This is a genomic window from Actinoplanes ianthinogenes (genome assembly GCF_018324205.1).
Lineage (GTDB): Bacteria > Actinomycetota > Actinomycetes > Mycobacteriales > Micromonosporaceae > Actinoplanes > Actinoplanes ianthinogenes.
The window spans coordinates 4761508-4875000 of the sequence record NZ_AP023356.1 but is presented as its reverse complement, the minus strand read 5'-3'; the positions used below and the strand labels follow the sequence as shown (position 1 = coordinate 4875000).

106 protein-coding genes and 4 tRNA genes (2 of these 110 cut by a window edge) are annotated in these 113493 nt (G+C 70.9%); 51 read left to right on the top strand and 59 right to left on the bottom strand.

Annotation, left to right across the window (positions count from 1 at the left end; translation table 11 throughout):
* The 3 genes from Aiant_RS21950 to Aiant_RS21940 form a co-directional block, all read right to left on the bottom strand.
* Positions 1-705, bottom strand: partial view of a dihydrolipoyl dehydrogenase family protein gene (locus Aiant_RS21950; protein WP_189331884.1) — the 5' portion only. The gene continues 657 nt to the left of window position 1, outside the view; only the first 705 of its 1362 coding nucleotides appear in the window; the start codon lies at positions 703-705; its stop codon lies off the left edge, out of view.
* 183 nt (positions 706-888) lie between these two features.
* Positions 889-2184, bottom strand: a complete 1296-nt coding sequence (locus Aiant_RS21945) for a cryptochrome/photolyase family protein (RefSeq protein WP_189331885.1) — start codon at positions 2182-2184, stop codon at positions 889-891.
* A gap of 1 nt (position 2185) precedes the next feature.
* Entirely contained in the window at positions 2186-3073 is an 888-nt protein-coding gene (locus tag Aiant_RS21940) for a phytoene/squalene synthase family protein (RefSeq protein WP_189331886.1), read from the bottom strand.
* Positions 3074-3140: 67 nt separating this feature from the next.
* On the opposite strand from Aiant_RS21940, the gene Aiant_RS21935 reads away from it, so the two are divergent.
* The 8 genes from Aiant_RS21935 to Aiant_RS46585 all read left to right on the top strand — a co-directional run bounded on the left by Aiant_RS21935 (position 3141) and on the right by Aiant_RS46585 (position 8007).
* The gene (locus tag Aiant_RS21935; RefSeq protein WP_189331887.1) at positions 3141-4211 is read left to right on the top strand and encodes a polyprenyl synthetase family protein; all 1071 of its coding nucleotides are present in this window, start codon (positions 3141-3143) and stop codon (positions 4209-4211) included.
* Between the two features lie 29 nt (positions 4212-4240).
* A complete protein-coding gene (gene crtI, locus Aiant_RS21930; protein WP_189331888.1) occupies positions 4241-5722 on the top strand; it encodes a phytoene desaturase family protein in 1482 nt (493 codons plus the stop codon).
* The gene (gene idi / locus Aiant_RS21925; protein WP_189331889.1) at positions 5719-6294 is read left to right on the top strand and encodes an isopentenyl-diphosphate Delta-isomerase; all 576 of its coding nucleotides are present in this window, start codon (positions 5719-5721) and stop codon (positions 6292-6294) included. The genes crtI and idi overlap by 4 nt, the downstream gene beginning before the upstream one ends.
* Positions 6284-7141, top strand: a complete 858-nt coding sequence (locus Aiant_RS21920; RefSeq protein WP_189331890.1) for a MerR family transcriptional regulator — start codon at positions 6284-6286, stop codon at positions 7139-7141. The genes idi and Aiant_RS21920 overlap by 11 nt, the downstream gene beginning before the upstream one ends.
* 172 nt (positions 7142-7313) lie before the next feature.
* Positions 7314-7386: transfer RNA gene (locus Aiant_RS21915), tRNA-Glu, on the top strand.
* 60 nt (positions 7387-7446) lie between these two features.
* Positions 7447-7520: transfer RNA gene (locus Aiant_RS21910), tRNA-Asp, on the top strand.
* A gap of 14 nt (positions 7521-7534) precedes the next feature.
* Positions 7535-7611: transfer RNA gene (locus tag Aiant_RS21905), tRNA-Phe, on the top strand.
* Positions 7612-7878: 267 nt separating this feature from the next.
* On the top strand, positions 7879-8007 hold the full coding sequence (locus Aiant_RS46585) for a hypothetical protein (protein WP_268248765.1): 129 nt from the start codon (positions 7879-7881) through the stop codon (positions 8005-8007).
* Between the two features lie 770 nt (positions 8008-8777).
* On the opposite strand, the gene Aiant_RS21900 is transcribed toward Aiant_RS46585, so the two are convergent.
* On the bottom strand, positions 8778-9833 hold the full coding sequence (locus Aiant_RS21900; protein WP_189331891.1) for a calcium-binding protein: 1056 nt from the start codon (positions 9831-9833) through the stop codon (positions 8778-8780).
* Between the two features lie 256 nt (positions 9834-10089).
* On the opposite strand from Aiant_RS21900, the gene Aiant_RS21895 reads away from it, so the two are divergent.
* On the top strand, positions 10090-10398 hold the full coding sequence (locus Aiant_RS21895; protein WP_189331892.1) for a hypothetical protein: 309 nt from the start codon (positions 10090-10092) through the stop codon (positions 10396-10398).
* A 7-nt stretch (positions 10399-10405) separates the two neighbouring features.
* Here Aiant_RS21895 and Aiant_RS21890 read toward each other — a convergent pair whose 3' ends face one another.
* Together Aiant_RS21890 and Aiant_RS21885 are read right to left on the bottom strand one after the other, a co-directional pair.
* Positions 10406-10795, bottom strand: a complete 390-nt coding sequence (locus Aiant_RS21890; RefSeq protein WP_189331893.1) for a hypothetical protein — start codon at positions 10793-10795, stop codon at positions 10406-10408.
* A 62-nt stretch (positions 10796-10857) separates the two neighbouring features.
* Positions 10858-11256 carry a hotdog fold thioesterase gene (locus tag Aiant_RS21885; RefSeq protein WP_189332313.1) on the bottom strand — a complete coding sequence of 133 codons (399 nt, stop codon included), beginning with the start codon at positions 11254-11256 and terminating at the stop codon, positions 10858-10860.
* A 173-nt stretch (positions 11257-11429) separates the two neighbouring features.
* Here Aiant_RS21885 and Aiant_RS21880 point away from each other — a divergent pair, with 173 nt between their 5' ends.
* Positions 11430-11678: a hypothetical protein gene (locus Aiant_RS21880; RefSeq protein WP_189331894.1), complete on the top strand. Its 249-nt coding sequence runs from the start codon at positions 11430-11432 to the stop codon at positions 11676-11678.
* A gap of 4 nt (positions 11679-11682) precedes the next feature.
* Here Aiant_RS21880 and Aiant_RS21875 read toward each other — a convergent pair whose 3' ends face one another.
* The 4 genes from Aiant_RS21875 to Aiant_RS21860 form a co-directional block, all read right to left on the bottom strand.
* The gene (locus tag Aiant_RS21875; RefSeq protein ID WP_189331895.1) at positions 11683-12939 is read right to left on the bottom strand and encodes a PrsW family intramembrane metalloprotease; all 1257 of its coding nucleotides are present in this window, start codon (positions 12937-12939) and stop codon (positions 11683-11685) included.
* The gene (locus tag Aiant_RS21870) at positions 12936-13517 is read right to left on the bottom strand and encodes a hypothetical protein (RefSeq protein ID WP_189331896.1); all 582 of its coding nucleotides are present in this window, start codon (positions 13515-13517) and stop codon (positions 12936-12938) included. The genes Aiant_RS21875 and Aiant_RS21870 overlap by 4 nt, the downstream gene beginning before the upstream one ends.
* 83 nt (positions 13518-13600) lie before the next feature.
* Complete coding sequence (locus Aiant_RS21865; protein ID WP_189331897.1) at positions 13601-14167, bottom strand: RNA 2'-phosphotransferase; 567 nt, start codon at positions 14165-14167, stop codon at positions 13601-13603.
* Positions 14164-14940 (bottom strand): class I SAM-dependent methyltransferase, encoded by a 777-nt coding sequence (locus Aiant_RS21860; RefSeq protein WP_425322685.1) that lies wholly within the window; start codon positions 14938-14940, stop codon positions 14164-14166. Before Aiant_RS21860 ends, Aiant_RS21865 begins: the two co-directional genes overlap by 4 nt.
* Before the next feature lie 18 nt (positions 14941-14958).
* On the opposite strand from Aiant_RS21860, the gene Aiant_RS21855 reads away from it, so the two are divergent.
* Positions 14959-15330, top strand: coding sequence for a PPOX class F420-dependent oxidoreductase (locus tag Aiant_RS21855; RefSeq protein WP_189331899.1), 372 nt, complete (start codon positions 14959-14961; stop codon positions 15328-15330).
* A 107-nt stretch (positions 15331-15437) separates the two neighbouring features.
* On the opposite strand, the gene Aiant_RS21850 is transcribed toward Aiant_RS21855, so the two are convergent.
* Positions 15438-15647, bottom strand: a complete 210-nt coding sequence (locus Aiant_RS21850) for a BldC family transcriptional regulator (RefSeq protein ID WP_014687221.1) — start codon at positions 15645-15647, stop codon at positions 15438-15440.
* Between the two features lie 281 nt (positions 15648-15928).
* The gene (locus Aiant_RS21845) at positions 15929-16768 is read right to left on the bottom strand and encodes a DUF8083 family protein (protein WP_189331900.1); all 840 of its coding nucleotides are present in this window, start codon (positions 16766-16768) and stop codon (positions 15929-15931) included.
* A gap of 152 nt (positions 16769-16920) precedes the next feature.
* Between Aiant_RS21845 and Aiant_RS21840 the strand changes: the two genes are divergently transcribed.
* The gene (locus tag Aiant_RS21840; protein ID WP_189331901.1) at positions 16921-18000 is read left to right on the top strand and encodes a Glu/Leu/Phe/Val family dehydrogenase; all 1080 of its coding nucleotides are present in this window, start codon (positions 16921-16923) and stop codon (positions 17998-18000) included.
* A gap of 193 nt (positions 18001-18193) precedes the next feature.
* Positions 18194-18409, top strand: coding sequence for a DUF3073 domain-containing protein (locus Aiant_RS21835; RefSeq protein WP_189331902.1), 216 nt, complete (start codon positions 18194-18196; stop codon positions 18407-18409).
* A 245-nt stretch (positions 18410-18654) separates the two neighbouring features.
* Here the strand turns inward: Aiant_RS21835 and amcA are convergent, their stop codons facing one another.
* The 5 genes from amcA to Aiant_RS21810 form a co-directional block, all read right to left on the bottom strand.
* Positions 18655-18882, bottom strand: coding sequence for a multiple cyclophane-containing RiPP AmcA (amcA, locus tag Aiant_RS21830; protein WP_185038549.1), 228 nt, complete (start codon positions 18880-18882; stop codon positions 18655-18657).
* Positions 18851-19954 (bottom strand): cyclophane-forming radical SAM peptide maturase AmcB, encoded by a 1104-nt coding sequence (gene amcB, locus Aiant_RS21825; protein ID WP_306415830.1) that lies wholly within the window; start codon positions 19952-19954, stop codon positions 18851-18853. The genes amcA and amcB overlap by 32 nt, the downstream gene beginning before the upstream one ends.
* A 186-nt stretch (positions 19955-20140) precedes the next feature.
* Complete coding sequence (purM, locus tag Aiant_RS21820; RefSeq protein ID WP_189331903.1) at positions 20141-21289, bottom strand: phosphoribosylformylglycinamidine cyclo-ligase; 1149 nt, start codon at positions 21287-21289, stop codon at positions 20141-20143.
* A gap of 52 nt (positions 21290-21341) precedes the next feature.
* Entirely contained in the window at positions 21342-22931 is a 1590-nt protein-coding gene (purF, locus tag Aiant_RS21815; protein ID WP_189331904.1) for an amidophosphoribosyltransferase, read from the bottom strand.
* A 121-nt stretch (positions 22932-23052) separates the two neighbouring features.
* A complete protein-coding gene (locus Aiant_RS21810; RefSeq protein ID WP_189331905.1) occupies positions 23053-23415 on the bottom strand; it encodes a sterol carrier family protein in 363 nt (120 codons plus the stop codon).
* A gap of 153 nt (positions 23416-23568) precedes the next feature.
* Here Aiant_RS21810 and Aiant_RS21805 point away from each other — a divergent pair, with 153 nt between their 5' ends.
* Complete coding sequence (locus Aiant_RS21805; protein WP_189331906.1) at positions 23569-25323, top strand: carboxypeptidase-like regulatory domain-containing protein; 1755 nt, start codon at positions 23569-23571, stop codon at positions 25321-25323.
* 63 nt (positions 25324-25386) lie between these two features.
* Here Aiant_RS21805 and purL read toward each other — a convergent pair whose 3' ends face one another.
* The 6 genes from purL to Aiant_RS21775 form a co-directional block, all read right to left on the bottom strand.
* Complete coding sequence (gene purL / locus Aiant_RS21800; RefSeq protein ID WP_229830429.1) at positions 25387-27765, bottom strand: phosphoribosylformylglycinamidine synthase subunit PurL; 2379 nt, start codon at positions 27763-27765, stop codon at positions 25387-25389.
* A gap of 23 nt (positions 27766-27788) precedes the next feature.
* On the bottom strand, positions 27789-28499 hold the full coding sequence (gene purQ, locus Aiant_RS21795) for a phosphoribosylformylglycinamidine synthase subunit PurQ (protein ID WP_189332315.1): 711 nt from the start codon (positions 28497-28499) through the stop codon (positions 27789-27791).
* On the bottom strand, positions 28496-28747 hold the full coding sequence (purS, locus tag Aiant_RS21790) for a phosphoribosylformylglycinamidine synthase subunit PurS (RefSeq protein WP_185038543.1): 252 nt from the start codon (positions 28745-28747) through the stop codon (positions 28496-28498). The genes purQ and purS overlap by 4 nt, the downstream gene beginning before the upstream one ends.
* A gap of 62 nt (positions 28748-28809) precedes the next feature.
* Positions 28810-30231 (bottom strand): adenylosuccinate lyase, encoded by a 1422-nt coding sequence (gene purB / locus Aiant_RS21785; RefSeq protein ID WP_189331908.1) that lies wholly within the window; start codon positions 30229-30231, stop codon positions 28810-28812.
* On the bottom strand, positions 30228-31481 hold the full coding sequence (locus Aiant_RS21780; RefSeq protein ID WP_189331909.1) for an MFS transporter: 1254 nt from the start codon (positions 31479-31481) through the stop codon (positions 30228-30230). The genes purB and Aiant_RS21780 overlap by 4 nt, the downstream gene beginning before the upstream one ends.
* Entirely contained in the window at positions 31478-31978 is a 501-nt protein-coding gene (locus Aiant_RS21775; RefSeq protein ID WP_189331910.1) for a winged helix-turn-helix domain-containing protein, read from the bottom strand. Before Aiant_RS21775 ends, Aiant_RS21780 begins: the two co-directional genes overlap by 4 nt.
* A gap of 117 nt (positions 31979-32095) precedes the next feature.
* Here Aiant_RS21775 and Aiant_RS21770 point away from each other — a divergent pair, with 117 nt between their 5' ends.
* The gene (locus Aiant_RS21770) at positions 32096-32545 is read left to right on the top strand and encodes an SCP2 sterol-binding domain-containing protein (protein ID WP_189331911.1); all 450 of its coding nucleotides are present in this window, start codon (positions 32096-32098) and stop codon (positions 32543-32545) included.
* A 91-nt stretch (positions 32546-32636) separates the two neighbouring features.
* Here Aiant_RS21770 and purD read toward each other — a convergent pair whose 3' ends face one another.
* Positions 32637-33878 carry a phosphoribosylamine--glycine ligase gene (purD, locus tag Aiant_RS21765; RefSeq protein WP_189331912.1) on the bottom strand — a complete coding sequence of 414 codons (1242 nt, stop codon included), beginning with the start codon at positions 33876-33878 and terminating at the stop codon, positions 32637-32639.
* A gap of 81 nt (positions 33879-33959) precedes the next feature.
* Here purD and Aiant_RS21760 point away from each other — a divergent pair, with 81 nt between their 5' ends.
* On the top strand, positions 33960-35249 hold the full coding sequence (locus Aiant_RS21760) for an adenylosuccinate synthase (protein ID WP_189331913.1): 1290 nt from the start codon (positions 33960-33962) through the stop codon (positions 35247-35249).
* Positions 35250-35253: 4 nt separating this feature from the next.
* Positions 35254-36204, top strand: coding sequence for a diacylglycerol kinase family protein (locus Aiant_RS21755; RefSeq protein WP_189331914.1), 951 nt, complete (start codon positions 35254-35256; stop codon positions 36202-36204).
* Positions 36205-36961: 757 nt separating this feature from the next.
* Here the strand turns inward: Aiant_RS21755 and Aiant_RS21750 are convergent.
* Both Aiant_RS21750 and Aiant_RS21745 read right to left on the bottom strand, forming a co-directional pair.
* Positions 36962-37375 (bottom strand): DUF3151 domain-containing protein, encoded by a 414-nt coding sequence (locus tag Aiant_RS21750; RefSeq protein ID WP_189332316.1) that lies wholly within the window; start codon positions 37373-37375, stop codon positions 36962-36964.
* Between the two features lie 90 nt (positions 37376-37465).
* A complete protein-coding gene (locus tag Aiant_RS21745) occupies positions 37466-38455 on the bottom strand; it encodes an ADP-ribosylglycohydrolase family protein (RefSeq protein WP_189331915.1) in 990 nt (329 codons plus the stop codon).
* Positions 38456-38529: 74 nt separating this feature from the next.
* Here Aiant_RS21745 and Aiant_RS21740 point away from each other — a divergent pair, with 74 nt between their 5' ends.
* The 4 genes from Aiant_RS21740 to Aiant_RS21725 are packed head-to-tail and all read left to right on the top strand — an operon-like array spanning position 38530 to position 40587.
* Positions 38530-39717 (top strand): LOG family protein, encoded by a 1188-nt coding sequence (locus tag Aiant_RS21740; RefSeq protein WP_189332317.1) that lies wholly within the window; start codon positions 38530-38532, stop codon positions 39715-39717.
* 43 nt (positions 39718-39760) lie between these two features.
* On the top strand, positions 39761-40162 hold the full coding sequence (locus tag Aiant_RS21735; protein WP_189331916.1) for a hypothetical protein: 402 nt from the start codon (positions 39761-39763) through the stop codon (positions 40160-40162).
* Between the two features lie 15 nt (positions 40163-40177).
* Complete coding sequence (locus tag Aiant_RS21730) at positions 40178-40348, top strand: hypothetical protein (RefSeq protein WP_189331917.1); 171 nt, start codon at positions 40178-40180, stop codon at positions 40346-40348.
* 41 nt (positions 40349-40389) lie between these two features.
* The gene (locus Aiant_RS21725; RefSeq protein ID WP_189331918.1) at positions 40390-40587 is read left to right on the top strand and encodes an LPXTG cell wall anchor domain-containing protein; all 198 of its coding nucleotides are present in this window, start codon (positions 40390-40392) and stop codon (positions 40585-40587) included.
* Positions 40588-40615: 28 nt separating this feature from the next.
* On the opposite strand, the gene Aiant_RS21720 is transcribed toward Aiant_RS21725, so the two are convergent.
* Together Aiant_RS21720 and fbaA are read right to left on the bottom strand one after the other, a co-directional pair.
* Positions 40616-41137: a hypothetical protein gene (locus tag Aiant_RS21720; protein ID WP_229830335.1), complete on the bottom strand. Its 522-nt coding sequence runs from the start codon at positions 41135-41137 to the stop codon at positions 40616-40618.
* Between the two features lie 103 nt (positions 41138-41240).
* Positions 41241-42266, bottom strand: a complete 1026-nt coding sequence (gene fbaA, locus Aiant_RS21715) for a class II fructose-bisphosphate aldolase (RefSeq protein WP_189331919.1) — start codon at positions 42264-42266, stop codon at positions 41241-41243.
* A gap of 376 nt (positions 42267-42642) precedes the next feature.
* Here fbaA and Aiant_RS21710 point away from each other — a divergent pair, with 376 nt between their 5' ends.
* Positions 42643-42828, top strand: coding sequence for a hypothetical protein (locus Aiant_RS21710; protein WP_189331920.1), 186 nt, complete (start codon positions 42643-42645; stop codon positions 42826-42828).
* 8 nt (positions 42829-42836) lie between these two features.
* Here Aiant_RS21710 and Aiant_RS21705 read toward each other — a convergent pair whose 3' ends face one another.
* Positions 42837-43886 carry an LCP family protein gene (locus Aiant_RS21705; RefSeq protein ID WP_189331921.1) on the bottom strand — a complete coding sequence of 350 codons (1050 nt, stop codon included), beginning with the start codon at positions 43884-43886 and terminating at the stop codon, positions 42837-42839.
* Positions 43883-44365: a SigE family RNA polymerase sigma factor gene (locus Aiant_RS21700; RefSeq protein WP_189331922.1), complete on the bottom strand. Its 483-nt coding sequence runs from the start codon at positions 44363-44365 to the stop codon at positions 43883-43885. Before Aiant_RS21700 ends, Aiant_RS21705 begins: the two co-directional genes overlap by 4 nt.
* Positions 44366-44463: 98 nt before the next feature.
* Between Aiant_RS21700 and Aiant_RS21695 the strand changes: the two genes are divergently transcribed.
* The 3 genes from Aiant_RS21695 to Aiant_RS21685 all read left to right on the top strand — a co-directional run bounded on the left by Aiant_RS21695 (position 44464) and on the right by Aiant_RS21685 (position 49253).
* A complete protein-coding gene (locus Aiant_RS21695; protein ID WP_189331923.1) occupies positions 44464-45828 on the top strand; it encodes a 3' terminal RNA ribose 2'-O-methyltransferase Hen1 in 1365 nt (454 codons plus the stop codon).
* Positions 45825-48317, top strand: a complete 2493-nt coding sequence (locus tag Aiant_RS21690) for a polynucleotide kinase-phosphatase (protein WP_189331924.1) — start codon at positions 45825-45827, stop codon at positions 48315-48317. The genes Aiant_RS21695 and Aiant_RS21690 overlap by 4 nt, the downstream gene beginning before the upstream one ends.
* Before the next feature lie 120 nt (positions 48318-48437).
* A complete protein-coding gene (locus tag Aiant_RS21685) occupies positions 48438-49253 on the top strand; it encodes a DedA family protein (RefSeq protein WP_189331925.1) in 816 nt (271 codons plus the stop codon).
* 211 nt (positions 49254-49464) lie between these two features.
* Here the strand turns inward: Aiant_RS21685 and Aiant_RS21680 are convergent, their stop codons facing one another.
* From Aiant_RS21680 to clpB, 5 genes are all read right to left on the bottom strand, one after another.
* On the bottom strand, positions 49465-50139 hold the full coding sequence (locus Aiant_RS21680) for a class II aldolase/adducin family protein (RefSeq protein WP_189331926.1): 675 nt from the start codon (positions 50137-50139) through the stop codon (positions 49465-49467).
* A 96-nt stretch (positions 50140-50235) separates the two neighbouring features.
* Complete coding sequence (locus Aiant_RS21675; protein WP_014440216.1) at positions 50236-50613, bottom strand: ArsR/SmtB family transcription factor; 378 nt, start codon at positions 50611-50613, stop codon at positions 50236-50238.
* An 843-nt stretch (positions 50614-51456) separates the two neighbouring features.
* Positions 51457-52638, bottom strand: a complete 1182-nt coding sequence (locus Aiant_RS46580) for a hypothetical protein (protein ID WP_189331927.1) — start codon at positions 52636-52638, stop codon at positions 51457-51459.
* Between the two features lie 181 nt (positions 52639-52819).
* Positions 52820-54328, bottom strand: a complete 1509-nt coding sequence (locus Aiant_RS21665) for a hypothetical protein (protein ID WP_189331928.1) — start codon at positions 54326-54328, stop codon at positions 52820-52822.
* A 572-nt stretch (positions 54329-54900) separates the two neighbouring features.
* Positions 54901-57486: an ATP-dependent chaperone ClpB gene (gene clpB / locus Aiant_RS21660; RefSeq protein WP_189331929.1), complete on the bottom strand. Its 2586-nt coding sequence runs from the start codon at positions 57484-57486 to the stop codon at positions 54901-54903.
* A 143-nt stretch (positions 57487-57629) separates the two neighbouring features.
* Between clpB and Aiant_RS21655 the strand changes: the two genes are divergently transcribed.
* The 4 genes from Aiant_RS21655 to Aiant_RS21640 all read left to right on the top strand — a co-directional run bounded on the left by Aiant_RS21655 (position 57630) and on the right by Aiant_RS21640 (position 61224).
* Entirely contained in the window at positions 57630-58832 is a 1203-nt protein-coding gene (locus Aiant_RS21655; protein WP_189331930.1) for a sugar efflux transporter, read from the top strand.
* A gap of 44 nt (positions 58833-58876) precedes the next feature.
* Positions 58877-59374, top strand: a complete 498-nt coding sequence (locus tag Aiant_RS21650; protein ID WP_189331931.1) for a cation:proton antiporter regulatory subunit — start codon at positions 58877-58879, stop codon at positions 59372-59374.
* Between the two features lie 6 nt (positions 59375-59380).
* A complete protein-coding gene (locus Aiant_RS21645; RefSeq protein WP_189331932.1) occupies positions 59381-60589 on the top strand; it encodes a cation:proton antiporter in 1209 nt (402 codons plus the stop codon).
* 188 nt (positions 60590-60777) lie between these two features.
* On the top strand, positions 60778-61224 hold the full coding sequence (locus tag Aiant_RS21640) for a hypothetical protein (RefSeq protein ID WP_189331933.1): 447 nt from the start codon (positions 60778-60780) through the stop codon (positions 61222-61224).
* Positions 61225-61276: 52 nt separating this feature from the next.
* Here Aiant_RS21640 and Aiant_RS21635 read toward each other — a convergent pair whose 3' ends face one another.
* From Aiant_RS21635 to dnaK, 4 genes are all read right to left on the bottom strand, one after another.
* Positions 61277-61720, bottom strand: a complete 444-nt coding sequence (locus tag Aiant_RS21635; protein ID WP_189331934.1) for a heat shock protein transcriptional repressor HspR — start codon at positions 61718-61720, stop codon at positions 61277-61279.
* 20 nt (positions 61721-61740) lie between these two features.
* Entirely contained in the window at positions 61741-62943 is a 1203-nt protein-coding gene (gene dnaJ, locus Aiant_RS21630) for a molecular chaperone DnaJ (protein WP_189332319.1), read from the bottom strand.
* Positions 62944-63049: 106 nt separating this feature from the next.
* Positions 63050-63667, bottom strand: a complete 618-nt coding sequence (grpE, locus tag Aiant_RS21625; protein ID WP_189331935.1) for a nucleotide exchange factor GrpE — start codon at positions 63665-63667, stop codon at positions 63050-63052.
* Positions 63664-65517: a molecular chaperone DnaK gene (gene dnaK / locus Aiant_RS21620; protein ID WP_189331936.1), complete on the bottom strand. Its 1854-nt coding sequence runs from the start codon at positions 65515-65517 to the stop codon at positions 63664-63666. Before dnaK ends, grpE begins: the two co-directional genes overlap by 4 nt.
* 381 nt (positions 65518-65898) lie before the next feature.
* On the opposite strand from dnaK, the gene Aiant_RS21615 reads away from it, so the two are divergent.
* From Aiant_RS21615 to Aiant_RS21605, 3 genes are read left to right on the top strand one after another with little or no spacing between them, the layout of a single operon-like run.
* On the top strand, positions 65899-67605 hold the full coding sequence (locus Aiant_RS21615; RefSeq protein WP_189331937.1) for a GTPase family protein: 1707 nt from the start codon (positions 65899-65901) through the stop codon (positions 67603-67605).
* The gene (locus tag Aiant_RS21610; RefSeq protein WP_189331938.1) at positions 67602-69281 is read left to right on the top strand and encodes a GTPase family protein; all 1680 of its coding nucleotides are present in this window, start codon (positions 67602-67604) and stop codon (positions 69279-69281) included. Before Aiant_RS21615 ends, Aiant_RS21610 begins: the two co-directional genes overlap by 4 nt.
* Before the next feature lie 34 nt (positions 69282-69315).
* On the top strand, positions 69316-70521 hold the full coding sequence (locus Aiant_RS21605; protein WP_189331939.1) for a hypothetical protein: 1206 nt from the start codon (positions 69316-69318) through the stop codon (positions 70519-70521).
* On the opposite strand, the gene Aiant_RS21600 is transcribed toward Aiant_RS21605, so the two are convergent.
* Complete coding sequence (locus Aiant_RS21600; RefSeq protein WP_189331940.1) at positions 70522-71697, bottom strand: hypothetical protein; 1176 nt, start codon at positions 71695-71697, stop codon at positions 70522-70524. It abuts the gene before it with no gap.
* 410 nt (positions 71698-72107) lie between these two features.
* On the opposite strand from Aiant_RS21600, the gene pdhA reads away from it, so the two are divergent.
* From pdhA to Aiant_RS21570, 6 genes are all read left to right on the top strand, one after another.
* The gene (gene pdhA, locus Aiant_RS21595; protein WP_189331941.1) at positions 72108-73271 is read left to right on the top strand and encodes a pyruvate dehydrogenase (acetyl-transferring) E1 component subunit alpha; all 1164 of its coding nucleotides are present in this window, start codon (positions 72108-72110) and stop codon (positions 73269-73271) included.
* Entirely contained in the window at positions 73271-74257 is a 987-nt protein-coding gene (locus Aiant_RS21590) for an alpha-ketoacid dehydrogenase subunit beta (RefSeq protein ID WP_425322684.1), read from the top strand. The genes pdhA and Aiant_RS21590 overlap by 1 nt, the downstream gene beginning before the upstream one ends.
* Entirely contained in the window at positions 74254-75642 is a 1389-nt protein-coding gene (locus Aiant_RS21585) for a dihydrolipoamide acetyltransferase family protein (protein WP_189331942.1), read from the top strand. The genes Aiant_RS21590 and Aiant_RS21585 overlap by 4 nt, the downstream gene beginning before the upstream one ends.
* Before the next feature lie 201 nt (positions 75643-75843).
* Positions 75844-75984: a hypothetical protein gene (locus tag Aiant_RS21580; protein WP_189331943.1), complete on the top strand. Its 141-nt coding sequence runs from the start codon at positions 75844-75846 to the stop codon at positions 75982-75984.
* Between the two features lie 318 nt (positions 75985-76302).
* Entirely contained in the window at positions 76303-79539 is a 3237-nt protein-coding gene (locus Aiant_RS21575) for a hypothetical protein (RefSeq protein ID WP_189331944.1), read from the top strand.
* 54 nt (positions 79540-79593) lie between these two features.
* Entirely contained in the window at positions 79594-81378 is a 1785-nt protein-coding gene (locus Aiant_RS21570; RefSeq protein WP_189331945.1) for an NHL domain-containing thioredoxin family protein, read from the top strand.
* 32 nt (positions 81379-81410) lie between these two features.
* On the opposite strand, the gene Aiant_RS21565 is transcribed toward Aiant_RS21570, so the two are convergent.
* A complete protein-coding gene (locus tag Aiant_RS21565; protein WP_189332321.1) occupies positions 81411-82166 on the bottom strand; it encodes a LamB/YcsF family protein in 756 nt (251 codons plus the stop codon).
* Between the two features lie 195 nt (positions 82167-82361).
* On the opposite strand from Aiant_RS21565, the gene trhA reads away from it, so the two are divergent.
* Complete coding sequence (gene trhA / locus Aiant_RS21560; protein ID WP_189331946.1) at positions 82362-83039, top strand: PAQR family membrane homeostasis protein TrhA; 678 nt, start codon at positions 82362-82364, stop codon at positions 83037-83039.
* Between the two features lie 64 nt (positions 83040-83103).
* Here trhA and Aiant_RS21555 read toward each other — a convergent pair whose 3' ends face one another.
* Complete coding sequence (locus Aiant_RS21555; protein ID WP_189331947.1) at positions 83104-83388, bottom strand: DUF6458 family protein; 285 nt, start codon at positions 83386-83388, stop codon at positions 83104-83106.
* A 100-nt stretch (positions 83389-83488) separates the two neighbouring features.
* On the opposite strand from Aiant_RS21555, the gene Aiant_RS21550 reads away from it, so the two are divergent.
* Positions 83489-84007 (top strand): SixA phosphatase family protein, encoded by a 519-nt coding sequence (locus tag Aiant_RS21550; RefSeq protein ID WP_189331948.1) that lies wholly within the window; start codon positions 83489-83491, stop codon positions 84005-84007.
* Positions 84008-84042: 35 nt separating this feature from the next.
* Here Aiant_RS21550 and Aiant_RS21545 read toward each other — a convergent pair whose 3' ends face one another.
* A complete protein-coding gene (locus Aiant_RS21545) occupies positions 84043-84414 on the bottom strand; it encodes a hypothetical protein (protein WP_189331949.1) in 372 nt (123 codons plus the stop codon).
* A 162-nt stretch (positions 84415-84576) separates the two neighbouring features.
* Positions 84577-86430: an acyl-CoA dehydrogenase gene (locus Aiant_RS21540; protein WP_189331950.1), complete on the bottom strand. Its 1854-nt coding sequence runs from the start codon at positions 86428-86430 to the stop codon at positions 84577-84579.
* Positions 86431-86719: 289 nt separating this feature from the next.
* Here Aiant_RS21540 and Aiant_RS21535 point away from each other — a divergent pair, with 289 nt between their 5' ends.
* A complete protein-coding gene (locus tag Aiant_RS21535) occupies positions 86720-86872 on the top strand; it encodes a hypothetical protein (protein WP_189331951.1) in 153 nt (50 codons plus the stop codon).
* On the opposite strand, the gene Aiant_RS21530 is transcribed toward Aiant_RS21535, so the two are convergent.
* Positions 86869-87996: a PP2C family protein-serine/threonine phosphatase gene (locus Aiant_RS21530; protein ID WP_189331952.1), complete on the bottom strand. Its 1128-nt coding sequence runs from the start codon at positions 87994-87996 to the stop codon at positions 86869-86871. The genes Aiant_RS21535 and Aiant_RS21530 overlap by 4 nt on opposite strands.
* A gap of 124 nt (positions 87997-88120) precedes the next feature.
* Between Aiant_RS21530 and Aiant_RS21525 the strand changes: the two genes are divergently transcribed.
* Entirely contained in the window at positions 88121-88663 is a 543-nt protein-coding gene (locus tag Aiant_RS21525; RefSeq protein ID WP_189331953.1) for a phosphoribosyltransferase, read from the top strand.
* 107 nt (positions 88664-88770) lie between these two features.
* Here the strand turns inward: Aiant_RS21525 and Aiant_RS21520 are convergent, their stop codons facing one another.
* Positions 88771-89049, bottom strand: coding sequence for a YciI family protein (locus Aiant_RS21520; protein ID WP_189332322.1), 279 nt, complete (start codon positions 89047-89049; stop codon positions 88771-88773).
* A gap of 204 nt (positions 89050-89253) precedes the next feature.
* Between Aiant_RS21520 and Aiant_RS21515 the strand changes: the two genes are divergently transcribed.
* Positions 89254-89760, top strand: coding sequence for a YcxB family protein (locus tag Aiant_RS21515; protein WP_189331954.1), 507 nt, complete (start codon positions 89254-89256; stop codon positions 89758-89760).
* A gap of 51 nt (positions 89761-89811) precedes the next feature.
* Here Aiant_RS21515 and dcd read toward each other — a convergent pair whose 3' ends face one another.
* Positions 89812-90390 carry a dCTP deaminase gene (dcd, locus tag Aiant_RS21510; protein ID WP_189331955.1) on the bottom strand — a complete coding sequence of 193 codons (579 nt, stop codon included), beginning with the start codon at positions 90388-90390 and terminating at the stop codon, positions 89812-89814.
* Between the two features lie 102 nt (positions 90391-90492).
* On the opposite strand from dcd, the gene Aiant_RS21505 reads away from it, so the two are divergent.
* From Aiant_RS21505 to Aiant_RS21495, 3 genes are all read left to right on the top strand, one after another.
* Complete coding sequence (locus Aiant_RS21505) at positions 90493-90999, top strand: pyridoxamine 5'-phosphate oxidase family protein (RefSeq protein WP_189331956.1); 507 nt, start codon at positions 90493-90495, stop codon at positions 90997-90999.
* A gap of 760 nt (positions 91000-91759) precedes the next feature.
* A tRNA-Gly gene (locus tag Aiant_RS21500) sits at positions 91760-91830 on the top strand.
* A 687-nt stretch (positions 91831-92517) separates the two neighbouring features.
* On the top strand, positions 92518-95364 hold the full coding sequence (locus tag Aiant_RS21495; RefSeq protein ID WP_212847123.1) for a hypothetical protein: 2847 nt from the start codon (positions 92518-92520) through the stop codon (positions 95362-95364).
* A 6-nt stretch (positions 95365-95370) separates the two neighbouring features.
* Here Aiant_RS21495 and Aiant_RS21490 read toward each other — a convergent pair whose 3' ends face one another.
* The 5 genes from Aiant_RS21490 to Aiant_RS21470 all read right to left on the bottom strand — a co-directional run bounded on the left by Aiant_RS21490 (position 95371) and on the right by Aiant_RS21470 (position 99933).
* On the bottom strand, positions 95371-96222 hold the full coding sequence (locus Aiant_RS21490; protein WP_189331958.1) for a hypothetical protein: 852 nt from the start codon (positions 96220-96222) through the stop codon (positions 95371-95373).
* Complete coding sequence (locus Aiant_RS21485) at positions 96219-96542, bottom strand: PadR family transcriptional regulator (protein WP_212847122.1); 324 nt, start codon at positions 96540-96542, stop codon at positions 96219-96221. Before Aiant_RS21485 ends, Aiant_RS21490 begins: the two co-directional genes overlap by 4 nt.
* Before the next feature lie 46 nt (positions 96543-96588).
* Positions 96589-97446 (bottom strand): laminin G domain-containing protein, encoded by an 858-nt coding sequence (locus Aiant_RS21480; protein WP_189331959.1) that lies wholly within the window; start codon positions 97444-97446, stop codon positions 96589-96591.
* A 119-nt stretch (positions 97447-97565) separates the two neighbouring features.
* On the bottom strand, positions 97566-98603 hold the full coding sequence (locus Aiant_RS21475; RefSeq protein ID WP_189331960.1) for a hemolysin family protein: 1038 nt from the start codon (positions 98601-98603) through the stop codon (positions 97566-97568).
* On the bottom strand, positions 98596-99933 hold the full coding sequence (locus Aiant_RS21470; RefSeq protein ID WP_189331961.1) for a hemolysin family protein: 1338 nt from the start codon (positions 99931-99933) through the stop codon (positions 98596-98598). The genes Aiant_RS21475 and Aiant_RS21470 overlap by 8 nt, the downstream gene beginning before the upstream one ends.
* An 86-nt stretch (positions 99934-100019) precedes the next feature.
* Between Aiant_RS21470 and Aiant_RS21465 the strand changes: the two genes are divergently transcribed.
* Positions 100020-100682: a GOLPH3/VPS74 family protein gene (locus Aiant_RS21465; RefSeq protein ID WP_189331962.1), complete on the top strand. Its 663-nt coding sequence runs from the start codon at positions 100020-100022 to the stop codon at positions 100680-100682.
* 25 nt (positions 100683-100707) lie between these two features.
* Here the strand turns inward: Aiant_RS21465 and Aiant_RS21460 are convergent, their stop codons facing one another.
* A complete protein-coding gene (locus Aiant_RS21460) occupies positions 100708-102855 on the bottom strand; it encodes a (Fe-S)-binding protein (RefSeq protein WP_189331963.1) in 2148 nt (715 codons plus the stop codon).
* Between the two features lie 157 nt (positions 102856-103012).
* On the bottom strand, positions 103013-103276 hold the full coding sequence (locus Aiant_RS21455) for a cell division protein CrgA (protein WP_185038488.1): 264 nt from the start codon (positions 103274-103276) through the stop codon (positions 103013-103015).
* Positions 103277-103449: 173 nt separating this feature from the next.
* Between Aiant_RS21455 and Aiant_RS21450 the strand changes: the two genes are divergently transcribed.
* Complete coding sequence (locus Aiant_RS21450; protein WP_189331964.1) at positions 103450-104262, top strand: DUF881 domain-containing protein; 813 nt, start codon at positions 103450-103452, stop codon at positions 104260-104262.
* Between the two features lie 529 nt (positions 104263-104791).
* On the opposite strand, the gene Aiant_RS21445 is transcribed toward Aiant_RS21450, so the two are convergent.
* Positions 104792-105682 (bottom strand): hypothetical protein, encoded by an 891-nt coding sequence (locus tag Aiant_RS21445; protein ID WP_189331965.1) that lies wholly within the window; start codon positions 105680-105682, stop codon positions 104792-104794.
* Positions 105683-106373: 691 nt separating this feature from the next.
* Between Aiant_RS21445 and Aiant_RS21440 the strand changes: the two genes are divergently transcribed.
* The 3 genes from Aiant_RS21440 to Aiant_RS21430 are packed head-to-tail and all read left to right on the top strand — an operon-like array spanning position 106374 to position 108375.
* A complete protein-coding gene (locus tag Aiant_RS21440; protein ID WP_229830337.1) occupies positions 106374-107423 on the top strand; it encodes a class E sortase in 1050 nt (349 codons plus the stop codon).
* 3 nt (positions 107424-107426) lie between these two features.
* Positions 107427-107723 carry a hypothetical protein gene (locus tag Aiant_RS21435; RefSeq protein WP_189331966.1) on the top strand — a complete coding sequence of 99 codons (297 nt, stop codon included), beginning with the start codon at positions 107427-107429 and terminating at the stop codon, positions 107721-107723.
* A 1-nt stretch (position 107724) separates the two neighbouring features.
* Positions 107725-108375: an aminodeoxychorismate/anthranilate synthase component II gene (locus Aiant_RS21430; protein WP_189331967.1), complete on the top strand. Its 651-nt coding sequence runs from the start codon at positions 107725-107727 to the stop codon at positions 108373-108375.
* Positions 108376-108443: 68 nt separating this feature from the next.
* Here Aiant_RS21430 and pknB read toward each other — a convergent pair whose 3' ends face one another.
* The 4 genes in view from pknB to Aiant_RS21410 are tightly spaced (at most 1 nt apart) and all read right to left on the bottom strand, a layout consistent with a single transcriptional unit that may run on beyond the window.
* Positions 108444-110225 carry a Stk1 family PASTA domain-containing Ser/Thr kinase gene (gene pknB / locus Aiant_RS21425; protein ID WP_189331968.1) on the bottom strand — a complete coding sequence of 594 codons (1782 nt, stop codon included), beginning with the start codon at positions 110223-110225 and terminating at the stop codon, positions 108444-108446.
* A complete protein-coding gene (locus Aiant_RS21420) occupies positions 110222-111580 on the bottom strand; it encodes a serine/threonine-protein kinase (protein ID WP_189331969.1) in 1359 nt (452 codons plus the stop codon). Before Aiant_RS21420 ends, pknB begins: the two co-directional genes overlap by 4 nt.
* Before the next feature lies 1 nt (position 111581).
* On the bottom strand, positions 111582-113081 hold the full coding sequence (locus tag Aiant_RS21415) for a peptidoglycan D,D-transpeptidase FtsI family protein (RefSeq protein WP_189331970.1): 1500 nt from the start codon (positions 113079-113081) through the stop codon (positions 111582-111584).
* A protein-coding gene (locus Aiant_RS21410; RefSeq protein WP_189331971.1) for an FtsW/RodA/SpoVE family cell cycle protein crosses the window boundary here: on the bottom strand, positions 113078-113493 show its final stretch. 1042 nt of this gene lie beyond the right edge of the window; only the last 416 of its 1458 coding nucleotides appear in the window; the start codon falls outside the window, past its right edge — the gene reads right to left on this strand; its stop codon occupies positions 113078-113080. Before Aiant_RS21410 ends, Aiant_RS21415 begins: the two co-directional genes overlap by 4 nt.

The following is a 113493-nucleotide window of genomic DNA, read 5'->3' as shown; positions in this document are numbered from 1 at the left end:
CCGGGCGCCGGAGACGACCCGCACCCCGTCGGCCTCCAGCGCGGCATGTGCCACCTGGGACGACTCCGGCTCCTCCATGGCGAGCACCCGCGCCGAACCCTCGATCACGGTCACCTGGACGCCGAACCGCGCATACGCCTGCGCGAGCTCACACCCGATGGCCCCACCGCCGAGCACCAGCATCGACGAGGGCAGCGTGGCCGCCTCCACAGCTTCCCGGTTCGTCCAGTACGGCGTACCGGAAAGCCCTTCGACGGGTGGGATGACCGCGACCGTGCCGGTGGCGATGACGACGCCGCGCGAAGCGGCGAATTCCTGGTCACCGACCCGCACCCGGCCGGGACCGGTCAGCGATGCCGTGCCCCGCAGGAACGTCCCGCCCTGGCCGGTGAAGCGGTCCACGGCGACCTTGTCGTTCCAGTCGTCGGTGGCCTCGTCCCGGATCCGACGGGCGACCGGCGCCCAGTCGGGCTCCACGGTGGACGTGCCGGCGAGGCCGGGGATCCGGCGGGCCTCGGCGAGCGCGTTCCCGGCGCGGACCATGATTTTTGTGGGGATGCAGCCCCAGTACGGACACTCGCCACCGACCAGGCGGTGCTCGACCCCGAGCACGTTCAGTCCGGCCGCGGCCAGCCGGCCGGCGACCTCCTCGCCGCCGACACCGAGTCCGACGACCACCACGTCCACTTGCCGCGCTTCAGCCATGCGATCCAGCTAAGCAGAAACCGGGGTGCCGGGGAGCGCTCGAAAGATGTGCGGGGCGACTTCTCATGTGTCGCCGGGCACAACCGATTCTGGACCCTCGCGGAAGCGGGAAAGGGCGGTCATGAGGGGGCGATGGCGAGCGTTGGCTGGCGCTCACCATCCTCATGGCCGCCCGCTCGGTCGTCAGGCCCGCAGCCAGACCGCCTCGTCCCGGTGTGACTCCAGCGGACCGGGATAGTCGAGGCCGGGCAACCGCCACGGTTGGTGGACGGCCACTCCGTCGACGCCTTTGAGTTCCGGCACATACCGGCGGACGTAATCGCCCTGCGGGTCGAACCGCTGCGCCTGCCGGATCGGGTTGAACTTGCGATAGGGCCGGGTGTCGTTGCCGGTGCCGGCGGTCCATTGCCAGTTGCCGGAATTGTTCGGCACGTCCCCGTCGATCAGCCAGCGGAAGAACCATTGCAGGCCGAGTCGCCAGTCGATGCCGAGGTGCTTGGTCAGGAACGCCGCGGTGATCAGCCGGGCCCGGTTGTGCATCCAGCCCTCGGCGCGCAGCTGGCGCATCCCGGCGTCGACGACCGGCACCCCGGTCAGGCCGTCCTGCCAGTGCTGGAAAGCGTCCTCGTCGTAGCGCCAGCCGGTGTCCGCCTTGGGCCGCATCGCCTCGGTGGAGATCTTCGGAAAGGCCGCGGTGACCTGGTAATAGAAGTCGCGCCAGGCGAGTTGCCGCAGGTAGGCCTGTGCTCCCGGGGAGTCGTCGGCCTTCGCGGCGAGCGCCAGCTCGAGCGGCGAGAGGCAGCCGAACCGGAGATAGGCACTGAGCCGGCTGGTGTTGTCGGCTGCCAGGTCGTCGTGCTCGTCGTCGTACCGGGAAATCTCCCGCATCCAGGAGCGAAGCCGGCGGCGAGCCTCGGTCTCACCGCCGGGGATCGCGTCCGGTGAGTCGCCCGCGGGCAGCTCGGGAAGGGTGCCCGCGGCGATGCTGTCCGGCATCGCGATCTTGCGAGGGGTCGCGGCAGGCACGCGCCACCGGGTTTTCTCCCAGGCTTTCCAGTACGGCGTGAAGACGCGGTACGAGTCCCCGCCTCCGCCCGGCCGCACCGCCCCGGCCGGCAGCACCGTGACCCCGGGCGTCACCGTCAGGTCGAGCCGCGCCTCCCGCAACCGCCGCTCCCGCCGCTGGGCGTAATCGGTCACGTCGCCGGCGACCCACACCTCGGTGGCATCCACCTCCCGGGCCAGCCGAACGGTCTCGGCCACCGGGTCGCCCTCCCGGATCACCAGGTCGCCGCCCCGCTCCCGGAGGGTGTTCCGCAGGTCGGCGAGGCACTGGTGCAGGAAGCGCTGCCGGTTGGCGGAGAGCCCGGCCAGCCGCGGGTCGAGCACGAACAGCGGGACGATCTCCCCGTCGCCGCTGAGCAGCGGGTTGTCGTGGATCCGCAGGTCCCGGGTGAGTAGCGCGATCCGGGCGCCCATCTCAGGCCGCCAGCTGGACCGGGGTGCCGGGCCGGGTGAGCAGGCTGCGGACCGCGACCGCGGCCCGGCGGCGGTTCGGCACCGTGGCGCGCCGGGCGAAGACGTCGTAACCGGCCGCCTCGACCTCGTCGAGGATCCCGCCGTAAAGCTGGAAGGCGGTCCGCATGCACGCCTGCGAGGCCGGTTCGAGCAGCGGGATGCCGGGCGCGGCGGCCGCGTAGTGCTCCCGGGCCCGGGCCACCTCGGCCTTGATCAGCGCGCGGACCGGTGGGGTGGCGACGCCGGCGGCCAGGTCGTCTCGCGTGACGCCGAACTCGGCGAGGTGCTCCTCGGGCAGGTAGATCCGGCCGCGGGCGAGGTCCTCGGCGACGTCCCGGATGAAGTTCGTGAGCTGGAACGCGAAGCCGAGCTGGCGGGCCGGCTCGCGGGCGGCCACCGGGTCGGAGGAGCCGAGGATCGGCAGCATCATGGTGCCGATCACGGCGGCCGACCCCTCCATGTAGTCGAGCAGGTCGGCATAGGTGCGATAGCCGGTGACGGTCAGGTCCATCGCCATGCTGCGCAGGAATTTCTCGAAGTCGTCGAGGTCCAGGTCGAAGACCGCGATGGTGTGCAGCACCGCGGGCAGCAGCGGGTCGTCGACCGGCTCACCGCGCAGTCCGGCCAGGAACCCGGTGGACCAGGCGGAGAGCTCGGCGGCGCGCTGAGCGGGCGGCAGGGACTCGGTCCGGTCGACGATCTCGTCGGCGAACCGGGTGAATCCGTACAGAGCGTGCACGTGCCGACGCTTCCAGGCCGGTAGTAACCGGGTCGCCAGGTAATACGTGCGTCCGTGCTCTCGGTTCAGCTCACGGCAGCGCTCGTAGGCAGCCGCCAGATCGGTATCCATCCCGGTCCTCCGATAAATCGACGCACGAATCGACGCAACATTCGAAAGTTAGGGTACGGTACTGGACGTGGCCAATGACACCCTCGAGGGAAATCGCCTAGGCGCGATACCCCGGCAGCCGCTCTCCCCCACCGGGCTCGTCGGCGCCGTCGAGGGGACGCTCGCCGACTTTCTCGCCTCACAGATCGCCGCCCTGGACACCGTCGACCCGGCGCTCGGCGGCTTCGCCCGCACCGCCCGTGACCTGGTGATGGCCGGCGGCAAACGACTACGACCGACGTTCGCGTACTGGGGGTGGCGCGGCGTCGCCGGTCCCGGCGCCTCGGCCGAGCCGCTGTTGCCGGCGCTCGGCGCGCTGGAGCTGATGCACACCTTCGCCCTGGTGCACGACGACCTGATGGACGGCTCGGCGACCCGCCGCGGCCGGCCCACCGCGCACCGGATCTTCGCGGCCCGGCACGGCGCCCGGTTCGGCGACTCGGCCGCGATTCTGGTCGGTGACCTGTGCCTGGTCTGGGCCGACCAGTTGCTGGCCCGCACCGCGCTGCCGCCGGTGACCCTGCTCGAGGTGCGTGCGCGATATGACCGGATGCGCGTCGAGGCGGTCGCCGGGCAGTACCTGGACGTGCTCGGCGAGACCGATCCGGAGTCCTGGTCGGTGGAGCGGGCGCTGCTGGTCGCCCGGCACAAGACGGCGAGTTACACGGTGCACCGGCCGCTCGACTACGGGCTGGCGCTGGCCGGGGTCGACGACGCGGAGGTCGCCGAGGCGTACCGGATCTACGGCACGACCGTCGGCGAGGCCTTCCAGCTGCGCGACGATCTGCTCGGGGTTTACGGCGACCCGGCGGTGACCGGCAAGCCCGCCGGCGACGACCTGCGGACCGGCAAGCCGACCGCGCTGCTGATGCTCGCCCGGCGGATGGCCACCCCGGCCCAGCTCGCCGAGCTGGAGACGGCCGGCATCGAGCGCAAGGCACGGATCGTCACGGAGACCGGCGCACCGGTCCGGGTCGAGGAGATGATCCGGACCCGGGTCACCGAGGGGCTCACCGCCCTCGCGTCGGCGCCGATCGACGCCGAGGCCCGGGCCATGCTCATCGAGCTGGCCACCGTGGCCACCCAGCGACCGGCATGATGAGAGCCCCCACCCCCTGGAGCCACCGCGTGCGTACTGTGACCGGACCAACCGATCGCGTGCTGATAGTCGGGGCCGGCCTGGCCGGCCTCTCCTGTGCCCTGCACCTGGCCGCGGCCGGGCGCGAGGTGACCGTCGTCGAGCGCGAGACCGTGCCGGGCGGTCGCGCCGGCCGGCTCTCGGTCGGCGGCTTCGACTTCGACACCGGCCCGACCGTGCTGACCATGCCGGAGCTGATCGCCGAGCCGCTCGCCGCGGTCGGTGAGAAACTCACCGACTGGCTGGAGCTGACCCCGATCGACCCGGCATACCGGGCGTACTACCCGGACGGCTCCACTCTGGACGTGCGCTCCGACACCACCCGGATGGCCGCCGAGATCGCCCGGGTCTGCGGGGCCCGGGAGGCCGACGGCTATCTGCGGTTCGTCGATTTCACCCGGCGGTTGTGGCAGCTGGAGCGCGACCACTTCATCGACCGGAACCTGGACAGCCCGGTCGATCTGCTCAACCTGAACCTGCTCCGGCTGCTCGGGATGGGCGCGTTCCGCAAACTCCAGCCGAAGATCAACGACTACTTCCGCGACCCGCGTACCCAGCGGATCTTCTCGTTCCAGGCGATGTACGCCGGCATGGCGCCGCACGACGCGCTCGCCGTCTACGCGGTGATCGCGTACCTCGACTCGGTGGTCGGGGTGTATTACCCCAAGGGCGGCATGCACGCGGTGCCCCGGGCACTGGCCGGCGCCGCCGAGAAACACGGCGTCACCTTCCGGTACGACACCACGGTCGACCGGGTGGTCACCCAGAACGGCCGGGCGACCGGCGTGGTCACCGCGTCCGGCGAGTTCATCCCGGCGGACACGGTCGTGCTCAACCCCGATCTGCCGGTCGCCTATCGGGACCTGCTCCCGGCCCGCCGCACCCGCCGCCTGCGCTACTCACCGTCCTGTGTGGTGCTGCACATCGGCTCCTCGCAGGCGTACTCGAAGATCGCCCACCACAACATCCATTTCGGTACGGGCTGGAAGCGCACCTTCGACGAGGTGATCCACCGCGGCCTGCTGATGAGCGACCCGTCACTGCTGGTCACGAACCCGACCCACACCGATCCCGCCGCGGCCCCGCCCGGCAAGCAGACCTACTACGTGCTGGCGCCGACGCCGAACCTGGAGAGCGGCCCGATGAACTGGCGCGGCGGCCTCGCCGAGCGCTATGCCGACGAGCTGCTGCAAACCCTGGAACAGCGCGGATACGTCGGCTTCCGGGACGGCGTGGAGGTCGAACGGATCATCACCCCGGCCGACTGGGCGGACGACGGGATGGCCGCGGGCACCCCGTTCGCGGCCGCGCACTCGTTCTCCCAGACCGGGCCGTTCCGTCCGTCGAACCTGCACCCGGCACTACCGAACGTGGTCTTCACCGGTTCGGGCACACAACCCGGTGTCGGCGTGCCGATGGTGCTCATCTCCGGGAAGCTGGCCGCGAGCCGGATCACAGGGGGATTGTCATGAGCCAACGGGAAACGCACCTGGTCGAGGTGGTCGACCACGACGGACAGGCCGTCGGCACGATGACCGTCGCCGACGCCCACCAGGAACCCGGAAAACTGCACCGGGCGTTCTCCGTCTTCCTCCAGGACGCACAGGGCCGCGTGCTGCTCCAGCAGCGCGCCGCGGTGAAGACCCGCTTCCCGCTGCGCTGGGCGAACAGCTGCTGCGGCCACCCGGGGCCCGGCGAGTCGGTCACGGAGGCGGCCGGTCGCCGTCTCTCCGAAGAGCTTTCGGTACGCGACATCGCGCTGACCGAGCTCGGCACGTACACCTACTGGGCGGCCGACATGGTCACCAGCCGGGTCGAGTTCGAGTACGACCACGTGCTCGTCGGACACCTGCCGGACGGGGTCGTGCCGGTGCCGGACCCGGACGAGGTCGCCGAGCTGCGGTGGGTCTCGCCGCTGGCGCTGCACGCCGAGATCGCGGCCTCACCGGAGGACTACGCGCCCTGGCTGTCCGGCGTCCTCGAGGTCCTGTTCACCAGCCTGCCCGACAACATCCTCTTCTCGGAGGGGCCGGGTGGCCGATGAGGCGCTGAGCGCCGGTGCCGCGGCACGCCGCCTCGGTGTGGCGGTCACCACCCTGCGCACCTGGCACCAGCGATACGGGTTGGGCCCCAGCCGGCACGAGCCCGGTCACCACCGGCGCTACACCGACGAGGACATGGGCCGGTTGCAGGTCATGCAACGGCTCACCGCGCAGGGCGTGGCGCCCGCCGAGGCCGCCGCCTGGGCCCGGAACGCACCGCAGGGAGATCCGGCCCGGCATCCGGCGCCGGCCCGGCTCGACGCGGCCGCCCGCGGGCTGGCCCGGGCCGCGCTGCGCCTGGACGCGCTGGGCATGCGGGACATCCTCTGCGCGACGGTCGCCCAGCGCGGTGTGGTGGCCGCCTGGACCGAGGTGATCGCCCCGGTGCTGATCGGGATCGGCGACCGCTACCAGACCACCCAGCGCTACGTGGAGGTCGAACACCTGCTGTCGCGGGCGGTCACCGAGGTGCTGGCCACGACGCAGCGGGTGGCCGACGTCCCGCGGATCCTCCTCGCCGGCGCCGACGAGGAGCAGCACACCCTCGCCCTGGAGGCGCTCGCCGCCGCGCTCGGCGAGGCCGGCGTGGCGTGCCGGCTCTTCGGCGCCCGGCTGCCCTCGACGGCGCTGCTGGACGCGATCGGACGGACCGGCCCGGCCGCGGTGGTGCTCTGGTCGCAGCGCGACCGCACCGGAGCGGTCGACCAGCTGATCCGGGTCCGCGACGCCCCGGCCCCGCCGGTGGTGATCGCGGCGGCCGGCCCGGGCTGGCCGGACGGCGATCTCCCGCCCGGGATCACCCGGCTGACCGGCCTGGCCGAGGCCGTCCACTTGCTGGCTTCGATCTGAACCCCTCGTTTCCGCAGGTCACAGCGTCGCTGCAGAAAAGGGGGATACCGATTTGGAGACCGCTCGGTGGATCACATATGCTTTGCAAGCCTTCAACGGGGCGCGGTTGGGGCGAAGGCCACCAAGCGTTGCAGATCGGGTCGCCAGCTCGATGTGCAATGATGGCGGAGTTGCCCTCATCGTCTAGTGGCCTAGGACGCCGCCCTTTCAAGGCGGTAGCACGGGTTCGAATCCCGTTGGGGGTACTGGTAAGGTTCACGGCGCAGGTCGCGAACTGGCCAGAGCAAGACAGAAGTGAATAGCAAGGTCCTGTGGAGCAGTTGGAGTGCTCGCCGCCCTGTCAAGGCGGAGGTCGCGGGTTCAAGTCCCGTCAGGACCGCAAGCACCAAGCACGGCCAGGTAGCTCAGTTGGTACGAGCGTCCGACTGAAAATCGGAAGGTCGGCGGTTCGACCCCGCCCCTGGCCACCAGGCCTCTCGCCGGGCTCTGAGCACCGTCCACCTGCGGAAACGCACGGTGGACGTTTTGCTTTCCGGCCTCTTGTGCCGGACCGCCGATTTCCCATGATCGCCGTGATGAGTTTGCGCGTTCGCTTCACGGCTTGATCGCACTCCTGCGGTCACCGCAACCGCGCCGCCGGCAATGACGACGGCTCCCACGCTTGTGGGCGAGCATGACCACCGCTTTCCACGCGCAACCCGTCTGACCCTGCTCCACGGATGTTTTAGCCTCAAGTCGTGCTCGTCTGGTTGTTGTTCGGGTTGCTCGGTATCGCCGTGCTGTACAGGCTGATCCGGCTGGCCGTTGCCCACGGCATCGCCGACGCCGACGAGGAGCGACGGCGCAAAGCTGGCGGGACCCCTTGATCCGGCCATCCCGGACAGCCGGCTCTGAGCTTCTCCGATGTTCCTGACTGAGGGAGAAGGCCGCGGTTCGACCCTGCCTCTGGTCACCAGAGAGCAGAGGAACGCGGGTCGGCGTCCTTCATCGTGCGCGTGAGAGTCGCGCGGAATGCGATTTCCGGCGGCCGGTAATCGCTGTCGCCGTTACCAGCCGGCTCAGGGTCGGCTGGTTCGCGTCAGGCGGAGCCGCTCCGGGCGCGGATACGAAAGCCGCCGGCTTGTGTCGGCTGGAGTCGTTGTCAGGCGCGTGCCCGACAACGGGCGCGTTGCGTCAAGACCGCTGTGGGGCACGCACCCGACAGCGAAATGGGACTGCCGTCCGAGCAAGACCGCTCCAGGGACGCGGCAACAGCGCGAAATGGCTGGCTTGCGCGGGCGGGACGCTCCGCGCACGGACGCGGCCCGCTTCAGGCACGACCAGTCCGCGCATGCGCTGCTCGCGGAAGCGGATCACATCAGGACACGACCACTTCGGGCACGCGCTGCCAGCGGAAGCGGATCGCATCAGGGCACGACCGCTTCCGGCACGCGCTGCCAGCGGAAGCGGATCACATCAGAGCACGACCACTTCGGCAGGCTCGACCACGGCGGGAGAGGGCTCGCGGGAGGGCCCTGGTCGTACCGGAAGGGCATGGAGCGGACCCGGCGGCTGGATGCGGGCCTTGGGGCGAGAAAAGGGGCGGCGCCCGGCGGAGGACCGCCGGGCGCCGCTGTGGTGCTTTGTGCTGACTTCGTCAGCGGACCGAGTCGGCCAGGCGCTTCTTCACGTCGGCCGGGATCTCCGGGTGGACCGACTTGCCCTCGGCGGAGGAGACCGAGGCGGTGCTCCAGGTGGACTCGCACTCGCTGTAGCTGGCGCCGCCCAGGCTCAGGCAGTAGTCGCCCTCGGCGTCGTTGGCGCCGCCGCTGAGGTAGTCCGGGCCGGCCGTGCCGAGCGGGGCGAAGGTGCTCAGGTCGAAGTACGAACCGTAGAGGATGTCGTCGCTGTTGGCGCCGTAGACCCGGTCGTAGCCGTAGCCGCCGATCAGACCGTCCCGGCCGTTGCCACCGTCGATGACGTCGTTGCCGAAGGCGGTGCCGGTCCGGTAGTCGTCGCCGTAGATCTCGTCGTCGCCGTCCTCGCCGTACAGCCAGTCGTTGCCGGCGTAGCCGTAGATGAGGTCGTTGCCGGCGCCGCCGTAGACCACGTCGTTGCCGGAGTCGCCGAGGATCTGGTCGGTACCGGTGTTGCCGTACATCTTGTCGCTACCGGTGCCACCGTAGAGCTTGTCGTTGCCGGTGAGACCGACCAGCAGGTCGTTGCCGCTCTGACCGAACAGGTTGTCGTTGCCACCCCGGCCGTAGAGCTTGTCGTTGCCCGAGGCGCCCTGGAGCTGGTCGGCGCCGCTGCCGCCGTACAGCGTGTCGTTGCCGGAGCCGCCGTCGGCCAGCATGTAGATGCCGGTCTTGTTGACGACCTTGTCGTTCTTGTCGCCGAGGGCGATGACCAGTTTCTTCGGCTTCGACGACGTGGTGCACTTGACCTTGGTCTTGTCGCCCTTGACCGCCTTGCAGCCCTTGCCGGCCTTGATGGCGACCTTGTCGTTGAGCGTGACCGTGCGGCCGGAGACCGTGATGACCAGCGAGTTCGACTTGGTCATCAGTGCGTTGAACTTGACGGTGGTGCCGGACACCCGCGCCAGGCCAGCGGTGGCGGCCTGCGCCGGGGCGGCGAAGAGAGTGGTGGCTGCGGCAACCGCGACAGCTGTAGCGCCGATCGTGGCGAGAGCCTTGCGACTGGTCAGGAACATGAAGGCATTCCCCCGATGAGGAGCGGATTCGACGGTGTCGATCACCGGCGACGACACATGGTAGGACGGTACCGTTCCGGCGCACCTCCCCGTTTCGACCATTTGGCGATCATAAATACTGTGATGGCCGTCACTATCCAGAGTGGATTAGCTGTCCACCGCACGCATTGACCCCTTGAAGGCGCGGGCCGCCTCAATCAAAGTGTTATCGGGATCGGTCCGCACTGGACCCCGGTTTGCTAGGAGGTACAGCGTCGTGCAGACCTTCGCCAACGAGGAAGAACAGACTGCCTACAACCTGGCCGAGGCGCTGAGTGAGAAGGCGATGTCCTTCATGAAGCTGGCCGAGGAGGCCGCCGACGCCTTCCGTGGCGGCAAACAGGCGATGCGCCGTCAGTTCAAGGCGCGCGGATTGTCCGAGGCGGAGGCCGATATCCGGTACGCCGGGACCGCCCAGGCATCCCGGGCGATCTCCGACAACCAGTTCTTCATGTCACTCGCGTCGATGTACAACACCGCCGCCGGGACGCAGTACGCGAAAGCGCTGTATCACAAGGCTCGGTGAGCCGAGGTCACGCCGCCCGGTGACGCAGGGTGGCGACCGTGGAGCCGGCCAGGGCGAGCAGGCAGTCCGGCAGCTGCCCGTCGGCGATCGCGGCGCCGAACAGGGCCTCGCCGGTCGGGAAGTCCCCGTTCACATACGCACTGACGAAGCGGGCGACCCAGCGTTTGTCATAGCGCGCGTCGTCGATGCCGGGGAACTCCAGGGTCCAGCCGCCACCGCCGGGCAGGTCGCCGACCATGGTCGCGGCGAGGCACCACGCGACGTCCCAGGCGCCGACCACGCCGTCCCGCGAGACGACGGCGTCGAAGGTGCTGGCCACAGCATCGCTGTCACCACTGAGAGCGCAGGTCAGGATCTGCGTGGCGTCGTCGAACGCATGCTGTGGTACTTCGGTCACGTTGAGAACCGTACGCGGAACCGTCAAGGACTGCCTGTTGATCAGTGCAGAAACCTTACTGATCAAGCACCGCGCAGCAGGCAGGTGATCCGGGCGGTGCAGACCCGCTCACCGGCCTCGTCCTCCAGGACCACCTCGTAGGTGGCGACGGCGCGGCCCCGGTGCACCGGCACCGCGATGCCGGTCACCAGCCCGGAGCGGGCGGCCTTGTGGTGGGTGGCGTTGATGTCCACCCCGACCGCGAACGGCCGGTCCACGGTCTGCCCGTGCAGCACCGCGCCGACCGAGCCGAGGGTCTCCGCGAGCACGCAGGACGCCCCGCCGTGCAGCAGACCGTACGGCTGGGTGTTGCCCTCGACCGGCATCGTCCCGACCACCCGCTCGGCCGTCGCCTCGGTGATCACGATGCCCATCCGCTCGGCGAGCGCACCGCCCCCGTTGCTGGTGAAGAGGTGCTGCATGCCGTCCGCCGCGATATCCACGACGGCGTACGTTACCCCCGGCCGTGGCCGGTACCAGCGATACCCGTCACAGCGGCCGGACTGGCCTTCGCGGGTGTCGGGTATGGGTGTGGCTGTTGTGCCGGGCGGGACTTCACGGCACAGTCGTGCGGAACTCGAGCTAAGGAGACGACATGAGTGAGCCGCAGGAGATCGTCGAGACCCGGGGCGACGACCGCGTCGACCTGATCACCAGCGACGCGAACGGCGACGGCAAGGTCGACGTGTGGGTGTCGGACACCGATGGCGACGGCAAGCCGGACCTGTTCCAGTTCGACACGGACGGCGACGGCAAGGTCGACGTGACGATGGTGGACCTGGACGAGGACGGCACCCCGGACACGATCGTCGACGGCGACGGCGGAGTGCCGCCGGTCGCCTGAACGGTCACGCGCCGCCGAGGGCGGACAGGGCCACCCAGAGCACGGCGATCGCCACCACGGCGGTACCGACCGTGGAGGCGGTGTGCCGCCAGGAGCGGACGCCCTCGACCGCTTCCGGGTGTCCCAGCTCGACCAGGACGGCCCGGTGGGCACGCACCTCGGACCGGTGCTGGCCGGCGAGCTCCGGAGCCCGGCTGAGCTCCACTGCCAGCCGGGCCTGGGCACGCTGCAAACGGCGTACCGTAGCCCTTGCCTTGTGGCCCGCGCGGTCCGCGGCGTGCCGGCGGGCCGCGGCCCGGCGCGAACCCGAACCGAGTGCCCGCAACTCGCCCTCGGTGATCACCTCGGGGTCGTCGAGGCGGGCCAGCCCCGCGACGTAGAACTCGGCCTCCCGGTCGTGCGCGCGGCGGACCAGCCAGAGGATCAGCAGCAGCGGCGGCAGGCCCTTGAGGACCAGCACGGCGAGCAGCGCCACCGGTCCGTTGCCCAGGCCGTCGCGGAACAGCGGCGAGTTCCACAGCACGTGCGAGGCCCAGGCGCCGAACAGCGCCAGCCCGGCCATCGTGATCCGGCGCGGCCAGCCGCGGTCGGTGGCGACCACCAGGTAACCGATGCCGGCGCCGGCCAGCGCGCCGAACAGGGTGTGGCTCCACACCCCGGCCAGGAACCCGCGGATCAGGAACGTGGTGATCACCGGCTGGACCGCGTCGCCCTGCCCGGCCAGCGCGACCGCGCCGATCGCGAAGACCACGTCCTCGACGATCTGGAAACCCAGGCCGACCAGCGCGCCGTAGACCACGCCGTCGAGCACGCTGTTCACCTGGGAGCGGGCGATCAGCACGATGGCGATCACGCCGAGCGTCTTGGCGATCTCCTCAACCGTGGGCCCGGCCAGCGCGGCGCCCCAGTCCGCGGCCAGGCCGGGCGAGCCGAGCTTGGCGATCAAATTCTCCAGGGCGGTGCTGCCCGGGATGGAGACGCTGGTGGCCACCAGGCCGCCCCAGGCGAACGCCACCACGAGCAGGCCGGTCGGCTCCCGTTCGAGGAAGTCCAGCTCCTGGACGAACAGCCAGAACGGGACGGCGAGCAGGGCGAACAGGGCCAGCGCGGCGAGTGTGGCGATCGGGTAGGAGTGCAGAAAGCGGGCCAGGATCTGCGACATCCGGACCGCGCCGGCGGCCAGCAGGGTGATCACGACCCAGAACGCGGGCAGCCTCAGGGTGGCCGCCCGTGCCGGGCCGGGGACTACCGGATCGCTCACGAGCCACCCTCGTAGCGCAGGGTGCGAGTGCTGGCGTCGATGGCCGGCAGGGTGTGGTCCAGGTCCAGGTCGGCACCGCTGACCGTGACCTCGACGCTGAGTCCGTGCGCGACGAAGACCGCGTAGCGGCCACCGCGGTCGCCGGCGGTGTATCCGCCCTGCAGGCCGGCCAGGCCGCCGGCCGTGGAGACGGCGAGCTGGGTGCCGGTCACCTGGTATCCCGAGGTGCCGGTGATGCGCTGACGGAGCCGGACGGCCGCCGCGGTCAGGTCGCCGGAGAAGGGCTGGACCGCGATCGCGTAGCGGACCCGGCCGAGCCGGAACAGTGCGGTGCCGCGGTCGTCGCCCGGGCGGGTCCCGGTGACGTCGAGCGTCGCGCCCGGTGGCGGCACCACGGTGACCCCGGCACCCACCCGGTACGGCTGACCGGCCGGCACCGCCCGCTGCGCCGAGACGGCGCGGTCGAGCGCCGGCAGGCCGAGGGCGAGCGCCGCCAGGAGGGCGACCAGAACGAGGGCGCTGAGGAGTCCGGGTGCGCTGGGGACATCGGTGAGATGACGCCGCGTGACCGTCCCCATCCGTCCACGCTAACGAGACCACCCCGGGGATGTCCGGTGATCTGCGCGTATGACTACTGTGGACGGACGCTCAAGCTGGCAGATTACGGATTTGTCCGTTTTACCGAAAGATGCGCAGGGGGGACGATCGCGGTCAACCAGACCCCGTTGGCGCTGCGATGGAACACGTGCCCGGCGACGGCCATCGCACCCGCCGCCACGGTGAACACCACGACGTCGGCCGATCGGCGCCGGCCGACGGTGAGAGCGGTCGGCACGTCCACCGACAGGTGCACGTGGTGCCGGGAGCGCGGGCGCAGGCCGTCGCGCAGGATCGCGTCGAGGTTGTCCCGCGGGGTGCCGTGGTAGAGCACCGCGGGCGGCTCGGCCGGCGGCAGGTCCAGATCGACCGCGACCCGGCGGGAGTGGCCCTGGCTGGCGCGGATCCGCTCCACCCCGTCGTCGCCGACGGCCAGCGCGAAGCGGGACTTGTCGTTGAAGGCCACCACGTGATCCAGCTCGGCACGGCTGATCCGGAGGGCGGCGAGGAAATCGGCGACCGGCACCCAGCCGTTCGCGTCCAGCGTCAGACCGGCCACCTCGGGCCGGTGACGCAGCACCAGGGACATCCGCCGGCTGAGGCGGACCTGGTCACGGGAGAGTTCGGTCAATGGTCTTGCTCCATGACCGCAAGGTAGTACGGGTGGTCCTTCCGGTCGATCGATTTGAGCCGCCACCCGGTGCCCTCGAGCAGCTCCTCCAGCTCGTCGACCGAGCAGTTGAGGTAGTCGAACCAGTCGCTGGCCACCAGCCGGTAGCGCAGCCTTAGCCGCAGCTGCCCGCCGAGCCGGCCGCGGTCCCGGTTCCGCTGGTGATAGCTCACGTGCACCGGGTCCTTGGTGCCGTACGGGTCGGCGCCCTGCGCGATGATCCGGGCGCCCGGGTTCGCCAGCCGGGCCAGCGCCTCCAGGAAGACCGGCGCGCGTTCCGGGCCCTCCAGCAGGCCCAGGTTGTTGCCGAGCAGCAGGAAGGTGTCGTACCGGGCGGTCGCGGCCGCGTACCGGTCCACGGTGCTCAGCACGGTGTCGCGCAGGCCGCGCTTGCGGGCCACCTCGATCGCGCCGGGCGAGGTGTCCAGGCCGGTCACCGCCATGCCGCGGCGCTGGAGTTCGAGTGCGATCCGGGCGGCGCCGACGCCGATGTCCAGCACGTGGCCGCGGCACTTGCGCAGCGCCCGGTGGTCGTGCGGCTGCCAGGCCTCCGGCTCGTCCAGGTAGTGGTCGGCGGGCGCGCCGTTGATCAGCCCGTCGTCGCGTTCGATCACCTCGATCACCGGCCGGGGCAGGCGCCCGCCGGCCAGCGGACGGGGCCCGATGCCGGTTCGTACCGCGTACGCGTCTTTGATCATGTCGCCGAAGGCGTCGCCGATCGTCGGCTGCTGCATGGTCATTACTCTTGAGGAGTGACCGCCTTGGAGCAACTCGCCTCGGAGAAGTACGTCCTGCTCACGACGTTCCGCAAGGACGGCCGGGCGGTGCCGACCCCGCTGTGGGTGGTCCCGGACGGCAGTGGGCTGGCGTTCTGGACGGTGGCCGGCAGCGGCAAGCTGAAGCGGATCAAGAACAGTGGGCGGGTCACCGTGGCCGCCTGCGACATGCGCGGCAACCCCACCGGTGAGCCGATCGAGGCCACCGCCCGGATCGGTGACAGCGCCGACCTGGCCCGGGTCAGCGCGACCCTGAAGCGCAAGTACGGCCTGATCGGGCGCCTGACCATGCTCGGCAGCCGGATCCGCCGCGGCGCCGAAGGAACTGTCGCGGTGCTCGTATCCTGACCGGCGCCAGGTCGTTGATCTAGGAAACGGGCCGAACCGGGGAAACGAAGAAGGGGCGATACGCCTTCCCCAGCGCACGCCCCTTACAACGATCTAGGTCGAACCGGTCAGTCACCCTGACGCTGCGTGGGAATCTGCCCTTGCAGCAGGGCGCGAACCTCCGACTCCCGGTAGCGACGGTGGCCGCCGAGCGTGCGAATAGCGCTGAGCTTGCCCGCCTTCGCCCACCGGGTGACGGTCTTCGGGTCGACACGGAACATCGACGCCACCTCGGCCGGCGTTAGTAGCGGCTCAGGATCGTGCGTACGCGATGCCATCGGTCACTCCTCCACAGGTACCTAAAAACATCGGCCGGGGTCCCGCCGGCCGGTGCGTCTCTCATGGTCCGGCTAGTCCCCGATGTCCGACATGGGCCGAACGGACGAACGTCCCCAGATAGACGGATGAAGCATGCCCGATTTTTGCGTGTTTTCTACGCCAGATAGTGTCTCGTTTAGTCCGATTATCACGCTTCGCCGGGCAGCGATTACGAAGAGTGTTCGCTTCGGGAGCGCTTCCAGCAGCGGCAGAACTTCCCAGTCTGTCCTATTTCTGCAGGTCAGTTACACCGCTCCAGAAGCTGGACAACTCGCCATCTAGCGACCAGCTTTTCGTACGCCTCGCCGGCCGCGTCGGCCTCACCCCGGGACAGTGCCGAAAGCCCGGCAGCCACCAGTCCGGGTGAATCGTCCTCGTGGAGCTTGTCCTCCGGAAGGAGGTTGACCAGGCCGCCGTAATCGAGCTCGACGACCGACCGGGGATGGAACTCCTCCAGCCACCGGGTGCCCTCCTCGACCGCCTCGGTGATCGGGGCGTCGCCCAGGGACTTGCGCAGCACCGAGACCGCCCGGTGCGCCCGCCGGCGGGCCTTGGAGATCTCCGTGCGGTAACGCAGTGTGCGCCGCCGGGCGGTCAGCGAGATCTCCCGCTCGTCCAGGTCGACGAACGCGAACCAGCGCAGCGGCACTCCCCAGGTGGCGATCTGCTCGTGCACCCGGGGCACGCCCTGCTCCAGCACCCGTGCCCCGCTGCGCCAGTCCTCCACCACGGCCTTGGCCTGCCCGGCCAGCACCGGCGGGACGAAGGCGTCGGCCAGCACCGCGGGCACGCCGTCCCGGGCGTTCAGGGCCGCCTCGGCGACCCGCAGACGCAGGTTCCACGGGCAGACCAGCAGCGAGTTCTCCCACTCCAGGACGTACGCCTCGTCGGGCAGGTCGGGCAGCCTGGTCCAGCCGGCCCCGAGCGCCTCGAGCACGGCGGTGCGCTGCCGGACCGGGCCCTCGACCGGACCGAGGTCGCGGCCCTCCTTGGCATAGCGGCGCCAGAAGACCTGCCGCTCCCGGTCGAAGGCGGTCAGCGGCTCGTAAACCCGTAGGTACGACGCGAACAGTGACGGCACGGCGCGATCCTTTCACGAATCCGGCCGGGGGGAACTTCCCGCGCGGGCGTAATACCCATGCCATTCGCGCGACTACGCTTCGCCTTGTCCGGCCTACCCCGCCGGGTCCGGGGCCCCACGAAGGCCCACACGAAGAATCAGGAGAACGAAAGATGGGTGTGTTCGACACCGACGGCAACGACGCCACCGGGCACGAACAGGTCGTCTTCTGCCAGGACCGGGTCTCCGGCCTGAAAGCGATCATCGGGATCTACTCGACGGCCCTCGGGCCGGCCCTCGGCGGCACCCGGTTCTATCCGTACGCGAGCGAGGCGGACGCGCTCGCCGACGTGCTCAAGCTGTCCCGCGGGATGGCGTACAAGAACGCGCTGGCCGGGCTGGACCTGGGCGGCGGCAAGGCGGTGATCTGGGGTGACCCGGCCACCGTGAAGTCCGAGGCGCTGCTGCGGGCGTACGGGCGGTTCGTCGAGTCGCTCAAGGGCCGCTACTACACCGCCTGCGACGTCGGCACCTACGTGCCGGACATGGACGTGATCGCCCGCGAGACCCGTTACGTCACCGGCCGCAGCGTCGAGCACGGCGGCGCCGGCGACTCCTCCGTGCTCACCGCCTGGGGCGTCTTCCAGGGCATGCGCGCGGCCGCCGAGCACACCTGGGGCAGCCCCACGCTGGCCGGTCGCACGGTGGGCGTCTCCGGCCTGGGCAAGGTCGGCAAGTACCTGGTGGGCCACCTGATCAAGGACGGCGCCACGGTGGTCGCCACCGACGTGAACCCGGCCGCCCTGGAGTGGGCCCGGACCACCCACCCGGAGATCGAGCTGGCGGCGGACAACCAGGCTCTGATCACCGCCGACCTCGACGTGTACGCGCCGTGCGCCCTGGGCGGCGCGCTCAACGACGACACGGTCCCGGTGCTGCGGGCCAAGGTCGTCACCGGCGCGGCCAACAACCAGCTCGCCCACCCGGGCATCGGCAAGCTGCTCGACGACCGCAAGATCCTTTACACCCCGGACTACGTGGTGAACGCCGGCGGCGTGATCCAGGTGGCCGACGAGATCGAGGGCTTCAACTTCGATCGGGCGAAACTGCGGGCGACCGCCATCTTCGACACCACCCGGCGCATCCTTCAGCTCGCCGATGTCGAGGGCGTACCGCCGGCGGTGGCCGCCGACCGGCTCGCCGAGCGTCGCATGGCGGAGGTCGGTCGCCTGCGTTCGATCTACCTCCGGTAGCCGCCCCGCTGGACCGGTTCAGGGCCTGCCGCGCGGCGTCGGAAAAAGAGAACCGCGACGCGCGGCAGTGTCACACGCAACCCGAGGTGCCGAAGACGGCATCGTCCATGTACCGTAAGACCCACGAGAGATGCCTGACGTCATCGGGGCCCGCCTTCGGGCTGCCCCGAATTCTGTGCGAGGGGGTCGAGCCATGGGGCGCGGCCGTGCTAAGGCCAAGCAGACGAAGGTGGCGCGGGAGTTGAAGTATCACTCCCCCAACACCGACCTCACCGCCTTGCAGCGCGAACTGGCGGGAACACGCCAGTCCGACCGTCATTTCGACGACGACAACGAAGATTTCGTCGACGATGACGAGGACGACGCTGACGACGACCAGGATTCCTGGTCGCCGCCAAGGCGGCTTTGACCCGTATTGCACAGAGCACGCGGACTGACCGCGTGCTTCCGTGTGTCGCGGTCACCCAACTCCTACGGTTGCACTGAAGCCCACGCGGGCTGTGTCCGCGTGGGCTTCGACCGAGCCTCGCTCCAGCGTTGCCGGAAACCGCCCACCGCGTGTTCTCGTTCGCATGGGCCCCCGACCTCGCTCCAGCGTCGCCAGCTGCCGGTCACCCACGTGTTCCGTTCGCGTGGGCGCGTGCCGGAGCCGGCTCAGCGTGGCCGGTTGTTCCAGTTGTAGAACGTAGGAATGTTCTCGAAGTGGTTCCAGGCGCACACCGCCGAGCCGCTCTCGGGCGTTGCCTCCTCGGCGCGTTGCCGGCGAGCCGTCTCCGCCTCCGCGATGAGCGCGGCGAGCCCGTCCCGGGTCTCGTGCACCCGTGCCGTCACCGGATCCGTCTCCACGCCGTCAGACAGCCGTGGGCTCGTGATCTCGGGCATGATCCAGCACTCCCTCCAGTAGGCGAATCTTGCTGTTCCGGCAGTGGTTCGTCTCGGTGACGTCGAACCTGCCGTGTTCGAAGTAGCGGTTGGCGGCGTGAGCCCCGCCACAGAAGCCGAAGTACGGACAACTCCGCCGGCACGCCTCGACCCCGTCCAGGAACTCGCCGATCCAGGGTGTGGCGGCCGCGTTCGCCAGGATCTGGCGCAGCGGGGTGGTGAGCACGTTGCCGCTGGTGAAGTCGCCGTACCGCGGGTCGTGGAAGCCGGCCAGCTCGGGCGAGAGGAGCACCACCGAGCCGTCGTGCGCCACCGTGGGGATCGGATCCAGCTGCCGGGGCAGCAGGTCGTCGGCGGTGCCGTCGAGGACCGCCGCGGTGTAGCGCAGCGACCACTCCACCTCGCGCAGGTGGATCCGGGGCGCCGCCCGCCAGGCGCCGACCAGCTCGGCCCAGAACGCGCTCACCGCGGCCGGATCGTGCCGGTTCAGCCGGAGGTTGACCCCCTCCTGCTCCTCCACGTTGATCCCGAGCACCTCGCAGCCCAGGCCGAGGAAGTAGTCGTAGAGCTCGGTGGCCAGGCCGGGACGCGGATCGGCCACCACGCACAGGGTGGAGAACGGGATCCGGTGCCGGCGCAGCGCCGCGATCCCCTTGGCGATCAGGTCGTAGGCCGGTTTGCCGGCCCTGTCCACCCGGTCACCGTTGTGTGCCCGGGGGCCGTCCACGCTCACGCTGACCCGGACGTCGTGCGCCACGAAGAACTCGCACCAGGCGTCGTCGATCAGCGTCGCGTTGGTCTGCACGTGATGCTCCACGCCGGCGCCGAACGGCGCGAACAGCGCGGCCAGGTGGGCCGGCCCGGCCGCGAGCGGCTCACCGCCGTGCCACACCACGGAGAACCGGCCCGACCGGGCGAACCCGGCGACCTCGGCGGCCACCGCCTCGGCGACGGCCACCGGCATCTTCCGGTTCTCCCGCCGGAGCGGCAGGTAACAGTAGCCGCAAGCCAGATTGCACAGAGTAGTCGGCTGCATCACTACGTAAGAGGGTTCCGCCGAGATGCCCCGCATCCCGTTCCACGCGTCCGCCATCGCGTACCTCCCGTCCGGCACCCATGACACAGGGCCAGGCTAGGCCTCGCGGTCCAGAACTCATGCGAAAGATCCGTATGTGCCGGACATCGGCACACACGGATCATTTCATGGTGGACCTATGGCGAACCAGACTCACGTCTGAGCGGTCACCGTCACTCACGGTCAGCCCCGGGTGTAGGAGCCCATCATCTGCACCTGTCCGGAGCCCTCGATGACCTCGCCGACCTGCCACGCCTCGACCCCGCGACCGGCCAGGTAGGCCATCGCGCGGTCCGCGTCGTCGGAGGAGACGATCGCGAACATGCCGACACCCATGTTGAAGGTGGCCTCCATCTCCGAGTCCTCGATCCGGCCCTTGGCCTGGATCAGGTCGAAGATGGGCTGGGGGCGCCAGGTGGACCGGTCGACCACGGCGTCCAGCGTGCCGGGCAGCACCCGGTTCAGGTTGCCGGGGATGCCGCCGCCGGTGATGTGCGAGAACGCCCGGACGTCGGTCTCCTCGATCAGGCCCAGGCAGTCCTTGGCGTAGATCTTGGTGGGGGTGAGCAGCTCCTCGCCCAGGGTGCGCGAGGTGCCGAAGTCGTCGACCACGGTGTCCAGGCGCATCCGGCCGGCGCCCAGCAGGACGTGGCGGACCAGGGAGTACCCGTTGGAGTGCAGGCCGGAGGAGCGCATCGCGATCACCGCGTCGCCGGCCTCGACCCGGTCCTGGCCGAGGATCTCGCTCTCCTCGACGACGCCGACGCCAGTGGCGGAAACGTCGTACTCGTCCGGGCGCAGGACGCCCGGGTGCTCGGCGGTCTCGCCGCCGAGCAGGGCACAACCCGCGTACCGGCAGCCGTCCGCGATGCCGGCGCCGATCTCGGCGATCTTGTCCGGCACCACCTCGCCGCAGGCGATGTAGTCGAGCAGGAACAGCGGCTCGGCGCCGCAGGCCACCAGGTCGTCGACAACCATGGCGACCAGGTCGATGCCGATCGTGTCGTGGATGTCGAGCTGCTGGGCGATGACCAGCTTGGTGCCCACACCGTCGGTGGACGAGGCCAGGATTGGACTCTTGTACTTCGCAGCGTTCAGCCGGAACAGTCCGGAGAAGCCGCCGAGGTCACCCATCACCTCGGGCCGGGTGGTCTTCTTGACCTTGGCCTTGAGCAGCTCGACGGCCCGGTCACCCGCGTCGATCGAGACACCCGCCGCCGCATACGTCGCGGAGCGCTTGCGCGGCCCGCGGCCGGCGCCCGCCGTCCACGGCTGTTTGTCGCCGCCCTCAGCGCCGTTCGATCCGGCACTGCGCTCGGACACGTGCGTCACGGTTCTCCCCTTAGCGGTTTCTGACTAGGCGGTACTTGCTGATTAGAACGTGTCACGGATGGTGCAGCGCCGAAGCGCCGCCCGGACTGGCCACCAGCGGCGCCGGTGCCGTGTGGTCGTCGGCGTGCTCACGGGCCTCGTAATCGGCCTCGAGCTCGCTGACCGCGGCGTCGGTCGCCTGCTCGGCGCGACGGCCGACACCCTCCAGCACGTGCTTGCCGATCAGGTCGGCGGCCGGCAGCTCGATCGGGTACTCCCCGTCGAAGCAGGCCATGCAGAGCCGGGTTTTCGGCTGCTCGGTCGCCTGGACCAGGTTGTCCAGCGAGACGTAACCCAGGCTGTCCGCGCCGATCGAGCGGCGGATGCCGTCGAGCTCCAGGCCGTTGGCGATCAGCTCGGCCCGGGTGGCGAAGTCGATGCCGTAGAAACACGGCCACTTCACCGGCGGGGACGAGATCCGCACGTGCACCTCGAGTGCGCCGGCCTCGCGCAGCATCCGGATCTGGGCGCGCTGGGTGTTGCCCCGGACGATCGAGTCGTCGACCACCACGATCCGCTTGCCCCGGACCACCTCGCGCAGCGGGTTCAGCTTGAGCCGGATGCCGAGCTGGCGGATGGTCTGCGAGGGCTGGATGAAGGTGCGGCCGACATACGCGTTCTTCATGAAGCCGGCGCTGTACGGGATGCCGGAGGCCTCCGCGTAACCGATCGCGGCCGGGATGCCGGACTCCGGGACACCGATCACCAGGTCGGCCTCGACCGGGTGCTCCTTGGCCAGCTTGCGGCCGACCTCGACGCGGGCGGCGTAGATGTTGCGGCCGGCGATGGTGGTGTCCGGGCGGGCGAGGTACACGTACTCGAAAAGGCAGCCCTTGGGCTCCGGGGCGGCGAACCGCGAGGAGCGCAGGCCGCGCTCGTCGATCGCGATGATCTCGCCGGGCTCGACCTCGCGGACGAAGCTGGCGCCGGTGATGTCCAGGGCGGCGGTCTCGCTGGCGACCACCCAGCCGCGCTCCATCCGGCCGAGCACCAGCGGGCGCACGCCCTGCGGGTCACGCGCCGCGTAAAGCGTGTGCTCGTCCATGAAGACGAAGCTGAACGCGCCGCGCAGGGTGGGCAGCACCTCCATCGCGGCGGCCTCGACCGAGAGGTCCGGCCGGCCGGCGAGCAGGGTGGTGACCAGAGCGGTGTCCGAGGTGGCGTCGCCCACCTCGAGGCCGCGGTCGGCGACCTCCTTGGCCAGCTCGGCGGTGTTCACCAGGTTGCCGTTGTGCGCCAGCGCGACCGTGGTGCCGGCCGTGGTGGCCCGGATGGTGGGCTGCGCGTTTTCCCAGTTGGATCCGCCGGTGGTGGAGTAACGTGCGTGGCCGATGGCGAGATGGCCGCGCAGACTGGCCAGGGTCGGCTCGTCGAAGACCTGGGAGACCAGGCCGACGTCCTTGTAGACCACGACACCGGAGCCGTCACTCACCGCGATGCCGGCGGCCTCCTGACCGCGGTGTTGCAGTGCGTAGAGCCCGAAGTACGTGAGTTTGGCGACCTCTTCCTCGGGGGCCCAGACGCCGAAGACGCCGCAGGCATCCTGGGGGCCGCGCTCCTGGGGGTCGAGATCGTCGGTCAATCGGCCGTCGCCTCGGGGCACCTGCTCGCTCCCTCATGTCGGTTCGCACGAACTGCTCGAAGCGCGACCACCGCTGGTCTGCCCGAACTCCGCTCGCTCCGACCGCCCAGTGTACGCGAGCCCGGAGCCGCCCGGCCCGGGCTCATTCCGGGGTGAGCGGCAGGTACTCGGTGAGATCGGTGCGAATCCCACTGGCCCGGAGACGACCGTCACGGAGCGCCTCGGCCCAGTCGAGGCGTCCGGTGGCCAGGAGCAGCCAGGTCATCGGATCGGTTTCCACCACATTGGGCGGTGTGCCGCGAGTGTGGCGCGGACCGGGCACGCACTGAATCGCACCGAAAGGCGGAATTCGCACCTCCACCGAACGGCCAGGAGCGCGGCGGGACAACTCGGTCAGCAGGGCACGGACCGCGTCACGCAGGGTCGGACGGTCAGGTTCATCACCTCGGTCCAGCGCGTCCAACGCCACGGACACCGACTCGGAATTATTGTGCGCAGGCGACATGTCGGGACGATACGACGCGGTTCACCGACAACGGCACACTCCCCTGGGTCGCGCAAAAGCCGTGCGACAAGGCATAGTTGCCGACGGCGTATGAGTCGCGGGAGATCTGACGGGCAGGAAGCCGGAGACCGCGCGACACGGAAGGCGGTGGACGTGACGACGCACCTACGAGACCGAGCGGTCCAGGCCGGTGCGTTCCTGGCGCTGGTCGTCGGCCTGGTGGCCGGTGTGCAGACAGCCGCGTTGGCTGCCTCGCCCACCGTGGACCTACCCGGGTCGTTGAGCGGTGACTCCGGAGCTACTGTAACCGTGCAATACACGGTTGGTAACCCTGGGGACTCGAACGGCGGCAACGAGAACCAGGGCAAAGCCCTCGTGATCGTCACGTCGAATGCCTCGGGCTGCAACGACTGCGGCATCTCGAACGATCAGCTGGCGCCCGGCGAGACGGCGTCGCACACCGTGCACATCACCCTGCCGACCGTGGACGCGGGCCAGACCAAGTCGGTCAGCCTTCAGGTCAGCGCGGCGATCGCCGGTTCCGACCCGACCTCGAAGTCGGTGTCCATCACGGTCAAGGGACCGGAGGCGCCGCAGACCGTCCGGCAGGTGTCCGGCAAGGTCCGCGCCGTCGACGGCACCCGGCTCCCCGGCGCCACCGTCGCGATGAAGGACAGCCAGGGCCACACCTACCAGGCGACCTCGGACGCGGACGGCCAGTTCGCCTTCACCTCGTCGGACGCCCAGCCGATCTCGCCGGGCTCGATCACCGTGGGCGCGTCCCTGGGCGGTTACAAGGTCGCCCAGACCACGGTCAACGGCAAGGCCAACAAGAGCGTCACGGCCACCATCACCCTGAAGCCGGCGGCCAGCGCGTCGGCGTCGGCGAGCGCGTCACCGAGCGCCTCGACCAGCGCGACGCCGGCCGACGAGGCCACCGAGGACGAGGTGCCCACCACCGACCCGAACGCCAACGCGGCGGCCGCCGGCACGGCGAACACCGCGAACGCCTCCGAGGACGGCGGCGTCTCCTGGATGCTGCTCGTCGTCGGCGGTCTGCTGGTCGCCGCCGGCATCGGCGCGATGGTGCTGGTCATGATGCGCCGCAAGAACGCGCGGAACGACGACGACGCGGACGGCGGCGCCGGCTTCGGCGGCGGTCCGACCGGCAGCCCCGTGGGCCCCGGCCGGTACGGCGCGGACGCCACCCGGGTGGCCGCTCCGGTCGGCGCCGCGCGTGGCAACGACGCGACCATGGTGGCCGGCGCCGGGATGGGCGCCGGCGGCCTGAGCGACGCCCCCACGATGATCCACCGGGCCCCGGTCGAGGACGAGTTCCCCGACCCGTACGGCGCTCCGATGCCTCCGCAGGGCGGCTTCGTCGGCGGCGGCGCGGGCAACAGCCAGTGGGACGACAACCAGGGCGGTTACGGCGGCGAGTACGGCGGTGGCCAGTACGGCGCGCAGGCCGGCGGTTACGACAACGGCCAGCAGCGCTACGACGAGCACACCAGCATGTACCAGCCGGAGCAGCAGTCCCCGCAGCGCTACGACGAGCACACCAACCTCTACCAGCCGAACAACGGCGGGTACGACGACGGTTACGGTGGTGGCTACGGCGAGCAGGGTGGCTGGGACAACGGCAACCAGGCCGGCACCTACGGCGGTGGCTACGACCAGGCCGGCAACTACGGCGGCCAGGGTGGTTACGACCAGGGTCACGGTGGCTACGACCAGGGCCAGGGCGGCTACGACCAGGGTGGGTACGGCGCCCAGGGTGGCTACGGTCAGCAGGGCCAGCCGCCGCAGGGCCAGGGTGGCTACGGCAACCAGGGCGGCTACGAGCAGCGCGGTGGGTCGTACGGTCAGGACCCGAACCGGCGCGGCAACCGCGACTGGGACGAGTGACCTGAGGTAAGAGCGAAGAAAGGGCCCCGCGCGTCGCGCGGGGCCCTTTCCGTTGCCGCCTTGTCAGGACTCGATCGGTCCGAGCTCCAGCGTCACCGAGCGAACCTCGTCGGACGCCGCCGGGGCCGGCTCACCGAACAGTTTCGGCAGGGTGCCGGAGAACGCGGTCCGCAGCTCGTCCAGCGGGATCGAGAACTGCCCGGTCACCTCCAGCGCCGCGGCGTCGGTGGTGACACCGATCTTGGCGCACGGGACGCCCAGCTCGGCGGCGAGCGCCACGAACGCCTTCTCGTGGCCCCGCGGCACGGCCACCAGGGCACGCCCCGCCGACTCGCTGAACAGGTCCACGAACGCCGACTCGACGGTCACCGTCGCGCCGGTGTTGTAGCGCAGGCAGCTCTCCACCAGGACCTGCGCCAGGCCACCGTCGGAGAGGTCGTGCGCCGCGCTGACCAGCCCGGTCTTCGAGACCCGCGCCATCAGCTTGCCGAGGGTCTGCTCGGCCGCCAGGTCGACCTTGGGCGGCCGGCCGCCGAGGTGGCCGTGGGTCACCCAGGCCCACTCCGAGCCGGACAGCTCGGCCCGGGTCTCGCCGAGCAGGAAGAGCAGTTCGCCGGCGGCCTTGAAGCCCATCGGGATGCGCCGGGTGACGTCGTCGAACAGGCCCATCACGCCGACCACCGGGGTGGGGTGGATCGCCGCGGCACCGGTCTGGTTGTAGAAGCTGACGTTGCCGCCGGTCACCGGGGTGCCCAGCTGCTGGCAGCCGTCCGCCAGACCCTGCACGGCCCGCGCGAACTGCCACATCACGGCCGGGTCCTCGGGCGAGCCGAAGTTCAGGCAGTCGGTGACGGCGATCGGCTCGGCGCCGGTGACGGCGACGTTCCGGTACGCCTCGGCCAGCGCCAGTTTCGCCCCCTCGTAGGGGTCGAGCCGCGCGAACCGCCCGTTGCCGTCCACCGACAGCGCCACGCCGAGGTTCGTCTCCTCGTCGAGCCGCAGCACGCCGGAGTCCTCCGGCTGGGCCAGCACGGTGTTGCCGAGCACGTACCGGTCGTACTGCTCGGTCACCCAGGTCTTGTCGCACAGGTTCGGCGAGGCGGCCATCCGCAGCACCGTCTCGCGCAGCTCGTCACCGGTCGACGGACGCGGCAGCGTCTCGGCCCGGTCGGCCTGGAGCAGGATCAGGTCGGACGGCTCACGCAGCGGCCGCTCGTAGACCGGACCGTCGTCGGCGAGCGAGCCCGGGGGCACGTCCACCACGACGTGGTCGTTCCAGGTGATCACCAGGCGGCCCGGGGTGCCGTCCTCGGCCCGCGGGGTGACCTCGCCGATCGCGGTGGCCCAGACGCCCCACTTCTCCGCGACCTTGAGGACCGCGTCGAGGTTCTCCGGGGTGACGATCAGGAGCATGCGCTCCTGCGACTCGCTGGCCAGGATCTCGGTCGGCGACATCGAGGCCTCGCGCAGCGGGACCCGCTCCAGCCAGACCCGCATGCCGGTGCCGGCCGCCGCGGCGGTCTCGGTGAGCGCGCAGGTGAGGCCGGCGCCGCCGAGGTCCTGGATGCCGGTGACCAGGCCGGCGTCGTAGAGCTCGAGGCAGCTCTCGATCAGCAGTTTCTCCATGAACGGGTCGCCGACCTGCACCGACGGGCGGCGCTGCTCGGCCTCCTCGTCGAAGGTGGCGGACGCCAGCACCGAGACCCCGCCGATGCCGTCCCGGCCGGTCCGGGCGCCGAGCAGCACCACGATGTTGCCGGTGCCGGTGGCTTCCTTCTTTTGCAGCCGCTCGACCGGCAGGACGCCGATCGACAGCGCGTTGACCAGCGGGTTGCCCTGGTAGCACGGGTCGAAGACGATCTCGCCGCCGATGTTCGGCAGGCCCAGGCAGTTGCCGTAGCCGCCGATGCCGGCGACCACGCCGGGCAGCACCCGGGCGGTGTCCGGGTGGTCGGCCGCGCCGAAGCGCAGCGGGTCCATCACCGCGATCGGGCGGGCGCCCATCGCCAGGATGTCCCGGACGATGCCGCCGACACCGGTGGCCGCGCCCTGGTAGGGCTCGACGTAGCTGGGGTGGTTGTGCGACTCGACCTTGAAGGTGACCGCCAGGTCGTCGGAGACCTGGACCACACCCGCGTTCTCGCCGATGCCGGCCAGCATGCGGGTGTTTTTCGGAACCTTGGCGACGAACTCGCGCAGGTGCACCTTGCTCGACTTGTACGAGCAGTGCTCACTCCACATGATCGAGTACATCGCGAGCTCGGACGCGGTCGGCCGGCGGCCGAGGATGTCCTTGATCTTCGCGTACTCGTCGTCCTTGAGGCCCAGGTCGGCGTAGGGCTGCAGGTCGTCCGAGGACTCCTGCGCCCTCTGCACGGTGTCCGGCCCGTCGGCGAACCCCTCGGCCAGAACGTCGGTCGCAGCGAAGGCGGTCTCCGAGATGGCCGGCCCGGTCTGCTGCTGCGTCACTGCTGTCCCCCTGCTTGCGAACCACCCGCGGACGACCCCGCCAGGGACCGCAGGACGGAGGTGAAGAAGCCGAGGCCGTCGAGCGACGGTCCGGTCAGCGCCTCCACGGCGTGTTCCGGGTGCGGCATGATGCCGACGACGTTGCCGGCCTCGTTGGTGATCCCGGCGATGTCGCGCTGCGAACCGTTCGGGTTGCCGTTGATGTACCGGGCGATCACCCGGCCCTCGGCCTCGAGCTTGTCCAGCGTGGCCGGGTCGGCGACGAAGCAGCCCTCGCCGTTCTTCACCGGGATGAGAATCTCCTGGCCGGGCGTGAAGCCGTTGGTCCAGGCGGTGTTCGTCGCCTCGACCTTGAGCCACTGGTCCCGGTTACGGAAGTGCAGGTGCTGGTTCCGGGTCAGCGCGCCGGGCAGCAGGTGCGCCTCGCAGAGGACCTGGAAACCGTTGCAGATGCCCAGCACGGGCAGGCCGCCACGGGCCGCGTCGACGATCGTCTCCATCACCGGAGCGAATCGCGCGATGGCGCCGCAGCGCAGATAGTCGCCGTACGAGAAGCCGCCGGGCAGGACCACGGCGTCCACCCCGTGCAGATCCGGGTCGCCGTGCCAGAGACGAACCGCCTCGGCGCCGGCAAGCCGGGCGGCGCGGGCGGCGTCCCCGTCGTCCAGTGATCCGGGGAAGGTGACCACACCGATCCGCATGGTCAGGCGACCTCCGCCGCAGCCTCGACCCGGACCTGGTAGTCCTCGATCACCGGGTTGGCGAGCAGCTTGTCGGCGATCTCGCGAGCCCGATCCAGGTCGGGTTCGCCATCGAATTCGATCTCGATCCGACGGCCGATGCGAACAGAGGAGACATCGGTGACGCCGAGCCGGGGCAGGGCATTGGCCACCGCCTGACCCTGCGGATCCAGGATCTCCGGCTTGAGCATGACGTCGACCACGACGCGAGCCACGGGCACTCCTGACTGATAGGTGTAAGCACGAAGGAGCCTACCTGGTCAACTGTTCCACCAGTTCAAAGGATGGGCGCGGGGGAGTAACCGGCCGCCGCGGGGTGCCGCTCCACGATCGCGGCGACCCGGTCGGCGACCGCGCGCACCTGAGCCGGCGCGGCGCCGACGAACGCGGCCCGGTCGGCGACCAGCGTGTCGATCTCGGCCCGGGACAGCTGGAGCCGGCCGTCGTCGGCGAGCCGGTCGAAGAGGTCGTTGACCGCCACGCCCTTCTCCCGCATGGCGAGCGCCACGGCAACCGCGTGCTCCTTGATCACCTCGTGCGCGACCTCGCGGCCCACGCCCTTGCGCACCGCGGCCACCAGAATCTTGGTGGTGGCCAGGAACGGCAGGAACCGGTCCAGCTCGCGGGCGATCACCGCGGGGTACGCCCCGAACTCGTCGAGCACGGTGAGGAAGGTCTGGAACAGCCCGTCGGTGGCGAAGAACGCGTCCGGCAGGGCCACCCGGCGGACCACCGAGCAGGAGACGTCGCCCTCGTTCCACTGGTCGCCGGCCAGTTCGCCGACCATCGACAGGTAACCCCGGACGATCACGGCGAGGCCGTTGACCCGCTCCGACGAGCGGGTGTTCATCTTGTGCGGCATCGCCGACGAGCCGACCTGGCCCGGCTTGAAGCCCTCGGTGACCAGCTCCTGGCCGACCATCAGGCGGATCGTGGTGGCCAGCGAGGACGGCCCGGCGACGACCTGGGCCAGCGCGGAGACCACGTCGAAGTCGAGCGAGCGCGGGTAGACCTGGCCGACGCTGCTCAGCACCCGGGTGAAACCGAGGTGCTCGGCGACCTTGGCCTCGAGCTGCTCGAACGACGAATACGACCCGTCGAGCAGGTCGAGCTGGTCGGCGGCGGTGCCGACCGGGCCCTTGATGCCGCGCAGCGGGTACCGCCCGAGCAGGTCCTCCAGCCGCTCGTACGCGATCAGCAGCTCCTCGGTCGACGACGCGAACCGCTTGCCCAGCGTGGTGGCCTGCGCCGCCACGTTGTGCGAGCGCCCGGTCAGCACCAGGTCGGAGTGCTCGACGGCGAGCGCGGCGAGCCGGGCCAGGGTGGCCACCACCCGGTCCCGGACCAGCTCCAGCGACGCCCGGATCTGGAGCTGCTCCACGTTCTCGGTGAGGTCGCGCGAGGTCATTCCCTTGTGGATCTGCTCGAAGCCGGCCAGCTCCGAGAACTCCTCGATGCGCGCCTTGACGTCGTGCCGGGTGACCCGCTCGCGGGCCGCGATGGACGCCAGGTCGACCTGGTCGAGGACGGACTCGTACGCCTCGACGGCGCCCTCGGGCACCGCGACACCGAGGTCACGCTGGGCCTTCAGGACGGCCAGCCAGAGCCGGCGCTCCATCCGGATCTTCTCCTCCGGCGACCAGAGGGTGACGAGGTCGGCGGAGGCATAGCGGCTGGCAAGCACGTTCGGGATGGTCACGGCACCGATTCTTCCATGTGCCCGGGTTCCGCCCTCGGCAGCCGGTGGCGCCGGGTGCGGACGTCTCGGCTGCTCAGCATCCCGGCCACGGCGAGCAGCAGCACCGCGGCCGCGCCGAGCAGGGTCGGTTGCGCCCCGAACCGGTCGGCGACCGGGCCGACCGCCATCTCCCCGATCGGCACCGCCAGGAACGAGCCGACCATGTCGTAGGAGTAGACGCGGGCCAGCCGGTCGGCCGGGATGTGTTCCTGCATCGTGGTCTCCCAGCCGACGCTGAAGATCTCCAGCGCGACACCGGCCAGGAAGCCCGCTCCGGCGAGCGCGACGAGATGCGGATGCAGTCCGAGAACGATCAGCGGGCCCGCCATCACGGCGAGGGAGATCACGCCGTACCGGAGAAAGCGCCGCAGCCGCAGGCGCATCGCGAGCAGGCCCCCGGCGATCATCCCGGCGGTCTGGGCGGCCAGCACCAGGCCCCAGGCCGAGCGGCCGATGGTCTGCGCGGCGACCGCGGGACCGAGGATGTGAGTGGCGCCCGACCAGGCCATGTTCATCACGCAGGCGCCGGCGACCACCACCCAGAGCCAGGTGTGCGAGCGGAACTCGGTCCAGCCGGTGCGCAGCTCGTGCAGCACGCCGACGCGGTCCGGCGGCGGCTGGTCGTCGCGCGGAGCCGGCAGCCGGATCAGGGCGAAGCAGAGCGCGGAGATCAGGAACGTGCCGCCGTCGACCGCGATCGCCCAGCCCGGGCCGACCACCGCGACCAGCACGCCGCCCAGCGGAGCACCGATGATCATCGCGCCGCTCAGCGACAGCCGGTTCAGCGCGTTGGCCTGCTGCCGCTCGTCCTCGGCCACGGTCCGCGGCACCAGAGCCGAGCTGGCCGGCATCGCCACCGCGGCCACCGCGCCGTTCACCGCGGAGAGGACGACCAGCAGGGGGACGGTCGCCGATCCGGTGAGCACCAGCGCGGCGACCGCGGCCTGGGTGAGCGCCGCGATCAGGTTCGCGCCGACCATCAGCAGATTTTTCGGCAGGCGGTCGGCGAGGACCCCGCCGAAGAGCAGGAACACCACGTTGAGCAGGGTGCGCACGCCGACCACCAGACCGGCGTCACCGGCCCGGCCGGTCAGGTCGAGGACCGCGAAGGTCAGCGCGAAGGTCGCGAACGCGTTGCCGAAGGCGTCCACCGCCCGGCCGGCCAGGAGCCACCGGAAGGCCGGGCGGCGCAGCGGCGCCGGGACCCTCACTGCTCGTCGTCCATCTCGAAGAGCGCCACCGTGGTGCTGGTCCGGATGGCGCCGGGGCTGCCCGGCGGGCGGGCGGCGGCATGCAGGTCGTGCAGCGCGGCGGCGATCCGGTCGCGCACGTCCTGCCAGACCGCCGGGTCGACCCAGACCTCGGCGTCGCCCAGCACGCCGACCCCGCCACCGCGCCGGGTGTGCGCGCGCCGGGTCAGCTCGTCGGCGGCGGCCGGATAGAAGAGCCCGGCCTGCTCCGGCGTGAAGCGCCGCGCCGGGTCGTAGCGGTATCGCTTCGCCAGGCCGCCGCGGATCTTCTGCTCGCCGGCCACCACGATCAGGCCGCCGGCCAGCAGGTTACGCAGGTGGTAGCTGGCGTTGGCGTGGGTGATGCCGAGCTCGCGCGCGACGTCGGCGGCGGTCAGCTCGGCGCCGGTGAGCAGCGACATGATCCGCAGCCGGACCGGATGGGCCAGTGCCCGCAGCGAGGCATCCCCCAAAGGCATGTTGGGGAGTATAGGACTGCCAAACACTTGTTGGAGAGTGGCAGACTGCACGAAAAGGCGGCATTCTCGCTAAGGTTACTGGCGAGTAAGTTCGACGCTCATCCGAAAGGTCCACCGATGACTGAATTCAACCTTGAGTCGCTCTCCTCGATCGGCCCGAAGGAGTTCGCTCAGCTCGTCAAGTCCACCCCGGACTCCAAGATCGGCGAGATCATGGCGTCGGACTCGCGGGGCAAGATCCTCGACGAGGTCTTCAACCGGATGCCCACGCTGTTCCGCGCGGAGAAGGCGGGCGACGCCCAGGCCGTCATCCACTGGATCATCACCGGTCCGAACGGCGCGTCGAACACCTACGAGACCGTGATCGAGAACGGCGCCTGCACCGTCACCAACGAGCCGGTCCGCGACCCGAAGCTGGCCATGACCATGGACGCGGTCACGTTCCTCAAGGTCGTCGCCGGCGACGGCAACCCGATGATGCTGTTCATGACCGGCAAGATCAAGGCGAAGGGTGACCTGGCCCTGGCCGCCAGCATCGCCAAGCTGTTCGACATCCCCAAGGCCTGAGAAACAGGAAAAGGGTGTGCGGTCCGCTCGGACGGCACACCCTTTTTGCGTACGCCATGAGCACCGTGCCCACGGCGTACGCAAAGCGGGTCTAGATCGTGATCTGGCCCCTGATCGCGCGGAGCGCGATGTCGGTGCGGAACTGCGCGCCGGCCAGCGAAATGCCGTCCACCAGCGCGTAGGCGGCCTCGCGCGCCGCGGCCAGGTCGGACCCGGTGGCGGTCACGCTGAGCACCCGCCCGCCGGCCGAGACCAGCCGTCCCTGCGCGTCCCGAGCCGTGCCGGCGTGGATCACACCCGGCACCTCGGCGCCCTCGATGACGTCCCCGACGCGCGGGGTCCCGGGGTAGTTGTGGCCGGCCACCACGACGGTGATCGCCGCGCCGTCGTGCCAGCGCAGCGGCGGGTGCTCGGCCAGCGTGCCGGTCGCGGCCGCCTTGAGCAGCCCGGCCAGCGGCGTGGCCAGCAGCGACAGCACCACCTGTGTCTCCGGGTCGCCGAACCGCGCGTTGAACTCGATGACCTTGGGACCGTCCGGGGTGAGCGCGAGGCCGACGTAGAGCAGGCCAGCGAACGGGGTGCCGCGCTTGCGCATCTCGGCGAGAGTGGGCTCGACGGTCTCCCGCAGCACCCGCTCGGTCAGGTCGTCCGGCGCCCAGTCGAGCGGGGCGTAAGCGCCCATGCCGCCGGTGTTCGGCCCCTGGTCGTCGTCCTGGAGCCGCTTGAAGTCCTGGGCCGGCATCAGCGGGGCGACCGCCGTGCCGTCGGTGATCACGAAGAGCGAGACCTCGGGGCCGGGGAGGAACTCCTCGATGACGACCTTGCCGCACTCCTCGGCGTGCCGCACCGCCTTGTCGAGATCGTCGGTGACGACGACTCCCTTGCCCGCGGCCAGGCCGTCGTTCTTCACGACGTAGGGCGCACCGAACTCGTGGAGCGCCGCTTTCGCCTGGTCGACCGTGGTGCACGCGAACGAGCGCGCGGTCGGCACGCCGGCCGCCTCCATCACCTCGTTGGCGAACGCCTTGGAACCCTCCAGCCGCGCGGCGGCGGCGGACGGGCCGAAGCAGGCGATGCCCTTGGCCCGGACCGCGTCGGCGACGCCGGCAACCAGCGGGGCCTCCGGGCCGATCACGACCAGGTCGGCGCTCAGCTGGACGGCGAGCGCCGCGACCGCGGCCGGATCGGTGGCGGTCACCGGGTGCAGCTCCGCCACCTGGGCGATCCCGGGGTTGCCCGGCGCGGCGGCCAGGAACTCGACGGACGGGTCGGCGGCGAGCCCGACGGCAAGCGCGTGCTCGCGCCCACCGGAGCCGATCAGAAGTACGCGCACGACGGTCCATCCTACGTCGCGTAAACTTCGGCAGTACCCGGGCTCCTCCAGGTACGACCTTGGGGAAAGGCATAGTTCACAGTGCCGGTGATCGTGTTGATCGGCGCCCAGTGGGGCGACGAGGGCAAGGGCAAAGCCACGGACCTGCTGGGTGACCGGCTCGACTATGTGGTCAAGTTCAACGGTGGCAACAACGCGGGCCACACTGTCGTCATCGACGGCGAGAAGTACGCACTCCACCTGCTCCCGAGCGGGATCCTCTCCCCGAACGTCGTACCGGTGATCGGCAACGGCGTCGTCGTCGACCTGAACGTGCTGTTCCAGGAGATCGACGGCCTGGAGGCTCGCGGCATCGACACGTCCCGGCTGCGGATCAGCGCGAACGCGCACGTCATCGCGTCGTACAACCGCTCGATGGACAAGGTCTCGGAGCGCTTCCTGGGCGCCCGCCGGATCGGCACCACCGGCCGCGGCATCGGCCCGACGTATGCCGACAAGATGAACCGGGTCGGCATCCGGGTGCAGGACCTGTTCGACGAGTCGATCCTCCGGCAGAAGGTCACGGCCGCCCTGGCCTTCAAGAACCAGGTGCTGTCGAAGATCTACAACCGCAGCGCGGTCAAGGCCGAGGACGTCGTCCAGGAGCTGCTCTCCTACGTCGAGCGGCTCCGGCCGTACGTCGCGGACACCGCCCTGGAGCTGTCCCAGGCGATCGACAACGACAAGGTCGTGCTCTGCGAGGCCGGCCAGGCCACCCTGCTCGACGTCGACCACGGCACCTACCCGTTCGTGACCAGCTCGAACGCGACGGCCGGCGGCGCCTGCACCGGCTCCGGCATCCCGCCCACCCGGATCGACCGGGTGGTCGCCGTGCTGAAAGCGTTCACCAGCCGGGTCGGCGAGGGCCCGTTCCCCACCGAGCTGCACGACAAGTGGGGCGACTACCTGCGCGAGGTCGGCCACGAGTACGGCACCACCACCGGCCGCCCGCGCCGGATCGGCTGGCTGGACCTGGTGATCGGCCGCTACGCGCAGCGGATCAACGGGGTGACCGACTTCGCCATGACCAAGCTGGACAACTACGACGGGCTGGACGAGATCCCGGTCTGCGTGGCGTACGACGTGAACGGCGTCCGGCACGACGAGATGCCGATCAACCAGACCGATTTCCACCACGCCAAGCCGATCTACGAGACGCTGCCCGGCTGGCGGCAGGACATCTCCGGCTGCCGCAAGTTCGAGGACCTGCCGCGCGAGGCGCAGGACTTCGTCGAGTTCGTCGAGGCCCGGATCGGCGCCCGGATCTCGATCGTCGGCGTCGGCCCGGGCCGCGAGGCGGTCATCGAGCGGCACTCGGTGCTCGGCGAGTAATCCCGTGGACGTGGTCATTCTCAGCCTGGCCGAGGGGTCGGGCGACTCCTGCGGCTCCTCCGGCTCCGGCTGCGGCGGCTGCAACGCGATCTGCGCCACCCCGCGCACCCCGGTGCTGGCCTGCGCGGACGTGCTCCGCGACGGCGGCGCCCGGGTGGAGACGGTGCAGGCCGGCTCGGACCAGGAGATCGACGCGGTGCTGGCCCGGTTCGACGGGCCGGCCCGGCCGGACGGCCTGACCTGGCCCTCCGCAGCCAGCGAGCAGCGCCTGGTGGTGGCCAGCGCCACCGACGGGCAGCTGCGCGCGGTGCTGCGCCGGATGGTCCGCCGCTGGGCCCCGCCGCCCAGCAAACGACCCACCGATCTCGCGCCGACCCGGACCGTGCCGGACCTGCCGCCGGTGGCGATCCTGCCGCTCGACCCGTCCCACGCCGGCGACCTGGCCGCCCAGCTCGGCCTGCCCCGCACCCCGGCCGAGGTGGCGAAAGCGGTGCTGACCGGAAACGTTCGCCGGCTCGACCTGCTGCGCAACGACGGCGGCTCGGTGACGCTGGACGGCGCGCTGCTCGGCGGCGCCGACGACAGCGGCGCGGCGGTGCCGTGGCGGGGCCGGGTCGAGGTCGACGACAGCGTCCTGAGCGAGGGCGAGGAGCCGATCCTGGCCTGCGCGATCGGCAACGGCGCCGGCTACGCCGAGTTCGACGGGTTGCGGCTGCTGCCCGAGGGCGACCCGGCCGACGGCCGGATCGAGGTCGCGGTGGCGGTGCCGGTCGTGGTCAAACAGAGATTCAAAGGCACTCGGGTACGCGTGGAGGTGCGCCGGGCCCGGGGTCGCGCCGTGTCGGTGCTGCCGCGCGAGGGCGAGTTGCAGTTCCTCGACGACGGAGTGGCGGGGACGACGAGCCGGAAGCGGTCGTGGTGGACCGAGGGCCAGGCCTGGGCGGTCTACGCGTAGCGGAGGCTTGTCCCCAGCGGCCGGTCCCGTTCCTTCTTGAGCTGCCGGTCACCGTCACTCCCGCCGCCCGCTGTCCGCGGGCCGGTCGCGGTCCTTGGGTCGCGGCCGCCGCCCGCGTCCGCGCCGGTACGGTCCGCGCAGGCCGCGGGTCCAGCCGCACCCCCGTCCACGGTCCGCATCTTCGATGGCGTGCGGTCCGCGATCCCGGTTACGGCTGGCGGATGCCCGGGGCGGTGCCGGTTCCCGGTACGCCGATCGTGTGCTGGCACCGCCCGCAACCCGGTGTTTCCGGTGTGCGCGCCGCCGTTGTCCCACCCGGGTCGGACTCGTCGGCGCAAGCCAGAACCCGGGCTGGCGCCCAAAGCCCAATCCCCTGCTCGAATAGGGCCCCCAGCACCAGCCACAACCCCCGAGCTGGCACCCACAGCCCAATCCCGCCCCCGAATAGGGCCCCCAGCACCAGCCACAACCCCCGAGCTGGCACCCAAAGCCCAATCCCGCCCCCGAATAGGGCCCTCAGCACCAGCCGCAACTCCCGAGCTGGCGCCCAAAGCCCTATCCCCTGCTCGAATAGGGCCCTCAGCACCAGCCACGACCCCCGAGCTGGCATGCAAAGCCCGATCCCATGCCCGAATAGGGCGACGGGGACCAGCCACGATGGAGCAGGGTGAGGCGAGCCGTGTTGCCGAGGATCACAAGATTGGTCGTGGTTGACGGCTTTCGGTCCGGCCCGGGAGGCCGGGCCGGACCGGGTCGTTCAGGACAGGGCGTCGGCGGCGGCCGGGTCGCTGTCCCGGAGGAACTGGGCGCAGCGGGCCGCCTCGTCCGCCTCGCCGATCGCGGCGGCAGCCTGAGACAGCGCGTGCAGGCAGCGGAGGAAGCCCCGGTTCGCCTCATGCGACCAGGGGACCGGGCCGTGGCCCTTCCACCCGTTGCGGCGCAGCGCGTCCAGGCCGCGGTGATACCCGGTGCGGGCATAGGCATAAGCGGTCACCGGCTCACCGGCGGCGAGGGCGCTCGTGGCCAGCGGCGCCCACACCGCGCTGTAGGCCGGGAACTTGGCCGCGACCGCCTTGAACGCCTCGTCGGTCGTGGCGGCGGCCAGGGCCTGATCGGCTTCGTCGTCGGCCGGCAGTCGGGTGGCCGGCGGCTCGGGAAGGAGGTTCTGCATGCCCTCATTCAACCCGGTCACGCCAGGATCATTCCGGCCGCTCGGCGATCGTCGTACCGGAAAGCGGTTTTGATCTTGAACGGGCGGGATTCAGTCCCAGGCGGTGCCCAGGCGCATCAGGCGGTCCGAGTACTCGATCTGGGTCTGCCAGTCGGCCGGCCAGGCGCCCAGCCCGCGCGCCGCGCCCGCGAAAGCCCCGGCCAGGCACGCGATCGAGTCCGAGTCGCCGGACGAGGCGGCGGCCCGGCCGAGCACCGTGACCGGCTGGTCCGGCGAGATCAGGTAGCAGTAGAGCGCGGTGGCCAGCGCCTCCTCGGCGATCCAGCCCGCGCCGGTGACCTGGCAGGGGTCGCCCTCGAACCGCCCGGCGGCCAAACCCTCGGCGACCTTGTCCAGCGCGGCCGCGCACTCGTCCCAGCCGCGCGCGATGAATTCCTCCGGCGAGTCGACCAGCGGTCGTCGCCAGAGCTCGCCCAGCCAGTCCCCTCGATAGTTTTTCCGCTGCTCATCGCAGCGGTCGCGGAGGGCGGCGAGGAGGTCCGCCGGCGCGAGGCCGCCACGGAGCCAGAACACGGCGTACGCCGTGAGCTCGCTCGCCGCGAGACCGGTCGGGTGCCCGTGGGTCAATGCGGCCTGGAACTGCGCCACCCCGGCACGCTGGTCGTCGGTCAGCCCGGGAACCAGGCCGACCGGGGTCACCCGCATGTTGGCGCCACAGCCCTTGGAACCCGACTGGGTCGCCTCAATCCACGGACCGTCCTTGGCCAGCTCACCGATCGCCCGCAGGCAGGTCATCCCGGGCGCCCGATCGTTCTCCGGGCTGTACGCCCAGGCGAGGAAGCGCCGGCGCAGCACCGGCTCGAGCCGCGCGGCCGTCGGGTCCGGCACCTCCAGGAGCGCCTCGCCGACCGCGAGCGCCATCTGGGTGTCGTCGGTGACCAGCGCCGGCTCGCCGTCGAGCTGCCGCGGGCCCGCCGGCCCGTAGCGGGCCACGATGGCCGGATAGTCCATGAACTCGGTGGGTTTGCCGAGCGCGTCGCCGTAGGCCAAACCGAACATCGATCCCGATGCAGCACGCATGGGACAACTCTATGTTTCCCGTCAACGTCCAGGGTGTGCGCCGTCACCTCGCGGGCTGGCGCACCATGGACGCCATGCCCGATCCCCTGCAACCGGTGCTCGGCGGCGACGCGCCGTTCGACGCCACCGCCTTCGAGATCGAATCTCGCGAAGAGCTCGACACCCACCTGGCCAAAAACTCCCTCGCCGGACTGATCGTTCTCGGTCTGCGGCTGGACCGTAATCCCCCCGACCTGTCCACCGTCGACGTCCGGGACACGCTCTTCGTCGGCTGCCACATCGTGTCGCCGGAGGTGGAGACCGACCTGATCCGCCGCGGGGCGCACCTGATCCCGTCGTTCCGCACCTGCCCCTACCCGACCCATCCGGCGCTGCTCTACACCCCGGAGGACCTGGCCGCCGGGTTCGCCGAGGCGGGCTTCGCCGGCATGTACGACACGATCGTCTACCGGCACTTCCTGGACCACGGCGGTGCGGTGCCGGACGTTCGCGAGGCGGTCGCGCAGCGGCTGCACGACGCCGGGATCGACAACGCGCTGGGCAAGGCGCTGGCCGCCTGGGCGGGTGAGCACGGCACCGCGGGACCGGTCGGGATCATGGGTGGGCACGCCGAGCCGCGCGGCTCGGAGCCGTACCGGATGGCCGCGACGCTGGCCCGGCGGCTGGCCAGGAGCGGGCGGCTGATCGTGACCGGCGGCGGGCCGGGCGTGATGGAGGCGGCGAACCTGGGTGCGTTCTTCGCCTCCCGGACCGAGCGGGAGCTGGCCGCCGCGATCGACATGCTGGCGCCCGCGCCGGACTTCCTGGACCACGACCCGTACACCGCGGCCGCGCTGCGGGTCCGGGCGGCGTACCCGCTGCCCGCGGTCGACCTGGCCGACCGGCTCCGGCACGGCGGCCTGGCCCTGCCCACCTGGCTGTACGGGCACGAGCCGGCCAACCTGTTCGCCGGGCAGATCGGCAAGTACTTCTCCAACGCGGTCCGGGAGGACTCGATCCTGCGGCTGTCCCGGGGCGGGATCGTCTTCGCGCCCGGCTGGGCCGGCACCGTGCAGGAGATCTTCCAGGCCGCGACGAAGACGTTCTACCGCACCGACGGGCCGTCCGGGGCGTTCGTCTTCCTCGGCGTCGAGCACTGGACCAAGCTGCCGGTGGTCGACCTGCTGGGTACGCTGCTGGCCCGGTCACCGCACGGCGACCAGTCCGGGCTGATCGTGGTCACCGACTCACTTGACGAGGCGATGGCAGCGTTGGTCAAATAAGCCCTGGTCAGAGGGGGTTGGCGGGATACCCCACACTGCGGGCATGGCGATTATCCTCCTGGTTCTGGTGGCCGTGGCGGCCATCGCACTCATGACCTTCGTGACCGGGCGGCAGCAGCGACGCCGCCCTCCGCCGCCTCGCCGGGGACATCCGGGCGTGGCAGGGTTCCAGGGCGTCACCGACGTGTCCGCCGACGACCCGACCTTCTACACCGATTCCTCACCGATCTACTCCGACGACAGCGACAGCCGGCAGCACGGGCACGGGCACCATCACCACGACGGCAGCGGCAGCCAGCACCACGGACATCACCACGACAGCGGATCGTCCTGGAGCGACAGCGGCTCGTCCTCGTGGAGTGACGGTGGCTCGTCGTCGTGGGGCGGCGACAGCGGAGGCGGTTCGTTCGGTGGCGGCGACAGTGGCAGCAGCGGTAGTTACTAACACGGGGAGCAAGACATGCTGACGTTTTTCCTGATCGTGGCGGGTGTGGCACTCGGCGCCGGTGCCGCGGTCGCCTATCGGCGGCGGGGCAACAGCGGGGACCCGAGCTATCACGGTCCCGCGCAGACCGGCTACGAGAGCGGCGTGAACAGGCACAACCCGGACACCACCGGGCTGGGCGGCTGACCCGTTCCGAGGATGGGCAGTGGGCCGCGGACGGGGTGAGAATGAGTCGTCTTCACGCCGGTGGCGGCTACCTGACCCAGGAGGCCCACATGCTCGCGTACATCCTGATCCCGCTCGGCCTGCTGATCGCTCTGGCCGGCTACGTCGTCTACAAGCGACGCCGCAACAGCGGCATCGCCGGGCACGAGGCTGAGATCGGTTACCAGGCCGAGCTGCACCGGGGCACCGGGGGCGACTGATGCTGAGCCACCGGCACCGGGCCGGTGGTCAGGCGATGTGCACGCGGCGCCAGTGCGCCGCCGGGAGTTCCGCCTCCGGCACGTCGGTGAGCCCGTTCTCGTCCATCGCGTTGTAGACCGCGAGACGGGCGCCGTCGAACAGGAACTCGATCGCGTGCAGCACCCGGGGCCGCCAGTCGGCCGTCGTGGTCCGCTCGACCACGTTGACGGCGCGCAGCGGGCGGCCACGGGCGTTGCGCAGCGCCGCGTGCGGGTCGGCCCGCCAGTCGAAGTGCTCGTACATGTCGATCGGGACCGACATGTCGATCTGGTCCCAGGTGATCGCGCACTCATCGAATTTACGGTGAGTAATCTCTACGCGACTGAGTCCGAAGTCGAGGATGACCGGGCCGTCAGCGAACCAACCACGCTGAGCCACGTCCCAGAGCAGCCAGCTCGATCGCAGTTTCCGGCCGATGAGCCGCACGAACATGTGTCGATGCGTGGCGGCGAGGGCCTCGGCATCGTGATGCCACTCGGGTTTCCAACCCTCGATAGCGAGCACGATCACCGTCCCTTGATCAAGACTGGACGATGGTACCCATGTCGTTGCGTAACCACGCAAGACAACAGCGGCCGATCCCCGCCAACGGGGACCGGCCGCTGTCGGTTGATTACTTCGAGAGAGTGGTTCCGGTCGAGCGGAGGTGCTCGCACGCCTCGACGACGCGCTTGGCCAGACCGTTCTCGGCCAGCTTGCCCCAGGCGCGCGGGTCGTACGCCTTCTTGTTGCCGACCTCGCCGTCGATCTTCAGCACACCGTCGTAGTTCTTCATGATGTGGTCGACGACCGGGCGGGTGAACGCGTACTGCGTGTCGGTGTCGATGTTCATCTTCACCACGCCGTAGTCCAGGGCGCCGTGGATCTCGGAGAGCAGCGAGCCCGAGCCACCGTGAAAGACCAGGTCGAGCGGCTTCTCCTTGCCGTACTTCGCGCCGATCGCGTCCTGGATCTCCTTGAGGATCTCCGGGCGGAGCTTGACGTTGCCCGGCTTGTAGACGCCGTGCACGTTGCCGAAGGTCAGCGCGGTGAGGTAGCGGCCCCGCTCGCCCAGGCCCAGCTTGGCGGCGGTGGCCAGGCCGTCCTCGACGGTCGAGTACAGCTTGTCGTCGATCGCGGCGGAGACGCCGTCCTCCTCGCCACCGACGACGCCGACCTCGATCTCGAGGATGATGTTGGCGGCGGCAGCGGCGGCCAGCAGCTCCTCGGCGATGGCCAGGTTCTCGTCCAGCGGCACGGCCGAGCCGTCCCACATGTGCGACTGGAACAGCGGGGCGAGGCCCTTGTTCACCCGCTCCTGGGAGATGGCGATCAGCGGACGGACGTACTTGTCCAGCTTGTCCTTGGGGCAGTGGTCGGTGTGCAGCGCGATGTTGACCGGGTAGTGCTTGGCGACCTCGGTGGCGTACTCGGCCAGCGCGACCGCACCGGTGATCATGTTCTTGATCGTCGGGCCGGACGCGTACTCGGCGCCACCGGTCGAGATCTGGACGATGCCGTCGCTGCCGGCCTCCGCGAAGCCCTGGAGGGCCGCGTTGAGGGTCTGCGAGGACGTCACGTTGATCGCCGGGTAGGCGAACGCGCCGGCCTTGGCGCGATCGAGCATTTCGGCGTAGACCTCGGGAGAAGCGATAGGCATCGGTGCGCTCCTTGCTTTTGCATGCGGGCAGCAGAGGGCAGGACCGCGCTGTCCTCCAGCAGGCAGTATTCCGCAGTCGCGGTGCGTAACGGAAATCGGCCCGAAATTCGTCGTCCGGATCTCGCGTAGCGGACAAAAGGAGGCAGCGTGCCGCCCGGACCACAGCGATACCCGACACTCTCAGTGAGATCGCTGGGCCCGGGAGCCGCTCCCGTCCCACCCTTCGGACCGTTCGGCGACTCGGGGCGTGGCGACCGAGATCACATCCGGCCCGCTCGGCGGGCTACCGGGCGATCGGTGTCGGTTTGTGCGGCATCCGGGCGGGCAAGCGCGCACCATGGGACAGGAGCCCGGCGACACGAGAGGGGAGCCGAGGATGACACGCCTGATTGACGAAGCCGACCTGGAGACGCCCGAGGTGGACGCCGCCGAGCAGGCGGTGAACGCGGTGCCGGCCTGGCAGGACGACGAGCCGGACGAGCCGCCGACGTTCACCGAGGCGAACGAGTGGGACGCCGCGGAGCAGCACCGCGTCGTCGAGTTCGACGACGAATACCGCTGAACCACCGCCTAACGAGAGATCAAACGAGGGTTCGCCACCGCCCACTCGGCCAGCCGATCATCGCGAATCGCCTGGTAGAGGCTCTTGCCGACGGTGGGATAGATCTGCTCGCGAAATTCCGCGCCGGGGGCGGGGTGGAACGTCGTCTCCCGGACGCCGATCAACTCCGGCACGCCGAGGGCACCGGCCACCTGGAGCAGATCCGCCACGTCGCCGTCGACCCGCATGCCGGAGCTCGCCGCGTCCAGCAATCGCAGCAGCCGTGCCGGATCCGAGGTCCCGTTGTCACCGATCGTCTTGGCCATCAGCGCCCGCAGGAACGACTGGGCATTCTGATCACGGTCGTAGGTGCCGTTCTTCAGCCCGAGGCGTCCCCGGAGCAGCGGTGTGATCTCGTCGCCGTCGATCTGCTGGCAGCCCTTGGCGAACCCCTTGCGGCCGGCAACCGGCTCGATCGCCTGGCTCAGGCACATCCGCACGCCGCCGACCGCGTCGGTGACCGCGCTCAGGGCGCTGAAGTCCGCCGTGACGGTGGCGTCCGGCTCGACACCGGTCAGTTTCGTCACCGTCTTGCGCAGCAACTCGGGACCGCCGTAATACAGCGCGGAGTTGAGTTTCTCCAGGCCGTGGCCCGGGATCTCGACCGCCCCGTCGCGGGGGAAGCTGATCATCCACGCGGCGCTGCGATCGGCCGGCACGTGCAGCAGCATCACCGTGTCGGCCCGCGCGAGCTTCTCGGTGACCGGGCTGTCCGTGCCGATCAGCAGGACGTCGACCGGGCCGGTGATCGGCGCGGGCGGGTCGCCCACCAGCGACGCCACCTCGCCCGCCGGCGGTCCCCCGTGTCCCCAGCCACTGGACACGACCGGCAGGGCGGCACCGGCGAGCAGCACCGCGGCGGCGGCCCCGATCACCCGGCGCTTGGCGCGACGGCGCTTCACGCGTACCCAAGCAATGTCGATGCGGTCCCGCACCGGCGCCGCGGCCGGAACCATCACCTCGTGCCGCTCGAAAGCGGCCCGCAACTCTTCCTCAACCCTGCTCATACGCTCGCTCATGGGGTCTCCACCAACTCGGCACGAAGCGCGTCGAGCCCTCGTGAGATGGACGATCGCACCGTCCCGACGGCACAGCCGAGGATGTCGGCGATCTCCTGGTCGGGCAGGTCCTCGTAATACCGCAAGACCAGGGCGGCGCGCTGGCGGCGGGGCAGGCCGGCCAGCAGCGTCCAGACCCGGTCGCGCTCCGCGTTCTCCGCGGCGTGGTCGGTGGGCGCGGCGGTGACCGGGTCGGGATCGGCCCGCAACAGCACCCGGCGCCACCAGGAGGTGCGGCGCGACTCGATGAACTGGTTGGTCATGATGCGGCGGACGTAACCGTCGGGCGAGTCGCTGCGGGCCACCCGGCGCCAGTGCAGCTGGACCCGGAGCATGGTCTCCTGGACCAGATCCTGCGCGGTGTTCGGATCGCCGGTCAGCATCACGGCATAGCGCAGCAACGCGCTGAGCCGGCTGTCGGCGAATTCCTCGTAGGTCACGGGCACCTCCGCTCCTACGACGGGATCGGGCACCGGAATCATTGCGCCCGCCGGCAAATCGATCGCTCCTGCTTCCCGGCGCTGTCACCATCTACGGCGTGCTGCTAACTGTGACGACGACGCACCGGCCCGCAACCGACCTCGGATACCTGTTGGTCAAACACCCCGACAGGGTCCAGCAGTTCGACATGCCCACCGGTACGGCGTACGTCATGTTCCCCGAGGCCACCGAGGAGCGCTGCACCGCGGCCCTGCTGCTCGACGTCGATCCGCAGAAGCTGCGCGCCCGCGCCGACGCCTTCGAGCTCAGCCAGTACGTGAACGACCGGCCCTACGCCGCGTCCAGCCTGCTGGCCAGCGCTCTCTCCAAGGTCTTCCGCAGCGCCCAGCGCGGCACCTCGAAGGATCGCCCCGAGCTGACCGGACAGGCCATCCCGCTGGAGATCCGGGTGCCGGTGCTGCGCGGCACCACCGATCTGGTCACCCGCCTGTTCGCCCCGCTGGGGTGGGCGGTGACCGCCACCCCGATCGCGCTGGAGCCGGAGATCGGCGGCGACAGCAAATACGTCGACCTGTGCCTGACCGGCACGCTCCGCCTGGCCGACGCGATCAACCATCTGTACGTGCTGCTCCCGGTGCTGGACGACGGCAAGCACTACTGGGTCGCCCCGGACGAGATCGAGAAGCTGCTCCGGTCCGGTGCCGGCTGGCTGGCCGGCCACCCGGAGAAGGTGCTGATCGCCCGCCGCTACCTGGCGCACCGCAAGTCGCTGGCGACCACCGCGCTGGAGTTGCTCGACGCCGACCAGCCGGCCACCGAGGAGGAGGCCGAGCTGCCGGTGGCCCGCAAGGCGCCGCTGGCCGCCCAGCGCCGGGACGCGGTGCTGGCCGCCCTGGCCGAGGCCGGCGCCACCCGGGTGCTCGACCTGGGCTGCGGCCCGGGCGCGCTGCTCGCCGCCCTGCTCAAGGAGTCCCGGTTCACCGAGATCGTCGGGGCCGACGTCTCGTCCCGGGCGCTCGATCAGGCGGCCCGCCGGCTGCGGCTGGATCGGATGCCGCAGCGGCAGCGTGACCGGATCAAGCTGATCCAGACCGCGTTGACGTACCACGACGACCGGCTCACCGGGTACGACGCGGCCGTGCTGATGGAGGTGATCGAGCACGTCGACCTGCCCCGGCTCCCGGCCCTGGAGGCCAGCGTGTTCGGCCGCGCCCGGCCCGGCGCCGTCGTGGTGACCACGCCGAACGTGGAGTACAACGTGCACTACGAGGGGCTGACCGGGATGCGGCACTCGGACCACCGCTTCGAGTGGACCCGCGCCGAGTTCGCGGCCTGGGCCGGCGGTGTCGCCGAACGCCACGGCTACACAGTGTCCATTCGCGGTGTCGGCGACCCGGACGAGACGACCGGAGCACCCACGCAGTTGGCCCTCTTCATCAAGAAAGCGGAGGTGACGGCATGATCGACATCCCTGAGCTCAGCCTGGTCGCGCTGGTCGGCATCTCCGGATCCGGCAAGTCCACCTTCGCGCGAACCCATTTCGCGCCCACCCAGGTGCTCTCCTCGGACTTCTTCCGCGGCCTGATCGCCGACGACGAGAACGACCAGTCCGCGTCGTCCGAGGCCTTCGACGCGCTGCACTACATCGCCGGCAAGCGGCTGGCCGCCGGCCGGCTCACCGTGGTCGACGCCACCAACCTGCAGTCGCACGGCCGCGCCGAGCTGATCAAGCTGGCCCGCGCGCACGACGTGCTGCCGGTCGCCATCGTCCTGGACGTGCCGGAGGCGGTGGCCTGGGAGCGCACGCAGGCCCGTCCGGACCGGACGTTCGGCCGCCAGGTCCTCGGCCGGATGAGCCGTGACCTGCGGCGCTCGCTCGGCCAGCTGTCCCGCGAGGGCTTCCGCAAGGTGCATGTGCTGCGCGGCCCGGACGAGATCGCCGGCGCGGAGATCCGCTACGAGAAGCTGTTCAACGACAAGCGGGACGAGCACGGCCCGTTCGACATCGTCGGTGACGTGCACGGCTGCCGGGCCGAGCTGGAGACGCTGCTCGCCACGCTGGGCTGGGAGCTGGTCCGGGATGCCGCGGGCCGCCCGGTCGACGCCGTGCACCCGGAGGGCCGCACGGCGGTCTTCGTCGGTGACCTGGTCGACCGTGGCCCGGACTCGCCGGGCGTGCTGCGCCTGGTGATGGGCATGGTCGCGGCCGGCCACGCGATCTGCGTGCCGGGCAACCACGAGCAGAAGCTGGCCCGCAAGCTGAACGGGCGCAACGTGCAGCTCACCCACGGCCTGCCGGAGACGCTGGAGCAGCTGGCCGCCGAGCCGGACGAGTTCGTCACCGAGGTGCGCTCCTTCATCGAGGGCCTGGTCAGCCACTACGTGCTGGACGACGGCAAGCTGGTGGTCGCGCACGCCGGGCTGAAGGAGGCGTACCACGGGCGGGCCTCCGGCCGGGTGCGCAGCTTCGCGCTGTACGGCGAGACGACCGGCGAGACCGACGAGTACGGCCTGCCGGTCCGCTACCCGTGGGCCCAGGAGTACCGCGGTTCCGCCGCCGTCGTCTACGGCCACGTGCCGACCCCGCGCGCCGAGTGGCTGAACAACACCATCTGCCTGGACACCGGTTGCGTCTTCGGCGGCGCCCTGACCGCGCTGCGCTGGCCGGAGCGGGAGCTGGTCGGCACGCCGGCGGCGAAGGAGTACTACGCCCCGGTCCGGCCGCTGTTCACCGCCGCGGCCGAGCCGGACCGCGGGCTGGACATCGCCGACGTCACCGGCCGCAAGCACCTGGATTACGGGTACGGCCGGACCACCGTCCCCGCCGAGAACGCCGCGGCCGCCCTGGAGGTGATGGGCCGCTTCGCCGTCGACCCGGAGACCCTGATCTGGCTGCCCCCGACCATGGCGCCCTGCTCCAGCTCCACCGTCGACGGCTTCCTGGAGCACCCGACGTCCGCCTTCGCCGACCTGCGCGCGGCCGGCGTCGACCGGGTGGTCTGCGAGGAGAAGCACATGGGCTCGCGGGCCGTGGTCCGGGTCTCGGCGTCCGGCGAGGGCGACGCGATCTGGACCCGGACCGGCCGCCCGTTCTTCTCCCCGGAGCTGACCGAGCCGCTGCTGGCCCGGGTCCGCGCCGCCGCCGAGCCGATCCTCGCGGAGCTCTCGACCGAGTGGCTGCTGCTCGACACCGAGCTGCTGCCCTGGTCGGCGAAGGCCGGCTCGCTGATCCGCGACCACTACGCCGGAGTGGGCGCGGCCGGCCGGGCCGCGCTGCCGGCCGCCCGGGAGGTGCTGGACCGGGTGGCCGCCCGGGGACTGGACGTCGCCGCGCTGCGGGACCGGATCGACCTGCGCTCGGCGGAGATCGAGGGGTACTCGGCGGCGTACCGGGCGTACGTGAAACCGACCGACGGCCTGACCGGCGTCACGCTCGCGCCGTTCGCGGTGCTGGCCGGCGCCGGGGTGACGTACGCGGGCAAGGACCACGGCTGGCACCTGGCGATCGCGGACCGGCTGGTCGCCGCCGACCCGGAGCTGTTCACGCCGACCCGGCGGCTGGTGCTCGACCTGGCCGACCCGGCCGCCGAGGCGGAGGCCGTCGACTGGTGGCTGACCCTGACCGGGGCCGGCGGCGAGGGCATGGTGGTGAAGCCGTATTCCGGGCTCGCCGCGGTGGACGGCAAGGGCCGCCTGGTGCAGCCGGGCGTGAAGTGCCGGGGCCGGGAGTACCTGCGGATCATCTACGGCCCGGAGTACACCCGGCCGGAGCAGCTGCACCGGCTGCGGCAGCGCAACCTGGGCCGCAAGCGCAACCTGGCGCTGCGCGAGCACGGGCTGGGCCTGGCGGCGCTGGACCGGCTGGCCGAGGGCGCGCCGTCCTGGCGGGTGCACGAGCTGGTCTTCGCGATCCTGGCAGCGGAGTCGGAACCGGTCGATCCGCGGCTTTGAGCCCTTTCGGGGGCACCGGACCCACTTCGGGCCGGCGCCCCCGTTTCCGGCCGGTGACCACAAGGTATCCACAGCAGTCGTACAGGTTTGGCCGGTGGCAGGGCCGGTACCCTGCATGTCGTGGACATCCGTGCGCTCACCGAGCAGCTCGCCCTCAACCCGCTGAATGCGTCGGATCTGCTGCACACGTTCGGCCTCTACGGCGTGTGGGCGATCCTCTTCGCGGAGACCGGCTTGCTGGTCGGCTTCTTCTTCCCCGGCGACTCGCTGCTGTTCCTGGCGGGCATCGCGGCCTCACCGGTGGCCGACGCCATCTTCGGCGAGGGCAGCCAGATCTCGCTGGCCGGCCTGCTGATCGGCGCCCCGATCTGCGCGATCGTCGGCGCCCAGTTCGGGCACTGGCTCGGTGCCCGATACGGACGGCAGATGTTCGACCGCCCCGACTCCAAGCTGTTCAAGCGGGAGTACGTGGAGAAAGCAGAGCACTACTTCCAGAAGTTCGGCCCGGCCAAGGCCGTGGTGCTCGCCCGGTTCATCCCGATCGTCCGGACGTTCCTCAACCCGGTCGCCGGCACCCTCGGCATGCCGGCCCGCCAGTTCTTCATCTGGAACGTGGTCGGCGCGGTCATCTGGACCGACGGTGTGCTGCTGATCGGTTACGCCCTCGCCAAGCAGATCTACGACACGATCGGCGAGCACATCGACCGCTACATCCTGCCGGTGGTCGTGCTCATCGTGCTGATCTCGGCGCTGCCGATCTTCATCGAGATCATCCGGGAGCGGAAGGCGAAAAGGCTCGGCAAGCTCAAGGGCCCGCTGCCCTCGACCGCCGTCGGCGTGGTGGCCGCGGCCAGCATCGCCGGGCTCGCCGAGGCGGCGGCCCACGACGAGGACGACGACGAGCGGAACCGTCGCCCGCGCTCGCACCGCGCCTGATCAAGTCCACCACCCGGCCGGCCCTGGCTCCCAGGGTCGGCCGCTGTGTTTCACGATCAAAATCGGATTTGGGTACGCCCCGAGCACGGCGCTGCCGACCGGGGCGGGGACGCAGCCCTGGTCGTACCGTAAAGCCTGGGGTGTGATCCTGAGGCCGACGCCATCCAGCCGGCCCTAGGGACGGCCGGCTGGGAGCGTCTGTGTGGTCCGCCTAGACCGTGACCACGGCGGAACCGGAGAGCCGGTCCAGGAACTCCTCGGGACAGTCCCGCAGGTTTTCCAACCGGCCGGCGGCCAGCGCCTTGTAGGTCAGCGCCGCCGCCTCCTCGAGGTTGCGGGCGCGTTTGTGCGCCAGCTCCACCGAGTCGCCCATCACCACGCAGCCGTGCTGGCTGAGCACCAGGCAGTCGGTGCCGTCCGAGGCCATCGCCGCGGTCAGCGCGGCCAGCTCGGTCGTGCCCGGCAGCCGGAACGGCACGGTCGACACCCGGCGCAGGTAGAACGCGTGGTCGGTGGTGACGATCCGGATGTGCTCGCCGAGCGCGTCGAGCAGCAACGCGGTCTGCGGGTGCAGGTGCACCACGGCGTTGACATCCGGCCGGGCGCGGTAGAGCGCGAGATGCAACGCCAGCTCGCTGGTCGGTTCGATACGCGGCGGCGGCAGGGTGCCGACCGTCGCGGGCTCACCGTCCGTGATGCGCACCGGCGCGAAACTGGGCCGGCTGAGCCGGTCGAGCCAGGCGCCGCTCGCCGTGACCCAGATCGCGTCCTCGTCCGGGATCCGAGCGGACAGATTGCCGCCCGAACCGCACACGAGGCCGGCCTGGACCACGTCGTAACCCACGTGCGCGAGCTGGTCACGCAGGTCACCAGGGACGTAGTTCACCCGATCCTCCTCGAATCGCCAGGGGTGGCCAGGGAAGAGGTCCTCGGCCTGGCGTCACGCCCCCATGTTCCAGTGACGCCAGGCGGTGCCCATCGCTCAGCGAGCCTTCTTCGTCGCCCGCTTGCGGGGCGGCGTCAGCAGGTCGGCGATGGTCGCGATGGCGGTCGGCACCAGGCGGTAGTACGCCCAGACTCCCCGCTTCTCCCGCTCCAGCAGACCCGCCTCGGTCAGGATCCGCAGGTGGTGACTCACGGTCGGCTGCGAGAGGCCCAGGGGGGCCGTCAGGTCGCAGACGCACGCCTCACCGTCCGTCGCGGACTGGATAAGGCTCAGCAGCCGCAGCCGAGCCGGGTCGGCGAGCGCCTTGAGCACTCCCGCCAGGCGCTCGGCGTCGGCGCGTTCAATCGGCTCACCGGCAAGCGGCGAGATCTGAGGCATAGTCATTTCCGCCAACGCAGTTCCCACGATCTCCATCCTTCCACCAACTGCATCGATTCTCCTGCATGCGAGCAGGAACGAACCGGCTAACTTTCAGGCCGTAAGGCCGACGTCGATCGCCGTGTCGGTCAACCGCCGGCGCGGGCCGGAGCCCCGAACCGCACCACTCATCCGATCAACCTTTCCGCCGACACCGACTTCGGTCTCTGCCTCCTGCAACGCCTCAGCCGCCATCTGGTCGCTACCCATCCGTGTCGAGCTCTCGATCCCCTTCTCGGGAGTGAGCCAACCCACATTGTCAATTCATCGATTGTTTCGGCTCACCGACCCAAACCGATGACTCGACACGGAACGCGTCGAACTCATCACGCCACGCTGCGCGATCAACGGGTCGCTACGCGCCTCACGACCCGATGAAAGCACGACGCCACGCTGTGCGACGGGCAATTCAGTGATGAATTTACCCAGGTCTTGCCGTGCTTCCATGACATCGAGCGTACTGGCTTGAAGGAAACCGGAATCTTTCGCCCCGCCGGGGCGGAACGGAACTATTGACCCAGGGCTCTACATGTCTCTGTAAACAAGGTTTACCGATCGGACAACGGATCTCGACCTTTCCGGCGACCATAGATGCAGCTCAAAGCACCTAACACCGCCACGGTACCCAGACACCCCTCAAGATGACCTGGTAGCCGCGCTGTGAGAGTCCTGTGAACCCCGGAAAACACGTTTGTCCATCTAGGCGAAAACACCCACCGGACGGCCGATCTCCTGCTATCCGGACAGCCGATCGGGTGACAGTGAAGGAAACAGTCTGTACCCGTTCGAGTGACCCACAGTCGTCGATACGGAACCGGATCTAGGCGCGCATCGACAAGGTCACTGGGACGGCCGGCGCCAGTATTCGTCATCGGATCCAGGCGCGGGCCGGTTCACCGCCGGATCACCCGAAGGCGGCACGGGCCCACTGTGGCCTTGGGCACTCTCCGTAGTCGACTGCGATCCCCATTCATGTCCTGAACCCTGCGTCATGGCGACCGAGGATCGATCATCCCGGGCGGGTGATCCTTCTGGGACACTCGGCGACGGGGCGGGAGATCCATCGACGGCGGCTTCAGTCGGCAACCCGACGGATCCGGGGGTGGCCGGGGAGGCGCCGACGGGCGGGTAAGCCGGTGGGTAGCCGGTTGCGGTGGTGGGCGGCATATAGGCGGACGGGTCGACGGGCGGGGTGGGATAGCCCCCGGGACCCGGATAGGGCGTCCCGTAGGGACCGCTTGCGGGCGCGCCATAGGGGCCGGGCGTTCCAGGGGCGACCGGGGAGCCGAACGGGGCGGGGTGCGGGGCGGTCGCGGGCGCGCCGTAGGGACCGGGCATCCCAGCCGGGTGCGCGGCGGTCGCGGGCGCACCGTAGGGACCGGGCATCCCAGCCGGGTGCGCGGCGGTCGCGGGCGCACCGTAAGGGCCAGGCATCCCGGGGGCGACCGGGTGCGCAGCGGTGGCGGGTTTGGGCGGGTAGCCGAAGTAGGTCCGCGGGGCGGCCAGCAGCATCGCGCCGACTGCCAGGTAGGCGAGCACCTGAAGGGCGCAGACCACCACGTTCAGGCCGAGCCAGCCCTCCGGATAGGCCGAGCCGAGCGCGTCACCGAGCGAGCCCGGCACCGGATCGCCGGAGCGCTGCGCCACCACCGTGACGAACGACCCGAGCCCACCCAGCACGCCGAGCGCGCTGACCACCAGCGCGGCGATCCGGGCCACCCGGCTGCCCCGGCGCAACGCCAGACCCAGCACCACGAAGAGCGCGAAGGCGAGGATCGACAGCACGGCAGCGAGCGCGGCGTCCAGCCACACCACCGAGGCGAAGTTCTCCGCCGCGTCGCCGCCCGCCGCGTCGCGGAAGCGGCTGACCGTGCCGGGTGCGACCGCGACCGTGGCGATCGCGTAGACGAGCCCGGCCGCGCCCATCAGCCAGAGCATGGCGGAAGCGGTCGTGACAGCCGCCGGCCGTTCCCCGGCAGGCGGCGACGGCACGGAGACGGACGGCAGGGCGGCGTAGGACATCGATGGCTCCCGCGGTGTTCGGCTGCGCACGAACCTACCGCGTGCCCCGCCCTGACGTGGGCGGACCGTCAGAGACCCGGACGGTCAGGTCACCCCAGGTCCCCGCACCGGGCGCATGCCCACCACGGACCGGCCCGGCTGCGGGCAGCCGGGCCGGTCCGGAAATCAGCAGCGGGACGGGTCAGGCGGGGTCCCGCGGAGGTCGCTGTTCCTCGGCTGCCGGAGCGGGCGGCGCCTGCTCCGGGGCGGCTGGCGGCGCGGGCTCCCGGCCTGCCTGGTCCGAGGCAGCGCCAGGTTCCTGGCCTGCCTGGTCCGAGGCAGCGCCAGGTTCCTGGCCTGCGTGGCCCCAAGCGGCCGGTTCCGGCCGAGATTCGTGCGAAGGCGGAACAGGGGCGGCGGGTTCCGGCTCGGACGCGCCCGAGGCCGGCCGCGGGGTCTCCCAGGCGGCCGAAGGGGCTTCCGGAGCGGTCGGCGAGGCCGCGGAAGCAGGAGCAGGTGGCACCTGCCACGGATCGCTGGGCGGCCCCAGCTCGGCCGGAGTCGGCTGCCACGGATTGCTCGGCGGAGTGGGCTGCGAGTATCCGCCCGGGTATCCCGGCTGCCCCGGGTAACCCGGATAGGCCGACGATTGCCCCGGATACGGCGTCGCCTCACCCGCCGGCTGCCCGGGATAAGCGGGCGCCCCGCTCGCAGGCTGCCCCGGATAAGCAGGCGCCCCACTAGCCGGCTGCCCCGGATAAGCAGGCGCCCCACTTGCCGGTTGCCCCGGATAAGCCCCACCCGCCGGCTGACCCGGGTAAGCCCCGCCCGCCGCCTGACCCGGGTAAGCCCCACCCGTCGGCTGACCCGGGTAAGCCCTGCCCGTCGGCTGACCTGGGTCTGGGTAAGCCCCACCCGCCGGCGGACCCGGATAGGCCCCGCCCGCCGGCTGACCCGGATAGGGCTGCGCTCCGCCCCCGGGCTGCCCCGGATACGGCGGCAACCCCGGCGCCGGCTGTCCCGGCTGCCCGAACCCCGGCTGCCCGCCCGCCGGCTGCGCATAGCCCGCCGGATACCCCGGCCCGTACACCGGCTGATACGGCCCCCACCCCGCCGCCGGCCGCTTGAAGAACCGGTTCGACGGCGGCACCGCCAGCAGAATGATCACCGCGATCAACGCCCCGAGCGTGAACAGCGTGAACACCACCCCGACCGACGCGAACCAGTCGGGCACCACGTCCGCGAGCCGCGCGTCCAGCTCCCGCTGGCTGGGCAGCCGATCCACCCCCGTCGCGCTCTCCCCGGCCACCGTGGCGAACTGGGTGACCAGCACGATCGCGGTGTACGGCACCACCACCGCGCAGCACATCAGTAGCCCGCCGACGACCCAGGTGATCACCCGGGAGGGCTGCTTGCCCCGCAGGTTGAAGATCCCGAGCAGGGTCAGCCCCACCGCGATGATCAGGTAGATCACGATGTTCATCACTGAGAGTGATGTCAGCCCGCTGCCGAAGCTCTCGAACTCGGTACCGCTGTACTCGTCCGCGTAGACGTCACCCGCGCCGCTGAGGGCGGAGAAGGTGACGATCGCGTACCCCAGCTGAGCCGCCGCGATCAGGAAGAGCAGCACGGATGAGATCGTCACGGTGGCCGGTCGACCGGGTGGCGGCGGCGCCCCGAGGTACGGCGGCGGGTACGTGGGAACGGTCACAGAGTCCTCCTCTAGATCCGTTCACGGTATCGGCCGGAGGCCACGTCCCGCGACCGGCGTACACGCTGCGCAACGCTGTGGCAACATCGGGCGACGATGACTCGCGCAGGTTCGCAGAGGGTCGCTCGTTCGAGGGGCGGCAGCGTTGGACGCCACGACCTACACTTCGATGGCGTGGCGTCCGGCAGGCACCTGAGACCTCCAGCGACGCCCGCTGCCCGCACGAGTCGCCCGCCCCGCTCACTCATCGCTGGGGCCGAGGCAGACCGTTTCCGGGCGCCTTTCCGATTGCGCCGGCCGCGTGACCACACCGCGGCTGCCCCAGACCTGACAAGGACCGGTGAGTCCCATGCCCCACGCCGACACCCTGACCGTCGTTCACCATGACGACACACGGACCCGCTTCAAAGACGTTCGATATCAGTTGCACCGCGACGGGATCAGAATCTGGTCCGCCGACGGCGAGCACGCCATCACGGACGTTCTGATGACCCACGCGTATCGGCATCGCGAAGCCGCCTCATGACGAGAAGGCCCCGGAGAGATCCGGGGCCTTCCGCGTGTGAGGGGAGTCAGCCGCGCCGGACGGCCAGCCCGTCGAACGTGTCGTTGAGCGAGACCACCACGGTGTCCCCGTCCTGGATCTCCCCGGCCAGCAGCGCCCGCGCCAGCAGGTCGCCGATGGTGGCCTGCACCAGCCGCCGCAGCGGCCGCGCCCCATAGATCGGGTCGTAACCGTGCTCGCCCAGCCACTCCACCGCCTGGTCGGTCACGAACAGGGTGAGCCGCCGCTCGGCGAGCCGCGACCGCAGCCGGCCGAGCTGGATGTCGACGATCTGGGTCAGGTCGTCCTTGGTCAGGGCGTGGAACACCACGATGTCGTCCAGCCGGTTCAGGAACTCGGGCTTGAAGTGCGCCCGGACCACGGCCAGCACCTCGTCCTTACGCTCCTCGTCGCTCATCGTGAAGTCGGCGGTGGACGAGCCGAGGTTCGAGGTCAGCACCAGGATGGCGTTGCGGAAGTCGACGGTCCGCCCCTGCCCGTCGGTGAGCCGCCCGTCGTCGAGCACCTGGAGCAGCACGTCGAACACGTCCGGGTGAGCTTTCTCCACCTCGTCGAGCAGCACCACGCTGTACGGCCGGCGCCGCACCGCCTCGGTCAGCTGGCCGCCCTCCTCGTAACCGACGTATCCGGGCGGGGCGCCGACCAGCCGGGCGACCGAGTGCTTCTCCCCGTACTCGCTCATGTCGATCCGGACCATCGCCCGCTCGTCGTCGAAGAGGAAACCGGCCAGGGCCTTGGCCAGCTCGGTCTTGCCGACGCCGGTCGGGCCGAGGAACAGGAAGCTGCCGGTGGGCCGGTCCGGGTCGGCGATGCCGGCCCGGGCGCGCCGGACGGCGCTGGCCACCGCGGCCACCGCCTCGCTCTGCCCGACCACCTTGGCCTGGAGCGACTCCTCCATGCGGAGCAGCTTGGCGGTCTCGCCCTCCATCATCCGGCCGGCCGGGATGCCGGTCCACGAGGAGATCACCTCGGCGATGTCGTCGGCGCCGACCTCCTCCTTGACCATCGGCGGCTCGGTGTTCTCCTCCTCCGACTCGGCGGCGGCCCCGATCTCCTTCTCCAGGCCGGGGATGATCTCGTAGAGCAGACGGGAGGCCTCGAGCAGGTCGCCGTCACGCTGGGCCCGCTCCTGGGCCGCCTTCACCTCGTCGAGCTGCTTCTTCAGCTCACCGACCCGGTTCAGCCCGCCGCGCTCGCGCTCCCAGCGGGCGTTCAGCGCGGTCAACTCCTCCTCGCGGTCGGCCAGGTCCCGCTCGAGCCGCTCCAGCCGGGCCATCGACGCCGGGTCGGTCTCCTTGCCGAGCGCGAGTTTCTCCACCCGCATCCGGTCGACCTGCCGCTGGAGCTGGTCGAGCTCGACAGGCCGGGAGTCGATCTCCATGCGCAGCCGGGAGGCGGCCTCGTCGATCAGGTCGATCGCCTTGTCCGGCAGGAACCGGTCGCTGATGTAACGGTCGGACAGGCTGGCCGCGGCCACCAGCGCGGCGTCGGTGATCTGCACCCGGTGGTGCGCTTCGTAACGCCCCTTGAGCCCGCGCAGGATGCCGATGGTGTCCTCGACGGTCGGCTCGCCGACCACGACCGGCTGGAAGCGGCGCTCCAGGGCCGGGTCCTTCTCGATGTGCTCGCGGTACTCGTCCAGCGTGGTGGCGCCGACCATCCGCAGCTCACCACGGGCCAGCATCGGCTTGAGCATGTTGCCGGCGTCCATCGAGCCCTCGCCCTTGCCCGCGCCGACGACCGTGTGCAGCTCGTCGAGGAACGTCACGACCTGCCCGTTCGAGCTGCGGATCTCCTCCAGCACGCTCTTGAGCCGCTCCTCGAACTGGCCCCGGTACTGCGCGCCGGCGACCATCGCGCCGAGGTCCAAGGACACCAGTTTCTTGTCGCGCAGGGTCTCCGGCACGTCGCCGGCCACGATCCGCTGGGCCAGGCCCTCGACGATCGCGGTCTTGCCGACGCCGGGCTCGCCGATCAGAACCGGGTTGTTCTTCGTCCGCCGGGACAGCACCTGCACCACCCGGCGGATCTCGGCGTCCCGCCCGATCACCGGGTCGATCTTGCCCTCGCGCGCCAGGGCGGTCAGGTCGACGCTGTACTTCTCCAGCGACTTGTAGGTCTGCTCGGGGTCCGCGTTGGTCACCTTCCGATCCCCGCCACGGACCTGCGGAAACGCGGTGACCAGCGTCTCCTCGCCGGCACCGGCGTCCTTGAGCACCCGGCTCACCGCGCCGCCGGTGCGGGCCAGGCCGGCCAGCAGGTGCTCGGTGGAGATGTACTCGTCGCCGAGCGGCTTGGCGATCAGCTCGGCCTCGCCGATCGCGTTGACGAACTCGCGGGCGAGACTGGGCTCGGCGGTGCTGGCGCCCCGGGCACTGGGTAGTTGCTCGATGGCGCGGGCGGCGGCCCGCCGGATGTCCGCGGGATTGGCGCCGACCGCTCGCAGCAGGGCGGGCGCGGTCGACCCCGCGGTGTCCAGCAGCGACAACAGCATGTGCCACGGCTCGACGGTGGCGTGCCCGTTGCGGGCCGCATTCGCCACCGCGCCGGTGATCACGTCGCGGCTCTTGGTGGTCAGGCGTTCGGCGTTCATGAGCTCCCCTGATCGGCTTCCACCGGGTGTAACCCCACAGACTTGAGCGTATTCCACTCAACTTTAACTCGCACGAGGCAACCCCGCGTGACGGTCACCACCTCGGAAAGCGCTCTCTCCTGATCAGCCGTAACGTTTGGCTGGTGACGCGCCTCCTGTCGCGGCGGCTGCTCCCGCTCGGCTTCATCTTTCTCGCCTCCGGGGTGGCAACCGCGGTGGTCGGCCCGTTCCTGGGTCTCTTTCTCAGCACCGAGGTGCACGCGAGTCCGTTCCAGGTCTCCGCCTTCCTGATCGTCGCGTCGCTCTCCGGCGTGGCGATGTCGCAGGTGATCGGCCGGATCTCGGACCGGCGCCCGATCCGCCGGATGCTGCTGATCGCGGCCGCCCTGGCCGGTTGCGCCGCCACCGGACTCACCTCGATGATCCGGGACTACTGGGTCCTGCTGGCCCTGACCGTCACCGCGACCGCGTTCGCCGGCTCGTTCTACCCGCAGTCCTTCGCCTATGCCCGGCAGGTGCTGGCCAGCGACGACCCGGACCACGCCGCGATGGGGATCAGCGCCCTGCGCACGGTCTTCTCGATCGCCTGGGTCGGCGGCCCACCGCTCGCCGCGATCCTTTTGGACAAAACCGATTTTCGGTACGTCTATGGCACCGCCGCCGTCCTTTACCTCATCGCCGCCCTGATCGCCGTGCGCTGGCTGCCCGAGATCGGGGCACCCGCCGCCACCGGGTCGCAGGACGGCGTCCGCGTCCGGCCACCGCGCGCGATCTACCCGATCATCGGCGGCTTCGTCCTGCTCACCACCACGATGGTGCTCGGCGTGCAGGCCATGTCGTTGTATGTGAGCACCGACCTGCACGGCTCGGTCGGCGACGCCGGCCTGATCCTCGGGCTCTGCGCGGCCCTGGAGATCCCGCTGATGCTCGGCTTCGGCGCACTGAGCACCCGGATCCCGCTGCGCCGGCTGATCCTGACCGGCGCCGTCTGCGCGGTGGCCTATCAGGCGGTGGCGGCGTCCGCGCAGTCGATCTGGGCGCTGAGCGCCGCCCAGGTGCTGAACGCGCTGTTCATCGCCGCCACGTCCGGCATGGGCATCGCCTACGTGCAGGACATGATGCCGCAGCACCCGGGCCGGGTGACCACGATGTTCACCAACACCTTCCCGCTCGGGAACATCCTCGCGGCGCCGCTGTTCGGCATCGCGCAGCAGAACGGCTACCGCCTCGCGTACGGAATGAATCTGGTCCTGGCCGCCCTCGGTCTGCTCCTGCTGCTGGTGGCGAAGCCACCGGCCCGCCCGGCGGGCGTGCCGGTCGCGGAGCTCGAAGCCGAACGAGACTGACCGTCTGAGACGAAACTCACTCGCCGCGGGATACCGTGGTGATCGTGCGCGTACGGGTGGAACAGACTCCGCTGCCGGGAATCGGCGTCCGACACGACCTCGTGACGACCTCCGGGCGTACCGTCGGGGTGGTCTCGCACCGCAACGGGCGTCGCGACCTGGTCCTCTACGACGTGGACGACCCGGATTCCTGCCTGGCCTCGATCCCGCTGACCGACGACGAGGCGGAGGCTCTGGCCGACGTCCTCGGCGCCTCGCTGATGCTCGGGCAGCTGGCCGGGCTGCGCCAGCAGGCCGCCGGGCTGCTCACCGAGCAGATCGCGCTGCCGGCCGGCTCGCCGTTCGTCGGGCGGCGCCTGGGTGACACCCGGGCCCGCACCCGCACCAGCGCGTCGATCGTGGCGGTGCTGCGCGACCGCGAGGTCATCCCGTCCCCCGGCCCCACCTTCCAGTTCGAGGCGAACGACGTGGTCGTCGCCGTCGGCACCCGTGACGGCCTGGACGGCGTCACCGCCATCCTGGCCGGCGACACCGACGGTTGAGTTGCCGTGCATGCCTCCACCGTCCTGCTCATCGAGATCGGGGCGCTGCTGTTCGGTCTCGGCATGCTGGGCCGGGTGGGTCGCCGCTTCGGGCTCTCGCCGATCCCGCTCTACCTGCTGGCCGGGCTGTTCTTCGGGCACGGCGGGCTGGTCCCGCTCTCGGCCAGCGAGGACTTCATCGCGATCGGCGCGCAGATCGGGGTGATCCTGCTCCTGGTCATGCTGGGCCTGGAGTACTCGGCGGACGAGCTGGTCGGCAACCTCCGCTCGGCGGCGCCGGCCGGTGTGCTCGACATGCTGCTCAACGCGCTGCCCGGTGCCCTGTTCGCGATCCTGCTGGGCTGGGACCTGAAGGCGGCGCTGGTGCTGGCCGGGATCACCTGGGTCTCGTCCTCCGGGGTGATCGCCAAGGTCCTCGGCGACCTGGGCCGGCTCGGTAACCGGGAGACGCCGGTGATCCTGTCGGTGCTGGTCATCGAGGACCTGGCGATGGCCTTCTACCTCCCGATCGCGACCGCGGTGCTGGCCGGGGTGGGTCTGCTGGGCGGCCTCAGCACGCTGGGCGTCGCGGTGGTCACGGTGGTCGCGGTGCTGGTGGTGGCGATCCGGTACGGCGGCCCGATCAGCCGGTTCATGTCGGTGAAGGATCCGGAGGCGCTGCTGCTCAGCGTCCTGGGGCTGACCCTGTTCGTCTCCGGGGTGGCCGCCGAGCTCAAGGTCTCCGAGGCGGTCGGCGCGTTCCTGGTCGGCATCGCCCTCTCCGGACCGGTCGCGCACCACGCCACCGAGATGCTGTCGCCGCTGCGGGACCTGTTCGCCGCGGTGTTCTTCGTCTTCTTCGGGCTCTCCACCGACCCGGCCGACATGCCGCCGGTGCTGCTCCCGGCGCTGGGCCTGGCGGTGCTGACCATGCTGACCAAGGTGGCCACCGGGTATCTGGCGGCCCGGCGGGTGGGCATCGCGTTGCCGGGCCGGCTGCGGGCCGGGCTGGCGCTCACCCCGCGCGGCGAGTTCTCGGTGGTGATCGCCGGACTCGCGGTCGCCTCCGGGGTGCAGCCGAAGCTCGCTCCGCTCGCCACGGCGTACGTGTTGATCACGGTCGTCTCGGGCCCGATGCTGGCCCGTCTCCCGGACTACGCCTGGTTCAAGAACCTGGTGCGCCGGCGGATGGCCGCTCAACGTACGACCGGAAAACCCCTGCCCAGCGTCGAGTGAACCCGGTCACAAGCGCCGTCATCAAAAAGTTACCGTCCAGTATCTGAATGTGAAGTCTTGACACTTCCGTTCACTCGTTGATCGCGCTACCGTTGCGCCGCGACAACTCTCTGTATTGGGACGTTCGATCAGCGCGACGGAAAGTGTGATCCGGATCGCGCGGCGAACGGGTGAATAAGGCGGCGGCGTTGAGCGTGCGAGAGGCGACCTTCCTGGGGTTTCAGAACCCCGTCGATCCCCGGCCGGGTGAGATCGAGGCATGGGCCTACCACCCCGAGTCGGTACCGCTGAGCACGATGCCACGGGACTGGGATCTGCTGATCTCCGGCGACGTGCTCGGCCCCACGCTGTTCGAGCTGGCCATGGACCGGCAGTGCCCGGCCCGGCGGTTCGCGCAGCACTGCATGTACATCTACGCGGCGGACGGCGTCCGGCAGAATGCGAGCAACCAGCGCAAACGGCGGCTCAAGAAGTGGGTCGAGCGCGCTGAGGAGGTCGGCGACGAGCCGATGCAGATCTGGGCGCACAACACGCGGGTCCTGCTGACCCGCCCGGAGCTGTTCGACCACCACGACTGGATGGAGGGCGGCCTGGTGCGCAACCCGCGCCGGCTCGGCCTGTTCAACCGTCGGTAGTCAACCGGTAACTACGCGTAGTAACGGCGGCCCCTCATCAGGGCCGCCGTTGCTATTTGTCCGCAGATCGGCGCGGACGCCAGACCACCAGCGCCGTGGAGTGCCTCTCCTGGCGGACCAGGTCACCCCGGCCCGCGTACGGGTTCATCGCCTCCAGCTGGGCGATCCGCGCGTACGCGTCGGCCAGCTGCTCCTCCAGCTCGGCGACCCGTTGCTGGAGGTCGCCGGCCATCTGCTCGAGGGCGATGATCCGCTTGATGCCGGCCAGGTTGACGCCGTCCTCCTGGCTCAGCCGCTGCACCTCGCGGAGCAGCGCCACGTCCCGTTCGCTGTACCGCCGGCCGCCGCCACCGGCGCGACCGGGCTGCACCAGGCCGAGCCGGTCGTACTGGCGCAGCGTCTGCGGGTGCATCCCGGCCAGTCGGGCGGCCACCGAGATGATCAGGACCTTCGCGTCGGAGGCCTGCTCGACCGAGATGTGGATCTCTTCATACATGTGCCACCTCCGGAGGGTCCCTAACCGGCCTTGCGCACGCGCGCCTCGAGCCGTTCCCGCCCCGCGGGCGGGGTGAGTTTCGCGAATTTCTCGAGCGCGTCCCGGGCCTCGCCGGTCACCCCGGACGGGATCTGCACCTCGACCGTGACGATCAGGTCACCCGCCTGGCCCTCCTTGCGGAGCACGCCCTTGCCCCGGGCCCGCAGCTTGCGGCCGCTCGGGGTGCCGGCCGGCACCCGCAGGGTCACCGGGCCGTCCAGGGTGGGCACCCGCAGGTCGGTGCCGAGCACGGCCTCGGCCACGCTGATCGGGACGGTCAGCGTGAGGTCGTCCCCGCTGCGCCCGAACAGCTCGTCGGGACGCACCTTGACCTGCACATACAGGTCGCCGGCCGGGCCGTTGCGGTCGCCCGGCTCGCCCCGGCCGCTGAGCCGGATCCGCTGCCCGTCGGCGACGCCGGCCGGGAAGCGCACGTTGATCGTCCGGGTCTTGGTGACCCCGCCGGTGCCCCGGCACTCCGGGCACTTCTCGTCGACGATGCTGCCCGAGCCCTGGCACTCCCGGCACGGCTCGGAGAAGCTGAACGAGCCCTGGTTGCTGGAGACCAGGCCGGTGCCGTGGCATTTCGCGCAGGCACGCGGGGTGGTGCCGGGCTTGGCCCCGGAGCCGTGACAGGTGTCGCAGGCGCCCGGGGTGCGCAGCGTCAGCGGCAGCGTCGTGCCCCGCACGGCCTGTGCGAAGTCCAGCGTCACCTCGGTCTCCACGTCGCGGCCGCGCTGCGGGCCACGCCGCCCGGCCGGGCCGGCGCCACCGCCGCCACCGGAGAAGATCGAGCTGAAGATGTCGGAGAAGCCGGTGCCGCCGAACCGGCGGTCGGCCCCGCCACCCCCCGCCGCGCCCGCTCCGGTGAAGCCACCGAACAGGTCGGACGGGTCGAACTGGGCGCCACCACCGGGCCGGCCGGCACCACGACGGAACGCGCCGGAGCCGAACAGGGAGCGCATCTCGTCGTACTCTTTGCGCTTCTTGTCGTCGGACAGCACGTCGTAGGCCTCGGACGCGGCCTTGAACTTCTCCTCCGCCTCCTTGTTGCCCGGATTGCGGTCGGGGTGCAGGTCGCGGGCGAGTTTCCGGTACGCCTTCTTGATCTCATCGGTTGAGGCGGACTTGTTCACGCCAAGAACGGCGTAGAAGTCCTTCTCGAGCCAGTCCTTAGAGCTCAGTTGGTCCACCTCCTCGACTCATGGTGGGTCTCCCGCTGATGGGCTTCCCGCTGATCGGCACCGTCCCGCCCGCCGGTGAGCCGGCGGGCGGGACAGCATCGGAAACTCACTCGGGATCGGCGACGGCAACCATCGCCGGGCGCAGCAGCCGCTCGCCCAGGGTGTAGCCACGGCGCATCACCTCGACGCAGGTCGGCTCCGTGACGTCCGCGGACGTCTGGTGCGCGACCGCCTCGTGCCGGTTCGGGTCGAAGGGGTCACCCTTCTCGCCGAACGCGACCAGGCCGAGCTTGCCGGTCGCCGCGGTGAGCTGCTCCGCCACCGAGGCGAACGGCCCGACCAGGTCACCGTGCTCGCGGGCGCGGTCGATGTCGTCCAGCACCGGCAGCAGCGCGGTGAGCACCGCGCCGGTGGTCTGCTCCGCCGCCGCACCCCGGTCGCGGTCCACCCGCTTGCGGTAGTTGGCGTACTCCGCGGTCACCCGCTGCAGGTCGTGGGTGCGCTCCTGGAGCTCGCCACGCACTGCGTCCAGCTCGGCACCCAACCCGGGCTTGGCGTCCTCGGCCACCGCGGCCACTTCCTCCTCCTCCGGGGCGCGATGCGCGCCGACCGGCTTCTTGCCCGATTGCTGCTCGGGAGTCGTCTCGGCCGTCGAGTCGCTCTCGCCCTGGATGACTTCCCGCTCGGTCACCGGACCGTCGTTCTCGTCGTCCTTGGCGCTCACTTCTTGTCGTCCTCCACGATCTCGGCGTCGACCACGTCGTCGCCGCCCGCAGCCGGGCCGGCGCCGGTCGCGCCACCCGGGGCGCCGGCGCCCTCGGGACCGGCCTGCGGGGCCTCACCCTGCGAGTAGAGCAGCGAGCCGGCCTCCTGGGAGACCTGCGAGAGCCGCTCGTGCGCCGACTTGATCTTCTCGATGTCGGTGCCGCCGAGCGCGCCGCGCAGCTCGCCGAGCGCCTCGCTGATCTTGTTCTTGCTGTCCTCGGGGAGCTTGTCGCCGCTCTCCGCCAGGAACTTCTCGGTCTGCCACTGGAGCTGCTCGGCCAGGTTGCGGGCCTCGGCGTCCTCGCGGCGCTTCTTGTCGTCGTCGGCGTGCGACTCGGCGTCGCGCATCATCCGCTCGATGTCTTCCTTCGGCAGCGCGGAGCCGCCGGTGATCGTCATCTTCTGCTCCTTGCCCGTGCCCAGGTCCTTGGCGGACACGTGCACGATGCCGTTCGCGTCGATGTCGAAGGAGACCTCGATCTGCGGCACGCCGCGCGGGGCGGGCGCGATGCCGGAGAGCTCGAAGGTGCCGAGCTTCTTGTTGTACGCCGCCATCTCGCGCTCACCCTGGTAGACCTGGATCAGCACGGAGGGCTGGTTGTCGTCCGCCGTGGTGTAGACCTCGGAGCGGTGCGCCGGGATGGTGGTGTTGCGCTCCACCAGCTTGTGCATGATGCCGCCCTTGGTCTCGATGCCCAGCGACAGCGGGGTGACATCGAGCAGCAGGACGTCCTTGACCTCGCCCTTGAGCACACCGGCCTGGAGCGCGGCGCCGACGGCGACGACCTCGTCCGGGTTGACGCCCTTGTTGGGCTCCTTGCCGGTCAGGCTCTTGACCAGCTCGGTCACGGCCGGCATGCGGGTCGAGCCACCGACCAGGATGACGTGGTCGACGTCGGAGAGCTTGACGTCGGCGTCCTTGATCGCGGACTCGAACGGGCCCTTGCAGCGGTCCAGCAGGTCCTGCGTCATCCGCTGGAACTCGGCCCGGGACAGCGAGGTGTCCAGGTGCAGCGGGCCGTTCGCCCCGGCGGTGATGTAGGGCAGGTTGATGCTCGTGGTGGTGGCGGCGGAGAGCTCGATCTTGGCCTTCTCCGCGGCCTCGCGCAGACGCTGGAGGGCCATCTTGTCCTGGGACAGGTCGATGCCGTGCTCGCCGCGGAACGTCTTGACCAGGTGGTCGATGATCCGCTGGTCCCAGTCGTCACCACCGAGGTGGTTGTCACCGGAGGTGGACTTGACCTCGATGACGCCGTCGCCGAGCTCCAGCAGCGACACGTCGAAGGTGCCGCCACCCAGGTCGAAGACCAGGACGGTCTGCTCCTTGGAGCCCTTGTCCAGCCCGTAGGCCAGGGCGGCCGCGGTCGGCTCGTTCACGATCCGCAGGACGTTGAGACCGGCGATCTCGCCGGCCTCCTTGGTGGCCTGGCGCTGCGCGTCGTTGAAGTACGCCGGGACGGTGATCACCGCGTCGGTGATCGTCTCACCCAGGTACGCCTCGGAGTCGCGCTTGAGCTTCATCAGCACCCGCGCGGAGATCTCCTGCGGGGTGTACTTCTTGCCATCGATGTCAATCGACCAGTTGGTGCCGATCTCCCGCTTGACCGAGCGGATCGTCCGGTCCGGGTTGGTCACCGCCTGACGCTTGGCGACCTCGCCGACGAGCACCTCGCCGTTGCGGGCGAAGGCGACGATCGACGGCGTCGTCCGCGAGCCCTCCGCGTTGGCGACGACGGTGGGCTCGCCTCCTTCCAGAACGCTGACGCAGGAGTTCGTGGTGCCGAGGTCGATGCCGACCGCACGTGCCATGGTGTTCCTCGCTTCGTTACCGGCTGGTTCGAACAGGGTTGAGTGGAACCGACTCAATGATGCCACGGGTCCGCTAACCGTCAAATCGAAGTTGAGCCGGAGCGACGCAAGTCCAGGCCGCGCGCCAAATCACCTACATACCTGTCAGGTCACGGCATACCGGTACCCGTTGCCGGGCCTGGATAGATCGTGCACGCTGTTTGCGTGACGACGCACGGAGACGCGGTCGGTCCGTCGGCCCTATCCGCCGTCCCCGCCGTATCGAACAAGAAAGCCCAGGTCAGCCCGGCGCGCGCAGACCTTTCCGATGGTACGGGGAACGGCCCGGCCCGTCTGGCGAACAAGGAGAACGCCATCACCGCACCGGTCGAACCCCCGGCCGTGGGCAGGCTCGCGGCGGCACTGAGCCGTCTGCGGGCGGCGCTCGGCATGGTTTCGTACCCGCTGGTGCTGCCTTCCGCCGAGGAGGCCGAGCGGGTCGGTTCCGCACTGCTCGCGCAGCTGGACGACTACCTGATCCCCCGGCTGGCCCGGCTGGACGCGCCGATGCTCGTGGTCGTCGGCGGATCCACCGGCGCCGGCAAGTCGACGCTGGTCAACAGCCTGGTCCAGGAGCCGGTGACCAGCTCCGGGGTGCTGCGCCCGACCACCCGCTCACCGGTCCTGGTGTCCCACCCGGAGAATCTCGGCTGGTTCGAGCAGCCGCACCTGCTGCCCGGCCTGATCCGCACGGTGAAGACCAGCAACGACCCGAACTCCCTCCAGGTCGTCGGCGCCCGCGGCATCGGCCCCGGCCTGGCCCTGCTGGACGCGCCGGACGTCGACTCGGTGGTCGACCACAACCGCAAGCTCGCCGCCCAGTTGCTGGCCGCCGCCGACCTCTGGCTGTTCGTCACCACCGCCGCCCGGTACGCCGACGCCGTGCCCTGGGAGCTGCTCAAGACGGCCCGGCTGCGCGGCACGGTGATCGCCCTGGTGCTCGACCGGGTGCCGCTCGACGCGGCCGCCGAGATCGCCGCCCACCTGGGCGAGATGCTCACCGAGAACGACCTGGGCAACGCCCCGCTGTTCGTGCTGCCGGAGTCCGAGCTGGACACCCGCGGCATGCTCCCGGCCGAGGTGATCCAGCCGATGCAGCAGTGGTTCGCCCAGCTCTCGGCCGACCCGGCGGCCCGTGACACGGTGGTCCGGCAGACCCTCGACGGCGCGCTCGCCGCCCTCGCGCCGGCCGTCGACGGCCTGGCCGAGGCGGCCGAGGAGCAGACCCGGACCGCGCAGGCCCTGGACGAGCGGGTCAGCACGGCCTATCAGACGGCCAAGCGGACGGTGCGCGACGGACTCCAGGACGGGCGGCTGCTCCGCGGCGAGGTGCTGGCCCGCTGGCAGGAGTTCGTCGGGACCGGCGACTTCGCCCGCAGCCTGGAGTCGCGGGTCGGGCAGCTGCGCGACAAGTTCGTCGCGGCGGTCACCGGCCGTCCCGGCCACAGCCGCAGCCTCCAGGTCGCGCTGGAGTCGCAGCTGGTCACGCTGCTGCGCGGGGTGGCGACCGACGCCGCCGAGCAGGCCTATGCCTCGTGGCAGGCGCACCCGGCCGGCGAGGCGCTGCTGCGGGACGACCTGAAAACCGCCTCGGCCGGCCTGCCGGAGCGCGCCGACCGGCTGGTCCGCGACTGGCAGCTGTGGGTGCTGGACCTGGTCCGGCGTGAGGGTGGCGACAAGCGCTCGGTGGCCCGCGGCACCGCGTTCGCGGTGAACGGCGCCGGCCTGGCCGTGATGATCGCGGTGTTCACCGCGACCGCCTTCATCCCGACCGGGCTGGAGGTGGCGGCCGCCGCCGGCACCACGGTCGCCGCCCAGAAGGTGCTCGAGGCCGTCTTCGGTGACCAGGCCATCCGCACCCTCGCCACCCGGGCCCGCACCGAGCTGATCGCCCAGTTCGACGAGTTGCTGGACACCGAGGCCGCTCGCTTCACCGAGCGGACCGCCGCCGTGCGCCGCGAGGCAGAACCCGGCACACTGTTGCGCCGAGCCGCCGCCGAGGTGGAGAGCGCCAGGAAGGACATCGCGTTGACCGGATCGGGGTCATGAGTCTGGTGGACAAAGCGCGGGATGCCCTGCCCGAGGACGATCGGGTGGACGCCGAGGGGCTGACCCGGCGGTTGGAGGCACTGTCCCGGTTCCTCCGGCTGGTCGATGCGTACCTGCCGGACAGCGAGCTGGTCAGCGCGCACACCATTGTGGAACGGGCCAGCGGCCGGCTCACCCTGTCGCTGGACCACACCGTGGTGGCGCTCGCCGGCAGCACCGGCAGCGGCAAGTCCAGCCTGTTCAACGCGCTGGCCCGGTTCAAGCTGTCGCCGGTCGGGGTGCGCCGGCCGACCACCGGCACCGCGCACGCGGTGGTCTGGGGTCCGCTGGAGCCGGCCAGCCGGCTGCTCGACTGGATCGGCGTGCTGCCCCGGCAGCGGTTCGTCCGGGAGAGCGCGCTGGACGGCGACGACGAGGCCTCGCTGCGTGGCCTGGTGCTGCTCGACCTGCCCGACTTCGACTCGGTGGAGCGCGCCCACCAGCTGGAGGTGGACCGGCTGCTCGGGCTGGTCGACCAGATCGTCTGGGTGGTCGACCCGCAGAAGTACGGCGACCGGATCCTGCACCGCGCCTACCTCTCCCAGTTCGCCACGCACGCCGGGGTCACCATCGTCGTGCTGAACCAGGCCGACCGGCTCAGCACCACCGACACCGACGCGGTCCTCACCGACCTGCGCCGGTTGCTCGACGAGGACGGGCTGACCGGCGCGCCGGTGCTGGCCACCTCGGCGAAACAGCCCGGCATGCTGGCCGACCTGCGCGAGGCGCTGGAGACCACGGTCGCCGACCGGCAGGCCGCGCTGCGCCGGCTCGCCGCCGACCTGGACGCGGTCGGCGAGGAGCTGGCCGAGATGATCGGGCCGCCGGCCGCCGAGGACGAGGTGGACCGGACGACCGTACGGCAGCTGACCGACGCGCTCGCCGCCTCGGCCGGGGTGCCCGCGGTCGCCGACGCCACCGCTGCCGCCTACCGCCACCGGGCCGCCGCGGCGACCGGCTGGCCGCTGGTGCGCGGACTGCGCCGGTTGCGTCCCGACCCGCTGCGCAAACTGCACCTGGGCGAGCCGGTCAAGACCGACGCGGTCTCCACCGACGTCGTGCCGAGGACCTCCCTGCCCGCGGCGGACGCCGCGCAGAAGTCGGCGGTCGGCCTGTCGGTGCGGGCGGTCGCCGCCCGGGCCGCGGCGCCGCTGCCGGTGGTGTGGGCGCCGGCCCTGACCACCGCCGCCCGGTCGAAGGCCGGTGACCTGCCGGACGCGCTGGACCGCGCGATCGCCAAGACCGACCTGGGCGCCGACCGCAAACCGGTCTGGTGGCAGGTGGTCGGGATCCTGCAATGGCTGCTGTTCGCGGCGGCCGTGACCGGCCTGGTCTGGCTGGTGGCGGGGTACGCGATGAGCGCGCTCGGCCTGCCCGATCTCGCCGAGCCGGAGATCGGCACGGTGCCGCTGCCGACCGTGCTGCTGCTCGGTGGCTTGTTCGCCGGGCTGCTGCTGTGGCTGCTGCTGAAACCGCTCGTCGAGGCGGGCGGGCGACGTGCCCGGCGCCGGGCCGAGCAGCGATTGCGGGCGTCGGTCACCGAGGTCGGCCGGGGATTCGTGGTGGCGCCGGTGCGGGAGGTGCTCAACGCGTACGCCCAGGCGCGGGAAGCGCTCGGCGTGGTGCGTTCGGAGTAGTTCCCCCGCATGCCGCGAGCGGTAGGCTCGCGGCATGCCGGCACCCCAGAACGCGTTCGAGGCGGTGCTGCACGCGGCCCGCGATGTTCCCAGGCTGAGCTGCGCGCTGGAGGCCGAGATGCTCGGCACCGCGCTGCTCGGCAGTGTCTACGCGGTGGCCGACGGCGATCGCGCGGCCGCCGTCCGCGAGTTCGTCGGCGAGTTCCTGACCGCCACCGGGCAGCGGCCGGAGCCAGCCGCCACGATCCTCCGCGAGGTTTTCGCCGCCCTGGTGCCGGATGCCGCCGGCGCCGCCGAGGTCCGGCACGATCCGCAGGGTCCGTCGTGGGCCGGGCAGCTGGGGCGGGTCCGGGCCACCGGGTGCCATGCCTACGGCGATGTGTACGGCGACCAGACCTCGTACCTGGTGACTTTCGCGTACGAGGAGGAGGACGAGGGCGGCCCGGAACACGCCGTGGTGACCCTGGTCGACCACAACATCGGCATCGTCCGGGACGTGTTCGTCGCCGAGTCGGCCGAGCGGATCCTGACCCAGGTCCGGGCGCTGTGCGAGCACGACGACCTGACCTGGTTCCGGGACGAGGACCCCGGCCTGCTGCGTGACGAGGTGGACCGGCACCTGCGGGTCACCGACGAGCTCGGCGACCTGCCGGCGGACGGTTCGCTGGCCACCGACCGGGCGCTGGCCGCGGCCCGGCTGGCGTTGCTCCCGGCGCCGACCACCCCGCCGCTGAGCGAGCCGGCCGGGCGGAACGTGCCGGAGCTGATCCGCAACTTCCTGGCCTCGCCCGAGGCGGCCCGGGCCGGGCTCGCCGCGCCGGATGCCGACCAGCCGTCCCTGCAGTTCTGCCTCGGCCTGCTGATGGACCACGCGTCCACCCTGCCCGGCGCCGACCCGCTGCGCTGGAGCCCGGCGGTGGCCGGCCTGTTCCTGCTCGACTGGGTGCACCGCCGCGCGGTCCTGGACATGGACGACGCCGCGATGCTGCCCCGGGTCGTCCGCGCCTGGTCGGAGTACGCGACCTGGCGGCGTGGCCTGCCACCGGCCGCGATCGCCGAGACCGCGGCCGAGGTGGAGAAACTCGTGCCGGAGTTCGTCCGCCTCTACTCCACCGGCGAACGGCGCAGCCCGGCCACCGCGGCCGTCGCCCAGCTGATCGCCGAGGGTGTCGACCCGAACGATCCGGACGCGATCGACGCCTGGCTGCAGGCCAACCGGGACCGCCTCACCGACGACTGATCAGCGGTGGTTGAGGCGGTGCTCGCCGGCGGAGTCGGCGTGGTGCCGGCCGACGCGGGAGCTGCGCTGGCGGGCCGGGGTGTTCTCGTCGTGACGGGTGTGCTCGGCCCGGTGGTGGCCGCGGTACGGACGGTTGGTGATGCGGTTCTCGTCCGAGCGGGGCTGGGTCATCGAGCGGCGGACGTTGCGGCTGTCGCCGTAGTTGTACGCGACGACCCGGGCGGCGTTGACGTGCGGGCGTTCGGTCACTGCTGACCTCCGGCTGGAGCGGGACCGGCTTCGTCGCCGGTCGATGACGGTGGAACGGAGAACGGCCTCGCACTCGTGGTGTGAGGAGTCGTGGCTCGAGGAGTCGTGGTACGACGAGTTCTGGTCGGGCTCGTCGCCGGGCGGGTCGGCGTCCCACGAGCCGTCAGAAGAATCGGCGTCATCTGAAGAATCCGGATTGTCCGAAGAGGATCGGTCGCTGCCGGACGGCTCGTCGTCCTCGGCATCGGTCGGCTCCGCCTCGTCCGAGGGGTGGCCGGGCTCCGCGGAGCCGGCCGGTTCCGGGGTGTCGGGGATCCGCGGGAACTCCGGCGCGTTCCACAGGTCGTCGGCCGGCGCGGCCGGCGCCCGTCGCGCCAGCGGGGCGTCCCAGTCCTCGTCCGGCACCTCGGGCAGCCCGGGCACCGTCGGGAACGGCGCGGCCGGGCGGGACACCGCGTCGCGATCCGGGTCGGCGGGAGCGTCCACATCGGAAGGGCTCGGCGGCGGATCGGCCGGCACCGGGGGCAGGCCGGGGACCGCGGGCAGCGAGTCACCCGTACGGTCGCTCGGCGACACGCCCGGGTGCGTCGGCGAGGGCGTACCGGAAAGCGTCGGTGACCGGCGCGGATCGTCGTACCCCAAATGGTTTTTCGGAGTCGGTGAGGGACGGACCGGACCGGTCGCCGGTGGCGGCAGGAACGGCGCGTCCATCGCGCCGTTTCGTTTGTTCCCGGCGATCTCGCTGGTCCCGGCGGTGATCACGGCGAGGGTCGGGATGGAGGCGAGGCCGACGAGCAGGGCGACCATCAGGATGTACCGGCGGGTCGGGCCGGACAGGCCGTAGTCCTCGCGATACACGCCGTTGAGCCGCTTCCTGAGCACCTTCAGGGGCGGCGCGTAGCCGTCGTCGTCGGGCAGGTGCGGCACGCCGGGCTCCTCCGAACCAAAAGATCAACCTGGATCCGTCTCGGTCACAGAGGTGAACGACGCATCGGCTGTTCGGCAGCGGTGAACTCGGCCTATTCGTACCGTAGTGATCGAACAAAAGCCACTAAATCGGACAAATACCCTTAACGATACGTCAGCAGAAAATCTCTATTCGTGATCCACGCACTATGTAACGCCCCTCACTCCCTCTGTCAGGATGGTGGCGACGGCACCGCCGCCGTCGCCTCCCGCCGACCAGCGGGGCGACGTCGGGCCGTCCCGGCAGGGGCGCAGTCCCGGCCGGAACGTCGCGCGGCAGCCTCACCCGGCACATGCGCGGCTACCAGTGGTTCCGCCGCGTGGCCGGGCGACACCCGCCGCGGGCGCAGAGGAGATACAGGGAGACACGGATGGCGAAAGGCGAACGCAAAGCCGGGGCGGTGCCCCCTTCGGGAGGCGGCGCCGATGCGCCGGCAGGCGGATTCGTCCAACTGCTCACGCCCGACGGCGAGCACCTGGGCAGCGTCACCACGGCGGACGGAACCACGTACTCGGTCGACTTCACCGACGAGGAGTACCGCGGGCTCTACCGTGACCTGGTGACCGTGCGCCGGCTGGACGCCGAGGCGACCGCCCTGCAACGGCAGGGTGAGCTGGGGCTCTGGGCGAGCCTGCTGGGGCAGGAGGCGGCTCAGGTCGGTTCCGGCCGGGCGCTGCGCCCGCAGGACATGGCTTTCCCCACCTACCGCGAGCACGGCGTGCTGTACTGCCGCGGCATCGACCCGATCATGCCGTTCGGCCTGTTCCGCGGCGTCGACCAGGGCGGGTGGGATGCGAACGAGCACAAGTTCAACAGCTACACCATCGTGATCGGCTCGCAGACGCTGCACGCGACCGGCTACGCCATGGGCGTCACCATGGACGGCAAGACCGGCAGCCCGGACGGCGAGGCGGTGATCGCCTACTTCGGCGACGGCGCGACCAGCCAGGGCGAGGTCAACGAGTCGTTCGTCTGGTCCGGGGTGTTCAACGCCCCGATCGTCTTCTTCTGCCAGAACAACCAGTACGCGATCTCCGAGCCGCTGGAGCGGCAGACCCGCATCCCGCTGTACAACCGCGCGGCCGGATACGGCTTCCCGGGCATCCGGATCGACGGCAACGACGTGCTGGCCAGCTACGCGGTGACCCGGGCGGCGTTGGACAACGCGCGCAACGGCCAGGGCCCGACGCTGATCGAGGCGTACACGTACCGGATGGGCGCGCACACCAGCTCCGACGACCCGACCCGGTACCGGATCGCCTCCGAGGTCGAGTCGTGGAAGGCGAAGGACCCGATCGCCCGGATGCGGGCCTTCCTGGCCAAGCAGAAGGTGGCCGGCGAGGACTTCTTCGCCGAGGTCGACGAGGCCGCCAAGACGCTCGCCCTGGACCTGCGCGAGCGGGTGCTGGCGATGCCCGATCCGCAGCCGGTCACCATGTTCGACCACGTCTATCCCCACGGATCGCCGGAGCTCGACGAGCAGCGCACCGCGTTCACCGAGTACCACGCGTCGTTCGAGGGGAGTGGGCACTGATGGCTGAGAAGATCACCCTGGGCAAGGCCCTCAACCACGGCCTGCGCCGCGCCCTGGAGAACGACCCGAAGGTCGTCATCATGGGTGAGGACGTCGGCAAGCTGGGCGGCGTCTTCCGGATCACCGACGGCCTGCAGAAGGACTTCGGCGAGGACCGGGTCATCGACACCCCGCTGGCCGAGGCCGGCATCGTCGGCACCGCGGTCGGCCTGGCCATCCGGGGATACCGGCCGGTCTGCGAGATCCAGTTCGACGGGTTCGTCTTCCCGGCGTACAACCAGATCGTCGCCCAGGTGGCGAAGATGTTCTACCGCTCCAAGGGGAAGGTCCGGGTGCCGATGGTCATCCGGATCCCGTTCGGCGGTGGCATCGGCGCGGTCGAGCACCACTCCGAGTCGCCCGAGGCGTACTTCGCGCACACCCCCGGCCTCAAGGTGGTGACCTGCTCGAACCCGGCCGACGCGTACACGATGATCCAGCAGGCGATCGCCTCCGACGACCCGGTGGTGTTCTTCGAGCCGAAGCGCCGGTACTGGGAGAAGGGCGACGTCGACCTGGACGCGCCGCTGAGCGGCGCCTACCCGCTGCACGCGGCGCGGGTGGCGCGGCCCGGGACCGACGCGACCCTGCTCGCGTACGGCCCGATGGTGCGTGTCGCCCTCGACGCCGCGGCGGCGGCCGCCGAGGACGGGCGCAACCTGGAGGTCGTCGACCTGCGCACGCTCTCCCCGATGGACTACCCGGTGATCTTCGAGTCGGTCAAGCGGACCGGCCGCGCGGTCGTGGTGCACGAGGCCCCGGGCAACCTGGGCCTGGGCGCCGAGCTGGCCGCCCGGATCACCGAGGAGTGCTTCTACTCGCTCGAGGCCCCGGTGCTGCGGGTGACCGGTTACGACATTCCGTACCCGGCGGCCCGCGTCGAGGAGGACTACCTCCCCGACCTGGACCGGCTGCTGGACGCCGTCGACCGCTCGTTCGGCTGGTGACGCCGATGTCGCGGATCAAGGAGTTCAACCTGCCCGACCTGGGCGAGGGCCTGACCGAGGGCGAGATCCTCGCCTGGCTGGTCAAGGTCGGCGACACGATCGAGCTGAACCAGCCGATCGTCGAGGTGGAGACGGCGAAAGCCGCCGTCGAGATCCCGGCGAAGTGGGCCGGCGTGGTCACCAAGATCTTCCACGAGGCCGGGGTCACGGTCGAGGTCGGCCAGCCGATCATCTCGATCGACACCGACCCCGGGGCCGGCGACCTGCCGGAGCCGTCCGCCGAGTCGCTGGCCGCGGTCGAGGTCGCGCCCAGCGAGGGTGCGATCGAGCCCGGGATGATCGGGAGTCCCGCGCCCTCGGCACCGGGTGTCGGGCGTACTCCGGTGCTGGTCGGTTACGGGGTCCGGGAGGCGAGCGCGAAACGGCGTCCCCGGGTGAGTGCCGCAGCGGTGTCCGCCCCTGCCCCGGCCGTCCCCCCGGCGGCTCCGGTCAGGAGTGGGCCGGTGCTGGCCAAGCCGCCGGTCCGGAAACTCGCCCGGGACCTCGGGGTCGACCTCGCCACGATCGCGGGGACGGGGCCGCTGGGGTCGGTGACGCGGGAGGACGTACACAAAGCCGCCGAAGGCGCGGCGCAACCGGTGGCGAAGGCCGCACCCGGACCCGTCGCGGTCTTCGACGCGTCCCGCGAGCAGCGCATCCCGGTCAAGGGCGTGCGGAAACTGACCGCGGAGAACATGGTGACCTCGGCGTTCACCGCGCCGCACGTCACCGAGTTCCTCACCGTCGACGTCACCCGGTCGATGAAGGCGCTGGACAAGCTGAAGGCCCGGCCGGAGTTCGCCGAGCTGCGGATCTCGCCGCTGCTGCTGGTGGCGAAAGCCGTGCTGCTCGCGGTCAAGCGGCACCCGATGGTCAACTCCTCCTGGTCCGCCGCGACGAACGAGATCGTGGTCAAGGAGTACGTGAACCTCGGGATCGCCGCGGCGACCGAGCGCGGCCTGATCGTGCCGAACGTCAAGGACGCCGGGCGGCTCAGCCTGGTGGAGCTGGCCGAGGCGCTGAACGCGCTGGTCCGGACGGCCAAGTCGGGCAAGACGCCGCCGGCCGACATGACGCACGGCACCCTGTCGATCACCAACGTCGGGGTGTTCGGCGTGGACACCGGTACCCCGATCCTGCCGCCGGGCGAGTCGGCGATCCTGGCCTTCGGCGCCATCCGGCCGACGCCGTGGGTGCACAAGGGCAAGATCAAGGTGCGTCAGGTCACCACGCTCGGGCTCTCGTTCGACCACCGGATCATCGATGGCGAGCTGGGCTCGAAGTTCCTCCGGGACATCGGCGCCTTCCTCACCGACCCGGAGGCCGCGATCCTGGCCTGGACCTGAGGACTTTCGGTCCATCGGCCGGATGGCCTTTGATTGTTAGGCAGATGACCGGGATCACCCTCTAAATAGTTGGCACGATCCACCGCTGCGGCGGACACTTGAGGCACACCAGAGAGGTGCGCCGACGGTGTCCGCCACAAGTGGGCCCGCTGGTCGCACGTCGTAACACCGGCCACCGACCCGGGGAAAAGAGCAAGTGCCGTGAGCATGATCGACCGCCTCCGCCAGCGCCGCATGATCAACCGCCAGAACCGCGCCATCGACCGCGCCTGGCAGGCGGCCCCCAGCCAGGCCATGCGCGACGAGATCAACCTGTTCGCCCAGCGCCGTCAGCCGCTGTAAGCAGAGCACTCACCATTCGGCCCGCCCGCATCACCCGGGCGGGCTGTTTCGTATCGGCGACCGTGCCGACACCCCGCGTGGCTTTCCCTCCGTCGCGTACACCGGGATTTTCTCCGCCGGGAACGCCCGGTACGGTGGGGCACTGGTCCCCAACCCGGCACGGCCGGTCGGGGCGGTGACCGGGGCTCTCGACGGCAGCGTCGCCGATGCGCCCCCGCACGGCCAGGCCTGAAAAGCTGGCACGGCTCCTGGCGGAAGCTCGCCGATGGGGTCGCGTCCGTGCGAAGCTGGCACGGCCGCATCGATGAGGAGGCGCGTATGACGTCCGAGGGGCACTACGCCGGGCAGCCGGCAGAGGCCGCGTCGGGCGGACCCGATCCCGACGGACAGCGAGTGTCGGGCCGGGCCTCGGCATCAGTACCGCCGGCTGAGGGCGTTCCCACGTCGTACGGGCCGCCGCCGCAGACCACGCCGGGTGGCGGGTCGCCCTTCGTGGTGCCGGCCGTCTCCACCTTCGGTTCGGGTTCCAACCCGTCCGGGACTCCGTACGGGTCGGCTCGCGTGCCGCAGACCGAGGAGGCTTCGCCCTACGGTTCGGTGTCGCCCGGGACGGCTTCGCCGTACGGGCCGGGATCCACCTATGGTCAGCAGCCTGCCGAGAGCGCGCCGCCGTCGGCCTGGGCGCCGCCCGCTCCCGCCGAGCCGGGCCCCCCGCCGGGTGATTCACCGTTCGGACCGGCCGGGTTCGCGCCGCCCGGACGGGCCTCCGCCGCGGTGCCGCAGCCGTCCGAGTCCTCGGCCTTCCCGCCGCCGGCTCCGGCCGCCGCCCCGGCCGCTTTCCCCCCGCCGACCACCAGCAGCGGGCTGCCGACCCGGACTCCGGGCGCCTCGGCGGCCGCGGCCGACCAGTCGACCTTCTCCGCCTTCGGCGATCAGAAAGCTCGCGTGCCCGGCGCCACCCTCACCGACCTTCCGGACGCTCCCGGGCGTTCCGGTCTGACCGGGCCGGCCGAGAACAGCTGGCTCGGCAACGCCGCCCGGCCGGGTGGCGAGGCGCCGAGCGGGCCGCCGTCGACCACGTTCCCGACCCGGCAGGGCGACAGCGGTGGGTTCCCGCTGCGGGCGCCGGCCGGACCGGCCGCGTCCGAGGAGCCGAGCGGCGCGGCGCCCAGCCTGGACCTTCCGATCCGTAATTCCGGGGGCTATGCGGCGCCGCCCGCATCCGGGAACGCGAGTCCGCTGCCGTCCTTCGGACCCTCTTTCGGTACGGGCTCGCCTTCGGACCCTGCCGCGCCCTCGTTCGGCGCCGGTGTTCCGGAGCAGTCGCAGGGGGACTCGTCCGGGTTCCCGCAGCGGGTGCCCGGGGCAGCGCTCGGCACCGGTGGGGCGTTGCCGTCCACCGCGCCCACCTCCGGGTCGGTTCCGCCCGCGGCCCCTTCGTTCCCGCCCGCGGCCTCTTCGTTCCCGCCCGGCGGGTCCGAGTTCGCGCCGCCTCCGGCTCCTGGCTTCCCGCCGCCGACTAGCTCGACGTTCCCGCCCTCCGGGCAGGGCTTCCCGCCGCCGGCGAGTTCCTCGTTCCCGCCCGCTGGGCAGGAGTTTTCGCCGGCCGGCTCCGAGTTCGCGCCGCCCCCGGCTCCGGGTTTCCCGCCGCCGGCCAGTTCCTCGTTCCCGCCCGCTGGGCAGGAGTTCCCGCCCGGCGGCCAGGAGTTCCCGCCTGCCGGCTCCGAGTTCGCGGCTCCCGGCTTCCCGCCGCCGAGCGGCCCCAGCTTCCCGGGTCCGGCCCCGGCTTCGGTGCCGCCGGCGGCCCCTGTCTCGTCGGGCTCCGCCTCCGTGCCGCCGGGTTCCGCCTCGGTGCCGTCGGCCTCCGCTTCCGTGTCGCCGGCCGGCTCGGCGTCCGTGCCGGTCTCCGGCTCGGTCCCGCAGCCGCGGGACGCCGCCGCGGGACGCCCCGCGACCGGCTCGGCCCGTCCGGTCAGCGCGAGCGTCTCGGTGCCGGGCCGGGTGACCCCGCCCGTCGACAGCGCCGAGGTCCCACCGGCCAGCGCCGCACCGCAGGCCAGGGTCTATGGGCGTCCCACGCCCACCGCTGACGAGACTCCGGAGGCACCCGAGGCCCCGGCGTTCCCGACGCCGGCCGGTGAGAATCCGCCGTTCCCCGGTGCTCGCCTGCCGGAGAGCGACGAGCGAGGCTTCCCGCCGCCCACCTCCCGCTCGGAGGGGTTCGGTTCGTTCGCGCCGCCGCAGCGTGGCGAGGAGAATTCGGGCGGTTTCGGCGCCTTCCCGCCGCCTGCCTCCGAGCCCGGCGAGAATTCAGGCGGTTTTGCTGGTTTCCCGCCGCCGGCGTCGCAGCGTGGCGAGGAGCATTCCGGCGGCTTCGGTGCTTTCTCGCAGCCTGAGGAGAACTCGGGTGGGTTCGGCGCCTTCCCGCCGCCGCAGCGCGGCGACGAGAACAGCTTCGCGCAGCGTGGTAACGAGAACGGCTTCCCGCAGCGTGGCGACGAGAACGGCTTCGCGCAGCGCGGTGACGAGAACGGCTTCGCGCAGCGCGGCGACGGGAGCGGCTTCCCGCCGCCGCACGGGGAGGCCCCCGGGTCCGCCCCGCAGTCGCCGGCCCGGGCCACCGCCCGCGCCTCGGCCAGCGCCCGCGTCTCCCCGCCGGAACCGATGACGCCCGGCGCTCCGCACAACCCGGCGAACCCGACCAGTCCGACCTCCGGCAGCGCCCGGGTCGCCCCGCCGGACGGCGCCAACCCGTTCGCCCCGCCGGTCCCCGGCAACGGCCCGTCGTTCCCGCCGCCCGCCCAGTCCTTCCCGCCGCCGGCACCGGCGTTCGGCGCGGACGAGCCGACCTACCCGCCGCCGTCGTCGTCCTTCCCGGGCGGACCGGGCGGACCGGGCGGACCGGGCGGACCGGGCTCGGGCGGCCCCGGAGCACCGAACCCGTTCGGCGCGCCGCAGGGCGCTCCGGCCTGGGGTGACTTCACCGGCGCTCCGGCCGCGCCCCCCGGCGCCGACCACTTCAACGAGCACACCACGGATGTCTCCGGCCGCGGCAACTCCCCGTTCGTCCCGGCGCCGGCCCTGCCGCCGATGCCCGGCTCCCCGATGCCGGGTTCCGACCCGTTCGGTGCCGGCGCTCCGGGACAGGCCACGGTGACCCCGCCCAGCCCGGAGGACACCACGAGCTGGCCCGGTCCGGCCGACCAGGGCAAGTTCGACCAGTTCAAGGCCGAGGAGCCGCCCGCGCCGGCGAAACCGAAGGTCAAGACCGGCCCGGTGGCGATCTTCGTGGTGCTCGGCGCCGCGCTGCTGCTGGCCCTGGTGTTCGGCCTCACCTGGCTGATCTCCTCCGGTGGCGACGACAACGACTTCCAGCTCGGCCAGGGCGAGTGTGTGAAGAACGGCGACAAGGTGGTCAAGGTGGCCTGCACCGAGCAGGGCGCCTACCAGGTCATCCAGATCGCCGACTCGAAGGACCAGTGCGCCGACAAGGCGCAGCCGGTGATCGTGGCCGGCAAGAAGGTCTACTGCCTGGCCAAGCCGACCGCCAACTGAGCCCCGCGCGGACCGGCCTGAGGGCTGGTCCGCGCGCTGAGGCACCATGGTCGAATGACTTCTCGCGTGCGTGCGCCCGAACTCAAGGGCCGCGGCTGGCTCAACACCGGTGGGAAGGCCCTCACCCTGGCCGACCTTCGGGGCAAAATCCTCCTCCTGGACTTCTGGACGTTCTGCTGCATCAACTGTCTGCACGTCCTCGATGAGCTGCGTCCGCTGGAGGAGAAGTACGGCGACGCCCTCGTCGTGATCGGCGTCCACTCCCCGAAATTCGAGCACGAGCGCGATCCGCAGGCCCTGGCCGCCGCCGTCGAGCGCTACGGCGTCCACCACCCGGTCGTCGACGACGGCGACATGCACATCTGGCAGCAGTACGCCGCGAAGGCCTGGCCCACCCTGGCCGTCGTCGACCCGACCGGCTACCTGGTCGCCTCGATGGCCGGCGAGGGGCATGCCGAGGGCCTGTCCCGCCTGATCGACGAGCTGGTCGCCAAGCACGAGGCGGACGGCACCCTGCACCGCGGCGACGGGCCGTACGTGCCGCCGCCCGCCCCGGCCGGCCTGCTCCACTTCCCGGGCAAGGCGATCGAGCTGCCCAGCGGCAACCTGCTGGTCTCCGACTCGGCCCGGCACTCGATCGTCGAGCTGTCCCCGGACGCCGAGACCCTCGTCCGGCGTTTCGGAGGTGTCCGGAACGAGCCCTTCAGCGAGCCGCAGGGACTGCTCCTGCTGCCCTCCGAGGTGAGCAGCATCGCGGGTTACGACGTGGTCATCGCCGACACGGTCAACCACCGGCTGCGCGGCCTGAGCCTCACCACCGGCGAGATCACCCTGGTGGCCGGCTCGGGCCGCCCGTGGCGCTCCACGGTGGACGACCACGCTCACGACGCTCTCGCCGCCGACCTCTCCTCACCCTGGGACCTCGCCTGGTTCGACGGCAAGGTCATCATCGCCATGGCCGGCATTCACCAGCTGTGGTGGTTCGACCCGATCCAGCGCACCGTCGGCGTCTACGCCGGCACCACCGTCGAGGCGCTGCGCGACGGCCCGCTCCCGGACGTCTGGATGGCCCAGCCGAGCGGCCTCGCCGTCCAGGGTGACCGCCTGTGGATCGCCGACAGCGAGACCTCCGCGCTGCGGTACGTCGAGGGTGGCGTGCTGCACACCGCGGTCGGCCAGGGACTGTTCGATTTCGGTCACGTCGACGGCCCGGCCGATCAGGCGCTGTTCCAGCACCCGCTCGGTGTCGCGGGCCTGCCGGACGGTTCGGTGCTGGTCGCGGACACGTACAACGGCGCGGTCCGGCGTTTCGACCCGGCCGCGGCCCAGGTCTCCACGGTGGACTCCGGTCTCGCCGAGCCGAGCGACATCCTGGTCACCGCGGCGGGCGAGGTCCTGGTCGTCGAGTCGGCCGCGCATCGGCTGACCCGGCTCGCCCCCGGCGTGGTCAAGACCGTCGCCGGAGAGCGGCACAAGACCGAGCGGCCGCCGTCGCACCTGGCTCCGGGCGAGGTGACGCTCGACGTGATCTTCACTCCGGCGCCCGGGCAGAAACTGGACAGCCAGTTCGGCTCGCCGCTGCGGCTGACCGTCTCCGCCTCGCCGGCCGAGTTGCTGCTCGACGGCGAGGGCACCACCACCGAGCTGTCCCGCAAACTCGTGCTCAACCCCGCCGTACCGAAAGGGGTCTTGCAGGTTGTGGCGCAAGCCGCGACGTGTGACGTCGACGCGGAGTTCGGCGCCTGCCACCTGACCAGGCAGGACTGGGGTGTGCCGATCGTGCTCGACACCGCCGCCCCGGATCGGCTGCCGTTGATCTTGAGGGGGATGGACGCGTGACCCCTTTCCCCGCGGGTGACCGATAACAGACGTCACCCGCCCTGGGCGAACGCGCCGACCGTCAGCCGCTCCCCGAGCCCGGCCCGGACCGCCCGGGCCAGCTCCACCGCTCCGGGCGTGTCCCCGTGCACGCAGATCGACCGCACCCGGCAGGCCACGACCGAGCCGTCGGCGGCGACCACCTCGCCGTCGACGGCCATCCGGACGGCCCGCTCCACCACCGCGGCCGGGTCGTGCACCAGCGCGTCCGGCCGCGACCGGGGCACCAACCGCCCGTCCGGCAGATATCCCCGGTCGGCGAACCCCTCACCGACCGCGGTCAGCCCGGCCGCCTCGGCCTGCCGGTGCAGCACCGACCCGGGCTGGCAGAGCACCGGCAGCGCCGGGTCGTAGGCGCGGACGGCGGCCACCACCGCGTCCGCCTGCCGCTCGTCGACCGCCGCGGTGTTGTAGAGCGCCCCGTGCGGTTTCACATAGCGCACCCTGCCGCCGGCCGCCTTGCAGAACCCCTCCAGAGCGCCGATCTGGTAGAGCACGTCGTCGCGGAGCTCGCCGAACTCGTAGTCGATCCGCCGCCGGCCGAACCCGGCGAGATCCCGGTAACCGACCTGGGCGCCGATCGCGACGTCCCGCTCGATCGCCGCCCGGCAGATCCGGTGCATCGTGGACGGGTCGCCGGCGTGGAACCCGCACGCCACGTTCGCCGAGGTCACGATGTCGAGCAGGGCCTCGTCGTCGCCCAGCCGCCAGGCGCCGAAGCCCTCGCCCAGGTCGGCGTTGAGATCAATCGAACTCATGGCACCTCACCGTAGTCCCCGGGTCGCTGACCGGTACCGCCCAGCCCCTCGATCCGGTTTGCCGACATCTGCCAATAGGCCGACAGTCCCTGGCCAACCGCGGTTCACTGAGAAATCATCGTGCTTGGTGAACCGTATCCGGCATCACTACCCGCCGGTAACCTACGGTGTCGTAACCTGGAACGCGTGACGACCTCGACCCCGTTCCGGATGAAGCCGACCGATCTCGGCAAGCCGCGACTACGCGGCCGGTTGCATCAGTACGCGTTCTTCGTCGCCGCGGTCTGCGGCATCGTGCTCTGCTCGATCGCGCTCAGTCGCCCGGGCATCGCCCCGTTCGTGAGCTGCCTGATCTACAGCATCACGGTCTGCGGCCTCTTCGGCACCAGCGCGCTCTACCACCGCCGCGTCTGGAGCGAGCGCGGCTACCAGATCATGCGCCGGATGGATCACTCGATGATCTTCATCTTCATCGCCGGCACGTACACCCCGTTCTGCGTCTCCCTGCTGGACACCGGCACGGCCAAGTGGATGCTGGGGCTGGTCTGGGGTGGCGCCGTCGGCGGGGTGGCGCTCAAGGTGATCTGGCCGCACCTGCCCCGATGGGCAGGTGCGCCGCTCTATGTGGCGCTGGGCTGGGTGGCCGTCGCGATCATCCCCGACGTGCTGCACGTCGGCGGCGTCACCTGCCTGGTCCTGATGCTGGTCGGCGGCGCCATCTACACCATCGGCGCGGTGTTCTACGCGCTCCGCCGCCCCAACCCGTGGCCGACCGTTTTCGGACACCACGAGTTCTTCCACGCCTGCACGCTGGTCGCCGCGATCTGCCACCACATCGCGATCTACTTCGCGCTCTACGCCTGAGGTCCGCCATGACGAACGGCCCGGCGAGACCGCCGGGCCGTTTTCGCACTTTTTGCGTACGCGATCAGCGGTACGCGGGCGGCGGAGGCGGCGGAACGTCGTCCTGGCGCACCTCGCGGTACTCACTGGCGTAGGTCGATCCGGCCACCGGCGCGCCACCGGTCGTCCGGGTGACCACCGTACGGCGGCGGCTGTTCCAGAACCACAACGTGGTGACCAGCCCGATCAGCCCGGCCGCCATCAGGATCCAGCCGATCACGCTGATGTCGAGGCCGCTGATGTCCGCGTTGACGGCGAACGCCAGGATCGCCCCCAGAGCGAGCAGGAAGATGCTTGCACCGATGCCCATCGGGCCCTCCTCGGTTGGTGCCGCTTTGTCACGACCGCTTTGAATACGTCGATCGAGCCATACCCGTACGGGTGAGTTCCCAATCAGGCAAGCTGTCCACATGACCTTGCGGACGCTGATCCTGCTACGCCACGCCAAAGCGGAGACTCCCGGCGAACTCCCCGATTTCGACCGAGGCCTGACCGAGCGGGGCACGTCCGACGCGGACGCGGCCGGCGCCTGGCTGGTCGACGAACGCCTGCACCCCGATCTGGTGCTCTGCTCGCCGGCCAAACGCACCCGGCAGACCTGGCAGGCCGCGTCGATGGCGCTGGCCCAGGGCGACCGGGCGCACGGCGCTCCCGAGGTGCATTACGAGGACCAGCTCTATTACGGTGGCCGGACCGAGGTGTTCGACCTGCTGCGCGCGGTGCCGGACACGGTCCGCACGATCCTGGTGGTCGGTCACAACCCGACGATGTCCGAAGTGTCCGCTCTCCTGATCCCGGACGAGCAGTGGGACGGACTCGCGGTCGAGCTGAAGACGTCGGGCCTCGCCGTGCACACCAGCGAGGCCCCGTGGTCCGATGCCCAGCCGAAGGGGATGCGCCTGTCCCGCCGGCACACCGCCCGAGGCTGAGCCTTAGCGGCGCCAGGTGCGGATGGTCGTGTACTTCACGTTGCCGAGCTTGTCGTACGCCCGCACCTGCACCCGCATCGTCCGCCGATTCCGCTGATGAAGGTGCCACGTAGGCGCGTGTGGTGGGCCGGAGTCGTCACGGTCGCGGTCGGACCGGCCTCGTCGATGGTGACCACCTGGTCGTAGGTGCTGGCCTTGCCCAGCACGTCGCTGACCTCCCAGGTCAGCTTCGCGGTCGAGGCAGCTCCGACTGGTCGTAGACGCCGTCCAGCGTGCTGGTGAAAGTGGCTCGCGCCCGGTTCGTGGTCGGGCTGATCGAGGTGACCACCCGGCCCGGCATCATCGCTCACTACCCACCCGATGAGCGTGCCCATGATGCCGTTGATCCCGTGCAGGTCGATTTGCATGTGGCCGGAGCGCGACGGGATGGCAGTGCCGGCCCAGTCGTTGGTGCCCCGCCGATACGGCAGCGTCCTCCGATTTGGTCAAGATCCGGGAACGACGAAGGCCGGCGGACGCCCTTGTCCGCCGGCCTACGTCTTTTTCAGGAGAGTGGGAAAAGCTCTAGGTCAGAACACGTCCTCGGACAGGTCCATCAGGTCCAGGTTGGTGTTCTCGATGATCCGGCGGTCGGAGCCGATCCGCGGCAGGATCTCGCGGGCGAAGAAGCGGGCCGCCGCCACCTTGCCGGTGTAGAAGTTCTTGTCGGCCTCGGAGAGCTCGCCGTTCAGCGCCTTCAGCGCGACGTCGGCCTGGCGCAGCAGCAGCCACGCGAGGACCACGTCACCCAGGGCGAGCAGGATCCGGCGCGAGGTCAGACCGATCTTGTACAGCTCGCGGGCCTCACCGCCCTGCACCGCGGCCAGCCAGCCCATCGCCACGCCGAGGATCTGCTGCATCTCGCCGAGCGCCTTGCCCAGCGCCAGCCGCTCGTCCTTGAGCTGACCGTTGCCGGCCTCGCTCTCGACGAAGCCCTGGATCTCGGCGGCCACCGTGCCGAGCGCCCGGCCGCTGTCCTTGACGATCTTGCGGAAGATCAGGTCGAGGCTCTGGATCGCGGTGGTGCCCTCGTACAGGGTGTCGATCTTCGCGTCCCGGACGTACTGCTCCAGCGGGTAGTCCTGGAGGAAGCCGGAGCCACCGAAGGTCTGCAGCGACTCGTGGCCGAGCAGCTCGTACGCCCGCTCCGAGCCGACGCCCTTGACCAGCGGCAGCAGGAAGTCGTTCACCTTGCTGGCGATCTTGGCGGCCTTCTCGTCGCCGGCCGCCTCCGCGATCGCGACCTTGTCCTGCCACGACGCGGTGTAGATCACCAGGGCGCGCAGCGCCTCGGAGTACGACTTCTGGAGCATCAGCGAACGGCGTACGTCCGGGTGGTGGGTGATGGTCACCCGCGGCGCGGCCTTGTCGGTGCTGACCAGGTCGGCGCCCTGGACGCGGTTCTTCGCGTACTCCAGCGCGTTCAGGTAGCCGGTGGAGAGGGTGGCGATCGCCTTGGTGCCGACCATCATCCGGGCGTACTCGATGATCATGAACATCTGGCGGATGCCGTCGTGCTTGTCGCCCAGCAGCCAGCCCTTGGCCGGGGTGCCGTGCTCGCCGAAGGTCATCTCACAGGTGTTGGAGACCTTGAGGCCCATCTTGTGCTCGACGTTGGTGGCGTAGACGCCGTTGCGCTCGCCCAGCTCGCCGGTCTGCGGGTCGAAGTGGTACTTCGGCACGATGAACAGCGACAGGCCCTTGGTGCCCGGGCCGCCGACGCCCTCGACGCCCACCGGGCGGGCGAGCACGTAGTGGATGATGTTGTCGGTCAGGTCGTGCTCACCCGAGGTGATGAAGCGCTTCACACCCTCGATGTGCCACGAGCCGTCCGGCTGCGGGATGGCCCGGGTGCGGCCGGCGCCGACGTCCGAACCGGCGTCCGGCTCGGTCAGCACCATGGTGGAGCCCCACTGCTTCTCGACGAAGAGCTTGGCCCACTCCTTCTGCTCCGGCGTGCCCTCGGTGTGCGCCACGTGGGCGAACGACGGACCGGACGCGTACATCCAGATCGGCGCGTTCGAGCCGAGGATCTGCTCGGCGATCGCCCACCACAGGGTGCGCGGGGCGAACGTGCCGCCCAGCGAGCCGGGCAGGTCCAGCCGCCAGAACTCGGAGGCCATGAAGGTCTCGTACGACTTCTTGAACGACTCCGGCAGCGGCGCGGTGTGCGTCGCCGGGTCGAAGACCGGAGGGTTGCGGTCGGCGTCGGTGTAGCTGGCCGCGAGGTCCTCGCGGGCCAGCCGGTTCACCTCGGCGAGGACGTCGCGGGCAGTCTCCGCGTCGATCTCGTCGAACGGCGCCTGACCGAACGCCTTGTCCGCTCCGAAGACCTCGAACAGGTTGAACTGGAGGTCCCGAAGGTTGCTCTGGTAGTGAGTCATGGTGTCTGGCCCGCTCTCCGAACGCGAGTTACCCGTCAGTAACTAGCACTGTATTACTGATCGGTAGCCACCGACAACCCGGGCAGCCTTTTGTGTCGAACTCACCTGCCAGAGGACGTTGTCCGTCGGATCGAGGGCCAAACGTCTCCGATCAGGTGGTCACCAGTACAGCCGTTCGGCCATTTGCCTACTTCGACACGGGAACCACGTATCGCCCACCGATGAGGCTCGTTGCTCCGGATAGACAGCGGAGAACATTTCACCGCACGCGTCGAGGGGGGCGTTTGCCATGTTCGCCACGATCAAGAGCCTGATTCCCGAGCCACGCCAGGCAGGTCAGCCGCGCCATTACATCGGCCGGCACCGTCTGCCCGAGCCGGTCCCGCCGCTGCCCGCGCCGACCTCGCCGGCCCCGGGCGAGCCCGAGGACAACGCCGCCTAACTCCCGGCGGCACCGACTTCCCAGCTGGGCACCGGGACGGACGCACCGGCGTCCGGACCGGCGTACTCCAGCAGGACCAGAGCGATGTCGTCCTCCAGGCGGCCGTGCACCCAGTCGACCAGCGCGGTCTCCAGGGACGCCAGCCCGTCGCCGACCGTGCCGTGTCCCAGCAGGCGCCAGGCACGGTCGGCGGTCGGGAAGAACTCGCCGTCCCGGCGGGCCTCACCCAGGCCGTCGGTGAAGAGCAGCAGCCGGTCACCCGGCTCCAGCCGCTCGACCCGCGCCTTCACCTCGGGCATGAACCCGAGCGGGGGCGCGGGGGCCGGCGGCTCCAGCGGAATGACCAGCCCGCGACGCAGCAGCAGCGGCGCCGGATGTCCACAGTTGACGATGGTCAGCGTGCCGCCCCGCTCCTCGACCAGAGCCGCGGTCACGAAGTCCTCGTCGCCCACGCTGCGGGCCACCGCCCGGTCCAGGTCCGCCACGATCGATTTCAGGTCGGCCCGCTCGTAGGCGACGTGCCGGTAGGAGCCCAGGACGATGCTGGCCAGCCGGACCGCGTCCAGCCCCTTGCCCCGCACGTCACCGATGATGATCCGGACACCGTACGGCGTGTTCAGCGCCTCGTAGAGGTCACCGCCGATGTCCGCGGCCGCGGTCGCCGAGATGTAGCGCCCGGCCACCGCCAGCGCGCCGACCTGCGGCCCGATCGGGCGCAGCACCGCCTGCTGGGCCACCGAGGCGAGCTGGCGCAGCTCGGTGATCCGATCGGCCTGCTGCTGCCGCTTCACCGCGCCGGCCACCGCGATGCCGGTGGCCAGCATGATCCCGAGGAGGTAGACCATCCCGGCCGAGCTCGCGGTGCCGGACTGGCCCACGAAGACCGCGCTGACCAGGGTGGCGACCACACCCACGCCCAGCACGTACTGCCAGACCGCGAAGAGGGCGGCGAGGACCGGGGCGAGGGCGAGCAGGCCGGCGTAACCGATCGAGGTGCGGTCCGCGGACTCCACGGCGGACACGATCGCGAGCAGCACGAGGGCCGCACCGAGACCGGTGCGGTTCGCTGAACTCATCGGGTGGCGGCCCGGCGGGTTGGTAGGCATGGTTCCGCCGAACAGCATGCCCGATCCACGTCACATCGGGCATCAACTTGACCCCTTGTCCGATCAGGTTCTGACCACCTGTCAGTTGCGGGGTCATTCGGTCGGTCCACGAGGGGCGGCGCGGCGATGACACGATGGCCCGGTGACCGACGATCTCCGCGACCGGCTGCGCCGCGCGTTCCGCTGGACCGACCCCGGCCCACCCAGCGATTATCTGGTCAGCGACCGGTCCGGCTGGTGGCGCGATCCGGTGATCCTGGACGCGCTGGGCCCGGCTCTCGCCGATCTCTTCCGGTCCGACCGGCCCACCGTCGTGGTCTCGCCGGAGGTGACCGGATTTCTGCTCGGCCCGCTCGTGGCGCGGGCTCTCCGGGTGGGGTTCGTCGAGGCGTACCGAGCCGGCGCGCGCCGGGCCATCGCCGAGGAGATGATCTGGGCCGAGGTCCCGGCCGACCACCGCGGCGACGTCCAGCATCTCGGCGTCCGCCGCCGCCTGCTGGCTGAGGACGACCGCGTGCTGGTGGTCGACGACTGGGCCTCCACCGGCGCACAGGCGCGCGGCCTGCGCACCCTGCTCGGCGCCCGATACCTCGGCACCGCCGCGATCGTCGACGAGTGCCCGCCGCCGGTGACCGCCGAGCTCACCATCCGCGCTCTGCTCACCGGCGCCGACCTGGACCCCTGACCGCTCCCGGTCCGCGACACCTCAGGCCGTCAAGACCCCGTTTGCGTACGCCCTGAGCACCCGCCCGCCGCCCGGGGTGATCCACCCTGGACGGCGCCGGGCGGCTCTCAGTACTTGCGCTGGTAATCGGCGAGCGCGCCCCGGCTGATCTGCCAGCCGATCACGGCGTAGGTGGCCAGGCCCCGCACCACGTACGGGTCCTGGGCGATCAGCTCCTGCGCCTCGGCCTCGGTGTCCACGTCCAGCAGGAGGATGCCGCCCACCGGCGGATCCTGCCGCCCCGCGGTGACACACAGCCCCCGCTCCTCCAGCCCCGCCACGAACGCGAGGTGCGCGTCCCGGGCCTGGTCAACCTCGGCGAGCGGCTTCTGGTACGTCGAAATCATCAGATACACCGCGTCATCGTAGATCTCCCGGCACGCCACCTCACCCGCTGGCAGAAAGCTCACCCGCAGACCGGTGTCGAGAGCTCGGGCGTTCCGGCACCGTGCCGCCGCCATCACATGGCAGCTCGTCGAGACCCGAGCGGCGGGTGACGGTGGCCATCCGGATGGTGATGATTTGTAGGGGCTGGGGCTACTTTTTCAGGCGTGCAGATCCAGATCATTGCGGCGCCGGACGCGGGGCTCGTGGCGGCGGCCACCCGGCGCCGGCTGCGGACTCCGGTGCTGGTGGCGCGCTGCGCCGGGTGGGCCCTGCTGGCGGTGACCGTGCTCGTGCAGCTCGCCACCGGGGTGCTGGAGCCGGGGCTGCTGGCCGGCGGGGTGGCGCTCGCGGTGCTGGTGCCGATGACGTTGCTGAACGGCACGGCGCGGCGGTCGCTGCGGCGCGGGCGGCTGACCACCTACGAGATCAGCGACGGCGGGGTGGCCCGCTCGGACGAGGTGGGGCGGCACGCCTACGCGTGGCGGGCGTTCCGGAGCGTGGAGACGCTGTCCGGGCAGCTGATGTTCGGGCTGCGCGGCGGGCGGTGGATGCGGGTGCCGACGACCGGGTTGAGCCCGGCCCAGGTCGAGGAGGTGCTCGGCGCCGCCGCCGCGCAGGGGCTCCGGGTCGACCGTGGTTCGCTTGGCGGGCGGGCTCAGGTCGTACGGTAAGGATCTGGTTTCAGTGGGTTTGAGGTCATCCGTCCGGAGGACGGGTTCCGGTCAGCGGGTCGGCCAGGTGCGGAAGTTCAGCGCCGAGCGGCTCGCGGTCGGGCCGCGCTGGCCCTGGTAACGCGAGCCGTAAACGGCCGACCCATAGGGGTGGTCGGCCGGGCTGGACAGCCGGAAGATGCACAGCTGACCGATTTTCATCCCCGGCCAGAGCTTGATCGGCAGGTTCGCCACGTTGGACAGCTCCAGCGTGACGTGGCCGGAGAAGCCCGGGTCGATGAAGCCGGCCGTGGAGTGGGTGAGCAGGCCCAGGCGGCCCAGGCTGCTCTTGCCCTCCAGGCGCGCGGCGAGCTGCTGACCGAGGGTGATCACCTCGAGCGTGGACGCCAGCACGAACTCGCCGGGGTGCAGCACGAACGGCTGCCCGTCCTCGACCTCGACCTCGGCGGTGAGCTCGTCCTGCTGCTCGGCCGGGTCGATGTGGGTGTAGAGGTGGTTGTTGAAGACCCGGAAGAAGCGGTCCAACCGCACGTCGATGCTGGACGGCTGCATGAGCGACGGCTCGAAGGGCTCGAGCGAGAGGTCGCCGGCCTTGATCTCGGCCACCAGGTCACGGTCGGAGAGCAGCATCGCAACACCATACCGACCTGGGCTTCGTCGCTGTTGCGGTGGTTGTCCCCCGATCGGCGCGTTCGGTGGTCGGATCGAACGTATGTTCGATAGAATGGCCGCATGGCTTCCTGGTCCGAATTCGCCGCCGCCGAGCCGTCGCTCGCCGCCGGCATCCGTGCGCTCCTCCAGCAGTACGGCCCCGGCATGGGCTATCTCGCCACCGTCCGTCCCGACGGCGGCCCGCGGGTGCACCCGATCTCGCCGGTCTTCGCCGGCGCGGGGCTGTATTGCTTCCTGGTCAACTCGCCGAAACGCCGCGACCTGGAGCGCGACCCACGCTACGCGCTGCACTCCTATCCCCCCGAGGAGAGCGACGACGAGGCCTATCTGACCGGCCAGGCCCTCCCGGTCCGCGACCCGCGCACGATCACCGCCATCGCCGGCGCGCTGCGCGCCTCGCCCGACGTCGACTGGCGCCTCTTCGAGCTCAGCATCGAGTCCGCGACCCTGCGCCACCACGGCCCGTCCGGCGCGGTGCCCCTGGCGGCCGCCCCACTCCCGATCCCGATCGCACAGTCATGGCGGGCCCCGCGGAAGTTACCTCGCAAGCTGGCCATGGCCGGCTGATTCCACCCGCCCGAGACCACTGCGGAAGCCATCGCAGCGCCCACCCAGTCCACGCTGCCCGCCCTGCCGCCGCGTCTGCCTGCCCTGCCGCCGCACCTGCACCCGCTCATGCCCGCTTGCGCCGCCGCGCCCTGCCGCTTCCGCCGCCATGCCCGCTCGCGCTGCCGCGCCCACGCCGCCCCACAGTGCCGCTTCCGCCGCCATGCCCGCTCCCGTCGCCCTGCCCGCGCCGCCCTGCCCTGCGCCGCCCCGCCCTGCCGCTTCCGCCGCCATGCCCGCTCCCGTCGCCATGCCCGCTCCCGTCGCCCTGCCCGCGCCGCCCTGCCCTGCGCCGCCCCGCCCTGCCGCTTCCGCTGTCCTGCCCTGCGCCGCCCTGCCTGCGCCGCCTTGCCCTGCCCGCGCCGCCCAGCCCTGCCCGCGCCGCCTTGCCCTGCCCGCGCCGCCTTGCCCTGCCCGCGCCGCCCAGCCCTGCCCGCGCCGCCCAGCCCTGCCCGCGCCGCCCAGCCCTGCCTGCGCCGCCTTCGTATGTTTGCGCCCTGGCGGGCCACGACGGGCAGGGTCACTGCGACGAGTAACGACCGCCCTCGGCACCAGCGCATTCAGGCCGGGCCGAAACCGCTGCGGCAAGTAGCGACCGCCCCAGCCGCCGGCATGTTCGAGTTGAACGGGGCGTCGGTGGCGCCCCAGCGGTATGACGGATGACCACACTGCGGGGTGGTCCCGACACCAAGCCGGATAATCGGGTACAGTGATGCCGCTTGCGGGTGTAGTTCAATGGCAGAACATCAGCTTCCCAAGCTGACAGTGCGGGTTCGATTCCCGTCACCCGCTCGGAGTGGTGAGGGCCCTGTGTCCGCGGAATGCGCGGACCGGGGCCCTCCTCGCATTTCTGCCTGGGGGCCGAGCCCCCAGACTCCGCGTTCCCGTGGCCGCGGTGTCGTCGGGTCGTTTGGGGCGCATCGCCTTCGGCTTGCTCGGCCGGGGCGGTTTCGGTGCATCGCCTTCGGCTCGCACCACGATGACTGGGTGGCCGCTTACATATGCCGGGCGGCCGCGGCCCGTAATTCGCGGACTGCGCGGACGTGGGTGTTCTGTCCTCGGACGTTCGCGGCGCCGGGCCCCACGATGGCGGAACGCTCGGCTGACCGTGCCGAGACGACTGCGCTGCGGGCATGCCCTGGTCGGTCGAGCAGGCCACACAGCAGTGCCCGCGGTCGGACGCCAGGTGCGAACCTGCGTCGGGGCGAGCGACTCTGTCCGATCCGGATCGGCTGGTGACTCGGCTTGCCCGCCTCGACCTGCCGCGCCAGCCTGCACGGCCTGAACCACGTAGGCCGAGAAGAGCCAGGCGGGGCGGCTGTTGGGGCAGGACCGGAGCAACGCGGCCGGGGACGAGCCAAGGCGTTGAAACAGGGGCGTAATCATGATCGATCTGCTGATACGATTCACGGAAGTTTACGTGGGAACGGGACAGTAGCGTCGTGAGCGTCGCCGGCTGTCTCTCCGGGGAGGTCCGCGGTGGGTAGGAACGGTCGGGATCGGCGTGCGCTTCGGGCCGCGGTGGCGGCAGCGGGAGCGTTCGGGCTGGTGGCCACGCTCGGCGTGGGGCCGCTGGGGAGTGCGGCGCTGGCGGCCGGCAGCGCGGCGGGCAGCGAGACCGTGGTCCCGGCCGCGGCTCGGGCGGTGCCGCGAGCCACTCAGGTGCTGAACGCGGGTGAGACCGGTTTCCTCTGGATCCAGGAGGGCGACGACCACCTGCTGTGGACGGAGTACGCGACCGGCGTCACCACCACCCTCGCGCAGCGCCTGTCCGCGCCGGTGAAGTACGACATCGACAACGGATACTTCTCGTTCCTCGAGCAGTCGTTCCAGTCGTTCCGGGTGGCGGACACCCACACCGACACCCTCGCGCTCCACTACGCCACCCCGGCGCCGCACGTCACGCTGACCAGGGGTGGCCAGACCACGACCGTCGACATCCCAGCCGGGCAGCAGTATCAGCGGGTGTCCGGCGAGACGGTGGTGACCACCGACGCGAGCGGGACCTGGCACCTGCTCAAGGACGGCACGGACACCCCGGTGACCGGCCTGCCCGCGGACGCCGCCGAGTTCTCCGTCGAGACCGCGGACGCCTCCGACTTCATCCTGCGCTACAGGTCCGGTGGCGAGACCCACTTCAGCATCGTCAAGGTCGCCACCGCCGCGGCGACCCCGCTGCCGGACCGCTACGACGGCTCGGCCGAGGACTGGGAGGTGTCCGCCTTCCGGCTGACCCCGCACGCGCTGATCCGCCTGCGCACCGGCCGGGGCGCCCTCGACGTCTACGACCGCGCGGACCTGACCGCCGCGCCCCGGACCGTGGACAGCTCGCTGGCGTACTACTCCAACGTGTTCGGCGTCACCGGTTCCACGCTGCTCGCCGTCGAGCCGGTCAGCGCCAGCTCGGGCGACCACCGAGGCCGGGAGCTGTGGGCCCGCGCGGTCGCCGGCACGGACGCCTCGATGAGCGTGGTGATGAACCCGGCCGCCGGCGAGATGACCCAGCTGCCGGACGGCTCGGTGCTGGTGGCCGGCGCCGAGAAATACCTCGGTGAGGGTGACCTCGACTGGGGCTTCTACCGCGTCGCCCAGGCGGCCGACGGCACCCTGACCCGCACCCGGGTCGCCGGGATCGCGGCGGCTCCGGCCCGGGTCTACGGCCTGTCGCTGGGCAGCGGCATCCTCACCCGGGCCACCAGCGGGTCGTATTACCACCCCGGTGACCAGCTCGGCACCTACCAGAGCAGCTGGCTGGGCACCGGCGGCAACCGGGACATCGTCAAGTCCAGCGTGGACGGCTATGTCGCCGGACGGGACGGCGACTGCTCCACCGACGGGCCGCGGTGCGTGCGGATGGTCGCGGACGGCACCGGCTTGCACGGGCGGGAGGCCGGCACCTACGACCACCTCACCACGCTGCTGGCGAACGGAAGCACCGCCGCTGCCGGTCCGAGCGTCGACACCAGGCTGTCCAGCCCGCGGCTCACTGACCTCTCCGGCCGCTGGGGCGTGGTCCGCTCGGGTGTCGGCGGCGAGCCCTACCTCGTCGAGTTCCCCGGGGTGTCGACCGCCAAGTCGACGAAGCAGAACGCGACCGCGACCGCCGTCTGGGGCTCGCTGGTCTGGAACGGCACCGCGAACGGCACGGTGCAGGCCGGCAACGGCGAGGGCTTCAGCACGACGAACGACTGCGCTCCGTCGGCGGTGCAGGCGGTCGGGCGGTTCGTCTACTACGCCTGCGACTACGGCGCCGGCGTCTACGACCGGATCACCAAGGGCGTCAGCCCCGCGCCGACCGGCGAGGTGCTGCTCGGCGACGGCTACCTGGTGCAGGCCACCCAGGCCGACGGGCTTCAGCTGTTCGACCTGGTCGGCAAGACGAACCGGGTCCTGGTACCGGCCTCCGAACTGCCGATGTTCGCCCGGGCCGGATACGACTGGACCGTGGACCGGTTCGGCGGCGGGGTCGCGTACGCCGACGCCGGTGAGCGGGTGCACGTGCTGAACACCGGCATCCCGGCGAGCGCGCTGACCACGATCGACTCGGTGGTGACCGCGGGCCGGGCCACCTGGTGGCTGTCCAAGCCGGCCGCCTCCTGGACGCTGACGCTGCGCACCTCGGCCGGCGCCACCGTCCGCACCCTGACCGGCTCCGAGGCCCGTGGCCTGATCACCGCGAGCTGGGCCGACGCCGGGGTGGCCGGCTGGACGCTGACCGCGCAGCCGGCCGACGGGGAGGGCACGGCCCTGACCCTCTCGGGCGGCACGCCGGCGCCGGCCAACCCGGCTCTCCGGGCAACCAGGGCGCCTGCGATCAGCGGCACCGTCGCGGTCGGCAACACGCTGCGCGCCGCGGTCGGCACGTGGACCCCGGCGCCGACCGGATACACCTACCGCTGGACCGCGAACGGCGTCGCGATCAAGGGGGCGACCAGCGCTTACCTGCCGGTCACCGCGTCCCTGGTGGGCAAGCGCCTGAGCGTGACGGTGACCGCGAGCCGGGCCGGACACCCGTCCGGGACGGCGACCTCGGCCGCCACCGGCGCGGTCGCCAAGGGCAAGGCGCCGCGGGCCACCACCCGGCCGAAGGTGAGCGGCACCGCGAAGGTCGGCCGCAAGGTCAAGGTCTCGGTCGGCGCCTGGTCGCCGAGGGCGGACTCCTACCGGTACGAGTGGCGGGTCGGCGGCAAGCTGGTCGGCACCGGCAAGACCCTGAAGCTGACCAGGTCGATGCGTGGCAAAAAGCTCACCGTGACGGTGATCGCCCGCAAGACCGGTTACCTGGACGGCCGGTCGACCAGCAAGACGGTCACCGTCAAGCGCTAGGACGGCTCAGAGCTTGGCCTGGCGGCGGGCGGTTTCCGTGGCCAGGCCGAGCAGCAGCGCCGGCGGCAGGGCGGCGATCGCCAGGCTCAGGCCGGTCCAGGCCCAGCTGTACACGTCGTCGATCAGCACCTGGCCCACCCCGATGAGCAGACCCGCCAGGTAGAGCAGGCCCAGCGCCATCGCGACCCGCTCGTCGACGGCCAGCCACAGCAGGCCGGCGACGGGCAGGGCCATCAGCAGGCCGAACCCGATGATGCCGGAGATCTGCGGGAAGAGTTGGCCGCCGGCCTCGCCGAGGAACGCGACCAGCAACGGGGCCAGGGCGGCGTACCGAAGCAGTCCCGATGGTGGCAGCGGCCGGCGTCGCACCAGGACCGCGAGCAGAGCGGACGCCGCGAGGAGGTGCCAGTAACCGGCGAAGCCGGCGGGCACCAGCACGACCGCGGCCACCAGATACTGCCGCAAGAGAGCCAGGGTCAGCGCGATCAGGGCGAGGGCCAGCGGGATCAGGGTGCGCTCCGGCGGACCGGACATCTCCCAGAAGGCCGGAACCCGGTGCAGCGCGGCGTTGGTCATCAGCGCGAGCGGGTAGGCCACGGCATGGACGATCAGCATCAGGGCGCCGGTCCGGATCGCGGTCAGCCAGCTCTCCCACGGCGTCGGCGACTCCCGGCCGGCCCGCATCCGCAGCGCGGTGAGCACCAGCGCGATCGTCTCGCGCGGCGCGGGCCGGCTGCGGCCGTCGTCCTCGGCCATCTCCAGCAGGGTGTCCAGCATCTCCGCGCCGCGCTCGCGGCGGAAATCCGCCGGGTAGAGCCGCAGCAGGCGGCCATAGGTCACGTCGAGCGGCGCGGTCATGCCCACCCCATGGCGGCGTGCGGGATCACCACGCTGGCGGCCTCGGCCAGGCGGGCCGCCTCGAATCGGAGCGCGGCCAGCCCGTCCGGGGTCAGCGCGTAGTAGCGCCGGACCCGGCCGTTGACCGTCTCCTCCCGGACCACCCGCACGTAGCCCTCACCGGTGAGCCGGTCGAGGGCGGTGTAGAGCGTGCCGGTGGCCGGCTTGACCCGCCCCTGCGACAGCTCGGCGGCCCGCTTGATGATCGCGTAGCCGTGCAGCGGCTCCTGCTGCAACGCGGCCAGGATGAAGTACGTCGGCTCCCGCATGGGATTCGTCATGCCCGGCAGCCTATACGTAAACCGACTACATATGTAGTCCAGCTACCTATGCCCCGATGTCCAGGAAGACGTTGTCGATCTCGCCGGCGAACTGGTCGTTGCCGCGAGCAGGCCCCTTGCCACCGACCCGCAGCGGCTCCGCGTTCGCCACCGAGAGCGTCGGCGGCACCGGCACCGAGGCGTGGGGCACGCCGTCCACCAGCATCGTCAGCCTGTTCTCGATCCGATTGCACTCCAGGTCGTGCCAGCGCCCGTCGGCCACGTCGATCCGCGGCTCGGCGCGGTAGATGCGCCTCCGCTCGCCGGCCAACACGCAGCTCGGGTGCCCCTGCCGGTGGTCCACCTGGAGCTTGAACTGGCTGCCGCCGCCGACCGAGTAGCCCTTCTGCACCACGTTCGCCCCGTCGGCGAGGTCGGCGTGGGTCATCAGCACCGACGCGCCGTAGCGCAGCGGGCGGCGGCCCGGGTTCAGGCTGTCGTCACGCTGCCCTTCGAGGATTGCCCGAGGGCAATCCCGTTCCCGGGGAAGCGTGCATCGGTCCGGGTAGGCGACCGCCAGGCCCGTCCCTTCCGGTACGAGACGCAGCGTCCCCCCGTTCTGCCCGAGCGGCCGCAGCTCGTGCCGCCCGCCGGTGTCCACGATCGGCTCGGTGACACCGCGGTCGAAGTCGTAGCGCAGCGACACCGGCGTGGTGGCCATCCGCACCCGGCCCAGGTCCGCGGGAGCCGGGAACGGGGTGGTGTTGATCAGCACGCCGGCCGCCGGCGAGGGCAGCAGGCGGTCGGCGGGCAGGGCACGCGCGGGTGTGCCCAGGGACCGGGGGGTCAGGGTGAAGACGCCGGCCAGAACGAGGGTTGCGGACAGGACGCCGAGCGGAACGGCACGCCGTCGAGAGGGACGCATGGGGCTATTGTCCGCATTGTCACTTAGCCCTCGTGTCGAAACTCCGGACACGGAACAGACCACCCGTACGCGTTAGCCCGAACCACCGAACCTGAATGGCCAAGCCGTAACCGCTCGGATCAGCGCCGTCCCGCCGGATGCCCCGCCCCGGCCGGCTCCCCGACCACCGCGTGCAGCACGTCGTCCAGGGTGATCACGCCGAGCGGCCGCCGCCCGTCGCTGACCAGCACGATGTGCAGCCGGTCCCGTCGCATGGTGAGCAGCAGGTCGGCCAGCGTGCGCTCCGGCGACACCACGGCGAGCGGCCGGATCACCTCGGCCGGGATCGGCAGCCGCCGCTGTGCCCCGGAGTAGCCGAGGACGTCCTTGACGTGCACGAACCCGAGCACCCGCCGGGTGTCGCGCTGCACCACCGGGAAGCGGGACCGGCCGCTGCGGGTGGCCACCGCCTCCAGCGTCGCCGGTGAGACGTCGGCGGCCACCGTGGTCACCCGGGACCAGGGCAGCAGGGTGTCGGCCGCGGTCCGGCTGTTCAGCCCGAGAGCGGCGTGGATCCGGGCGTACTGCTCCGAGCCGAGCAGGCCCTCGCTGCGCGCCTGGGTGACCATGCCGGCCAGCTCCTCGGCGGTGAAGACGGTCTTGACCGCGTCGGTCGCCTCGATCTTCCAGAGTTTCAGCACCGTCCGGGACGCCCAGCGCATCGCCACCAGCAGTGGCTTGGTGGCGGTGCAGAAGGCGAGCATGAACGGGCCCAGGATCAGCGCGGACCGCTCCGGCCCGGCCAGTGTGATGTTTTTCGGCACCATCTCGCCGACCACCGTGTGCAGGAAGACCACGACGATCAGGGCCAGCACGAAGGCGACCGGGTGCACCGCCCGCTCCGGCAGGCCGGCCGCGTGGAACGGCTCCTCCAGCAGGTGGGCCAGGGCCGGCTCGGCGATCGCGCCGAGCGCCAGCGAGCAGATGGTGATGCCGAGCTGGGCGCCGGCGATCATCAGCGGGATCTGGTTCATCGCGGACAGCGCCCAGCGGGCCGCCTTGGAGGTGGCGGCCAGCGGCTCCAGCGCCGTCCGGCGGGACGCGATCAGCGCGAACTCCCCGCCGACGAAGAGCCCGTTCCCCAGCAGCAGCACCGCGGTGATGATCAGGTTAGTCATCGGCCGGCTCCTCGGGCGGGGCGACCACCCGGACCTGCTCGATCCGGTGCCGGTCCACCTCCATCACGGTGAACTCCCACCCGTGCTCCTCCAGGGACTCGCCGACCACCGGGATGTGGCCGAGCCGGGCCAGCAGGAAGCCGGCGAGCGTCTCGTAAGGCCCCTCGGGCAGCGCGAAGCCGGTCTGCTCCAGCACCTCGTCCTCCCGCAGGAGGCCGTCGACCAGGAACGTCTTCTCCCCGCCCGGTGCGGTCAGCTCCGCGGCGCCGGCCTCGCCGATCTCGGTGTCGTACTCGTCGGCGATCTCACCGACCAGCTCCTCGATCAGGTCCTCGACGGTGACCACGCCGTCGGTGCCGCCGTACTCATCGACCACGATCGCCAGGTCCGCGTCGGCGGCCCGGAGCGCGGCCAGCACCTTGTCCAGGCTCAGGCTCTCCGGCACGTACACCGGCTCGCGGGCCAGCGCCGACACCTTGGTGGCGGCCCGGCGCTCGGGCGGCACCCCGAGCGCGTCGTTGACCCCGGCCACGCCGGTCACCACGTCGAGGGTGTTCTCGTACACCGGGAAGCGGGTGTGCCCGGTCTGCCGGGCCACCGTGATCAGGTCGGCGGCGCTGGCCGTCGTCTTCAGCCCGACGACGTCGACGCGCGGGGTCATCGCTTTCGCCGCGCGTTTCTCACCGAACCGGATGGTCCGGCGCATCAGCGTCGCGGTGTCCGTCGGCAGCGCGCCGGCCCGGGCGCTGATCGCGGCGAGCAGGCCCAGCTCCTCCGGCGAGCGGGCGCTGGCCAGCTCCTCCTGCGGCTCGATGCCGATCCGGCGGACCAGCCAGTTGGCCGTCCCGTTCAGCGCGGTGATCATCGGCTTGAAGAGCCGGGAGAAGCCGCGCAGCGGGGCGGCGGTGGCCAGCGCCAGGCCCATCGGCCGGGCCAGCGCCGCGTTTTTCGGCACCAGCTCGCCGAAGAGCATCGACAGCAGGGTGGCGACGACCAGGGCGAGAACGTGGGTGACCGTCTCGGTGGCGGAGCCGGCGATCGGCTCGACCACCGGCGTGATCAGCCGGGACAGGGCCGGCTCGGCCAGGTAGCCGGTGAGCAGTGCCGTCAGCGTGATGCCGAGCTGGGCGCCGGAGAGCTGGAAGGAGAGCTCGTGCAGCGCGGTGCGGACCGTCCCGGCGCGGCGGTCACCCGCCGCGGCGCGCTGATCGATCTCCGCCCGGTCGACGGTGACCAACCCGAACTCGGCGGCCACAAAAAACGCGTTGCCCACCGTCAGCAGCGCGAAAGCCGCCAGCGGGAGCACCGCGGTCAGGAGCAGGCCGTCCATGATCGCTTCACCTCGGCCCTCATTCTGCCGGACTCGGACCTTCCGGTACTAACCCTGTGGATGACAGCCCGATCTAACGTCTTGGCATGAACCTTCTCGGGGAGCTGTTGCTGCTGGCGTACGACGACGAGGGTCGCAAGATCCACGACAGCACCCGCCTGGACTACGGCCTCGGCGGCGCGTTGTTGCTGGAACTGGCCCTGTCCGGCCGGATCGACGTGGCGGACAAGAAGGTCGTGGTCGCCGACGCGAGCCCGACCGGAGACCCGTTCGTGGACGAGGCGCTGGCGCGGATCCGCGACGACGGCCGCTCCCGCAAGCCCGGTCACTGGGTGACGAAGTTCGCAAAGGGGACGCGGCAACGTGTCTTGGATCACCTGGTTTCTGCCGAGATTCTGCGGGTCGAGCACGGAACGGTGCTCTGGATCTTCCCCCGGACGACGTATCCCGCGGCGTACGGGACGGAGCCGGTGGCCGAGACCGACGCGCGGCAGCGGATGCGGGCGGCGGTGCTGAGCGACGGGGCGGTGGATGCGCGTACGTCAGCTCTGTGCTCTCTGGTCGCCGCGACCGAGCTGGACCGCAAGGTCTTCGCGGACCTGGACCGCAAGCGGGTCCGGGCCCGGTTGAAGCAGATCGGCGAGGGCGACTGGGCGTCGGCCGCGGTGCGCAAGTCGATCCAGGAGGTGCAGGCCGCGATCATGGCGGGCGCGATCGCCGCCACCACGGCAGCGGCGGCCGGCTCCTGAGAGCCGGCCGCCGCGCGAGAAACCGTCAGGCTTCCTGCTTGAGCGAGCGGAGCAGCACGGTGGCCACGTCGACCACCTCGACCTCTTCCTGCTTGCCCTTGCCGGTCACGCCGTCGCCGATCATCGTGTAGCAGAACGGGCAGCCCACCGCGATCGTCTTCGCGCCGGTCGCGAGGGCTTCCTCGGTCCGCTCGACGTTGATCCGCTTGCCGATCCGCTCCTCCATCCACATCCGGGCGCCGCCGGCGCCGCAGCAGAAGGAGCGCTCGGAGTTACGCGGCATCTCGATGAGGTTGCCGGTCTCGCCGAGGACCTCGCGGGGCGCGTCGAAGACCCGGTTGTGCCGGCCGAGGTAGCACGGGTCGTGATAGGTGATGTCGCCCTCGATCGGCTGGACCGGGGTGAGCTTGCCCTCCTTGACCAGGTGGGCCAGCAGCTGCGTGTGGTGCACGACCTCGACCTTCAGGCCGAGCTGCTCGTACTCGTTGCCGAGCGTGTTGAAGCAGTGCGGGCAGGTCGCGACGATCCGCTTGACCTTCTGGTCGCCGAACGCCTCGTTGAGGGTCTCGACGTTCTGCTGGGCGAGCATCTGGAAGATGAACTCGTTGCCGATCCGCCGCGCCGGGTCGCCGGTGCAGGTCTCGCCCTCGCCCAGGATCGCGTAGTTGACCCCGGCCTCGTGCAGCAGCGTGGCCACCGCGCGAGTGGTCTTCTTGGCCCGGTCCTCGAACGCGCCGGCGCAGCCGACCCAGAACAGGTAGTCGAAGTCCTCGACCTCGCCGACCCGCGGCACCTCGAAGTCCAGGCCCTTGGTCCAGTCCTCGCGGGTGTTCTGCGGGGCGCCCCACGGGTTGCCCTTGTTCTCCAGGTTGCGCAGCATGACGCCGGCCTCGCTGGGGAACGACGACTCGATCAGCACCTGGTAACGCCGCATGTCGACGATGTGGTCGATGTGCTCGATGTCGACCGGGCACTGCTCGACGCAGGCGCCGCAGGTGGTGCAGGACCAGAGCACGTCCGGGTCGATCACGCCGTTCTCGTCGACGCCGCCGATCAGCGGGCGGTTGCCCTCGGCGAGCGCCAGCACGTCCATGTGCGCGAGCTGGGCCTCGGTGGCCTTCTCCTCGCCGGTCAGGTCCTTGCCGCCGCCGGCGAGAAGATAAGGGGCTTTTGCGTACGCGTGGTCGCGCAACGACAGCACCAGCAGTTTCGGCGAGAGCGGCTTGGCGGTGTTCCACGCCGGGCACTGCGACTGGCAGCGGCCGCACTCGGTGCAGGTGGAGAAGTCGAGCAGGCCCTTCCAGGTGAACTGCTCGACCTGGGCGACACCGAACAGGTCCTTCTCCGGGTCGGCCTCCTCGAAGTCGAGCGGCTTGCCCTCGCTCATCATCGGCTTCAGCGCGCCGAGGCCGGAACCGGCCGGCTTCTCCGGGCTGCGCTTGAAGAAGATGTTGAAGAACGCCAGGAAGCGGTGCCAGGCCACGCCCATCGTCGGGTTCAGCGAGATGGTGATCAGCCAGCCCATCGAGATGAGCAGTTTCACCAGCGCGACCCAGGTGGGGCCGTCCTCCCAGGCGGGCATGACGCTGCCGATCGCGTGCGACAGCGGGGCGGCCCACACCGGGTACGGGAACGTGTCGTTGGCGACCTTGAGCCCGCGGATCAGGAAGCCGCAGACCAGCACGCCGACGATGATCGACTCGACGAAGTACGCCTGCCACATGGTCGAGCCGAGGAACCGGCTGCGCTTGACCGCGCCCGGCTTCTGCCGCTGGCGTACGAAGATCAGGTAGAGGATGCCGATCGTGCCGAGGATCCCGAACCACTCGGTGACGAACCCGAAGATCGCCCAGTGGCCGATGATCGGCAGCTCACCGTCCGGCGTCACGGCCTCGAAATACGCCTCGAGGACCAGCGACGACAGGATGATGAAGGAGAACATCACGAACCAGTGGGCCGCGCCGATGGCGGACCACTTCAGCATCCGGGTGTGCCCGACCGACTCCTTGAGCAGGGTCTTGGTCCGGGTGCCCTTGTCGGTGAACCGCTCCGGCGCGGGCTGGCCGGACCGGATCACCTTGGTGATCGTGAGAACGGCACGCACCGCGAGGGCGACGGCCACCACCGTGACCGCCACCGACAGCACGGTGGCGATGATCTGCGCGTAGCCCATGTGTGTTGTGCCTCCTCAGTCGGCTGGGCGCCAGCCTATGTTACCCATGAGTAATAGGCTGGTGCGGGCCGCCGGTCAAGGACCTACGGCACTTCACCAAAAGCGCACCCCACGCCGGGCGGGGGTGCGCTTGGTGCAGACGAATCTACTTCCCGGCTCAGCGCCAGCGGGAGAGAATGCCCAGCGAGGCCACCATGCAGCCGAAACCGACCGCCAGGTTCCAATACCGCCAGCTCTCCACCGGGTACTCCTGGGAGGACAGGTAGTAGATGACCAGCCAGGCGATGCCGACCACGATGAGGGTCACCGCGGTGGCGGGCAGCCAGACCGGGCTCGGCTTCTTGGACGCCGCCGCGACCGCGGGACGGATGTCCGAGGGCGGCGTGTAGACCTTCTTCTTACGAACCTGCGACTTGGGCACGGAACTCTCCTGAGGGCAACAAGTGGTGAACAACCACCGGTGAGCGGCTCCGGGGACTCCGAATGCTGCCCGTGGCGAATACTGTTCGCCAGCTAGCGTAATCAAGACAGCGTGCGGACAGGCACCCGCCGGGGCGAGAAAATACCCGGCGTCTACTTCTCGCGGGAGGCCGGGTGGCTTTTCAAGGTGGACGCGACGGCGCCTCCTGGCAGCTCGCGCTGCGGCGCGCGGCCCGCGGGCTGAGTCCACGCCGCGGTGGCCGGCGGACCATCTGGTCCGTCGGGGTACCGCTGATCGCGCTGGCCGCGGGCCTGCTCTTCACCACGTCCGCGACGACCGCCGACGGCACGGCGCTGCGCGACGACCGGCGGCCGCAACTGGCCCAGTTGATCGCCGACAAGCGGGACCGCCTCGCCGACAGCGAAAAACGCGCGGCCGCGCTCCGGGCCGAGGTCGACGCCGAGGCGGCCCGGCTCGCCGAGGTGGACACCCCGGTCAAGGACGCCCGCCAGCGCGCCGACGCGATCCGCGAGCCGGCCGGGTTCACCGCCCTGCACGGCCCCGGCCTCACGGTCACGCTGAACGACTCACCGCGGCGCGGATCCGACTTCGGCGACAACGCTCCGGACAACGACGATCTGGTCGTTCACCAGGGCGATGTCCAGGCCGTCGTGAACGCGATGTGGGCCGGCGGCGCCGAGGCCATGACGATCATGAATGTGCGGGTGATCAGCACCAGCGCGGTACGCTGTGTCGGCAACACGCTGCTCCTTCACAACCAGGTTTTCTCCCCGCCCTTCAAGATCACGGCAATCGGCGAACCCACAGCGCTGCATCGTGCGTTGGAGTCCGCAGAAGGAGTCAGACAGTTCCGTGAGGCCGTCGCCGACTTCGGGCTCGGTTATGCGGAAAGGAACGAAAAGGACGTGACAGTGCCGGCGTACGACGGGTCGACCGACCTCCGATCCGCACAGGCTGCCCAGTGACGAGCACGCCCGCGGAATACCCGGGCAGCAGCCCGAGCAGCAGGGGACGGCACCGTGCTCCCGACTCCGAGGCGCAGACCGCGTACATCCCGCGGGTCAGCGACACGTCGCCGGACGGGGTGCCCGGTGGGCCGCTGATCCCACCGGTGGGCCTGGGTGCGAACGTGAGCCCGGCCGCGCCGTCGCGCCCGGTGCCGGACAGCGGGCGTACCGAAAAGGGTGTCGACGAGGTCAGCGCGGCCGCCGCGGCGGCCCGCCGCCGCGCGATGCCGTCGGCCCCGGCCACGCCGGAGAGTTTCGATTTCTTCGCCAAGGGCGACGATCAAGACCCGCTTTCGGTACGCCCGGAGCCGTCCCACGCGCCCGCCGGCGACACCCAGCAGATCCCGGTCGGCGGGCTGACCGCCGCACGGGCCGGCGAGCCGCCCGTGCGTCCGGCAGATCCCGCCGCGCCGGTCCCCCCGGCCGGATCAGCGGCGCCGCTCGCCGGATCACCCACCGGTTCCACGGCCGGATCCTCGGCCGCGCCTCACGCCGGATCGCCGTCCGGACCGCTCGCCGGATCATCGGCCGCGCCGATCGGCGGATCGCACACCGGTCCCTCGGCCGCGCCCCTCGCCGGTTCCTCGGCTGCGCCCCTCGCCGGATCGTCGGCCGGGCCGAGCTGGAACACCGAGCCGACCCGGCCGCAGAGCCCGGCCCCGGGCGCCTGGTCCGCGCAGCCATCCACCCCGAGCAGCCCCGCCGCCACCGGCTGGTCCGCCGCACCCAGCAGCCCTGCCACCGCGGGCGGTCCCAGCTCGCCGAGCAGTCCTGCCTGGTCGCCGGGGACAGTCACCTCGACCAGTCCCGCCGCCAGTTGGCCCGCCGGGACCGGCACACCGACCAGTCCCGCTGCCGCCTGGTCCGCCGGGACCACCACGCCGGGCAGTGCTGCCACCAGCGCACACTCCGAGCCCAGCCTGGGCAGCCCCACCGCTGACTGGTCGACCGGCACCGCCACGCCGAACAGCAGTGCTGCCGGCTGGTCCACCGCGGCCGCCACACCGAGCAGCCCCGCCACCAGCGCACACTCCGAGCCCACCTTGCCGGGCAGCCCCACCGCCGACTGGTCCGCCAGCACCGCCACACCCAACAGCCGCGCTCCGGAGGCCGCCACGCCGGGCAGCCCCGCCGCCGGCTGGTCCGCCGGGACCGCGTCATCAAGCGGCCGGGTGGCGGAGCCCGTCACTCCGAGCGCCGCCACCGGGTGGCCCGGAGACATAAAGCCCGGCACCGGCTGGTCCGGAGAGGCGAAGCCCAGCAGCCCCGCGACCGGCAGGTCCGCGGCGACGAAGCCCAGCAGCCCTGCCGCCGCCTGGTCCGCGGAGACGGCGAAGCCCGGCAGCCCGGCGGCGAGTGACTGGTCTGCCGAGCCCACTCGGCAGACCGCCCCGGTTTCCGGGCGGCGCCCCGCGGCCGAGCCGGCCGGTCCAGCCGCACCCGCCTGGGATCCGGACGCGACCGGTCGCATCGAGACCAGCGGCGCCGCGAGCACTCCGGCACCTGGATCACCGGCCGCGTCCACGACCGCCTGGCCGGCGCAGGTGAGCGCCGCCGCTTCGTCACCAGCGGCTCCGCGGAGTGCCCCCGCGTTCCTCGGCACCGGCGCCCCACTGGGCAACCCGGTGCAGCCCGGGACCCCAGCGCCACTCACCAGCCCCGGATCACCGGCCAGCCCCACATCACTCGGGAGCCGCGGAGCACTCGACAGCCCCACAGCACTCGGCAGCCCCACAGCACTCGGTAGCCGCGGAGCACTCGGCAGCCCCGCGGCGCCGGGCAACCCTGGGCCACCAGCCGCCGGCGCGCCCTCCACCGGCCTGTCGGCCGCTACGTCGCCTGCGGCGGTGCCGCCCGCGTCGGCCGCCGCTGTGCCGCCTACGTCGCCGGCCGCTACTCCGGCGGGCACCTGGCCGACGCATCCGAGCGCACCCATCCCCGGCCAAGCGACCGCGAGCACCCCGGAAACGCCCCGGAAATCCCCGGAGACGGCCGAAAAGCCCGTTCCGGCATCCTGGGAGCCCTCCGGCGCCTCGACCCGCCCCCTGCCCGCTGCGAGCGGCCCGCCGATGGGTTCGAAGAACACCCGCTGGGCCAGCAACGAGCCGCTCGAGGAGATCGCCGCGATCGCCTCCGAGACCCAGGTCATCCGGACGATCGACGCACCCACCGGGGTGCTCCCCACGCTGCCGCCGGGCGCGCCACTACCCGGCAAGCTGGCCGCCCTGCCGCCCGGTGGCGCGGCCCAGGCCGCCCGCGAGGCCGCCGGCCCGGACGTCGTGGTCGGCGCCGCCTCGCTCACGGACGTCCCGGCGACCCCGGACGAGACCGGCGAGATCACGCCCGCCGAGCCGCCGAAACGCGGGGAGAAGGTGGTCAAGCTCCGCCCGGAGCAGACCGGCGAGGGCTACAAGAGCGTCTACTCCGAGCTGACCCGGCCCTCCCGGCTGCGCAGCGGCATCCGCGGCGCCGGCGAGCTGATGATCACTTTCGGTCTGATCGTGCTGCTCTTCGCGGGCTACGAGGTCTTCGGCAACTCCGCCGAGGTGCAGGCCGAACAGGACCACCTGGCTCAGGAGCTGGACCAGGCCTGGGCCGACCCGACCGTCGCGCCGACGTCGACGGTGAAGGGCCCGGCCGCGCCCGGCGAGGCCCTGGTCGGCCGGCTCTACATCCCGAAACTGGACAAGGAGTGGGTGGTCGTCAACGGTGTCCGCCCGCAGGACATCAAGTACGCCCCGGGCCACTACCCGGAGACCGCCAAACCCGGCCAGATCGGCAACTTCTCGGTGGCCGGCCACCGGATCAAGAAGATCTTCTGGCGGCTGGACGAGCTGAAGCCCGGCGACGTGATCGGTGTGGAGACCCGCGACAGCTGGTACGTCTACCAGGTCACCGGCCACCAGGTCGTCACGCCCAACCAGGTCGAGGTGGTCGCCCCGGTGCCCAACAAGCCGGGTGAGACCCCGACCAAGGCGCTGCTCACGCTGACCACCTGCAACCCGAAGTTCAACAACTACCAGCGGCTGGTCGTGCACGCGGAGCTCGTGAAGACGGTGCCGCGGGATCAGACCAAGGCGGACGCCGGCATGCCGGCCGAGATGAAGACGAAGGCCTAGCGGATGTACGCCTGGATCTGGCGCAAGCTCCCGGGTGCGCTCTGGAGCAAGTTGAGCATCTCGATCGTGCTGGTCGCGACGATCGGATCGCTCCTGTGGTACGTGGTCTTCCCGTGGGCAACCCCGCTGCTGCCCTTCGACGACGTGCAGGTCGGCGACACCTCGCAGATCGACCCAAACTCGGTCGATCAGGACGCGCCGACCGGCGCCTCGCCCGACCCGGACGAGTCCGCGCCCGACGTGATTCCCTACAGCACGACCTCCAACCATCCGGACCCCGGCGGCCTAGCAGGTGACTGACGTGCGCATCCTCGTCATTGACAACTACGACTCGTTCGTCTTCAACCTGGTGCAATATCTCGGCCAGCTCGGCGCCGACTGCGAGGTCCGCCGCAACGACGAGATCACCGTCGCCGAGGCGGGCACCCTGGGCGCCGACGGCATCCTGCTCTCGCCCGGCCCCGGCGAGCCGACCCGCGCCGGCATCATGCTCGACGTGATCAGGGAGTACGCCGGAAAGCTCCCGCTGTTCGGCGTCTGCCTGGGCCACCAGGCGATCGGCGCGGCCTTCGGGGCGACCGTCACCCGCGCCCCGGAGTTGCTGCACGGCAAGACCTCGCTGGTCCACCACAAGGGCGAGGGCGTGCTGGCGGGCCTCCCCGACCCGTTCACCGCGACCCGCTACCACTCGCTCGCCGTGCTGGAGGAGACCCTCCCGGACGAGATCGAGGTGACCGGCCGCACCGACTCGGGCGTCGTGATGGCGATGCGCCACCGCACCCTGCCGATCGAGGGTGTCCAGTTCCACCCGGAGTCGGTCCTCACCGAGGGCGGCCACACCATGCTGGCCAACTGGCTGGACACCTGTGGCCTGCCCACCGCCCTGGAGCGCGCCCCGGAGCTCGCCGCCGAGGTGGAGACCCGCCGCCGCTCCGCCTTCGCCACCGCCTGATCAGTTCCAGACAACGACGAAGCCGGCGGCCGCAAGGGCCGCCGGCTTCTTCGTTCGCTGCTCGGCTACTAGTCCGTTCCGGTGCCGCCGCCCGTGCCGGTACCGTCGGTCGGGGTCGGCGAGACCGACGCGCTCGGGTCGGTCGTCGGCTCGGGGGCCACCACGGTGATCGTGATGTTCGTTCCCGATTCGACCTTGCTCTTTGCCTTCTTGCTCTGCTTGATGACCTTGCCGGGTTCCCCGCCGCCCTGGACGTACTCCACAGGGTTGACGTTCAGGCCGGCATTCTGAAGCAGTTCGATCGCGGTTTCCTCGGACTTGCCGACCACGTTCGGCACGATGACCAGGTTGTTGTTCGAGATCCTGACGGTCACCTTGGATCCGGGGTCGACCTGCTCACCCTCGTTTTCCACGCCGACGACCTGGTCCTTCGGGGACGCGCTGTCGACCGGTTTGAAGTCCGCCTCGAGGCCGCGCTCCTTCAGGGCCGCCTCAGCCGCCTCCTTGGTGCTGCCGACCAGGCCGGTCGGCACGGTGACCTTGTCCGGGGCGTTGCAGATGGTGAAGCCGACCTGCGTGGTGGTCGGGACTACCGTGTTCGCGCTCGGGCTCTGCTTGGAGACCTTGCCCTCGCACTCCTTGCCGGTCTCGGTCTGCGGCTCCGCGACGTTGGTGAACCCGGCGACGTTCAGCGCGTTGCGGGCGTCCGGCTCGCTGAAGCCCTTCAGATCCGGCATAGCGGCCGTCTTGGGCTGGGCGTTGTTGCCGCTGTCGTTGTTCTTGTTCAGCGCCAGCGCCACCCCGAGCACGATCACCACCAGCACGCCCAGGCCGGCCAGCGCGGCCCACACCCAGGACTGCTTGTTGTCGTTCTGCCGCCCGCCGCCGCCCATGGTGGTGGCGACCGGCCGCTGGATGGTGGTGGCGGCCTGCGGCTGCCACTGGTTCGGCCCGTTCATCGCGACGGTCTCGGCCTGGTTCATCACCGGGGTGGCCATGACCGGACGGCCGGAGACGGCGCGCAGCGCGTCGGCGCGCATCTCCTGGGCGGACTGGTAACGGTTCAGCGGGTTCTTGGCGAGGGCCTTGAGCACGATCGCGTCGAGGTCCGCCGGGACGTCACGGACGATCGAGCTCGGCGCCCGCGGGTCCTCCCGGACGTGCTGGTACGCCACACTGACCGGGCTGTCGCCGACGAACGGGGGGTGCCCGACGAGCAGTTCGAAGAGGACACAGCCGGCCGCGTACACATCGGAGCGCGCGTCGACGGCCTCGCCGCGGGCCTGCTCGGGCGAGAGATACTGCGCCGTGCCGATCACCGCGCTGGTCTGTGTCATCGTGGTGGCACCGCTGGCCAGGGCCCGGGCGATGCCGAAGTCCATGACCTTGACCTGACCGTTCTGCGTGATCATCACGTTGCCGGGCTTGATGTCCCGGTGGATGATCCCGTGCCGGTGGCTGAACTCCAGCGCGGCGCAGATGTCGGCGATGATCTCCAGGGCCCGGCGTGGCTGGAGCCGCTGCTCCTGCGCCAGGACCTCCTTGAGAGTCCGCCCGTTGACGAACTCCATGACGATGAAGGGCAGCCTCTCACCGGTGGCCGAGGTCTCCTCGCCGGTGTCGTAGACCGCCACGATGGCGGGGTGGTTCAGTGCCGCCGAGTTCTGCGCCTCACGCCGGAACCGCTCCTGGAAGGTGGCGTCCCGGGCCAGGTCGGTACGCAGCATCTTGATCGCAACGTCCCGGCCGAGGCGGAGGTCGCGTCCCCGGTGCACCTCTGCCATGCCGCCGTAGCCGAGCAGCTCGCCGACCTGGTACCTGCCACCGAGCAGTCGGGCCTGCGCCGTCATAGCGTCTGTCGTCCTTCGTTAGGTCGGATCGGGCCGAGCTGGGGATCGGCCCGCATAAGACGGTACGACGCCACCGACACCCGGTCGGCGGCCACGCCCATGCGGAGGATAGCCGCCGAGCTGCTCTGATCACCCAGCGCGTTTTCGGCGGCGGCAGTCGCGTTGCCATGTCGATACAGGAACGAGATGACCCCGGCACAGAGCAGGACCAGAAGAGCCAGGACCACGGCGAGCACGATCAGCACCTGACGGCCGAACGAACCCTCCGGCTTGGCCGACGGCATCTGATGCGGGTACCCGCTGTTCATCGGCGGACCGGACTGCGGACGGTAGTGCGGCGGCATCGGCGCGGCCACCGGCGGGGCCGACGACTGCGCCGGCGGCACCGAGGGCACCGGTGGGACCGACGGCACCGAGGCGGCGCCGCGGGCACCCGACGTCGGCCGGGGCACCGAGGCGCGGGCCTGCTGCGACGGGGCCGGGCTGGTCGGGGTGGCCCGGACCGGCTGGTGGCTCACCGGCGGCTGGGCCGTGGTGGTCAGCGACGACGCGGCCTGCCGGGCCACCGCCGCCATCGCCGCGGCGCTGGGCCAGCGGGCGTTCGGGTCCTTGGCCAGGGCACGCTCCACGATGGCGCGGACCGCGGGCGGGATGTCGCCGGGCAGCGGGCGGGGCGTCTCCCGCACGTGCTTCATGGCGATCTCGATCGGGGTGGCGCCGTCGAACGGCCGGTGCCCGGAGAGGCACTGGTAGGCGACCACGCCGAGGGCGTACACGTCGGAGGCCGCCGTGGCCACGTCGCCGGCCGCCTGCTCGGGCGAGATGTACGACGCCGTGCCGAGCACCGCCCCGGCCACCGTCAGCTGCCCGACCAGCGCGGACCGGGCGATGCCGAAATCGGTCAGGACCAGCGTGCCGTTCGGCCGGACCAGCAGGTTGCCGGGTTTCACGTCGCGGTGCACGATCCCGTTGGCGTGCGCGGCCTGGAGCGCGTCGGCGGCCTGGGCCACCAGCGCCATCGTCCGGGCCGGGGTGAGCCGGCCGACCCGGCTCAGCGTCCGGGACAGCGCGTCGCCCTCGACGTACTCCATCACCAGGAACGCGATCTGCTGGTCGCTGCCGTAGTCGTAGACGTCGACCACACCGGGGTGGTTGATCGTCGCCATGGTGCGTGCCTCGCCGCGGAAGCGCTCGGCGAAGCCGGGCTCGTCCAGCAGCGCGGGCAGCAGAATCTTGACCGCGACGGTCCGGCCCAGCACGTCGTCCGTGCCGCGCCAGACATCACCCATACCGCCGCCGGCGATCCGCTCCTCCAAGCGGTAGCGCCCACCGAGCGTGACCCCCGGGCGGATCATGTCACTTTCCTCCCCCGCCGGCAGCGGCCTTCATGATGAGTCCGGCGATGCGGGCCGCTTCGGCGCTGGCGTGGCCACCGGAGACGTTCTCCAGCATGACGCAGACCGCGGAGACCGCTTCACCCTTGTCGTTGAACGCGAAGCCGATGAACCACCCGTGCGGGTCGGCACCCTCGGCGTTCTGCGCGGTCCCGGTCTTGCCACCGATGGTGAGACCGTCGACCTGCGCCTTCTTGCCGGTGCCGTTCTCGACGACGCTGACCATCATCTCTTTGAGCTGGCCGGCGACCTTGCTGTCGATCGGGCTGCTCTTCTTCTGCGGCGAGGCGGTGTAGATCGTCCGGCGTTCCGAGCTGAGCAGTTTCTGCACCAGGTACGGCCGCATCTGATCACCGCCGTTGGCCACCGTGGCGGCGATCAGCGCGCCCTGCAACGGGGTCATCCGCACGTCCCGCTGCCCGATCGAGGACTGCGCCAGCGCCGACTTGTCGGTGCTGCCGTCCGGGTTCGCGATGTCGCCGGTGTGGCTGGCCGCCACCGACAGGCCGTCCTTGCTCTCCAGGTTGCCGATCCGCAGGTCGCTCTCTTCGAAGCCGAAGTCTTTCGCCTTCTGCTTGACCTTCGCGGCGCCGAGCTTCACGCCGAGCTTGGCGTACCCGGTGTTGCAGCTCTCGGTCAGCGCCTCCTTGAGGGTGACCTCGCCGCCCGGGCAGACCTCGTCCTCGGCGTTGCGGATGACCGCGCCGCCCTCTTTGTAGACGCCGCCGGCCGGGATCTCGGTGTCGACGCCGTACCCGCTCTCCAGGGCGGCCGCCGAGACGACCACCTTGAACGTCGAACCGGGCGGCAGGGTCTGCGACAGCGCCCGGTTCAGCATCGGCTGATCCTTGTCCGCGTTCAGCTCCTTGTACGCCTTCGCGGCCGCGTTCTTGTCGTGGGTGACCAGCTGGTTCGGGTCGTAACTGGGCATCGAGACCAGCGCCTGGATCGCACCGGTCCGCGGGTCGAGGGCGACCGCCGCACCCTTTTTCGCCCCGCGCTCGTTATTGATCATCTGTTTCCAGGCGACCTCTTGAGCGTCGGTGTTCAGCGAGAGCAGCACGTTGCCGCCACCGGTCTTCTCCCCGGTGAACATGTCGGTGATCCGGTCACCGATCAGCTTGTCGCTCTCCCCGGAGAGGAAGTCGTTCTCGGTCTCCTCGATGCCGACCGCACCGAGGTTGACCGGCTTGTAGCCGAGGACCGGAGCGTAGATCTCCTTCTTCGGGTACACCCGGAGGTACTTCAGGGTGTCGTCGGTCTCCTTGCTCTGGGCAAGGGCATTGCCGCCGGCCTCGATGACGCCGCGGGGGCGTTCGTACTCAGCGACCTTCACCCGTCCGTTCCACGGGTGGGTGCGGTACTCGTCGGCCTTGTAGCCCTGGATCCAGTTCAGGTTCGCAAAGATCAGGCCGAACAGGACGAAGAGGACCACGCCGGACTTGCGCAGGGGGGCATTCACGGCTTGATCACCTCCGTCATGGCGCCGTGCAACTGGGTGGGTGCTTTCTTCGGACCCGGCCGGGCCGGGCCACCGCCGCCGGTCGCCGGGCCCCGGGCCGCGTTCGAGATGCGCAGCAGCATCGCGATCAGCAGCCAGTTCGCCATCAGCGAGGAACCGCCGGAGGAGAGGAACGGCGTGGTCTGACCGGTCAGCGGGATCAGCCCGGTGATGCCGCCGAGGATCACGAAGACCTGGAGGCCGAGGGTGAACGAGAGACCGCCCGCGACCAGCTTGCCGAACGAGTCACGCACCCCGATCGCGGCGCGCAGGCCGCGGATCGCGATCAGCATGTAGCAGACCAGCAGGGCGGAGAGGCCGAAGAGGCCGATCTCCTCGCCCAGGCCGGCGAAGATGAAGTCGTTCTGCACCT

What these genes read in the sequence shown, in the direction of transcription:
- Aiant_RS21470 (WP_189331961.1), bottom strand. Translation starts at nt 99,933, where the DNA reads ATGGACGGCCTGCTCCTGACCGCGGTGCTCCCGCTGGCGGCTTTCGCG.
- Aiant_RS21610 (WP_189331938.1), top strand. Translation starts at nt 67,602, where the DNA reads ATGAGTCTGGTGGACAAAGCGCGGGATGCCCTGCCCGAGGACGATCGG.
- Aiant_RS21775 (WP_189331910.1), bottom strand. Translation starts at nt 31,978, where the DNA reads ATGCCTTTGGGGGATGCCTCGCTGCGGGCACTGGCCCATCCGGTCCGG.
- Aiant_RS21850 (WP_014687221.1), bottom strand. Translation starts at nt 15,647, where the DNA reads ATGGCATCGCGTACGCACGATCCTGAGCCGCTACTAACGCCGGCCGAG.
- amcA (WP_185038549.1), bottom strand. Translation starts at nt 18,882, where the DNA reads ATGCCCGAGATCACGAGCCCACGGCTGTCTGACGGCGTGGAGACGGAT.
- Aiant_RS21740 (WP_189332317.1), top strand. Translation starts at nt 38,530, where the DNA reads ATGCCCGATCCCCTGCAACCGGTGCTCGGCGGCGACGCGCCGTTCGAC.
- clpB (WP_189331929.1), bottom strand. Translation starts at nt 57,486, where the DNA reads ATGAACGCCGAACGCCTGACCACCAAGAGCCGCGACGTGATCACCGGC.
- Aiant_RS21555 (WP_189331947.1), bottom strand. Translation starts at nt 83,388, where the DNA reads ATGGGCATCGGTGCAAGCATCTTCCTGCTCGCTCTGGGGGCGATCCTG.
- Aiant_RS21540 (WP_189331950.1), bottom strand. Translation starts at nt 86,430, where the DNA reads ATGACTCACTACCAGAGCAACCTTCGGGACCTCCAGTTCAACCTGTTC.
- Aiant_RS21605 (WP_189331939.1), top strand. Translation starts at nt 69,316, where the DNA reads ATGCCGGCACCCCAGAACGCGTTCGAGGCGGTGCTGCACGCGGCCCGC.
- Aiant_RS21860 (WP_425322685.1), bottom strand. Translation starts at nt 14,940, where the DNA reads ATGCAGCAGCCGACGATCGGCGACGCCTTCGGCGACATGATCAAAGAC.
- Aiant_RS21710 (WP_189331920.1), top strand. Translation starts at nt 42,643, where the DNA reads ATGACACGCCTGATTGACGAAGCCGACCTGGAGACGCCCGAGGTGGAC.
- Aiant_RS21810 (WP_189331905.1), bottom strand. Translation starts at nt 23,415, where the DNA reads ATGTCGCCTGCGCACAATAATTCCGAGTCGGTGTCCGTGGCGTTGGAC.
- Aiant_RS21490 (WP_189331958.1), bottom strand. Translation starts at nt 96,222, where the DNA reads ATGACCGCGCCGCTCGACGTGACCTATGGCCGCCTGCTGCGGCTCTAC.
- Aiant_RS21745 (WP_189331915.1), bottom strand. Translation starts at nt 38,455, where the DNA reads ATGCGTGCTGCATCGGGATCGATGTTCGGTTTGGCCTACGGCGACGCG.
- Aiant_RS21475 (WP_189331960.1), bottom strand. Translation starts at nt 98,603, where the DNA reads ATGACTAACCTGATCATCACCGCGGTGCTGCTGCTGGGGAACGGGCTC.
- Aiant_RS21505 (WP_189331956.1), top strand. Translation starts at nt 90,493, where the DNA reads ATGGCTTCCTGGTCCGAATTCGCCGCCGCCGAGCCGTCGCTCGCCGCC.
- Aiant_RS21435 (WP_189331966.1), top strand. Translation starts at nt 107,427, where the DNA reads ATGTACGCCTGGATCTGGCGCAAGCTCCCGGGTGCGCTCTGGAGCAAG.
- Aiant_RS21735 (WP_189331916.1), top strand. Translation starts at nt 39,761, where the DNA reads ATGGCGATTATCCTCCTGGTTCTGGTGGCCGTGGCGGCCATCGCACTC.
- Aiant_RS21480 (WP_189331959.1), bottom strand. Translation starts at nt 97,446, where the DNA reads ATGCGTCCCTCTCGACGGCGTGCCGTTCCGCTCGGCGTCCTGTCCGCA.
- dnaK (WP_189331936.1), bottom strand. Translation starts at nt 65,517, where the DNA reads ATGGCACGTGCGGTCGGCATCGACCTCGGCACCACGAACTCCTGCGTC.
- Aiant_RS21635 (WP_189331934.1), bottom strand. Translation starts at nt 61,720, where the DNA reads ATGTATGAAGAGATCCACATCTCGGTCGAGCAGGCCTCCGACGCGAAG.
- pknB (WP_189331968.1), bottom strand. Translation starts at nt 110,225, where the DNA reads ATGACGGCGCAGGCCCGACTGCTCGGTGGCAGGTACCAGGTCGGCGAG.
- Aiant_RS21420 (WP_189331969.1), bottom strand. Translation starts at nt 111,580, where the DNA reads ATGATCCGCCCGGGGGTCACGCTCGGTGGGCGCTACCGCTTGGAGGAG.
- Aiant_RS21460 (WP_189331963.1), bottom strand. Translation starts at nt 102,855, where the DNA reads ATGGGCTACGCGCAGATCATCGCCACCGTGCTGTCGGTGGCGGTCACG.
- Aiant_RS21570 (WP_189331945.1), top strand. Translation starts at nt 79,594, where the DNA reads ATGACTTCTCGCGTGCGTGCGCCCGAACTCAAGGGCCGCGGCTGGCTC.
- Aiant_RS21530 (WP_189331952.1), bottom strand. Translation starts at nt 87,996, where the DNA reads ATGCTGTTCGGCGGAACCATGCCTACCAACCCGCCGGGCCGCCACCCG.
- Aiant_RS21945 (WP_189331885.1), bottom strand. Translation starts at nt 2,184, where the DNA reads ATGGGCGCCCGGATCGCGCTACTCACCCGGGACCTGCGGATCCACGAC.
- Aiant_RS21870 (WP_189331896.1), bottom strand. Translation starts at nt 13,517, where the DNA reads ATGGGGACGGTCACGCGGCGTCATCTCACCGATGTCCCCAGCGCACCC.
- pdhA (WP_189331941.1), top strand. Translation starts at nt 72,108, where the DNA reads ATGGCGAAAGGCGAACGCAAAGCCGGGGCGGTGCCCCCTTCGGGAGGC.
- Aiant_RS21900 (WP_189331891.1), bottom strand. Translation starts at nt 9,833, where the DNA reads ATGTTCCTGACCAGTCGCAAGGCTCTCGCCACGATCGGCGCTACAGCT.
- Aiant_RS21770 (WP_189331911.1), top strand. Translation starts at nt 32,096, where the DNA reads ATGACTGAATTCAACCTTGAGTCGCTCTCCTCGATCGGCCCGAAGGAG.
- amcB (WP_306415830.1), bottom strand. Translation starts at nt 19,954, where the DNA reads ATGCGGGGCATCTCGGCGGAACCCTCTTACGTAGTGATGCAGCCGACT.
- Aiant_RS21835 (WP_189331902.1), top strand. Translation starts at nt 18,194, where the DNA reads ATGGGGCGCGGCCGTGCTAAGGCCAAGCAGACGAAGGTGGCGCGGGAG.
- Aiant_RS46580 (WP_189331927.1), bottom strand. Translation starts at nt 52,638, where the DNA reads ATGTCCTACGCCGCCCTGCCGTCCGTCTCCGTGCCGTCGCCGCCTGCC.
- Aiant_RS21730 (WP_189331917.1), top strand. Translation starts at nt 40,178, where the DNA reads ATGCTGACGTTTTTCCTGATCGTGGCGGGTGTGGCACTCGGCGCCGGT.
- Aiant_RS21440 (WP_229830337.1), top strand. Translation starts at nt 106,374, where the DNA reads ATGGGTTCGAAGAACACCCGCTGGGCCAGCAACGAGCCGCTCGAGGAG.
- Aiant_RS21535 (WP_189331951.1), top strand. Translation starts at nt 86,720, where the DNA reads ATGTTCGCCACGATCAAGAGCCTGATTCCCGAGCCACGCCAGGCAGGT.
- Aiant_RS21485 (WP_212847122.1), bottom strand. Translation starts at nt 96,542, where the DNA reads ATGACGAATCCCATGCGGGAGCCGACGTACTTCATCCTGGCCGCGTTG.
- fbaA (WP_189331919.1), bottom strand. Translation starts at nt 42,266, where the DNA reads ATGCCTATCGCTTCTCCCGAGGTCTACGCCGAAATGCTCGATCGCGCC.
- Aiant_RS21840 (WP_189331901.1), top strand. Translation starts at nt 16,921, where the DNA reads ATGGGTGTGTTCGACACCGACGGCAACGACGCCACCGGGCACGAACAG.
- Aiant_RS21750 (WP_189332316.1), bottom strand. Translation starts at nt 37,375, where the DNA reads ATGCAGAACCTCCTTCCCGAGCCGCCGGCCACCCGACTGCCGGCCGAC.
- Aiant_RS21675 (WP_014440216.1), bottom strand. Translation starts at nt 50,613, where the DNA reads ATGGAGATCGTGGGAACTGCGTTGGCGGAAATGACTATGCCTCAGATC.
- Aiant_RS21545 (WP_189331949.1), bottom strand. Translation starts at nt 84,414, where the DNA reads ATGCAAATCGACCTGCACGGGATCAACGGCATCATGGGCACGCTCATC.
- Aiant_RS21575 (WP_189331944.1), top strand. Translation starts at nt 76,303, where the DNA reads ATGACGTCCGAGGGGCACTACGCCGGGCAGCCGGCAGAGGCCGCGTCG.
- Aiant_RS21520 (WP_189332322.1), bottom strand. Translation starts at nt 89,049, where the DNA reads ATGATTTCGACGTACCAGAAGCCGCTCGCCGAGGTTGACCAGGCCCGG.
- idi (WP_189331889.1), top strand. Translation starts at nt 5,719, where the DNA reads ATGAGCCAACGGGAAACGCACCTGGTCGAGGTGGTCGACCACGACGGA.
- Aiant_RS21885 (WP_189332313.1), bottom strand. Translation starts at nt 11,256, where the DNA reads ATGCAGCACCTCTTCACCAGCAACGGGGGCGGTGCGCTCGCCGAGCGG.
- dcd (WP_189331955.1), bottom strand. Translation starts at nt 90,390, where the DNA reads ATGCTGCTCTCCGACCGTGACCTGGTGGCCGAGATCAAGGCCGGCGAC.
- Aiant_RS21705 (WP_189331921.1), bottom strand. Translation starts at nt 43,886, where the DNA reads ATGAGCGAGCGTATGAGCAGGGTTGAGGAAGAGTTGCGGGCCGCTTTC.
- Aiant_RS21590 (WP_425322684.1), top strand. Translation starts at nt 73,271, where the DNA reads ATGGCTGAGAAGATCACCCTGGGCAAGGCCCTCAACCACGGCCTGCGC.
- Aiant_RS21550 (WP_189331948.1), top strand. Translation starts at nt 83,489, where the DNA reads ATGACCTTGCGGACGCTGATCCTGCTACGCCACGCCAAAGCGGAGACT.
- Aiant_RS21880 (WP_189331894.1), top strand. Translation starts at nt 11,430, where the DNA reads ATGAGTGAGCCGCAGGAGATCGTCGAGACCCGGGGCGACGACCGCGTC.
- Aiant_RS21690 (WP_189331924.1), top strand. Translation starts at nt 45,825, where the DNA reads ATGATCGACATCCCTGAGCTCAGCCTGGTCGCGCTGGTCGGCATCTCC.
- Aiant_RS21940 (WP_189331886.1), bottom strand. Translation starts at nt 3,073, where the DNA reads ATGGATACCGATCTGGCGGCTGCCTACGAGCGCTGCCGTGAGCTGAAC.
- Aiant_RS21465 (WP_189331962.1), top strand. Translation starts at nt 100,020, where the DNA reads ATGAACCTTCTCGGGGAGCTGTTGCTGCTGGCGTACGACGACGAGGGT.
- Aiant_RS21725 (WP_189331918.1), top strand. Translation starts at nt 40,390, where the DNA reads ATGAGTCGTCTTCACGCCGGTGGCGGCTACCTGACCCAGGAGGCCCAC.